At 44.0% G+C, this 115,343-nt stretch carries 104 protein-coding genes and 3 riboswitches (2 of these 107 running past the window's edge); of the genes, 31 read left to right on the plus strand and 73 right to left on the minus strand.

What is annotated here, in order from left to right; translation table 11 throughout:
• Together KP77_RS15485 and KP77_RS15490 are read right to left on the minus strand one after the other, a co-directional pair.
• Positions 1 to 815: the 5' portion of a GerAB/ArcD/ProY family transporter gene (locus KP77_RS15485; protein ID WP_041123651.1), read on the minus strand. Its footprint begins 271 nt before the window's first position; the window shows 815 of its 1,086 coding nt (coding positions 1-815); the start codon lies at positions 813 to 815; its stop codon lies off the left edge, out of view.
• The gene (locus tag KP77_RS15490; protein ID WP_052474339.1) at positions 799 to 2,304 is read right to left on the minus strand and encodes a spore germination protein; all 1,506 of its coding nucleotides are present in this window, start codon (positions 2,302 to 2,304) and stop codon (positions 799 to 801) included. The genes KP77_RS15485 and KP77_RS15490 overlap by 17 nt, the downstream gene beginning before the upstream one ends.
• Positions 2,305 to 2,482: 178 nt before the next feature.
• Positions 2,483 to 2,626: riboswitch (cyclic di-AMP (ydaO/yuaA leader) on the plus strand.
• 58 nt (positions 2,627 to 2,684) lie between these two features.
• Here KP77_RS15490 and KP77_RS15495 point away from each other — a divergent pair.
• On the plus strand, positions 2,685 to 3,344 hold the full coding sequence (locus KP77_RS15495; protein WP_041123652.1) for a potassium channel family protein: 660 nt from the start codon (positions 2,685 to 2,687) through the stop codon (positions 3,342 to 3,344).
• Positions 3,345 to 3,403: 59 nt separating this feature from the next.
• Positions 3,404 to 4,687 (plus strand): TrkH family potassium uptake protein, encoded by a 1,284-nt coding sequence (locus KP77_RS15500; protein WP_052474341.1) that lies wholly within the window; start codon positions 3,404 to 3,406, stop codon positions 4,685 to 4,687.
• 214 nt (positions 4,688 to 4,901) lie between these two features.
• Here the strand turns inward: KP77_RS15500 and KP77_RS18255 are convergent, their stop codons facing one another.
• Entirely contained in the window at positions 4,902 to 5,045 is a 144-nt protein-coding gene (locus tag KP77_RS18255) for a hypothetical protein (RefSeq protein ID WP_160289545.1), read from the minus strand.
• A 111-nt stretch (positions 5,046 to 5,156) separates the two neighbouring features.
• Here KP77_RS18255 and KP77_RS15505 point away from each other — a divergent pair, with 111 nt between their 5' ends.
• Together KP77_RS15505 and KP77_RS15510 are read left to right on the plus strand one after the other, a co-directional pair.
• Positions 5,157 to 5,447 carry a hypothetical protein gene (locus KP77_RS15505; protein WP_041123654.1) on the plus strand — a complete coding sequence of 97 codons (291 nt, stop codon included), beginning with the start codon at positions 5,157 to 5,159 and terminating at the stop codon, positions 5,445 to 5,447.
• A gap of 1 nt (position 5,448) precedes the next feature.
• A complete protein-coding gene (locus tag KP77_RS15510; protein WP_041123655.1) occupies positions 5,449 to 5,994 on the plus strand; it encodes a hypothetical protein in 546 nt (181 codons plus the stop codon).
• A gap of 47 nt (positions 5,995 to 6,041) precedes the next feature.
• Here the strand turns inward: KP77_RS15510 and KP77_RS17705 are convergent, their stop codons facing one another.
• The 4 genes from KP77_RS17705 to KP77_RS15530 all read right to left on the minus strand — a co-directional run bounded on the left by KP77_RS17705 (position 6,042) and on the right by KP77_RS15530 (position 10,423).
• Positions 6,042 to 6,941, minus strand: a complete 900-nt coding sequence (locus tag KP77_RS17705; protein WP_052474343.1) for a hypothetical protein — start codon at positions 6,939 to 6,941, stop codon at positions 6,042 to 6,044.
• A 130-nt stretch (positions 6,942 to 7,071) separates the two neighbouring features.
• Positions 7,072 to 7,584, minus strand: a complete 513-nt coding sequence (locus KP77_RS15520) for a GNAT family N-acetyltransferase (protein WP_041123656.1) — start codon at positions 7,582 to 7,584, stop codon at positions 7,072 to 7,074.
• A gap of 90 nt (positions 7,585 to 7,674) precedes the next feature.
• The gene (locus KP77_RS15525) at positions 7,675 to 10,104 is read right to left on the minus strand and encodes a DEAD/DEAH box helicase family protein (RefSeq protein ID WP_041123657.1); all 2,430 of its coding nucleotides are present in this window, start codon (positions 10,102 to 10,104) and stop codon (positions 7,675 to 7,677) included.
• Positions 10,097 to 10,423, minus strand: a complete 327-nt coding sequence (locus tag KP77_RS15530; RefSeq protein ID WP_041123658.1) for a nucleoside triphosphate pyrophosphohydrolase — start codon at positions 10,421 to 10,423, stop codon at positions 10,097 to 10,099. The genes KP77_RS15525 and KP77_RS15530 overlap by 8 nt, the downstream gene beginning before the upstream one ends.
• Positions 10,424 to 10,554: 131 nt before the next feature.
• On the opposite strand from KP77_RS15530, the gene KP77_RS15535 reads away from it, so the two are divergent.
• Positions 10,555 to 10,950, plus strand: coding sequence for a hypothetical protein (locus KP77_RS15535; protein WP_041123659.1), 396 nt, complete (start codon positions 10,555 to 10,557; stop codon positions 10,948 to 10,950).
• Between the two features lie 209 nt (positions 10,951 to 11,159).
• On the opposite strand, the gene murQ is transcribed toward KP77_RS15535, so the two are convergent.
• The 10 genes from murQ to KP77_RS15585 form a co-directional block, all read right to left on the minus strand.
• On the minus strand, positions 11,160 to 12,059 hold the full coding sequence (gene murQ, locus KP77_RS15540) for an N-acetylmuramic acid 6-phosphate etherase (RefSeq protein WP_041123660.1): 900 nt from the start codon (positions 12,057 to 12,059) through the stop codon (positions 11,160 to 11,162).
• Positions 12,060 to 12,106: 47 nt separating this feature from the next.
• On the minus strand, positions 12,107 to 13,111 hold the full coding sequence (locus KP77_RS15545; RefSeq protein ID WP_052474345.1) for a BadF/BadG/BcrA/BcrD ATPase family protein: 1,005 nt from the start codon (positions 13,109 to 13,111) through the stop codon (positions 12,107 to 12,109).
• A gap of 12 nt (positions 13,112 to 13,123) precedes the next feature.
• Positions 13,124 to 14,197, minus strand: coding sequence for a serine hydrolase domain-containing protein (locus KP77_RS15550; RefSeq protein ID WP_052474347.1), 1,074 nt, complete (start codon positions 14,195 to 14,197; stop codon positions 13,124 to 13,126).
• A 16-nt stretch (positions 14,198 to 14,213) separates the two neighbouring features.
• Entirely contained in the window at positions 14,214 to 15,044 is an 831-nt protein-coding gene (locus KP77_RS15555; RefSeq protein ID WP_041123661.1) for a carbohydrate ABC transporter permease, read from the minus strand.
• A gap of 18 nt (positions 15,045 to 15,062) precedes the next feature.
• Positions 15,063 to 15,956: a carbohydrate ABC transporter permease gene (locus tag KP77_RS15560; RefSeq protein ID WP_041123662.1), complete on the minus strand. Its 894-nt coding sequence runs from the start codon at positions 15,954 to 15,956 to the stop codon at positions 15,063 to 15,065.
• Positions 15,957 to 16,065: 109 nt separating this feature from the next.
• A complete protein-coding gene (locus KP77_RS15565) occupies positions 16,066 to 17,415 on the minus strand; it encodes an extracellular solute-binding protein (protein ID WP_041123663.1) in 1,350 nt (449 codons plus the stop codon).
• Between the two features lie 157 nt (positions 17,416 to 17,572).
• Positions 17,573 to 18,418: a MurR/RpiR family transcriptional regulator gene (locus KP77_RS15570; protein WP_041123664.1), complete on the minus strand. Its 846-nt coding sequence runs from the start codon at positions 18,416 to 18,418 to the stop codon at positions 17,573 to 17,575.
• Between the two features lie 126 nt (positions 18,419 to 18,544).
• Positions 18,545 to 19,834 (minus strand): (Fe-S)-binding protein, encoded by a 1,290-nt coding sequence (locus tag KP77_RS15575; RefSeq protein ID WP_041123665.1) that lies wholly within the window; start codon positions 19,832 to 19,834, stop codon positions 18,545 to 18,547.
• Complete coding sequence (locus tag KP77_RS15580; RefSeq protein WP_052474349.1) at positions 19,831 to 21,237, minus strand: FAD-binding oxidoreductase; 1,407 nt, start codon at positions 21,235 to 21,237, stop codon at positions 19,831 to 19,833. The genes KP77_RS15575 and KP77_RS15580 overlap by 4 nt, the downstream gene beginning before the upstream one ends.
• Positions 21,238 to 21,268: 31 nt before the next feature.
• Positions 21,269 to 22,129: a MurR/RpiR family transcriptional regulator gene (locus KP77_RS15585; protein ID WP_041123666.1), complete on the minus strand. Its 861-nt coding sequence runs from the start codon at positions 22,127 to 22,129 to the stop codon at positions 21,269 to 21,271.
• A 150-nt stretch (positions 22,130 to 22,279) separates the two neighbouring features.
• Here KP77_RS15585 and nagA point away from each other — a divergent pair, with 150 nt between their 5' ends.
• The 3 genes from nagA to KP77_RS15600 all read left to right on the plus strand — a co-directional run bounded on the left by nagA (position 22,280) and on the right by KP77_RS15600 (position 25,405).
• Positions 22,280 to 23,437 (plus strand): N-acetylglucosamine-6-phosphate deacetylase, encoded by a 1,158-nt coding sequence (gene nagA / locus KP77_RS15590; RefSeq protein ID WP_041123667.1) that lies wholly within the window; start codon positions 22,280 to 22,282, stop codon positions 23,435 to 23,437.
• Positions 23,425 to 24,147, plus strand: a complete 723-nt coding sequence (gene nagB, locus KP77_RS15595; protein ID WP_041123668.1) for a glucosamine-6-phosphate deaminase — start codon at positions 23,425 to 23,427, stop codon at positions 24,145 to 24,147. The genes nagA and nagB overlap by 13 nt, the downstream gene beginning before the upstream one ends.
• A 103-nt stretch (positions 24,148 to 24,250) precedes the next feature.
• On the plus strand, positions 24,251 to 25,405 hold the full coding sequence (locus tag KP77_RS15600; RefSeq protein WP_041123669.1) for a GGDEF domain-containing protein: 1,155 nt from the start codon (positions 24,251 to 24,253) through the stop codon (positions 25,403 to 25,405).
• A 62-nt stretch (positions 25,406 to 25,467) separates the two neighbouring features.
• On the opposite strand, the gene KP77_RS15605 is transcribed toward KP77_RS15600, so the two are convergent.
• Entirely contained in the window at positions 25,468 to 25,833 is a 366-nt protein-coding gene (locus KP77_RS15605; protein ID WP_041123670.1) for a DUF2512 family protein, read from the minus strand.
• Between the two features lie 167 nt (positions 25,834 to 26,000).
• On the opposite strand from KP77_RS15605, the gene mntA reads away from it, so the two are divergent.
• On the plus strand, positions 26,001 to 26,399 hold the full coding sequence (gene mntA / locus KP77_RS15610; RefSeq protein ID WP_041123671.1) for a type VII toxin-antitoxin system MntA family adenylyltransferase antitoxin: 399 nt from the start codon (positions 26,001 to 26,003) through the stop codon (positions 26,397 to 26,399).
• Positions 26,389 to 26,796 (plus strand): type VII toxin-antitoxin system HepT family RNase toxin, encoded by a 408-nt coding sequence (gene hepT / locus KP77_RS15615; protein ID WP_041123672.1) that lies wholly within the window; start codon positions 26,389 to 26,391, stop codon positions 26,794 to 26,796. The genes mntA and hepT overlap by 11 nt, the downstream gene beginning before the upstream one ends.
• Before the next feature lie 40 nt (positions 26,797 to 26,836).
• On the opposite strand, the gene KP77_RS15620 is transcribed toward hepT, so the two are convergent.
• Positions 26,837 to 27,280: a threonine/serine exporter family protein gene (locus KP77_RS15620; RefSeq protein WP_041123673.1), complete on the minus strand. Its 444-nt coding sequence runs from the start codon at positions 27,278 to 27,280 to the stop codon at positions 26,837 to 26,839.
• 15 nt (positions 27,281 to 27,295) lie between these two features.
• The gene (locus tag KP77_RS15625) at positions 27,296 to 28,057 is read right to left on the minus strand and encodes a threonine/serine exporter family protein (protein ID WP_041123826.1); all 762 of its coding nucleotides are present in this window, start codon (positions 28,055 to 28,057) and stop codon (positions 27,296 to 27,298) included.
• 311 nt (positions 28,058 to 28,368) lie between these two features.
• On the opposite strand from KP77_RS15625, the gene KP77_RS15630 reads away from it, so the two are divergent.
• Together KP77_RS15630 and KP77_RS15635 are read left to right on the plus strand one after the other, a co-directional pair.
• Entirely contained in the window at positions 28,369 to 28,836 is a 468-nt protein-coding gene (locus KP77_RS15630) for a helix-turn-helix transcriptional regulator (RefSeq protein ID WP_041123674.1), read from the plus strand.
• Positions 28,814 to 29,980, plus strand: coding sequence for a PstS family phosphate ABC transporter substrate-binding protein (locus KP77_RS15635; RefSeq protein ID WP_041123675.1), 1,167 nt, complete (start codon positions 28,814 to 28,816; stop codon positions 29,978 to 29,980). The genes KP77_RS15630 and KP77_RS15635 overlap by 23 nt, the downstream gene beginning before the upstream one ends.
• A gap of 60 nt (positions 29,981 to 30,040) precedes the next feature.
• On the opposite strand, the gene KP77_RS15640 is transcribed toward KP77_RS15635, so the two are convergent.
• From KP77_RS15640 to KP77_RS15670, 7 genes are all read right to left on the minus strand, one after another.
• On the minus strand, positions 30,041 to 31,045 hold the full coding sequence (locus KP77_RS15640) for an acrylyl-CoA reductase family protein (RefSeq protein WP_200889079.1): 1,005 nt from the start codon (positions 31,043 to 31,045) through the stop codon (positions 30,041 to 30,043).
• Between the two features lie 13 nt (positions 31,046 to 31,058).
• Entirely contained in the window at positions 31,059 to 31,649 is a 591-nt protein-coding gene (locus KP77_RS15645; protein WP_152614755.1) for a DNA-3-methyladenine glycosylase, read from the minus strand.
• 194 nt (positions 31,650 to 31,843) lie between these two features.
• Complete coding sequence (locus tag KP77_RS15650; RefSeq protein WP_041123677.1) at positions 31,844 to 32,044, minus strand: cold-shock protein; 201 nt, start codon at positions 32,042 to 32,044, stop codon at positions 31,844 to 31,846.
• Positions 32,045 to 32,703: 659 nt separating this feature from the next.
• Positions 32,704 to 33,612 (minus strand): C40 family peptidase, encoded by a 909-nt coding sequence (locus KP77_RS15655; protein WP_041123678.1) that lies wholly within the window; start codon positions 33,610 to 33,612, stop codon positions 32,704 to 32,706.
• Entirely contained in the window at positions 33,609 to 34,709 is a 1,101-nt protein-coding gene (locus KP77_RS15660) for a dipeptide epimerase (RefSeq protein ID WP_041123679.1), read from the minus strand. Before KP77_RS15660 ends, KP77_RS15655 begins: the two co-directional genes overlap by 4 nt.
• Entirely contained in the window at positions 34,709 to 35,629 is a 921-nt protein-coding gene (locus KP77_RS15665) for a S66 peptidase family protein (protein ID WP_041123680.1), read from the minus strand. The genes KP77_RS15660 and KP77_RS15665 overlap by 1 nt, the downstream gene beginning before the upstream one ends.
• A gap of 315 nt (positions 35,630 to 35,944) precedes the next feature.
• Positions 35,945 to 36,694 (minus strand): sugar phosphate isomerase/epimerase family protein, encoded by a 750-nt coding sequence (locus KP77_RS15670; RefSeq protein WP_041123681.1) that lies wholly within the window; start codon positions 36,692 to 36,694, stop codon positions 35,945 to 35,947.
• A 363-nt stretch (positions 36,695 to 37,057) separates the two neighbouring features.
• Between KP77_RS15670 and KP77_RS15675 the strand changes: the two genes are divergently transcribed.
• The 4 genes from KP77_RS15675 (at position 37,058) to KP77_RS15690 (ending at position 42,993) form a co-directional block, all read left to right on the plus strand.
• On the plus strand, positions 37,058 to 39,166 hold the full coding sequence (locus tag KP77_RS15675; RefSeq protein WP_041123682.1) for a beta-propeller domain-containing protein: 2,109 nt from the start codon (positions 37,058 to 37,060) through the stop codon (positions 39,164 to 39,166).
• Between the two features lie 409 nt (positions 39,167 to 39,575).
• Positions 39,576 to 40,379 carry a Cof-type HAD-IIB family hydrolase gene (locus KP77_RS15680; RefSeq protein WP_041123683.1) on the plus strand — a complete coding sequence of 268 codons (804 nt, stop codon included), beginning with the start codon at positions 39,576 to 39,578 and terminating at the stop codon, positions 40,377 to 40,379.
• Complete coding sequence (locus KP77_RS15685) at positions 40,380 to 41,066, plus strand: pseudouridine synthase (RefSeq protein WP_327063135.1); 687 nt, start codon at positions 40,380 to 40,382, stop codon at positions 41,064 to 41,066.
• Positions 41,067 to 41,178: 112 nt separating this feature from the next.
• Entirely contained in the window at positions 41,179 to 42,993 is a 1,815-nt protein-coding gene (locus KP77_RS15690; protein ID WP_084218748.1) for a mechanosensitive ion channel, read from the plus strand.
• Between the two features lie 161 nt (positions 42,994 to 43,154).
• On the opposite strand, the gene KP77_RS15695 is transcribed toward KP77_RS15690, so the two are convergent.
• From KP77_RS15695 to KP77_RS15720, 6 genes are all read right to left on the minus strand, one after another.
• Entirely contained in the window at positions 43,155 to 44,108 is a 954-nt protein-coding gene (locus KP77_RS15695; protein WP_407637940.1) for an ABC transporter permease, read from the minus strand.
• A 22-nt stretch (positions 44,109 to 44,130) separates the two neighbouring features.
• Positions 44,131 to 45,666, minus strand: a complete 1,536-nt coding sequence (locus KP77_RS15700; RefSeq protein WP_041123685.1) for a sugar ABC transporter ATP-binding protein — start codon at positions 45,664 to 45,666, stop codon at positions 44,131 to 44,133.
• Positions 45,663 to 46,820 (minus strand): sugar ABC transporter substrate-binding protein, encoded by a 1,158-nt coding sequence (locus tag KP77_RS15705; RefSeq protein ID WP_041123686.1) that lies wholly within the window; start codon positions 46,818 to 46,820, stop codon positions 45,663 to 45,665. Before KP77_RS15705 ends, KP77_RS15700 begins: the two co-directional genes overlap by 4 nt.
• Positions 46,821 to 46,966: 146 nt before the next feature.
• The gene (gene mtnA, locus KP77_RS15710; RefSeq protein WP_052474351.1) at positions 46,967 to 48,019 is read right to left on the minus strand and encodes an S-methyl-5-thioribose-1-phosphate isomerase; all 1,053 of its coding nucleotides are present in this window, start codon (positions 48,017 to 48,019) and stop codon (positions 46,967 to 46,969) included.
• Entirely contained in the window at positions 48,016 to 49,230 is a 1,215-nt protein-coding gene (gene mtnK, locus KP77_RS15715; RefSeq protein ID WP_052474353.1) for an S-methyl-5-thioribose kinase, read from the minus strand. Before mtnK ends, mtnA begins: the two co-directional genes overlap by 4 nt.
• Positions 49,231 to 49,245: 15 nt before the next feature.
• Positions 49,246 to 49,908, minus strand: a complete 663-nt coding sequence (locus KP77_RS15720) for a sulfite oxidase-like oxidoreductase (protein ID WP_041123687.1) — start codon at positions 49,906 to 49,908, stop codon at positions 49,246 to 49,248.
• 77 nt (positions 49,909 to 49,985) lie between these two features.
• Positions 49,986 to 50,108: riboswitch (SAM riboswitch) on the minus strand.
• A gap of 563 nt (positions 50,109 to 50,671) precedes the next feature.
• Positions 50,672 to 50,784, plus strand: a riboswitch (SAM riboswitch).
• Positions 50,785 to 50,860: 76 nt separating this feature from the next.
• Here KP77_RS15720 and KP77_RS15725 point away from each other — a divergent pair.
• The 5 genes from KP77_RS15725 (at position 50,861) to KP77_RS15745 (ending at position 55,431) form a co-directional block, all read left to right on the plus strand.
• A complete protein-coding gene (locus tag KP77_RS15725; protein WP_041123688.1) occupies positions 50,861 to 52,078 on the plus strand; it encodes a 2,3-diketo-5-methylthiopentyl-1-phosphate enolase in 1,218 nt (405 codons plus the stop codon).
• Between the two features lie 5 nt (positions 52,079 to 52,083).
• A complete protein-coding gene (locus KP77_RS15730) occupies positions 52,084 to 52,749 on the plus strand; it encodes a 2-hydroxy-3-keto-5-methylthiopentenyl-1-phosphate phosphatase (RefSeq protein WP_041123689.1) in 666 nt (221 codons plus the stop codon).
• The gene (locus KP77_RS15735; protein ID WP_041123690.1) at positions 52,746 to 53,375 is read left to right on the plus strand and encodes a methylthioribulose 1-phosphate dehydratase; all 630 of its coding nucleotides are present in this window, start codon (positions 52,746 to 52,748) and stop codon (positions 53,373 to 53,375) included. Before KP77_RS15730 ends, KP77_RS15735 begins: the two co-directional genes overlap by 4 nt.
• Before the next feature lie 2 nt (positions 53,376 to 53,377).
• The gene (locus tag KP77_RS15740; RefSeq protein WP_041123691.1) at positions 53,378 to 53,920 is read left to right on the plus strand and encodes a 1,2-dihydroxy-3-keto-5-methylthiopentene dioxygenase; all 543 of its coding nucleotides are present in this window, start codon (positions 53,378 to 53,380) and stop codon (positions 53,918 to 53,920) included.
• 368 nt (positions 53,921 to 54,288) lie between these two features.
• Positions 54,289 to 55,431: a CAP domain-containing protein gene (locus tag KP77_RS15745; protein ID WP_041123692.1), complete on the plus strand. Its 1,143-nt coding sequence runs from the start codon at positions 54,289 to 54,291 to the stop codon at positions 55,429 to 55,431.
• 299 nt (positions 55,432 to 55,730) lie between these two features.
• Here the strand turns inward: KP77_RS15745 and KP77_RS15750 are convergent, their stop codons facing one another.
• From KP77_RS15750 to KP77_RS15775, 6 genes are all read right to left on the minus strand, one after another.
• A complete protein-coding gene (locus KP77_RS15750) occupies positions 55,731 to 56,147 on the minus strand; it encodes a GtrA family protein (protein WP_041123693.1) in 417 nt (138 codons plus the stop codon).
• Positions 56,148 to 56,167: 20 nt separating this feature from the next.
• Positions 56,168 to 57,295 (minus strand): glycosyltransferase family 4 protein, encoded by a 1,128-nt coding sequence (locus KP77_RS15755; protein WP_041123694.1) that lies wholly within the window; start codon positions 57,293 to 57,295, stop codon positions 56,168 to 56,170.
• 15 nt (positions 57,296 to 57,310) lie between these two features.
• Positions 57,311 to 58,561 carry an NAD-dependent epimerase/dehydratase family protein gene (locus KP77_RS15760; protein ID WP_235420737.1) on the minus strand — a complete coding sequence of 417 codons (1,251 nt, stop codon included), beginning with the start codon at positions 58,559 to 58,561 and terminating at the stop codon, positions 57,311 to 57,313.
• 125 nt (positions 58,562 to 58,686) lie between these two features.
• Positions 58,687 to 59,241, minus strand: a complete 555-nt coding sequence (locus tag KP77_RS15765; protein ID WP_041123695.1) for a GNAT family N-acetyltransferase — start codon at positions 59,239 to 59,241, stop codon at positions 58,687 to 58,689.
• A complete protein-coding gene (locus tag KP77_RS15770; protein WP_041123696.1) occupies positions 59,238 to 59,507 on the minus strand; it encodes a hypothetical protein in 270 nt (89 codons plus the stop codon). Before KP77_RS15770 ends, KP77_RS15765 begins: the two co-directional genes overlap by 4 nt.
• A gap of 56 nt (positions 59,508 to 59,563) precedes the next feature.
• On the minus strand, positions 59,564 to 60,082 hold the full coding sequence (locus KP77_RS15775) for a GNAT family N-acetyltransferase (RefSeq protein ID WP_041123697.1): 519 nt from the start codon (positions 60,080 to 60,082) through the stop codon (positions 59,564 to 59,566).
• A gap of 102 nt (positions 60,083 to 60,184) precedes the next feature.
• On the opposite strand from KP77_RS15775, the gene KP77_RS15780 reads away from it, so the two are divergent.
• The 4 genes from KP77_RS15780 to KP77_RS15795 all read left to right on the plus strand — a co-directional run bounded on the left by KP77_RS15780 (position 60,185) and on the right by KP77_RS15795 (position 64,864).
• Positions 60,185 to 60,955 (plus strand): SDR family oxidoreductase, encoded by a 771-nt coding sequence (locus tag KP77_RS15780; protein ID WP_041123698.1) that lies wholly within the window; start codon positions 60,185 to 60,187, stop codon positions 60,953 to 60,955.
• 507 nt (positions 60,956 to 61,462) lie between these two features.
• Positions 61,463 to 63,202 (plus strand): carbon starvation CstA family protein, encoded by a 1,740-nt coding sequence (locus KP77_RS15785; protein WP_041123699.1) that lies wholly within the window; start codon positions 61,463 to 61,465, stop codon positions 63,200 to 63,202.
• Positions 63,203 to 63,658: 456 nt separating this feature from the next.
• Positions 63,659 to 63,916: a cory-CC-star protein gene (locus KP77_RS15790; protein ID WP_041123700.1), complete on the plus strand. Its 258-nt coding sequence runs from the start codon at positions 63,659 to 63,661 to the stop codon at positions 63,914 to 63,916.
• 15 nt (positions 63,917 to 63,931) lie between these two features.
• Positions 63,932 to 64,864, plus strand: a complete 933-nt coding sequence (locus tag KP77_RS15795; protein ID WP_041123701.1) for an ArsA family ATPase — start codon at positions 63,932 to 63,934, stop codon at positions 64,862 to 64,864.
• Between the two features lie 256 nt (positions 64,865 to 65,120).
• Here KP77_RS15795 and KP77_RS15800 read toward each other — a convergent pair whose 3' ends face one another.
• From KP77_RS15800 to KP77_RS15820, 5 genes are all read right to left on the minus strand, one after another.
• Entirely contained in the window at positions 65,121 to 66,314 is a 1,194-nt protein-coding gene (locus KP77_RS15800) for an NRAMP family divalent metal transporter (protein WP_041123702.1), read from the minus strand.
• 92 nt (positions 66,315 to 66,406) lie between these two features.
• Positions 66,407 to 67,165 carry a LamB/YcsF family protein gene (locus KP77_RS15805; protein ID WP_041123703.1) on the minus strand — a complete coding sequence of 253 codons (759 nt, stop codon included), beginning with the start codon at positions 67,163 to 67,165 and terminating at the stop codon, positions 66,407 to 66,409.
• On the minus strand, positions 67,158 to 68,150 hold the full coding sequence (locus KP77_RS15810) for a 5-oxoprolinase subunit C family protein (protein WP_041123704.1): 993 nt from the start codon (positions 68,148 to 68,150) through the stop codon (positions 67,158 to 67,160). The genes KP77_RS15805 and KP77_RS15810 overlap by 8 nt, the downstream gene beginning before the upstream one ends.
• Entirely contained in the window at positions 68,147 to 68,839 is a 693-nt protein-coding gene (gene pxpB, locus KP77_RS15815) for a 5-oxoprolinase subunit PxpB (RefSeq protein WP_041123705.1), read from the minus strand. The genes KP77_RS15810 and pxpB overlap by 4 nt, the downstream gene beginning before the upstream one ends.
• Before the next feature lie 353 nt (positions 68,840 to 69,192).
• Complete coding sequence (locus tag KP77_RS15820; protein ID WP_041123706.1) at positions 69,193 to 69,738, minus strand: VanZ family protein; 546 nt, start codon at positions 69,736 to 69,738, stop codon at positions 69,193 to 69,195.
• A gap of 139 nt (positions 69,739 to 69,877) precedes the next feature.
• Between KP77_RS15820 and KP77_RS15825 the strand changes: the two genes are divergently transcribed.
• The gene (locus KP77_RS15825) at positions 69,878 to 70,072 is read left to right on the plus strand and encodes a hypothetical protein (RefSeq protein WP_152614756.1); all 195 of its coding nucleotides are present in this window, start codon (positions 69,878 to 69,880) and stop codon (positions 70,070 to 70,072) included.
• A 339-nt stretch (positions 70,073 to 70,411) separates the two neighbouring features.
• On the opposite strand, the gene KP77_RS15830 is transcribed toward KP77_RS15825, so the two are convergent.
• Positions 70,412 to 70,615: a hypothetical protein gene (locus KP77_RS15830; protein WP_041123708.1), complete on the minus strand. Its 204-nt coding sequence runs from the start codon at positions 70,613 to 70,615 to the stop codon at positions 70,412 to 70,414.
• Positions 70,616 to 70,780: 165 nt separating this feature from the next.
• Between KP77_RS15830 and pulA the strand changes: the two genes are divergently transcribed.
• Together pulA and KP77_RS15840 are read left to right on the plus strand one after the other, a co-directional pair.
• Positions 70,781 to 73,693: a type I pullulanase gene (pulA, locus tag KP77_RS15835; RefSeq protein ID WP_407637938.1), complete on the plus strand. Its 2,913-nt coding sequence runs from the start codon at positions 70,781 to 70,783 to the stop codon at positions 73,691 to 73,693.
• A 145-nt stretch (positions 73,694 to 73,838) separates the two neighbouring features.
• Positions 73,839 to 74,780: an L-lactate dehydrogenase gene (locus tag KP77_RS15840; protein ID WP_041123709.1), complete on the plus strand. Its 942-nt coding sequence runs from the start codon at positions 73,839 to 73,841 to the stop codon at positions 74,778 to 74,780.
• Positions 74,781 to 75,040: 260 nt separating this feature from the next.
• Here KP77_RS15840 and KP77_RS15845 read toward each other — a convergent pair whose 3' ends face one another.
• Positions 75,041 to 76,759: an ABC transporter ATP-binding protein gene (locus KP77_RS15845; protein ID WP_041123710.1), complete on the minus strand. Its 1,719-nt coding sequence runs from the start codon at positions 76,757 to 76,759 to the stop codon at positions 75,041 to 75,043.
• Between the two features lie 338 nt (positions 76,760 to 77,097).
• Between KP77_RS15845 and KP77_RS15850 the strand changes: the two genes are divergently transcribed.
• Complete coding sequence (locus KP77_RS15850) at positions 77,098 to 78,555, plus strand: alpha-amylase (protein WP_041123711.1); 1,458 nt, start codon at positions 77,098 to 77,100, stop codon at positions 78,553 to 78,555.
• Positions 78,556 to 78,731: 176 nt separating this feature from the next.
• Here KP77_RS15850 and KP77_RS15855 read toward each other — a convergent pair whose 3' ends face one another.
• Positions 78,732 to 80,102, minus strand: a complete 1,371-nt coding sequence (locus KP77_RS15855; RefSeq protein ID WP_041123712.1) for an aspartate kinase — start codon at positions 80,100 to 80,102, stop codon at positions 78,732 to 78,734.
• A gap of 363 nt (positions 80,103 to 80,465) precedes the next feature.
• Between KP77_RS15855 and KP77_RS15860 the strand changes: the two genes are divergently transcribed.
• Positions 80,466 to 81,257, plus strand: a complete 792-nt coding sequence (locus KP77_RS15860) for an NAD-dependent epimerase/dehydratase family protein (protein WP_041123713.1) — start codon at positions 80,466 to 80,468, stop codon at positions 81,255 to 81,257.
• Positions 81,258 to 81,292: 35 nt separating this feature from the next.
• On the opposite strand, the gene KP77_RS15865 is transcribed toward KP77_RS15860, so the two are convergent.
• The 3 genes from KP77_RS15865 to KP77_RS15875 all read right to left on the minus strand — a co-directional run bounded on the left by KP77_RS15865 (position 81,293) and on the right by KP77_RS15875 (position 84,403).
• Positions 81,293 to 82,486, minus strand: a complete 1,194-nt coding sequence (locus tag KP77_RS15865) for a hypothetical protein (protein ID WP_052474355.1) — start codon at positions 82,484 to 82,486, stop codon at positions 81,293 to 81,295.
• A 20-nt stretch (positions 82,487 to 82,506) separates the two neighbouring features.
• Positions 82,507 to 82,737: an excisionase family DNA-binding protein gene (locus KP77_RS15870; RefSeq protein WP_041123714.1), complete on the minus strand. Its 231-nt coding sequence runs from the start codon at positions 82,735 to 82,737 to the stop codon at positions 82,507 to 82,509.
• A gap of 400 nt (positions 82,738 to 83,137) precedes the next feature.
• On the minus strand, positions 83,138 to 84,403 hold the full coding sequence (locus KP77_RS15875; RefSeq protein WP_041123715.1) for a helix-turn-helix domain-containing protein: 1,266 nt from the start codon (positions 84,401 to 84,403) through the stop codon (positions 83,138 to 83,140).
• Between the two features lie 119 nt (positions 84,404 to 84,522).
• Here KP77_RS15875 and KP77_RS15880 point away from each other — a divergent pair, with 119 nt between their 5' ends.
• Positions 84,523 to 85,812 carry an MFS transporter gene (locus tag KP77_RS15880; RefSeq protein WP_041123716.1) on the plus strand — a complete coding sequence of 430 codons (1,290 nt, stop codon included), beginning with the start codon at positions 84,523 to 84,525 and terminating at the stop codon, positions 85,810 to 85,812.
• Positions 85,813 to 85,893: 81 nt separating this feature from the next.
• Here KP77_RS15880 and KP77_RS15885 read toward each other — a convergent pair whose 3' ends face one another.
• From KP77_RS15885 to KP77_RS15995, 23 genes are all read right to left on the minus strand, one after another.
• Complete coding sequence (locus KP77_RS15885; protein WP_041123717.1) at positions 85,894 to 87,105, minus strand: NAD(P)/FAD-dependent oxidoreductase; 1,212 nt, start codon at positions 87,103 to 87,105, stop codon at positions 85,894 to 85,896.
• An 85-nt stretch (positions 87,106 to 87,190) separates the two neighbouring features.
• Positions 87,191 to 88,828 (minus strand): sensor domain-containing protein, encoded by a 1,638-nt coding sequence (locus KP77_RS15890; protein ID WP_041123718.1) that lies wholly within the window; start codon positions 88,826 to 88,828, stop codon positions 87,191 to 87,193.
• Between the two features lie 401 nt (positions 88,829 to 89,229).
• Positions 89,230 to 90,513 (minus strand): isocitrate lyase, encoded by a 1,284-nt coding sequence (gene aceA, locus KP77_RS15895; RefSeq protein WP_041123719.1) that lies wholly within the window; start codon positions 90,511 to 90,513, stop codon positions 89,230 to 89,232.
• A 75-nt stretch (positions 90,514 to 90,588) separates the two neighbouring features.
• A complete protein-coding gene (locus tag KP77_RS15900) occupies positions 90,589 to 90,888 on the minus strand; it encodes a hypothetical protein (protein WP_041123720.1) in 300 nt (99 codons plus the stop codon).
• Between the two features lie 312 nt (positions 90,889 to 91,200).
• The gene (locus KP77_RS15905; protein ID WP_041123721.1) at positions 91,201 to 93,363 is read right to left on the minus strand and encodes a malate synthase G; all 2,163 of its coding nucleotides are present in this window, start codon (positions 93,361 to 93,363) and stop codon (positions 91,201 to 91,203) included.
• Between the two features lie 112 nt (positions 93,364 to 93,475).
• Positions 93,476 to 93,805: a helix-turn-helix domain-containing protein gene (locus tag KP77_RS15910; protein ID WP_041123722.1), complete on the minus strand. Its 330-nt coding sequence runs from the start codon at positions 93,803 to 93,805 to the stop codon at positions 93,476 to 93,478.
• A 99-nt stretch (positions 93,806 to 93,904) separates the two neighbouring features.
• Positions 93,905 to 95,293, minus strand: coding sequence for a DUF4832 domain-containing protein (locus KP77_RS15915; RefSeq protein ID WP_041123723.1), 1,389 nt, complete (start codon positions 95,291 to 95,293; stop codon positions 93,905 to 93,907).
• A 9-nt stretch (positions 95,294 to 95,302) separates the two neighbouring features.
• Positions 95,303 to 95,983 carry a DUF4956 domain-containing protein gene (locus KP77_RS15920; protein ID WP_041123724.1) on the minus strand — a complete coding sequence of 227 codons (681 nt, stop codon included), beginning with the start codon at positions 95,981 to 95,983 and terminating at the stop codon, positions 95,303 to 95,305.
• A 28-nt stretch (positions 95,984 to 96,011) separates the two neighbouring features.
• Positions 96,012 to 96,722: a polyphosphate polymerase domain-containing protein gene (locus KP77_RS15925; RefSeq protein ID WP_041123725.1), complete on the minus strand. Its 711-nt coding sequence runs from the start codon at positions 96,720 to 96,722 to the stop codon at positions 96,012 to 96,014.
• A complete protein-coding gene (locus KP77_RS15930) occupies positions 96,723 to 98,270 on the minus strand; it encodes a CotH kinase family protein (protein WP_041123726.1) in 1,548 nt (515 codons plus the stop codon).
• A 12-nt stretch (positions 98,271 to 98,282) separates the two neighbouring features.
• Complete coding sequence (locus KP77_RS15935; protein WP_041123835.1) at positions 98,283 to 100,013, minus strand: CotH kinase family protein; 1,731 nt, start codon at positions 100,011 to 100,013, stop codon at positions 98,283 to 98,285.
• Positions 99,997 to 101,451, minus strand: a complete 1,455-nt coding sequence (gene pelG, locus KP77_RS15940; protein ID WP_052474359.1) for an exopolysaccharide Pel transporter PelG — start codon at positions 101,449 to 101,451, stop codon at positions 99,997 to 99,999. The genes KP77_RS15935 and pelG overlap by 17 nt, the downstream gene beginning before the upstream one ends.
• The gene (pelF, locus tag KP77_RS15945) at positions 101,439 to 102,866 is read right to left on the minus strand and encodes a GT4 family glycosyltransferase PelF (RefSeq protein ID WP_041123727.1); all 1,428 of its coding nucleotides are present in this window, start codon (positions 102,864 to 102,866) and stop codon (positions 101,439 to 101,441) included. Before pelF ends, pelG begins: the two co-directional genes overlap by 13 nt.
• On the minus strand, positions 102,863 to 104,698 hold the full coding sequence (locus KP77_RS15950; RefSeq protein ID WP_052474362.1) for a DUF2194 domain-containing protein: 1,836 nt from the start codon (positions 104,696 to 104,698) through the stop codon (positions 102,863 to 102,865). Before KP77_RS15950 ends, pelF begins: the two co-directional genes overlap by 4 nt.
• Before the next feature lie 14 nt (positions 104,699 to 104,712).
• A complete protein-coding gene (locus KP77_RS15955) occupies positions 104,713 to 105,576 on the minus strand; it encodes a hypothetical protein (RefSeq protein WP_041123728.1) in 864 nt (287 codons plus the stop codon).
• On the minus strand, positions 105,569 to 107,731 hold the full coding sequence (locus KP77_RS15960; protein ID WP_052474364.1) for an NAD-dependent epimerase/dehydratase family protein: 2,163 nt from the start codon (positions 107,729 to 107,731) through the stop codon (positions 105,569 to 105,571). The genes KP77_RS15955 and KP77_RS15960 overlap by 8 nt, the downstream gene beginning before the upstream one ends.
• A gap of 461 nt (positions 107,732 to 108,192) precedes the next feature.
• Positions 108,193 to 108,555 (minus strand): helix-turn-helix domain-containing protein, encoded by a 363-nt coding sequence (locus KP77_RS15965; protein ID WP_041123729.1) that lies wholly within the window; start codon positions 108,553 to 108,555, stop codon positions 108,193 to 108,195.
• A gap of 49 nt (positions 108,556 to 108,604) precedes the next feature.
• The gene (gene galU / locus KP77_RS15970; RefSeq protein WP_041123730.1) at positions 108,605 to 109,501 is read right to left on the minus strand and encodes a UTP--glucose-1-phosphate uridylyltransferase GalU; all 897 of its coding nucleotides are present in this window, start codon (positions 109,499 to 109,501) and stop codon (positions 108,605 to 108,607) included.
• 17 nt (positions 109,502 to 109,518) lie between these two features.
• Entirely contained in the window at positions 109,519 to 110,823 is a 1,305-nt protein-coding gene (locus KP77_RS15975; RefSeq protein ID WP_041123731.1) for a glycosyl hydrolase family 28-related protein, read from the minus strand.
• The gene (locus tag KP77_RS15980) at positions 110,820 to 111,989 is read right to left on the minus strand and encodes an NAD(P)-dependent oxidoreductase (RefSeq protein WP_041123732.1); all 1,170 of its coding nucleotides are present in this window, start codon (positions 111,987 to 111,989) and stop codon (positions 110,820 to 110,822) included. Before KP77_RS15980 ends, KP77_RS15975 begins: the two co-directional genes overlap by 4 nt.
• 37 nt (positions 111,990 to 112,026) lie before the next feature.
• Positions 112,027 to 113,409 (minus strand): oligosaccharide flippase family protein, encoded by a 1,383-nt coding sequence (locus KP77_RS15985; protein ID WP_041123733.1) that lies wholly within the window; start codon positions 113,407 to 113,409, stop codon positions 112,027 to 112,029.
• 26 nt (positions 113,410 to 113,435) lie between these two features.
• Positions 113,436 to 114,722 carry an O-antigen ligase family protein gene (locus KP77_RS15990; protein ID WP_041123734.1) on the minus strand — a complete coding sequence of 429 codons (1,287 nt, stop codon included), beginning with the start codon at positions 114,720 to 114,722 and terminating at the stop codon, positions 113,436 to 113,438.
• 18 nt (positions 114,723 to 114,740) lie between these two features.
• A protein-coding gene (locus KP77_RS15995) for a glycosyltransferase family 2 protein (protein WP_052474366.1) crosses the window boundary here: on the minus strand, positions 114,741 to 115,343 show its 3' portion. Its footprint extends 324 nt past the window's final position; the window shows 603 of its 927 coding nt (coding positions 325-927); its start codon lies off the right edge, out of view — the gene reads right to left on this strand; its stop codon occupies positions 114,741 to 114,743.

The following is a 115,343-nucleotide window of genomic DNA, read 5'->3' on the forward strand; positions in this document are numbered from 1 at the left end:
GATAAAAATATTAAGTCGATCCGGTCCACAATGACAAAGCTGAGAGATTTTAATATATAAAGAACTGCGTATGGTACAATGACCAATTCTTCGATATGGAAATACACCTGAGTGCTGATGAGCAAAAACAGGTAGAACACTGTCACAAAAAGAGTGGAAAATGCTGCTTTTTTCAATTCCTTTTCTCGGTTACTTCTTACGTATTTACTAAAATATAAAAATGATTCGAAGCCAATATACGCGAGCAATGTTGCTTCCAGGCCTTTAAGTATTTGCCCTGCACCTTCTGATCCAATCGGAAAAAAGTGCGTGTAATTAGGCGTGCTGTATACAGGAATTAAAAGCATTACCAATACAGGCAGGATAATTGAAACCAGCATCGAAAACCTTGCAATATGAACCACTTTCCCACTTGCACAATACACAGCAGGAATCAGAAACAGCAGCATCAATATCCATCTTGGCGTATCCATATAAATCCATTCAGATATCACTTTTATGAATGACAGATTCGACACCAGTAAAATATATATAAAATATGCCAGATAACATGCGGCTAACAGTTTACCAATGATCTGTCCAAATGCTTTTTCCAATAAGATGAAATAATCGACTTCACCTGCTCTTAGTAATAACCAAAGAAACACCAGCAGTAAAAGCTGAATGAGGATCCCGCCAATGGCAAGTGAGATCCAGGCATCATTTCTTGAAACGATCGATATGTCCTTTTGCATTGAAAGGACTCCAATACCAACCTGCGTCTGAACCACCAGATAGAATAATTGCCAGCCCGTCACTTCATTTTTTATTTGCATAGTGCCACCGCTTTGAAAATCCCTGTCTGATTTTATTCAGTGTCATCGTTTCCGCAGGACGAGTGCTCTGCAACCAGGAAGGCATCCGTAAAATAGTGTCCCTCATACCCGACTTGTGAAAAGGTGCAAACGGACTTAAATACGGCATACCTAGTGATTCAAGCCGGATCAGATGAATTAATAAAAGCGTTAATCCCACAGTTACACCATAAAAGCCGAATAATGTGGCGAGCAGCATAAAAGGGAATCGTAATATGCGGACAGTTGAGTTCATCTCAATAGACGGCACAACAAAAGAAGAAATCGCCGTCAGGGCAACAACGATGACCATAACATTAGAAACGAAACCGGCATTGACCACCGCATCACCAATTACGAGGCCTCCAACTACACCGATTGTCTGGCCAACGGGGAACGGAAGCCTGATTGTCGCCTCCCTGATTAATTCAATGGTAATTTCCAATATCAGCGCCTCAAATAAAGGAGGATATGGAATTCCTTCTACTGCCCTTTTCGTAGGCAGAGTCAGCGCTTCGGGAATAACCTCGAAGTGAAAACTGATAATCGCAATATACATAGCGGGCAAAAGCAGCGCCACTAAAAAACTGCATAAACGCAGCAATCTGTAGAATGTGCCAATGATAAAGCGTCCATTATAATCATCCGGGGACTGATAAAATGAAAAAAAGTTTGCAGGACCGATAATGGCTGTGGGTGATCCATCGAGCATAAAGGCGATCCGCCCCTCAGATAGATTACCAGTCACCCGGTCAGCCCTTTCTGTCACCAGAAACTGTGGAAATGGGGAAAAGCAGTTATCCTCTAACATCTCTTCCAGAAATCCAACGCTATGTGCAATGTCCACATCTATACTTTGTATCCTTCTGATAAATTCTTCCACAATCATCAAGTTGGCAATATTATCTACGTAGATCAATGCACTGGTCGTATTGGATTCTTTTCCAATCTGAAAATATTTAATCACTAAATGTGAGGTCTTCAGTCTTTGGCGAATCTGATAAATATTGCTTGCCAGTGATTCGTTAAAACCACTATGAGATCCCCTGACGATCTGTTCACTCTTCGGCTCTTCAATGGCTCTTGATAACTGTTTAGGGATCTTAATTCCTTCAATCCTCCACTGATCCTCTTCCATACAGATTAGAAAAGCTTCTCCTTCTAATAACTGCCTCACTAGTTGTTCAAACATTAATGTACCGTCATAAGACTGTATCTTACTGCTTGTTACCCGCTCATTTGTCAGCCACTTCATCTCTTTTGACCATTCCAGAAGTTCTTCAAGTTTGACTGAATCAATAAGAGGCTCAATGTAAACCATAATTGAAGTACGTTCTATGGATTCATGATGGATCTGCAGCATGACCAGATCGTTTGTATTTCCGCTGTAATAAGAAACCTGCTCCTGCAATTCTTGAATACTTTGAGTCTGATGAACTGACACTTTTTTTGAAAATGAAGCACTTTCCACACCATCACCTCCCTGTTCAAATCTTGAACATAATGGGAGAGAAATATACATCTGAGCTTAGTAAATTTTTATGGAGAGAAAGTAAAACCTCTTAAGTTTTCAGATAAGTTAATCTTTTTCATCCTATATTGACAAGTTGAGATAACAGGAGTAGATTCTATCTATCAATCACATAACTGCCTTTAAATCGCTGAAACATTTATGTGCGGGGGACCCATTTTTTTGGCCAACTGGTCTTGGGGTGAATCTTTCATTTGAAAGAAGGGATACTCTTCAGTCCCTAATCCGACAGCTAACCCCGTAAGCGTTAAGGAGAGAAAGGTCTAACTCTGACCATTTCTTTGTGATGTGGTTTTTTTATTTGAAAAGGAATGTAAAAAATGGAAAAAAAGCAATTTTCAGTCATTGGGTTAGGCCGTTTTGGCGGTAGTATCTGCAAGGAGTTGTACTCAATCGGACATGAGGTCATGGCGATCGATCTGTCAGAAGATAAGGTGGAGGAATATGGGGAATATTCCACACATGCTATTCAGCTCGACAGTACAGATGAGCGCTCCCTGATTAATGTGGGGATCAGAAATTTTGATGAAGTGATTGTAGCGATTGGTGATGACATTCAGGCAAGCGTGCTGACAACGCTTTTATTGAAAGAGTTAGGGATTAAGAAGGTAGTTGTTAAAGCACAGAATGATTATCATCATAAGGTGCTTGAAAAAATCGGAGCAGACGTCATTGTTCATCCTGAGTACGAAACAGCAAAACGGGTGGCACACAACCTGTCTTCAGATACGCTGATCGATTTTATTGATCTGTCTGAGGAATACAGTATTGCCGAACTGCTAGCGACTTCTAAAATGAACAACAGGTCATTAGCTGAACTGGATATCAGAGCTAAGTATGGGGTGACTGTGCTGGCATATAAAGATCAAGACCATGTGAACATTGCTCCCTCTCCAGATGACCTCATCCAACGGGGCACGATCCTCGTTGTAATGGGACATAAGTCAGGTCTTGAAAGATTTGAAAATACTGCTTTTTAATCTGGTATTTGAGAGGTGTGAAGAAACGGAAAATTACATTAACCCCTCCCCAGTTTTTAATGGGAGGATTTGCGATCACTATTTTAATTGGCACACTGCTTTTAAAACTGCCCTTAGCAACGGAAACAGAAGGGATTTCATGGATCGATGCGTTCTTTATGGCAACTTCAGCCACTACTGTAACAGGGCTTGTGACAGTTGATACAGGAACTGTTTTCACCGTCTTTGGTGAGACGGTTATTATGATGCTGATTCAGATCGGCGGACTGGGGTTCATGACATTCGCCGTACTTGCCATTTTGATATTAGGAAAAAGAATTTCGCTGAAGGAACGGCTGCTTTTACAGGAAGCCCTGAACCAGACAGCAGTTGGCGGCGGCATCCGATTGACAATCAGACTGTTTGTGTTTTCAATCATGATTGAGTTGTTTGGCATGATTTTACTGGCTACTGTATGGGTACCTGAGTACGGATGGAAGTTCGGCTTATATACCAGCTTGTTTCATTCTATCTCAGCATTTAATAACGCCGGATTTTCATTATGGTCTGACAGTCTGATGGGCTACGCGGGTGACCCGGTAGTTAACCTAGTCATTACAGGCATGTTTATACTCGGCGGTTTAGGCTTCACTGTACTGATAGATGTGAAAAGTCAGCCGATCTTTAAAAAGCTTTCACTGCATTCGAAGCTCATGATTATTGGAACACTGGTCGTGAACGTGATGGCCTTTTTGATGATTTTCTTTCTTGAATATGGGAACCCGGATACCATCGGCTCCCTTTCGTTTATAGATAAAATGTGGACGTCCTATTTTCAGGCGGTCACAACCAGAACTGCCGGATTTAATACGTTAAATATCGGGGATATGGAAACATCATCTGTTTTATTGATGATGGTGCTGATGTTTATCGGGGCCGGTAGCGGATCAACAGGGAGTGGAATCAAGCTGACAACCGCCATTGTCATGGTTGTAGCGGTCATCAGCTACCTGCAGAAGAGAAGCGAAGTCACCCTAATGAATCGGACAATCAAAAGAGACATTGTCCTCCGGTCATTTGCGATTGCACTTGTCGGGGTTGCGACAGTATTTGTTACGCTGTTTTTACTAACCGTGACAGAACCAGAACTTCCCTTTTTACAGCTTGCTTTCGAAACGTTTTCTGCCTTTGGCACAGTTGGATTATCAATGGGTATTACAGGTGAATTAAGTGATCCCGGTAAAGTCATTGTGATGATCCTGATGTTCCTCGGCAGACTCGGACCAATCACACTTGCATTTTCACTGGCAACGACGAAGCCGGACAAGGTGAGATATGCGAAGGAAGATGTGTATACAGGATAATGCCTGCGAAGGAGCCAAGCGCTCCTTCGTTTTTAGGTTTCTCTATTTGTAATGTGGAGCTTCACGGTTCAGGAAATAGAGTCCCTGTATCAGGCACGAGCCCGATAACAAAAATATAATTGGCAGCGGAAAGTCGAGGAATAGAAAAAGGATGGCTGATAGGACAGCTGTTATGAAGTAAACAGGTGCGAACTTTTTGGAAGATAGAACTTTTTCAGCTTTGCTCATTGATTAAAACAGCCTTTCGAGTGCCTGTCACAATTCCGTTTACCACAGTCGACACAAAAATAATTCCCCCTAAAAATATATAAAACTTCCTTTTGCTCATTACAATCACATCTTTATTTTCTTTACTCATCCTTTTCAACCTCCCGAATCTAATCTATCAGTCATAGTAACAGTTTATTTCATATATTGGAAATGTTATATTATAAAAAATGGTATTTATACACCAGACAGGAGTTTAGGTATGGAATTTAACTTTATTGAAATCATTACACTAGTCGCCGTCATTTATCTGCTATCTACAATTTTCAGGCTCGAACAGCGTGTTAAGACGCTGGACTATAAAGTAGAGCAGCTGTCTGCACAGACAGATATAACGGAAGAAGGTCTTTATGAGGAACTGCATCAGGAGCTGAAAGTACTTATTCATCAAGGTAAAGATGTTCAAGCGGTAAAAAGAGTACGTGAAACGAAAGGTTTGTCTCTTCTTGAAGCAAAGCAGTATATTGATACGCTGAAGCTGAAGGAAGAGTAAAATGAGAAACGGAATACGTCTATTGATGATTGGTGTTGCCATCGTTTTATTGAGTGGATGCACCAAAGAGGAAACACCTCAAGAAAGCATCTCTATGGAACAGATCATGATGGATGAAGGAATTGAATATGAAGAAATTCTCGTTAGCGCACCTTACGACGGCGAATACGGCTTTGCAATTTATTTCACTGAAGACGGAATAGGTAACGCACAATTTTCAACTGAAAACGGTCAGTGGCACTACACAGGATCTACTGAATTTTCAGCTGAGCCTCCCACAGAATCACCGATTATCAGTCTGGGTATGACCCATTGGAATATGGATGATGCTACAGAAGCAGACCGGCAGCCGGTCGCGATTCTTGCAGGTGAGGTCACTGATCAGGTTGAGCGAATAGAGCTTGAATTCGATGAAGAAATACATGAAGGTAAAATCATAGAGGGAGTAGAACGAAACGGATTTTACTGGGTTGGTGGATACAGGCGTATGTATAATGTGAAAGCCAGGGCTTATGATGAGGACGGCGAGCTGGTTGATGAGTGGTGATCGGAGCAGTGGCACAGCCCGAACAGGCTGTGCCACAACATACTTTCCTACGCCAGCATCTCAGCTGACATCTCCACCTGATAAACTCCGGAATCATTTAAAAGAAACAGGTGATTGCCGCGCATCCTGATCACTGCGTTACCCTTATTCAAATCATTCCCATCAGCATCCTCGAGTCTGAATTCCTTCTCTTTCTTAAAAACACCCTCATGCTTTTTCAAAAGAGACAGCGCCCTGGTCCTATAAACGAATGTGAGCAGCAATTCATCACCAAGCAACATAATCGGACCTACATCAATGCTTTGATGAATCTCGCTGTTTTGCACTTCTTCAAAATGATCAAAATGAACAATAGAAGAAAACAGTGTGTAGTAAGCATAGACACTGTCGGCACGATCAACATTTAACGACAGCAACTCATGGATCATTGGAAGCTTAGGCTGGAACAGGATCTCTCCGCTCTCTGAAAAAGCCACCAGTCCTGAACGGCCGATCGGCTCATCCCATCCAAGATTTCCATACACCCCTTCATCAAAATAACCAACCCAGATCTTGTCCTCGTCATCAATTGCCAGGGTTGATATCCCGTCTCCAAGGACAAATTCATCCAGACACTCACCATCCGCACTGCATCTTCTCGCATTTTTCTGGACCCAGTCATGACCTTTCCAGCACCTTCCTGACACAAGCAAAAACGTGCCGTCTGTATAAGTATCAATATCCATTGGCGGAAAAGGGAGATCTTTTGTGACAAAAGAGGTTAGATCGTTACGATCCAGTACATTGACTGTAAAGTCCTCCCGGAACGTACGTTGATTTTTGTTTATATGCTCGTTCATATCATCTTCAATGAATACAATCTTCCGGTCCCGTGTAATTGCCATTTGGTATCTTCCCCGCTCCGGCAGAACTACATCGCTCCATTTGTTCAGTACGATGGTTTTCATATATGTATAGCCTCCTCTTTATCAAATTGACAGCTTAGAAGGATCATAACATTTTTATCCATATATGTGGTGCAGGTTCTAAAAAAGACATTTACAAACGATGTGAGGGTCGTTTGTAAATGTCTCTCTTTTAAAGCTTCACCTGATCAATGTCTTTCCATCCATAAACCGCTTCCTTCAGCTCTCTGCCACCAAAGTTAATCTTGACCGTATCAACTTTTTCAGCACCGAGCACTTCATAAAACAGCTTCGAATCATTTTTTTCGAGCACGCAGACGATCATTGAAGTAAGTCCTTTACCCTTCATATCTTCAACGAGTGGCGCAATCAGTTTTCGGCCTAATCCCTGGCGCTGATAAGACTCCAGTATGTAAATGGCGAACAGTTCACCGTCATAGCCGGAGTACTTATTACTTCTCTCTTCCCCACCATTGGCAAACCCTACAACTTCACCATTGTCCTCCGCCACGTATACTACCTGACCATCTTCAATAATCTTCTCCCACATTTCTTCCCTGCGCGAATAAGTCATCTGAGCAAGATAATCATCCGGCACCATACCTCTGTAAGTCGTCTTCCATGTATCAACCTGTACCTTTGCAATGCCTGCTGCATCCTGTGGTGTTGCTTTTCTGATATTCATTGGGCACCTCCGTGGTTAGAATAGATATCGCTAAAATTACATTCTAGATACTTGAGATGAAGACCTTTTTCCAAATCACTATAATTTGCTTTAATTCATTTTTGATCGCGAAGCTTTTTTCTCGAAATATTCTTCCAGTCTGTATTCACAAATCTGCTTTGTAAGATCATACAAATCCTGATGCATTTCTGTCGATGGTTCAGGTATATCAAACCAGAACTCATCATTTTCAAACTTCACAAGTCCACCTGAAGATCCTGACCATTTAGACAGTGGCATATCTTTAAGAAGTTTAGCAACTTTTTTCTCATTGAATTCCCAAAGCGATTTCCCTTTCTTATCACTAAAATCAATGACTTTTCGGTATTTCTTTTCAGTCAGATAATGATGAAATTCAAAAGCGATTTCATCTGCTGTAATTTTTCTATACCAGTTTTCCGGTCCTCTTTGCAACATAGCAAACAATACGACCATTTTATAACTTTTCACCATACTTGTTTTCTCTGCTTCTATGAACCAGTCCTTATACAAATCAGCAACCTGCTCTTCATCAGCTGTTAGTTGACCGGCACTTTTTAACAAATTTACATATGAGCCAAAGCTGCGCTTAATAAATATACTTGGAATAGAAGCCATCCTGTGGAATTGTAAATAGGTTGGCCTTCTCCCTATATCCAGTATAAGTTCTTCAAGTTCAAGAATTAAACGGTCTCTGACCTGAAGTCTGTTTTTACCCATTTCCTTCACAAGATCAATAATCTGAGTTTCCAATTGCACTTCACAGCCTAATGGAACTTCAGGCACAACATTTTTATTGTCTCTCTCAAAATCAGACGGGTTCTGGGCAAAGACCTTCAGTTTCACATCTGCATTCCTGTAATTCCCTATCAAATCAATCACTGTACAATGACTTTTCCCTGCAAACAGGCGCAAACCGCGTCCCAACTGCTGTGTAAACACTGTCAGCGATTCAGTTGGCCTTACAAATAAAAGCGTATCAACAGGCGGGATATCGACACCTTCATTGAACAGATCCACTGTGAAAATGACATCTAATACACCTTCGTGCAGTTCTTTAATCGCTTTATGTCTTGAATAATGTCCCTTGGAATGAAGTGCAGCTACATTTCTGCCGCGCTTACTGAAATAGTCAGCCAGAAATTCTGCCTGTCTAATAGACGAGCAGAATGCAATCGTTCTTGTCTGACGGTGTCTATTCCATGCAGCATAAATCTTTTCAGCCATTTCTTCTCTGAGCTGAACCTGTTCCAACTGCTCCTGATCATACCCTGAACTAAGCCATCTAATTTTTGAGTAGTCTGTTTCATCATAAACTCCATAATAATGAAATGGAGCAAGCCACTGATTCTGAATTGCTTTCCAAAAGTTCATATTATAAGCTTCATTGCCATCACAAATCGCAAATACATCTTTTCCATCATTACGATCAGGCGTTGCTGTAATACCAAGTAAAAACGATGGGGTAAAGTGGTTAATAATCTTTTGATAAGACACAGCGGCTGCATGATGGAATTCATCAACTACAATCAAATCAAAAGCTTTAGGATCATACTGATCCAGATAATGCTTTCTGGACAGGGTCGCAACTGACGCAAAGATAATATCCTCATTCAGCTGTTTTTCTGTTCCCGTGAGAAGACCGGTATTCCACTCATGCGATACGTGTTCAAAAGACGCCTTCGCCTGCCTCAGGATTTCCTCCCGATGCGCGACAAATAGCACTCTCTTGAATTGCCTTGCAAAAAACGCAGCAAGATATGTTTTTCCGAGTCCTGTCGCCATAACAATCATTGCTTTATCATAACCCAGCTCTCTCGTTTCCTCTAAAGCAGCAAGAGCCTGCTCCTGTGCTTCTCTTGGCGATATCTCACCCAGTGCAGGTGCTTCCATCACTGTCACTGCTTCTTCCTGATCTTCAGGCTCACCAAACATTACAGCTTCTTCCTCTGAATCATTCCAAACTTTATGTACCTCTTTTACTGAATGAAAAGCCTCAAATTCTTTTTCATACATTTCAATAGATATTGCATTAACCGGAATCGTACAGTCATGCTGAAAGAGCTTCATAAATGCCTCAGCTGACTGTTCAAATAGCTGCTCCTGATCTGACGCCGCAGACAGGCTCCATTCCACTCCTCCACTCAAAGCCGAAGCGGATAGATTTGAAGATCCAACAACAACATGCCCCCCACTTGTAAATCTGAATAAATAGGCTTTGGGATGAAATGACCTGCCGTCATTTTGCCACAATCTCACCTCAGCCTGCGGTAGTTCAGTAATGAGCAGCCTTAGCGCTTTTGGCTGAGTAATACACAAATAGTCCCCAGTCAGTATTCTGATATCTGCCCCTCTTTCAGACGCTTTTCTGAGCGAAGGCAGTATTTTTTTCACACCTGATTCCATTATGAAGGCTGCAAGTATATAGATTTCTTCTGCCTCATCAATATGATGATTCAATTCGTTTATCAAGTGCGATGTAATCAGCTTAACGCTAGTCATCCTCCACACTCACCAAATAAATCTTCTCCTTAAACCCACCACGATCTCTTGCCTTTAACTCCCTGACTCTCTCCACTTCTTCAAGCGAAGCACCGTGCGTTCTAGCCGCCGCTGAGATCAGTTCCAGCAGGTCTGCGAGTTCTTCGATTGCGCCTTCGTCGTCCTGGGTGGCATGGTATTCAGCCAGCTCTTCTTTCATCTTTTTCTTTACTTCAATCACATATTCCTCATTGCTCAGAATCCGCGTCTCCATTGACTTCCCGCTTGCTGCGATGATGTCCGGGATGAGGTCGCGTACGAGTTTGTTGTAGATTGGCATAATGACACTCCCTCTCTGTTTCTATCTATTATACGCCTTTAAAAAGGAAGCTTCATCCATAACTATATTTTTACCTCTGAGCGTTTTATAATAGATTCACCAAGAAGGAGGTGAAAATAATAGAGAATGAGATGTTAAATATTTTGAAAGACATGCAGAGAGATATAACTGGTTTGAAGGATGGTCTGACTGGCATGCAGCAAGATATATCCGGCTTGAAGGATGGTCTGACTGGCATGCAGCAAGATATATCCGGCTTGAAGGATGGTCTGACTGGCATGCAGAACGAGATAAAAGGGATTCATGAAGAAATAATCGGCATTCATGGAGAAACGAACAGGCTCTATGGAGAGATGAGTGGGATTAACGTAGAGCTGAAAGCGATCAAGTCTGATCTTCACGAGCAAAAGCAGGAACTTTCCTCTTTCAAGCAGCAGACTAATACCAGATTCGACAAAATCGATTTACAGCTTGACCGCATGGAGAATGAAAATCAGCATGCGATTCTGTCTAGGTTAAAAATTTAGGCTGAAAAACATGAGAAGCGCGATCAGGAATTCGATTACCCGCTTCATAAACATATTGAACTTGATAAAGATTTCCACATTTTTAAAAGACAGTCCCAAAGCTAACTTCGTATTATACCTCTGACACTGCTAAACTTAATATTCCAAAACAAAACAGCAGTGTGCACCCACCGCTGTTTTTAAAATTGCCTTTCATTCTATTCGTCAGCTTAATTACTATTAACCGCTTCTCTTACAAACCCATTTGCCTGAATCAGCTTTGATTTTGCTGTTTCGGGATCTGTTCCGGTTAATATTTTTACGATTGCAGGTTTCACTTCATAATTAGTCTCTTCAAGAACATGCTCTGCTTCAGAATAGGGCACTCCTGTTGCTTCACTGACAATCATTTTAGCGCGCTCTTTCAACTTATAGTTTGAAGCATTTACATCTACCATCAGGTTCTGATAAACCTTTCCGAATTTAATCATAGAGGCTGTAGATATCATATTTAATATCATTTTGTGAGCTGTAGCAGCTTTTAACCTGGTAGAGCCAGTTAACACTTCAGGTCCCGTAACAACTTCTATCGCTACATCTGCATATTTGGAGATCTCTGAGTGTTTATTGCTGGTCAGACTGACTACCTTCGCACCAATGAAAGATGCATATTCTAATGCACCCTTAACGTATGGTGTTCTTCCGCTTGCTGCGATACCAATTACAACATCTCTTTTGCTGACTTTCCTGACTTCTAAATCTTTCACTCCCTGATTTTGATTATCTTCCGCTCCCTCGATTGCCTTAAAAAGGGATGCCTCTCCTCCTGCCAAAACAGCCTGTACTTTGTCGGCTGAAGTGCTGAAGGTCGGGGGACATTCTACGGCATCAAGCAAGCCGATCCTGCCACTGGTACCTGCACCTATGTAAAAAACTGATCCTCCATTTAGAAGAGCTTCTTTTACATAAGCAACTGCCTGGCCGATTTCCGGAAGAACAGCTTTTACCGCATCAGGGACCATTTTGTCTTCTTCGTTCATTAATTCAAGAATTTCATCAATAGTCATTTGATCAAGATTTTTAGATTTTTCATTTCTCATTTCGGTGGTCAGTTTCGATATCATTTCCATATGGCCATCACCCTAATTATAGAATTTATTTCATCAATCACACACGATCAACATCGGTCTGCAGCAGGCTGGTAGTGCTCCCTTAATTGATTTTTCACTTTTTGACTTATTGGTATATTACTTTGTTTTAGCGCAAGAATATAAGCTCCTGCCACAGGAGGTATATCAGGATTTATAATATTCAATTTAGTGTTCATTTCTGAATTTAGCTGAATGCAAAACATTTTCTTATAACGATCATTTGAAAAAAGCCCGCCATGAAGAACGATAGACATTTCTTCTTCATCCATCTGATTGATTGCTGCCTTTACGATAAGGCATTTTTCTAATACTGCCTGTTTAAGAATATTTTTTGCAACGGTATCTCCTGATTCGTCTGCCTTCATTACAATTTCAGCGAGACTTCCAATCAGTGTTCTTGTAAACTGATCTCCATATATAATCGGAATGATCTCCTGAATATTCTGTATTTCAAAGTGTTCCATGAGCATAGTGGTTAATAAGGTGTTAGAACCCCGGCCATCGAAACTTTTTAATACGCTTTTCAAAGCCATTTGCCCAATGTGATAACCACTGCCTTCATCTCCCAAAAGGTAACCCCAGCCGCCTATTCTGACCGGGTTATTTTCATCTTTTGATAATCCATAAGCAATAGACCCTGTACCTGCAATTAAGACGATTCCTGGCGCTCCTGCTGTGCCTGCGTACAAAGCAGCAATTGCATCATTCGCTATGCTGATCTTCTTTTCAAATTCTGTTCCCTGAAAAAATTGTCTGACTGTATGTTTATCAGATTCCCGATCACAGCCTGATAGACACATTTGTATCACTTCAATCTGATCATAAGAAACGTCTGTTTTTTGCATTACGTCTATGATTAAATGAAGAAGTCTTTCCTTAACATGATGATGTGAATTTGAATGAATGTTACTGGAAGCTGTTAATGACGCACCCAGGATATGTCCATTACGGTCTCCTATGACACAGGATGTTTTTGTTCCGCCTCCATCAATTCCAATCCATCTTTTTGAACTATCTGTTATTCCATTCACACGATCACTCCCCTAAATAACACCGGCTTCTTCCATCGTGATTGCTATGCGATTATGCAACTTTCTTCTAAAGCTGTTTATATTAGTTTCTCTCCCATAATGAACCCGGTTTGTTAATAATACGATCGCCAGATTTTTGTCAGGTGAAATCCACATGGAGGTTCCTGTAAACCCTGTATGACCATACCCGTTCTGCAGATACTGTCCAGAAAAAACCCCTGTAGAATACAACTGCCATCCAAGTCCGCGACTAAGATTCAAATCGTCAGTATAACAATGAGCTGCCACATCCACAGTCATCGGTGACCATAACCTTTTCCCATGATAAGTCCCTCGATTCAGGAATAACTGGCAGAATTTCGCCAGATCATTAACAGTTGAGAAAAGTCCGGCGTGACCGCTTACACCATTAAAATGATCTGCATTTTCATCATGTACACTGCCCCACTGGTAATCATTTAGTTCATCTCGAAACTCTGTAGCAGCCGTCTGTTTTTTCATGTGGTCCGGAGGGTTAAAAAAAGTATTCTGCATACCAAGTGGCATATAGATTTTATCGTTTGTAAATTCGTTTAATGACATACCGCTAACCTGCTCAATGAGGTAGCCCAGAGTAATATAGTTTAAATCACTGTATATAACCTCAGAGCCTGCAGGTTTTTTTGAAGTGATCCCTGCGATTTCAAGAACTGCTTCATCTACTGTCAGATTGCGCTCATAAAACTTAATCTCAGGTTGATATCCACTGGTATGAGTTAATAAATGTTTAATCGTAATGTCATCATTTTTTTCCTTGAATGATGGAATGTAATAAAAGACGGGATCATCGAGATCAATTTCACCTGCTTCGAGTAACAGTAATATCGCTGGTAAAGTCGATGTTACTTTCGTTAACGATGCAAGATCAAATAATGTTTCTTCAGTCACTTTAATCTCTTTTTCTTTATGTGCATAACCTGCTGAATATATGAAAGGCACGCTATTATTTGTTGTGACAGCCAGTACAGCACCAGGTAGTGTCCCGTTTTCAACTTCCTGATCAATCAGGTTTTTTATTTTAGAAAAATCCATTTGAGTATCCTTCAAGGCTTCTCCCCTCCAATTATCCTTTTACTGCGCCTTCTGTCATGCCTTTAACGATATGGCGCTGGAAAATTGCATAGAAGATAATAACAGGCACTACTGCAATAACAAGACCTGCAAATAAAGCGCCCCAGGCACTTTCATATTGCGCATTCGTACTTAATAAATCCATTTGTACACCCAGGGTATTTTTGCTTTCAGTTTGCAGCAAAATAAGTGCCATAAAGTATTCATTCCAGAACGTAATAGCATTTAAGATTGAAGCTGTAATAATCCCTGTTTTCACCATTGGAGTGACAATTTTAAACAGCACACCATATGGGCTCATGCCATCAACTGCTGCTGCTTCCTCCAGTTCTTTCGGGACACTCCCCATAAAGCTCGATAAGATGAATATCGTAAATGGCACCTGTGAAATTGCATAAACTGCTGATAATGCAAACAGGTTATCCAGAAGGTTCATATTCATTAATAAAAAGAATAATGGAATCCAACCGAGTACTGCCGGGATCATCATAGATGCAAGATAAACATTAAATAATACTTCACTGCCTTTAAAACGCAACCTTTCAAGTGCATAGGTTGTCGGAATTGAAAATGCCAGACAAAGTACAGTACCTAATACAGTTACAAATATCGTATTGAGAAAAGATGAACCTATACTGAAATCAACCCATGCAGATACAAAATTCCCAAAATTATAGGTTTCCGGCATGGACCATGGAGATGAAAAAATTTCGGCATTTGACTTAAAAGCACCAATGAACATCCATATTAATGGGAATACGACAAGTATCGACCATATAATTAATGGAATACGCACAGCAGCGCCGGTTAAAAATTTTGTCATAAATAAGTTCCCCGCTCCCTAGTATTCTACTTTTTCTCTTTTTAATACGAATTGCATAATTAAAACTGTCACTAAAGATAAAATGAGAATGAGTACACCAATTGTTGCACCGTATCCAAATTGGAAATCCTCGAATGCTTTTTGATATAAGTATGATCCCATAACTTCCGTTTCGTTACCTGGCCCCCCATTAGTCATGATTTGTACAAGTACAAATGAACCATTTAATGAAGTGATCACAATATAAATCATTGAGGTTTTGATTTGTGGCCATATTAATGGGACGGTAATTTTCCAAAACTGCTGCCATTCACTGGCTCCATCAATTTCAGCTGATTCGTATTGGCTTTTTGGGATATTCATAATTCCTCCCATAAGCAATAGCATGAATAATCCAATTCCTGCCCAAATTGCCGGTACTACTAAAGATGGTAACGCCCATTCCATTGAACCAAGCCAGGGTCTGGTCCAACTCTCAAGCCCAATGGAGGTTAACAGTCCATTGACAAGACCAATATCAGGCTCGTAGATAAATTGCCATAGGATCCCGATTACTACTACTGACATAATGTTTGGAAAGAAAAACACTACTCTGTAAAATGGTGCTTCTTTTACTTTCAATTGTGTCAAGGCTACAGCAAAAAATAGCGATAGAATCATAATGCCAATTACCTTGGTTACAACAAAGAAATAATCATTATAAATTGCCTTACCAATAATTTCATCGTTAAACATACGAACATAATTTTCAAATCCAACAAACTCTCTGTTTGCACTCATTCCCGACCAATCAAATAATGATAAATAAATACCATTTACCATTGGATAAACTGTAAAAATAACAAACAATAGAAAGGTCGGTAATAAGCAGAACGTCAAAAACAAGTATTTTTGTTTTTTAGACTGGACCACACCATCACTCTTTTCTTTTCAGTATTATTCAGAATACGAAGGTATTTCCCTTATAGATGGAGAGAGGAATGCAAAGTCTATACGACTCCGCATTCCTCCTTTAAGTCAATTATTCTCCTCTTAATTCTCTTGATTTATCTGCCATCGCTTTTACGAATTCTTCAGCAGTTATTTTACCCATCAAAATGTCAACACTGCGTGCTTTTACTTCATTCGTAATTTCAACAGCAATTTCCATCTCTTCCCCAGTAGGCTGGGCACGGTTATAAATCTCAATTGTTCCCGGATTATTAATTAGATCATTGATTCCTTTAAGAAACTCAGGTACATTCTCATTTGCACTCAAATCTACACCTTTAAGGTTCATGATAGCACCTGTTGATTCTGCAAATGCCTGTGCACGTTCTTCAGAGAACATAAACTCTACAAATGCTTTAGCTGCTTCAGGATTCTCAGCCTCTTTTGCAATTGCTACAGGTCTGATATCCGGCACGAGTGCCATTGCATCTCCTGAATCATTCATAGGAGTTGGAATAAAACCGTATTTAAAATCTTCCGGTGTATCATTCGCCATTTCATTTGGAAGCCAGAAGCCTACTGGTATATAAGCTGTTTCATGCATAAGGAAATTCATCTGTGTTTGTGTATGGCTTCGCGCAGCAAATCCTTCATCAATCAGGCCTGCGTCAACAATTTCCTGTACTTTTTTCATAATTTCCAGTGCTTCATCACTTTCCCATGCTTCTACGACACCATTTGATAAATTATTAAGTAACTCTTCTCCACCAGCTGCAGCAAATGCAGGGTTTAATACTCCCCTTTGGAAATACTGTGGATATTGACCAGTTGTAATGAATGGTTCAATTCCTGCATCGCTTTGGATCGTTTTCATTGATGCTAACCAGCTGTCAAAGTCTTCCGGGACTTCCCATCCTTCAGCTTCAAACCAGGCACTATCATACCAAGCACCCCATGTATCAAAGACTAGCGGAAGGCTATACACAGCCCCGTCGACTTCCTGAGCCGGAGAAATAAAGCTCTCCATTAATGGGGTATCACCTTCAAACGTTAGATCACTTGCCCAGTCACTAAGGTCCATTAACTGTCCATCATTAATCATTTGTGTTTCATTAGCACCGTTACCATCAATATAGACAACATCCGGTGGATCGTTTGAGATCCAGCGTGTTTTCATTTCTTCGTTAATGTTAGGTCCGGAATGTTCAATTACTTCAACATCTGGATACTCCTCTTTAAATGCTTCAATTGTACTCTTCCACCACTCATCACCGTATCCGCCCACAAAATATTGAACTTCAAGCTCTCCTGAAACCCCTCCTTCTGAATTGCTGTTATCAGCCTGTTCCGAAGATGAGTCGTCTGAAGAACATCCTGCTAATGCGATAAGTGATAACGCTGAAACTGATAACAAACTTCTTTTCAACTTTTTGTTATTCATTTATTTCCACCCCTATTTTTTATTATGTTTTAAAAGTAAGCGCTTTCTTTTATTGGTACTTTGCATTTGCGTTCAGCGTCTTCCCTTCACCCCCGAAAATAAAATTGTATTTCCAAATGAACACAGTGATTTTGATGCACGTATCGCCTTATCAGTATTAATGTTTTTTATTTATAGCTTCTCTGGTCTTATCCAAATAATTAATAGACTGTTCGTAATTTAAGGACGCAATGCCTATAAAGAGAATATCAATTACACTTAATTGGGCAATTCTTGATGCTGTTGCTCCGCTTCGAATGCTTGCTTCTATTGGAGAAACAAACAAATTAACAGATGACATTTTCTGTACAGTGTTAGTACCGTATGCTGTTAATGAAATAATATTTACTTTATTCTTCTCAGCCAGTTTTAATGTATTGACGATCTCTTTTGTCTCTCCGGAATAAGATATAGCAAGGACTACGTCTTGTTCATCCAGATGAACAGCTGATGTAAGCTGAGAATGACTATCTGTAAGAGCCTCACACCACTTATTGATTCTTCTGAGCTTTTGTTCAAAATCCAATGCGACAATAGCGGATGCCCCTACACCAATAACTACTACTTTTCTAGCATCTGCAATTAAATCAACGGCTGCTTTAATTGTTTTTTCATCCATCAAGTTCAGTGTACTTTTTATTGAATGAAGGTTATTATTTGCTACCGACTGAATGATATCTGTCAAACTGGTGTTTGCTGAAATGTCTCTGTACCTCTCTTCAGCATCATTGTGATTGCTCAGCGAAGCCGAAATACTCAGTTTTAATTCCTTAAAACCATTAATATGCAAAGAGCGGCACATTCTAATGATAGTCGCTTCACTTGTACTAACATTTTTTGCTAACATTGCGATTGGCATATCCAATACAAGTTGTGGATGATCAAGAATGTATTGAGCAACTTTTTTCTCAGACGGTTTTAGAGAAGACAAACCTTGTTTTAGCCTTTCAAGACCATTTACCATGTTACCTCCCAAACATAAAATGTAGCTTAACTACTAATTTTATTTAATTTATATGTAGCTTAACTACATTTTATGCAAGCACATTTGCAATGTCAATCATTTTTTTAATTTTCTAAATCTTATCTCTCAATCATTATTTAGATAATCCGCCAAATGCACAGCCTCCACCAGACCACTCAGTCCCGCTCGCTCAATCCCAAGCTTCATCTGCAGCAGACAGCCCGGATTCGCTGTGACAATTACGCCTGGTGCCGCTTCTTTTACGTTTTTCATCTTATCATCGAGGATCTGCATGCTCATTTCAGGTTGCACGAGATTGTAGACACCCGCTGAGCCGCAGCAGCCGTCTGCGTTTTTCATCTCGACATAATCGGCGCCTTCGACCATCTGAATAAGCTGGCGCGGTTCGTGGTGTACGCCCATGCCGTTTCTTAAGTGACATGAATCCTGATAAGTAACGCGATGCTGACGCTTTTTAAAGCGGATGCGCTCATCAAAGCCATGCTGAATGAGAATGCTTGAGAAGTCGCGGATCCTTGCCTTGAATCTGGCAGCACGTTCACGCCACTCCATGTCCTGAGACAGAAGGTGATCGTAACCCGCAAGATATGCGCCACACCCTCCGGCATTCAGCACAATATAATCTGCTTCCATTCCTTCAAATGCTTCTATATTCCGCTTTGCCATTTCAATCGCTTTTTCCTTTTCACCGGCATGGCCGTGAAGTGCCCCGCAGCAGCCCTGTCCATCAGGAATGACGATGTCACAGCCTGCTGACTGCAGGAGTCTGATCGTATTCTGATTCGTCTCCTGGAACATGGTATCCATCAGGCAGCCCTGAAAAAATGCCACTGTTGCTTTCTTTTCACCGGTTGCAAGGAGGCGCTTTCTATCAGTACGCGTTCTTTTCGGAATTGCTGGCAGCACCTTTTCCATCTCCCTCATCGATTCAGGAAACAGCTTTAAAAAGCCGATTTTCCGCACCCCTTTTTGCAGACCTGACGTCTGATAGAAGCGGACCAGACCAACTGCTCTATTCATCTGTTCGTTTTTTGGGAACAGCTCATTTAAAACTGTTCTGCGCACAACCTTCTCTTTCACAGAAGGCTTCTTATAGTCCTGAATAATCGTTCTGGCCTCTTCAAGCAGGTGACCGTACTGAACGCCTGCAGGACAGACCGGTTCACATGCACGGCAGCCGAGGCAGACATCAAGTGAGTTCGTCATCTCATCAGTGAGCGGCATCAGCCCATCGTGTACAGCTTTCATCATGGCAATACGTCCGCGCGGAGAGTGAACCTCATCTCCGCCGGTTTGTATGTAAGTTGGGCAACTGGGCAGACAGAAGCCGCAGCGCATACAGTTCATCAGTTCGCCTTCATCCATCCGTTCTGTAAAAGCCTGTTCAACTGTCATTTGCCAACCACCACACGTTTCTTTTCTGACTTACCGAATATTTTGTTCGGGTTCATGATATTATCCGGATCGAGTGACTGCTTGATTAGCTTCATAACATTGATCCCTGATGCACCAAGCTTCCACTCCAGATACGGCGCCTTCATCTCACCGACTCCGTGCTCTCCTGTGATTGTTCCGCCCAGGCGGATTGCCTCTTTGAAAATTTCTTCGAATGCCGCTTCCACACGGTGCATTTCTTCAGTGATACGCGCATCTGTAATACACGTCGGATGCAGATTCCCATCACCTGCATGACCGAACGTACAGATCGTCACCTGATGCTTTACGGCAATCTTCGTAATTGCCTCCACCATTTCAGCTACTTTTGACCGAGGTACAGTTGCATCTTCTAAAATAGTAGTCGGTTTCAGTCTTGCAAGAGCAGAGAGCGCTGAACGTCTCGCTGTCATCAGATTGTTCGCTTCTTCAGCGGTTTTCGCAAGCTCAACTGAAAAAGCCCCCTGCTTCTCACAGATTTCCTTCATCAACTGCATCTCATCATTCACAGCAGCCTCTGCGCCGTCCTGCTCAATTAAAAGGATCGCTTCCGCTTCAAGCGGCAGTCCGACTTTTGCAAAGTCCTCCACTGCACGGATCGTCGCACGGTCCATGAATTCAAGTGTAGCTGGAATGATCCGGTTCGCTATAATCGCAGACACTGCTTCAGCAGCCTGATCCATCGCTGCAAACTGCGCAAGCATCGTCTTTTTCGATGACGGCATTGGAATCAGCTTCAGTGTCGCTTCCGTAATGACACCAAGCGTACCTTCAGCTCCTGTCAGCAGCTTTGTCAGATCATAGCCCGCCACGTCTTTCGCCAGTTTACCGCCCGTTTTGATGACAGAACCATCCGGCATCACTGCTTCAAGACCAAGCACATAGTCCTTTGTCACACCGTACTTTAATCCGCGTAAACCGCCTGAATTCTCACTGATGTTCCCGCCAATTGTTGAAATTTTCATAGATGATGGATCAGGCGGATAAAACAGACCGCGCATTTCCACTGCATCAATCAGGTCCTTGGTGATGACACCAGGCTGCACTGTCACTGTCAGATTTTCTTCATCAATTTCAAGAATCTGATTCATCCGGTTGAACAGCAGCACAACCCCACCCGCAGTCGGCGTCGTTCCTGCACTTAAGTTCGTTCCGGACCCGCGCGGCACAATCGGAATGCCTTCTGACCTGCAAAATCTCACAATCTCAGACACTTCCTCTGCAGACCCGGGCGACACAACCGCATCCGGCATGGCCTGAAATCCGGGGGTGCCGTCATAGGAATAGGCTAGGAGATCGGCTTGTGAAGCACGGGCGTGACCATTTGTGATCCCTTTCAAGGTCTTTAATAATCGATCATTCATTTTAATCTCACCTCTTTTTTCAAATTACAATCTATTTGTCCTTCCTAAGAAATGATATAGAGTCTCTAGTTTCGTCAATTTGTTTCATTGTATTTTCATATTCTCTTGATGCAATGCATATGAGTAAGATATCAATAACATGAAGTTGTGCCATTCTGGATGAAGTAGCACCACTACGCAGTGTCGCTTCACCGGTTGGTGATATAAAAAGTTGAATATCAGCCTGTTCACTTACAAGAGACCGTCCATACTTTGTGATCCCAATCGTTTGTACACCTTTACTATGTGCCAACTCCAGTAGTCGGGCTACTTCAGGCGTATTACCTGAAAAAGATATTCCAACTACCACATCATTAACTCCTTTATTTGCAATTAAAGTCGCAGCCATATGTGTATCTGAAAAAGCATGTACTTCTTTACCTATCCGCATGAACTTTTGCTCTGCATCCTTTGCCGCAATATATGATCCTCCAAAACCGAGAAAGATAATAGATTTAGCCTTACTTAGTACTTCTACAGCTTGATTAATCTCTTTTACACTTAAAATATCTACTGTTTCTCTTAACATACGTATGGTATTTTGTGTGACCTTACTAACAATGTTTTTAACTTCCTCTTTGGGATTAATATCTCTGTAAGACTCTTTATTATCTTCCTTCAGATCCCCGGCAACACGGATTTTCAATTCCTGAAACCCAGAGAATCCCACAGATTTACACAGCCTTATCACCGCTGCACTGCTGGTTCCACTTTTTTCACCGAGCTTTGCAGCAGTGAGCTGAACTGCTTCCTCAGGATGCGAAAGAATATATTGAGCGATTTTACTTTCCGATTTCGGTAATTTACCTGCCATTTCAGAAAGTATAATGATCCCTCCCTTGATTTCTCCCATACTCGTCCTCACTTTCTATGTTATAAATCTTTCTATTTCATCTCAGCTTATCTATATTCATTTTAAAAATCAATTGAATTTTTAAAATATTATTTCATTATTTTTTGCATCATTATATACTGTGTATAAATATGACTCGGGAGTGCTATTATGATCAACCACCTAGAGATTGAGTACGTTATTAAAAATATCAAAAACAGGATTTGTATTTCTGATGGCAAAATTATATCTATATCCAACGCTTCTGCAGATCAAGCTGATATTTCAATCCCCCCAACCCACCATCTCCTTCCAGGCTTCATCGATCCCCACATACACGGGGCAGCCGGGGCTGATGTGATGGATGCGACACCTGAGGCACTTCAGGTGATGGCGGATGCGCTTGTGAAAGAAGGCGTGACTTCATTTCTCGCGACGACGATGACGCAGACTGAAGGTGGTGTGATGAAGGCGCTGCGGAATACAGCTGAATTTATGAGTCGGCAAACGTCAGGTGCTGAGGTGCTTGGGGTTCATTTGGAAGGTCCGTTTTTATCACCTGAAAAAGCCGGGGCACAGGATCCGACTTTGATGATTACACCGGACATTAAATTATTTCAGGCTTTTCAGGAAGCGTGCGGAGAGACAATTAAAGTAGTGACCGCTGCACCTGAACGGGAGAATGGCTTTCATTTTACAAAAGAAGTGTCAGACAGCGGTGTGACGGTTTCTGTCGGACATTCAGGTGCCACGTATGATGAATTGAAGCAGGCGATTGATGCAGGTGCGGGCCAGGTGACTCATCTGTATAACCAGATGAGTCCGTTTCATCACCGTGACCCTGGTGTGGCAGGCGGTGCGTTGCTGGAAAGAGGATTAAAGGCTGAAATCATTGCGGATTTTGTACATAGTCACCCTGAGGCGGTGAGGCTTGCCTGGAATGAAAAAGGTGCTGACGGTCTGATGCTGATTACGGATGCGATGCGTGCGAAGGGACTGTCTGATGGGACGTATGATCTTGGCGGCCAGCAGGTAACCGTGGAAGGAACTGAAGCACGGCTGGCTGACGGAACGCTTGCCGGCAGTGTACTGACGATGGAGCACGCGGTTAAAAATATGATGTCTATTACAGACATCACGATTGATGGCCTTGCAAAAATCACATCCGGGAATGCAGCGCACCAGCTTGGGGTATGGGATCGTAAAGGCAGTATTGAACCTGGAAAGGACGCGGACTTTGTTGTACTTGATGCATCCTTCAACGTGGTACTGACGATCTGCCGTGGTGAAGTTGTCTATCAGAAGGAGGGGTTGTCATGGATGTTGTGATTGTGAAGAACTACATTGAAATGAGTAAGCATGCTGCCGAATTGGTTGGTGAATGCATACGAAGTCATGAGGATCCGGTGCTCGGACTTGCTACAGGTGGCACGCCGATCGGAATGTACCAGCTGCTTGTCAGACAGTATCGTGAGGGGCTTCTTTCATTTAAAAATGTGAAGACATTTAACCTCGATGAATATATCGGGCTCGACCCGGCTCACTCAAAAAGCTATCACAGATATATGAACGAGCATTTGTTTTCCCACGTGGATATTCTAAGGGATCAGACGTTTATTCCAAATGGGATGGCATCAAACCTTCAAAAGGAGTGCAGGCAATATGAAAAGCTTCTGAAGAGAGTCGGACCGCCTGACCTGCAGATTTTGGGGATTGGGGAAAACGGTCATATCGGCTTTAATGAGCCTGGCAGTGATTTCGATGGAGATACACATGTGATCAGGCTTGCTGACTCAACGCGCGAGGCGAATGCACGCTATTTCCGCTCTCCTGATGAAGTCCCGACGCATGCGATCACAATGGGTGTAAAGTCTATTTTGCGCAGCAAGAAAATTGTCCTGCTCGCATCCGGAGAGAAGAAGGCTAATGCAGTGAAGCGGCTTTTAGACGGAGAGACAGATCCTGCGTTTCCTGCTTCAGCCTTATGTAATCATAAAGATGTTACGCTGATCGTTGATAACGCCGCGATGAGTAAATAATGCTCAGTTTTCCAAAAAAATAAATATTCTGCAAAACTAGATATTTAGTCCTATCCTCATGTATAATATAGGAGAAGATCGGTACAGGAGGTGGGACTTTCATATGTTCGATCCAATAACGCTTGGGGCAGTTTTATTTTTACTTGCGATCATTTCAGCTGTCGTCATGACGGTTACCTGGAAGATGAACCTCCAGGAAAGAGGACTTGGCATGTGGGCATGGGCTGCCATTATCGGCGGACTGGGCTTTCTTCCTTTGCCTTTTGCTTCATACATTGGATCTTATACTGTCGTACTGAATAACATTGCAACCATACTTGCGCCTCTGTTAATCCTTGAGGGGATTTTAAGATTTCGCGGTTATAGTGGAGAAAGACTGCGTTCTTACATATATGTACTGGTGATGATCTATTCAACTGTATTCATCATGATTCTAAGAGACGCTCCAAATGAACGGTTCTTATTTTTCGATTCATTAATGATTCCTATCTTCTATTTTTCGGCATTTTTTCTGCTGCGAAAATCTACCGGGATGGAAAGAAAAATATATATGCTGTCAGCTGCCATATTTGTGCTGATTGGGACTTCATTTGCAGGAAGATGGATTTTAGCATGGAATGGTTCATTTGACGCAAATCTGGATGCTCACCCATATACGAGTTATTTGTTTTTTGTTGTCATCATATGGACGCTTGGCTGGACGTACGGCCTTAGTATTGCCGTTCATTTTAGAAATCATAATCGAATTGTAAAGCTGGCAACTCATGATTACCTGACCGGCCTGCCGAATAGAAAATATTTAAGCGATTATATGGAACAGCTTCTTAAAGAGGAAACAAACAAATCTTTTGTTTTATTTTCACTGGATTTGAATGGTTTCAAACAAATTAATGACACCTTTGGCCATAAAACAGGCGATGATGTGCTAATTAAAATGGCTGACTCACTAAGAGACTTCTCGTGGCAGCGCTACACAGCTGTCCGTCTTGGTGGGGATGAGTTTGTTGTCATTATTCAGCAGCCTGTCGACGAGCAATCAATCTCTGATATGAAACAGGAACTCAGATATGCGATTGAAGATGACAAGCCAATTGAACACGGTGTGATTAACCTGAAGATTTCCATTGGCCACGCTGCTTATCCCACTGACGGTCAAACACTTGATGAACTGTTAGTGAAAGCTGATCACAAGATGTATCAGGAAAAATCACTCAGAAAACACCGGTCTGAAATTCATACAGCAGGCTTTCACATATGAATCGTTCGACAAATTTCCCGGGAAATAGAGATTTTCATCTCGACATTTCTCCGGGAATTTTTTTATACATTTCCTATAGGTTCTGCGGTTTCTTCAAACAGGTTGCGAATTAGCCACTTATGGTAAAAGTACTCACCTGCAGTCAAAATCAAACCAGCTGCGAGTGCTTCACCAAAGATATCGTTATAACCGAGCAGGACAAGTGTAAACCAGATCACAAGCGTCCCAAGAAGCAGGTCGCCAATCGTGCCAACCGTGTTCCCCGCATTTCTGACAACAAGCATATCCCCGATATAAGCGACTACATAAAGCACAACAGCAACAATGGTTGAATCTGTAAACGTCACCTCATTGAAGCCTGTCAGCACAATCCAGATCACCGGAAACAATATCAGCGCTTTGATCAGCATTGATTTCCCATGGTTCATGTCTAACACCCCCCGATCCTGTCACCGCCTTATTGTCTCACGTGTGGCGGACAATCATATTGATATAGAGTTGTCAGGAATGGGAGAAAATCCATGGCTGAAAATATGGGAAATGATCGTGTGCGATTGTGATACACTATAGAAAATAACGGTCTGGAGGGGTCAGTATGGATCATATGAAATCCGCTATTAAAAAACTCGTTGAATCTCTTGATCCGGAATTCATCCTGCTTTTCGGATCTCATGCCAGATCAACTGCGCGTGAAACAAGTGATTATGATATCGCTTATTATCCGACCAAACATATTGCACCGTTTAATCGTCTCATTTTAAAAAGCCAGCTGTCTGAACTGCTCGGTGCAGAAGCAGATCTGGTAGATCTTAAAACAATTGATACAGTTTTTGCTGCTCAGGTATATTATGACGGTGAATGTATATACGCAAAAAATGAAGATCTGTACCATAAAGAAAAAATTAAAAGTCTGGCGATGTATGTTGACTTGAATGAGATGAGAATGAATATATTGAAGGATGTTGAACAGCGGGGGCGTATATATGAAGAGTGATGTGGTCGTGAATAAAGTGTCATCCATTGAGCGTTGTATCCGTCGTGTGAAAGAAGTGTATGATCAAAACCCGGAAAATCTTGAAGATTACACTAAGCAGGATAGTATTGTTCTAAATATTCAGCGGGCCTGCCAGGTTTCGATTGATCTGGCATTACACATCGTTCAGACAAAAAAGCTTGGGATCCCAAAAACCAGCCGTGAAGCATTTGACTTTCTGGAAAAAGCAGCATGCATCAGTCCTGAAATCTCCGCTAACCTAAAAGCAATGGTTGGATTCAGAAATATTGCAGTCCATGAATATCAGGAGCTGGCACTGGATATTTTACAAGCCATCATTGAAGAACACCTGAATGATTTTACTGATTTTACTGAACAGATCCTGAAAATGAGATAACTCATATAAGAAAGCCCGGCACAACGCCGGGCTTTTCATCTTAACCGATTCTCTTCAACCGGCTCTGCTTCATAATCTGGCTGATTACCTCTGATAACACAATACCCATCGCAATGGATCCGGATACCATGAACGCTTTTGCCGCATAAGAAAGGGCCATATTATAGTCATTTGTTACAAACGAACGCATCGCATTGTACGCAGTTCCACCAGGTACGAGTGGAATAATACCGGATACAATATAAATAATAACAGGCGCTTTATAGACCCGGGAGAATACCTGACTGATCACTGCGATCATAAAAGCTGCTGCTACTGTTGAAGGTACTTCTCCGATCCCCTGAAGCGTCAGGATAAAAAATGCCATCCAGCCAAGCATCCCGACAAGTCCGCACTTCCAGAGTGCTTCTTTTGGTGCGTTAAAAATAATGCCGAATCCAGCAGCTGCAATAAAACTTGTAACCGTTTGAATCAAGATATCCACAGGCTCTCCCCTTTCTTATAATAATGTGACGACAACTGCGATTCCTGATCCAATCGCAAACGCGGTCAGGAAAGCCTCTGCCCCTTTAGATAAACCGGATATAAAATGTCCGGCGATCAGATCCCTAACTGCATTTGTAATCAACAGTCCCGGCACAAGCGGCATGACGGAGCCGATAATGATCTTATCAAGCTCCTGCCCAAGCCCCGTCATAACAGCGCCTGCTGCAAGAAGCCCAATCACCAGCGCAGCCATAAATTCAGAGAAAAATTTGATCAGCACGAGATCGTGTACGTACACAACACTCGCAAATCCGAGTCCGCCAATGATCACAGCCGGAATAAAATCAGCCCATGACCCTTGAAACATCATCAAAAAACAGCCGCTTGAGATCGCTGCTGCAGCAATCCGTGTTTTAAGTGAGTACGTTTCATCATCTTTGTATATTCTTTTTAAAATACGGTAAGCCTGCGGAACGTCCAGCTCTCCATTTGCGATCCTACGGGAGGTGCTGTTCACAAGCATCACTTTTTTCAAATCTGTGGTGCGGTCTGAAATCCGGATCAGCTTTGTTTTCGTCGGTTCTTCTGTCTCAATCGAAAACATGATGCCAGTCGGCGTTACGTAGCTGTGGGACTCTTTAATCCCGTAGTTCTTTGCGATCCGCATCATTGTATCTTCCACGCGGTATGTCTCCGCTCCGCTCTCAAGCATAATCTTTCCCGCAAGCAGACATACATCCATCATGTCATACTGCTCCTCAAGATACTGTTCCATATCTTCAATCTCCATCCCGTCACCACCTCCGTACCATTTCAGTGCTATTAGTGTAGCATGATTTATTTAGGGATGGGGAGGAAATTTCGGGGTGATTGTGGACAGTTTGAACTTATGACGGCGTTGAATTGACAGGATGTGAAAGCAAAAGGTGGATGACTGCCACAGAAACAGAAATGAATCCATACACCCGGACCTGCACTATCCACACCATTTACCCACAACTGTGTAAAAGATTTTCATTGACGAATCTCTAAAAAAGTGTAATATTACACTATAAGGAACTATTTAATCTAACGGAGGTGGATTTTTTGAATAAAGAGCAGGTTATCCACATGATTGCGGAAAAGATGAAGTTAATACGCGTAGAAAATGGTTATTCTCAGGACAAAATGGCTGACATTCTGGGGATATCTAAAAAAACACTTGTTCAGATCGAGAAAGATCGTTCCCTTCCAGGCTGGAATACAGTAGTGGCTATAACCGCCCTTTTTCATCAGAGTGAAGTGCTGCAACATACACTTGGAGATGAACCGCTTGAAGTCATCAGGCTGGTTACATTTGAACATGCAGATGAACCAGTCAGCCGAACGCTTGGCGGAAAAGTGTGGTGGAAAGAACTTCACAGTACTGGCGGATACCGTCTTCAGCAGAACGTTATCAGTAAGCATTACCGCGTTCTTGATCAGAAGCATTTCAGATGGATCAGTACGTTTGATGAAAAAGAAGCTTATCTGAGAATGGAGGAATTGAGCCATGGAAGAACGACCGAAGAATAATTTATTGAGAGTGATTGGAGTTATTTTTGTAGGATTTATCGGATTCTTCTTCGTCAGTTTCGCAAGTCTGTACACGCTGCTGATCATCGGACAGCGTGAAATGATCATCCTGATTGTCGTGAGTGTAGTTCTGTACATATTATTTATTCTCCGCTTTTTCCGGCTGCTTAAGGGTAAAAAGCTTACCTATACGATGGTTGTAATCACAGCAACTGTCCTATTAACAATTGGCAGTTTGGCCGCTTATGACGCTTACCTTGTGAACATTACAAATTCTGCGGAGGTCGACCTGGCTGAGTATGAGCCGTTTGAATCCGGTACAAAAGCTGTGTCGATGGATGGTGAAGCGTCATTTCATTTAGAAGAAGACTTACCAAGACTCGATGGTGCCACAGCACTGTATCCACTGTATTCAGCTTTTGTTCAGGCGGTTTATCCTGAGGGTGATTATCCACATGTGGGTAACTCAGTTGTTCAATCGACAAAGACAGATCAGGCGTATGAAAGGCTGATCGGGGAAGAAACAGACATCATTTTTACTGCAGGCCCTTCTAAAAGACAGGAACTTGCTGCAAAACGCGCAGGACACACATTTGATATGACACCAATCGGCCGCGAAGCTTTTGTGTTTTTTGTAAATGTGAATAACCCTGTGGATTCTTTGACCACTGAAGAAATTCAGGCTATTTACTCAGGTAAAATTACAAACTGGAAAGATGTCGGTGGAAAAGATGAAGACATCCAGGCATTCCAGCGCCCGGATGACAGCGGCAGCCAGACTGCACTTGAAAAATTAATGTACGGCATCCCGATTATGGAAGCACCCGGCGAAGAAATTGTCACCGGAATGGGTGGCATTATTAAAGAGACATCTGACTACCGCAATCACGGAAACGCAATCGGGTTCTCCTACAGATTCTTTTCCACAGAAATGGTGCGAAATGGGGATATCAAGCTGCTGGCCATTGACGGCGTTCACCCTTCAGCTGACTCGATCCGTGACGACAGCTATCCACTATCTGCTGAGTTCTATGCGATTACCGTTGGCGAACGGACTGAAAATGAACAGCAGCTGATTGACTGGATTTTGTCTGAAGAGGGACAGTGGATTGTGGAGGAGACTGGATATGTGAGTGTGGAGTAAAGCACTTTACTCTGCGCGCAAAAAAGCTGCCCGGATTTCAACTCCGGACAGCTTTTTGCTCTATTCTCCAGCAACCTTTACCAATACATGGCCGCGGATTTTACTCTCAATAATATCAGCCATCGCCTGCGGAACGTCTTCAAGCACTACTTCACGATCCACCAGTTCTTCAAGCATAGCCGGCTTCAGATCAGAGCCGAGACGCTTCCAGATCTGTTCCCGCAGCGGCATTGCGCAGTAGCCTGAATCCACACCAAGCAGGCTGACACCGCGCAGGATAAATGGATGCACAGTCGCCGGCACCTTAGTCCCGCCGGTCAAACCGCTGACTGCAACCGCCCCGTTCTGCTTCATTTTACTCAAAACAGAAGCCAGACTGTCACCGCCCACAGGATCTACAGCACCAGCCCAGACTCCTTTGTTTAGCGGTCTGATTTTCCCGCCGTCATACACTTCATCACGCGAAATTACTTTACCCGCGCCAAGAGATTTCAGGTAATCATGCTCTGAAGATTTCCCTGTACTTCCTGTCACCTCATACCCTTTTGCTGCGAGCATCGCAACAGCCATACTGCCGACGCCGCCTGTTGCACCAGTAACAAGCACTTCACCTGATTCAGGCGTTACATCCTCTTTTTCGAGCCTATGTACCGACAGTGCTGCTGTAAAGCCTGCAGTCCCGAAGATCATTGCCTCTCTTAATGAAAGTCCATCAGGTAATGGTACTACCCAGTCTCCCGGGATTCGGGCATACTCACTGTACCCGCCAAAGTGTGTTACGCCGATTTCATAGCTCGTTGCAATCACCTGATCCCCTTTTTGAAAACGGCTGTCCTCTGACGACTCAACCGTTCCTGAGAGATCAATCCCCGGTATAAATGGATAGGACTGAACGATCTTGCCATCTTTTAATCCGGCCAGCCCGTCTTTAAAATTGACGCTTGAATACGCCACTTTAATCAACACTTCTCCTTCCGGCAGCTGACCTTCTGTTACATCCGTCACTTTTGCTTCCACCTGATCATCTTTTAAGTCGACCATTACTGCTTTAAATGTCATGTTCAATTCCTCCCTTTGTTTACCGCGAAATATACGGATTTCCTTTTACGAAAAAGCGCCACGGATAATCGCGTGCTTCTCCTGTATTATCAATCCCGATCCGCGGACCTGTCATCACTTCAAAGTCACGATCTTCCCATCCTTCAAAAATCTGCAGCGGTGGCGCTGTGTAATGGGATCCGTAATCACTCATCGCAATCCCAAGCGCCTTCGTGAGCTTCCCGGGCCCATTCGTCCACTCAACCTGCTTTCTTCCTGGCCGCCTTGCTTCCATTAGATGAAGGCCTTCAACCGGTTCCACTGCCCGGATCAGCACAGCCTGCGGAGTATCCACCTCAGATGCCACAACATTCACAAGCGTGTGCGTATGCATCTGATACGTATACACAGAACCCGCTTTTCCAAACATAATCTCGGTCCGACGCGTCCGGCGGTTGCCATAACTATGCGCCGCCCGGTCCTCAGCACCCATATAGGCTTCTGTCTCCACAATAATTCCTGAAGCCCTGCCCTCAGGCGTATCCTTCACAAGCAGCTTTCCAATCAAAGCATCTGCAAGCTCCAGTGCAGACCTCTCATAAAAAGACTGTGCCAGTGGTTTCATGATCATCACACACTTTCTTTTGGTATACTTCTTCCTTTCCCTGTGTAGTTCCTGCTTAAAACAAGGGGCACACCGGGGACGGAGATGATTGTGCCACTTTTAGAATGACTATAAATTGCGCAGATCCATGGCGTGTGCCCGATCAACGCAAAAAAACACCCGCTCCTCAAAAGAGAAGCGGGTGTTTTGGAAGTGTAAAATTATAATTTTACAACGTTAGCAGCTTGGTCGCCACGGTTGCCTTGAGTGATTTCAAAGCTAACTTTTTGACCTTCTTCAAGAGTTTTGAATCCGTCGCCAGTGATAGCTGAGAAGTGTACGAATACGTCTTCGCCGCCGTCTACTTCGATAAATCCAAATCCTTTTTCTGCATTAAACCATTTTACTGTACCTTCGTTCATGGGTAATTCCTCCACTGTGTTCTAAGTTTTACTTAATAGCTGAGTAAAAACAAAGAATTCACATGCTATCACAAGCTTTTTACATGATAGGAAAATGTAAAAAGTTCCTGATAACATGTGAATTAGATGGTGTTACGTATTAAGCATGGTCTTATCATAGCATGGGGTTTTGGAAATAGCAAACCTTTTGGAGAAATACTTTACGACATGATTCGTCATCCCTGCTGTGCAAACGCTGTGAATGTGATTAAACGAGGATTGCTGTTAATGAGGAAAATATTAATATGACCTCAATAAAATTGTTGATGATCGGTAAGTTCGCGGATATAAACGGTAACTTGTGATCTTGACCCGAAAAGCCTGCATTGTAACTTCAACCCACTGTCCCAGCGCCCAACAAAAAAAGACTCTCCCTCAGGACAGCCTCTCTTCATTCATTTAGTATCGCTTTGTTTTACGGCTATTTAAAAACTTACGGATGAACGGGTACACGATCGGTCCGTATTTGATTGCGCGCTTAATGAGTCTTCCCATTATGAATCCCTCCCGCTTCTGCTCAAGTTAATCATGTTATTCCCATCTTGCGGAGGGTACAAACCTGTTTCTAACCATCGCTAACCCATCCCGCGTTGCAGTGCTTCTGGCAGGCAGCGCATGATTTATTCCGCCCAGTAGCGTCTTGCCCCGCACCATTCTTTTTCATAAAATGTTCCTGCGATTTCCTGGATCATGATTTTTTTGCCGGGTGTCGGAGAGTGAATCATTTTTCCGTCCCCATGATAGATGGCCACATGATGCAGGTCTCCTTTTCCTTCTTCGTACGCGAAAAAAATAAGATCCCCGGGACGTACGTCTTCTTTAGAGATTTCTTTACCTGCAGCCGCCTGATCTGAGGCGTCCCGCGGGATCAGATAACCGTTCGCCCGCATCATGGAGTAGCTGAAGCCTGAGCAGTCATAGCCGTGCGGCGTCATGCCGCCCCAGAGATACAGCAGGTCAAGAAATCTTTCCCCGTCTTTTAATATATCAGCAGGCGTCCCTTTTTTCAGGTCACCGTGGAAAAGTTTTACGGCATCCCTTTTGACATAAGCCTGACCATGCGGGCTGTGGACTTCAACAAGGCCATCCTGCATTCCAGTTACAGGGAGTGTTGTAGTGAATGCGAGCGTGGTCAACATCTCTCCGTTTTCGTTTAAAAGGGGAGTGAAGTCTGATGTAACGATAATTTTCTCTTCTGACGGCTCCATATCAGCTGCGTCAATTTCAGTCAGCTGGGTAGCCGGAATCCAGCCCGGGTAGCCTGCCGGGTGCTTTTTAGAGCTTTGGGACAGAACGACAACCTGTGCCCAGTCCCCCTGTATTTCTTCAATCGTTACGATGTCTCCATACAGCACCTGCGACTGCACGCGGTTGCTGTCAAGCAGGTCCTTACGTTCTTCAGCGGTCATGCCTGCAAGCCATTTTTCAAGCTCAACAGGTGACGCGAGCGCCGGTGCATCAATGTCGCGCGGTGATGCCGGCTCTGTCCAGAGTGTTGCTGCTGTTACATTGATATGAGCTGTTCTCACGCTTGTCCCCTCCCAATTACTGCATGATCTTTTATTGATTCAATGCCAAGACCTGCTGCCTCTGAAAACGTCATGCGTGCGCGGTCGAACTGTACGCCTCCATCCACAATATCCTCAGCAAGTAAAAGCGGCGCATCAAAATCATAGCGCGTAATGATCCGCTGGCTTGCAGCAAAATGCGCGGCTGCTGAGATGCCGACTTTTGTCTCGATCATACTGCCTGTCATACACGGAATGTCATACGCTTCAGCAAGCTTTGCAATGATCAGTGCCTGATGAATGCCGCCTGCTTTCATGAGCTTAATGTTAATCAGATCCGCTGCCCGCATTTCGAGTACACGAATGGCGTCCTGGGGGCTGAACACACTTTCATCAGCCATTATTGGTGTATATGTATGGTCTGTTACGTATTTTAATCCTTTTATATCATGCGCTTTTACCGGCTGTTCAACGAGTTCAATATTAAGTCCCTCATCTTCCATCCGGCTGATCGCATATACCGCCTCTTTCGCTGTCCAGCCCTGATTCGCGTCGAGCCTGAGCGTGCAGTCTGTCTTTTCACGAATCGCTCTGATCCGCTTCAGATCATCTTCAATCGCACCGATCCCGACTTTAATTTTCAGAACTGAAAAACCATCCTGGTTAAATTGCTTAGCATCCTCAGCCATTTCTTCAGGTTCATTCACACTGACCGTATAATCTGTATCAAACGCGTCAGCCGCTCCCCCAAGGAACTGATACAGCGGCATGCCCGCGTACTGTGCAAGTAAGTCATAGATCGCACAGTCCACCGCCGCTTTAGCGCTTGTATTCCGGACCATCGCTGTGTTGATCGTGTGCAGCAGATTCTCTCTATCTAAAAGTGATTGCCCCAAGCATTGCGGGGCGATAATGCCATTGATGGCTTCCTCAATACCAGCCAGCGAATCTCCTGTAATCACATGGGTCGGCGGTGCCTCACCATATCCTGTACAGCCTTCTTCATCTGTGATTCTCACTATGACAGAGTCAGATACCGTCAGCGTTCTAAGTGCTGTTTTAAATGGCTTTTTCAGCGGCACCCTTACACGGAACGTTTCAACGCTGCGGATCTTCATTACTCAATCCCCGGCAGCAGTGTGAGCGTTTTATCAGCAGCTGACAGCTTTGCATTGACTCCAAGCGGCACAGAAAAATGCGGTTCACAGTGGCCGATCTTAAATCCTGATACAACCGGAATCCCAAGGTCTCCTAAATAATGCTGCAGCACTTCCTCAAGCGACAGTGACGGCTTTCCGTTTGTCGGTAAAGCATTTTTAAAATCACCCACTACAATCCCGTTCAATTCTTGCAGCTTACCTGCTGACTTCAGCTGGTTCAGCATCGCGTCAATTTTGTAAGGCTCCTCATCGATATCTTCTATTAAAAGAATTTTATCCTTCATCTCAATTTCGTGCGGTGTATTCAGTGTGCTCATAATCAGTGACAGGTTCCCGCCGGTCAGTTCACCGGTTGCACCACCTGAAGCGATCACATTCAGCTCACCGAAAGCTTCCGTATAATGAAGCTCTCTTGGTTCAAACAGCTGCGCAAACATTTTCCCTGAAAGCTCGTGAAATTCATCTTTGCCGATATCAGAAGCAGGCATCGGACCGTGGAATGTGATAAGCCCTGTCGCCTGTCGGATTGCTGTATGTAAATAAGTAATATCGCTGTAGCCCCAGAAAATCTTCGGATTGTTGCGGATCAGGTCATAATCAATTTTGTCAGCAATCCTGCCTGTACCATACCCTCCGCCGGCGCAAATGACAGCTTTTATTTCCGGGTCAGCAAACATTGCGTGCAGATCCTCAAGCCTTTCCTCATCTCGACCTGCGAGGTAGCCGTTGACGTTGCGGACATGTTTCCCTTCCTTCACTTTCAGCCCGAGTGACGTGAAAAATTCAATCGATTTTTCCATACTTTCTATATTCGGCGGACTTGCAGGGGCAATAAACCCGACTGCGTCTCCGCTTTGCAGTCTATTTGGATAGATCATGTTTGTCGTGCTCCTTTTTTATGTTTGAGTATTGGGTTGAACGGTCTTTCTTTTGAGAGTAGAAGGCATTGAGTTGGCAAAGTGCGTGAATGCGTCTAGGACAATATACCCGAAGCGTCGAACATAGTGCTGCTAAAGCCGAACATGATGCGCTGAACGTCGAACACGAGAGTCTTTACGCTGAACATTGCACCTTTTACGTCGAACACCCGCTCCCTGAACCCCCTACCATCCTACGCTCACACCCGCCGAACCATTCATCTAACCTGCAGTAAAGCGAAAAATCCGAGGCCCTCCCCGGATTCTAGCTCGCTGTTATTTGTACCATCTCTTCACAACATTTGCACTCGGCTTCACTTCTTCAAGCGGATCGCCATCAAAATGCTCCTGCTCTATGACAAGCCAATCAGTATCGACGCGGTCTGCGAAGCTTTTCAAATCAAGTGTTCCGTGACCGATCGCCGCAGTTCTTTTATGACCGTTTTCTTCGAGCATATCTTTTAGATGAATAGAAAATACTCTCTCTTTCAGACGATCAAGAAGATTATATGTATGAACGCCTGCATATTCTGTCCAGTAGACGTCAACCTCAAAACAGATCTGATCCGGCTCAGTCATCTCTTCAAGCACGTCCCAGCCTGTGATACCCGGTTCAACAGCAGTAAATTCAAAGTCATGATGGTGATAACCAAGCTGGAGACCTGCCTGACTTACTGCCGGGTACGCTTCATTCAGCAGTCTTGATAACTTTTTATAGCCGCTCAACGTTCTCCATTCCTCGTCTACAAAAGGAATAATCAGTTTTTTATTTCCGATTTCTTTACTGAAGCTGATCCAGTGGTCCAGTTCATCCTTATTTTCAAGTGCTGTCACTGGCATATGAATACCGGCTGCACCGAGATGATTTTCCGAAAGGAGCTGTTTCCATTCCGCTCCTGACTTACCGTAATCCCCTGCCAGCTGTACGCCATCGTAACCGGCTTCGCTTAATTGCCGAATCGTTTCTTCAGGATTCTGTTCCATTGCTTCTTTTACTGACCAGAGCTGTAATGCTATTTTGACCATGCAAACCCCTCCTCTTTTTATTTTAGCCTTGTTAAAGTTAAATATTGTTTTAACACAGATGGTGCTTCTCGCTGCAGGGCACGACTCCAGCAGGATAAGTCGGACAGGTAAGACCCCACAGTGCGAAGCGCGAGGAGGTCCGATTGAACCGGAGCCAAAAGACGGCTCATGCGGAAAGCGTTCTCCTGGAGCGGAAATCACCAGCCAACTTCAGCAAAGCCTTTCCATAAGGGTATTATGAAACCACTTTCATCTCAAGTGGAAGCCATTTTATTTTCAGATTATTTTTGTAACTTAATTGAAATATAAACGTCTAATAACTAACTAATCAACGAAATATTTCCTGACGGGAGGTTCATATTGATGAAAAAGTGGTTAATTGCCGCATCGATTTTACTGGTTGCAGGGGGTGCTCTGGCGTTCTACCTGCTGCAAAAGCCTGAGGTGACGAATACAGCTAGCGGTGCTGAAGTCCGGTCAGTGTTCAGCGATCATACGTGGAGGCTGCATTTTACTGAACAGATGCGTGATGACACGGTAAACGAAGAGACGGTTGTCGTACGTGATCAGGATGGGAATGAAACTGAAGTCAGAGTGGAATTGATTCATGAAGGACGCACGCTTTCGATTGCACCTCCTGAAGGCGGTTACGCGGCGGACGCAGTCTATACACTTCATTTGTCAGATGAGATCAGGTCATCGCTCGGACTGAAGCTGAAAGATGGTCAGATGATTGAATTTAAAATCGTGGAAGACCTGCCCAAGTTCGCAAATGAACAGGAATTGAGAGATCATTTTGCTGCAATTGCTGAAAACGAGCGTTCCAGAAATGCCGGTGATGAAGTAATGGAGGAAGCGACAAGTGAATCTGCTGACTCGGCCTCAGCCGGGGGTGGCGCAACAGGAGATCATTCTGTTACGAATAATCAGGTAGAGGGCGTAGAGGAAGCCGATCTTGTGCAGACAGACGGCGAATTCATTTACACGCTGTATCGGAATGAGGAAATCAGAATACACCAGATTGCTGAAGACAATTCAGCTGAATTGATTCAGACGATCCCCCTTTCTGAAGGGAACTTTTATGGCACTGAACTTTATCTGCAGGATGATTTACTCGTTGTGGTCGGCGATTACTGGTACAGTGAGCCCGGACAGGAAATCAGCACAACGACCGCTAAAATTTATAATGTAGCGGACCCTGCTGCACCTTCCATGTCACGTGAGTTTTCTTCCGAAGGATACCTTGCGAGTTCAAGAATGGTCGGGGATATTCTCTATATGGTAACCAACCACCATCCGAATGTATGGATCATGCAGGAGGAAACGGATGCTGAAGTCAGGTTGCAGCCTTACATTAAAGACAGCGCTGTATCCGATGAATTTTTCGAACAGCCGGTTGATCAGATTCAGAAACTGCCTGAGACAGACAGCGCTGAGTATGCAACCATTTCAGCGATCCCTGTTAATGAGCCTGAGACAGAGGCTACTGTTCATTCTTACCTTGGCAGCAGCGGTCAATTGTATATGTCCGCTGAAAACCTTTATATTGCAGCTGCTCAATATTCATTTTTTACAACGATGGAGATTATGCCGGCTGGCGGGATGAATGATGAAACAGAGATCTATAAGTTCTCGATAGATGGCCTCGATGTTCAGTTTGCAGCTCAGGGTAAAGTGCCGGGCCGCGTGCTGAATCAGTTCTCGATGGATGAGTACAACGGTTATTTCCGGGTAGCAACAACAGACGGCTCGATGTGGTCAGAGGATCAGCCATCAACGAATAACCTGTATATTCTCGATTCTCAGATGGCGCTGACAGGTTCTGTTGAAGACCTTGCGCCTGGTGAGCGGATTTATTCCGCAAGATTTATGGGTGATAAAGCGTACATTGTGACGTTCAGGGAAACCGATCCGCTCTTTGTGATCGATACAGTAGATCCGGCAAACCCTGAAGTACTGGGAGAACTGAAAATCCCGGGCTTCAGCTCGTATCTGCATCCGCTTGGTGAAAACCACCTGATCGGATTCGGAACAGAGACTTCTCTTGAAGAGTCAAAGCCTGGTGAAGCACCGATTGTCAGACAGGAAGGCATGAAGATTTCACTGTTTGATATTACTGATTTTAATAATCCGGTTGAAAAGGACGTGGAAGTCATTGGCGGACGCGGTACCTATTCTCCGATTCAATATGATCACAAAGCGCTCTTCCGTCATAATGAACGCGGGCTATACGGCTTCCCGGTTATGCTCTATGACGGTGAAAATGAAATGGGACTAGAATTCGTTGGTCAGGGTGCATTAATGTATTCGATCACCACAGATGGCATTGAACTTGCAGCAGAATATCTTGATGAAAAAGATCCGGACCAATTATATGAGGAATACGAAAGCATGGTTCAGCGTATGATTTATGTGGATGACACGCTGTACCTGGTGAAGTTTAACGAGATTGAGCACTATCCACTGCCTTAAGATGAGGGCGGGCGCATCATGCCAGGCGAAAGTCGTATGATGGCTTCTGGTGATCGTATCCGCTCCGGTGACGGTCTGATACTCCCGGCTTGTTGGTCATATGGCACAAAAGCATCGTCATTTCATCACATCTTTTGTTCATGCCCTTAGGAAACTATCAAGACAGTTTCCTAAGGGCATTTTTCGCGTGTGAGGAATGACAACCTGGTATAGGTCTCATTACACAATTTCATGAACAGTACGTGTAATCTCCTCAACAAAAGGTGTAATTTCATGATCTTCCCGTGTAATCTCCTGAACCACATAGGTAATCTCCTGAACCCCCACTCCCCCTCAATCTCCTCAACTTGCCACCCCACCCTCCTCTCCAGTAAAATAAAGATATGTATAGACAAGAAGGAGATTTATCATGACTTATAAAATGATTGTATTAGATATGGATGACACGCTGCTGCAGGATGATCATACAATTTCTGCTGAGACGGCTGAGGCACTCTTAACAGCGCAGGAAAAAGGCATCAAGGTCGTGCTTGCTTCCGGGCGACCGACGTTTGGTATGTGGGATACGGCGAACGAGCTGCGTCTGGCGGATTACGGAAGTTATATCCTTTCATATAATGGAGCGAATATTTTTAACGCGAAAACGAAGGAACTGCTGTTTGAAAGCACGCTTTCACCTGAGACGGTGCACCACCTTTATGACTTGAGCCAAAGGGAAAATGTCGGGATTCAGACGTATGTGAATGAAGCGATCCTGACGCCCCGGGATAATGAGTACACACAGATTGAATCAACGCTGACTGGTCTTCCGGTTGCACTGACGAATGATTTTAAAAAAGCAGTTGATTCACCGGTTGTAAAAGTACTGATGCTTGAAGAAGGCAGTGTACTTGAAAAAGTCGAGAAGACGCTCAAAGAAGAACTTGCAGGTACGCTCAGCGTATACCGTTCGAAGCCTTACTTCCTTGAATTCACAGAGTATGGCGTGACAAAAGGAACGAGCCTTGAACAGCTAGGAAAAAAGCTTGGCATTGACCGCTCTGAGATCATTGCAGTCGGTGACAGCTATAATGACCTTGAGATGATTCAGTATGCAGGACTTGGTGTTGCAATGGGGAATGCACCTGCTGATATTCAGGAAGCTGCTGACTTTGTCACAAAATCCAATATGGAACACGGCGTAGCGCACGTTGTGAAAAAATTCTTATTATAAATGATACACATCCAGACTTTTTTGGCGAAAAGCGGTGTGTATTCGAGACGTGAAACAGGCAGGCTGATCGAAGCCGGCAGGGTAACTGCGAATGGCAAAGTCTGTACTTTTAAGTCAGAGGTCGAGGAGTCAGATCATATTTTAGTAGACGGTCTTCCTTTGCCTCCTCCTGCCGAGCGGGTATATATTGCCTTTCATAAACCTGAAGGTATCACCTGTACGGCGCAGACTGCTGTAGAAGGGAACCTGATTGATTACCTGAAGTGGGAATCACGGATTTTTGCCATTGGCAGACTAGATAAAGCGTCAACCGGACTGCTGCTTTTGACAAATGACGGATCGATTGTGAATCCATTAATGAAGGAAGAAGCTGCGAAGGAGAAAGAATACCTCGTTCGTACGAGCCGGCCGGTATCAGATCAGATGATTGAGAAAATGCATGAAGGCGGCCTTCTCATAAAAGGAAAAGAAGCTTCGCCTGCATTTGCTGAAAAAACCGGCGAATTTACGTTCCGGATCATTTTAAAACAGGGGCTGAACCGGCAGATCCGGCGTATGGTCAGTGCATGCGGTAACCGTGTCACAGACTTGAAGAGAATCAGAATTTCACATATTCACCTCGGTTCCCTGCAGCCCGGTGAGTGGCGGCATCTGTCAGAGGATGAAGTAAGCCGTCTGAAAAGCTAGTGCAAAAGCACTGGCTTTTTTATTTTTCTGAAAATTTATATTGAAAATAGTTTTTATCTGTCATAACAAGGGAATCTAATAGTTGACTATAAAAATACGGAGGAGAGTTTATATGAACAATACCTGGTTTTCAAGCGATGGGTTTAATACGAGTGGATTTCTGAATTCTCTCGGGAATCTTGTACTTGCCCTGATCGTTCTGTTTGTCGGCTTTATCATTGCAAAAGCAGTGTCAGCCGGTGTCGAAAAATTACTGAAGAAAACCGGGGTTATCCGCAAGTATGGATCACCCGGAAGAGGCCGTCGCTCAGTACCGCCGGAAGGAGAAGAAACATCCTCTAAGAAATGGACACCTGAGAAGATCGCCGGAACAATTGTGTTTTGGATTCTGATGGTATTTGTCTTTATTTTATTCTTTAACATTCTCAATCTGAACATTATTGCTTCACCGCTCGTCGATATGATGAGTACGATTCTTGCGTTTATCCCGAATGTTTTAACAGCAGCACTGATTTTACTGCTGGCTTATATTCTGGCAATTGTTTTAAAAACTGTTGTAGTCAAAGTTGGACATAAGCTTGTTCAGAATAGAAAAGTACGTGACAGTAAATATGTAAAAGATTCTTCTAATCTTGGAAGCTACGTAGACAGCGCCGGAACCATCGTGTTCTATCTTGTCCTGCTGATGTTCCTGCCGGGTATTCTCGGTGCACTTGGTATTGACGCAGTGTCGGAACCGTTCAGCGGCATGCTTGCAAGTTTCCTTGGCTTTATCCCAAGACTTGTGGCTGCGGCTCTGATCTTTGTGATCGGCTGGATTGTTGCAAAGATTGTGCGGGACATTGTCTCTAATTTCCTTCACGCAGTCGGAACAGATAAGCTTGGCACAAGACTGGGTCTTGATAAAGTACTGAAGGATACGTCTATTTCATCCATTATCGGAACGATCGTGTTCGTGCTGATTATGATTCCAGTCACCATCTCAGCGCTTGAACGTCTGCAGATTGAAGGAATTACAGGCCCTGCGATTAACATGCTTGATGACGTCATGGCAATGATTCCGAACATTGTCATTGCGATTCTCCTGATCTTTGTTGGTCTGTTCATTGGTAAATGGGCACGCCGTTTCACAGCGGATCTCCTTTCAAGACTAAGCTTTAACAATGTCACAAGTCACCTCCGCGTTGGCGGCTGGAAAGCATCAGGCAGCAGCATGACACCATCTGATATTGTTGGTTATCTTGTACAGATCATTGTTGTGATTCTGTTTGTTGTTGAAGCGTTCCAGATTGTCGGACTCAGCTTCCTTGTCGATCTTGGCACAGCAGTCCTGGCATTCCTGCCAAGCGTGATTACTGCGATTGTGATTCTTGGACTTGGTATTATCCTGGCAAATGTGGTCAAGCGCATTCTTGCAAGCCTGCTTGAAGGATCAGAGCTTTCAATGCTCAGCTCAGTCGCGAAGTATGCGATTATGGCACTTGCCCTCTTCATGGCACTTGACCAGCTGGGTGTAGCAGATACAATTGTGAACTCAGCGTTCATTCTGATTCTTGGTGCAGCTGCGCTGGCATTCGGTCTTGCTTTTGGACTCGGCGGCCGCGACAATGCTTCGCGCTACCTTGACAAAATGGAACAAAAAGCTGAGAACACTGAAATCAACAGAGAAAATGCAAAACGTGAAAAAGAAAAAATGAAAGAAGAACACCGTAATGAAGGCACTCAGCACACTGAATCCACACCGCCTCAGGAAGCCGTGCGTGATGACGCAGATCAGAGACCTGTCGATCACGACTGGAGCGATGATCTGTCACGTGATACATCTGCCTGGGACAGCGTAAATGATTCAGATGGTTTTGAAGAGGATCAGCGTGGAAATAATCCGTTTGCGCCTGATGATTTTGATAACGATCGCCGCGGTGAATAAAACAGATTTTAAAAGAGCTTTCATGCTGCGGCATGAAAGCTCTTTTTTAACAGGTGAAAGTGTGAAGACGGTTATTCTCTCATAGTGGTGAATGATTCTATCAGGTTGGTGGTTGATCACATCATTTTCTCCAGCTTTTTTAAATAACCGCTTTTTCATCACTACTCTTTTTTCCTGAAGTACGTCAGTGCAAGTGCACCAACAAGAATGCCGCCCTTAATAATATCCTGAGCGTAGTATGGCACGTTCATCATTGTCAGTCCATTTAACAGAATCCCGATAATGATCGCCCCGACAAACGTTCCAATCACATTCGGTTTTCCAGCACCGAAGACGGAATAACCGATAAGTGCTGCCGCCACACCATCCATCAGCAGCGGATCTCCTGCTGATACCTGACCTGTACCAATCCTTGCGGCAAGGACAATTCCTGCCAGTGCTGCAAAGACCCCGCTGATCACATAAGCATATGTGCGGTATCGGTTGACTGGCACGCCGGACAGACGTGCCGCTTCTTTATTCCCGCCAGTCATATAGAACAGGCGTCCTGCACGCGTATAATTCAGGAATAAGTGAACAAGTGCAACGATCACAACCATCAGAATGACCGGAAAAGGAATATTAAAGAGACGTCCCTGACCGATAAACTGAAACGCCGGAATAAATATACCAGGCGCCGTTCCACTTCCATCCGGCATTGGCATATTACCGTAAATTGAATACCCTTTTGTATAAGTGAGATGCACACCGTTGATGATATACATCACTGCCAGGGTTCCGATCAAATCTGGAATTCTGATTTTCACAACGATAAATGCGTTAATCAACCCAATCAGTGCACCAAGTACGAGCGGAACAATCAGGACCACTAAAAGTTCCTGACTGTGCCATACAAGCAGTGCGCCGCTTGCAACTGTAGCAAGGCTCACAGTTGAGCCTACAGATAAGTCAAAGCCGCCGACAATCATCGAAAACGTTACACCAATCGCAACCAGCGTGACAATCGAGATTGAGCGGAGAATATCAGTAATGTTGCCATACGTTAAAAACTGATCATTTGTCAGACTGAAAAAGACGATAATCAGTCCGAGGGCCAGGAGTGTGCCAAATTTCATAAAGAAGTTGACGATCCGCTCCTTAAGGTCTTGCTGCGGATAATCGCTGATATTCAACTGTTTCAACTGCATTCCCTCCTGCCGCTGCAGTCATCAGGCGCGCTTCAGTTGCTTCCTGATTCTGCATTTCATCTGTTATTTCCCCATCTGCCATCACCAGAATCCGGTCAGCAATCTGAAGTAATTCATCAAACTCACTTGTGAAGTAAAGAATACCTTTCCCTTGGTCAGCTAAATGTGTAATCAGACGGAACACATCATTTTTTGCTCCGATATCAATTCCTTTTGTCGGCTCATCAAAAATAAATACGTTACTGTCATGATTCAGCCACTTACCGATCGAGACCTTCTGCTGATTACCGCCACTGAGATGTTTCAGCAGTGCTTTTGGTGAAGATGTCACGATTCCGAGCTCTTCAATCTGCTCTAGTGCAGACTGATGTTCTTTTTTACGGTTAATCCAGCCGGCTGGCGAAAAGCTTTTCAGTGCCGGAAGTGAAAGATTTTCCTGTACAGAAGAGTCGATCAGCACACCGCTTTTACGACGTTCCTCCGGAATAAATGAAAGCCCTGCATTGACTGCATGACGCGGACTTTTAATGGACACGCTGTGGCCGTTAACAAACCACTTTCCTTTTGCATTCGTTACTCCAAAGATCGCATTGGCTGTTTCAGATTTCCCTGCTCCGACAAGACCTGCCACACCAACGATTTCACCCGCTCCAACTGTCAAGCTGACTTGTTTTCCGGTCTCAGGTACTGACAGGTGCTCAATTTCAAACATCGTTTCCCCGCTGATTTTACGGTGGTGATAATCTGCTTTATGAAGCTGTTTGCCAAGCATCGTTTGAATCACTTCTTCAGACGATACTTTCCCCGTTTCATAAACAGCCACTGCTTTACCGTCTCTCATCACAGTCATGCGCTCTGCAATCTGGCTGATCTCCTGCATACGGTGTGAGATATAGATCATACCGATTCCCTGTGTTTTCAATTCTTCAATCACCTGAAACAATTGTTTCGTTTCGTGATCACTTAAAGGGGCAGTCGGCTCATCAAAAATAATGATTTTCGCCTCAGATGCCACTGCACGGGCAAGCAGTATCATTTGCTTTTGGGAGAGCGTGCAGTCTTCAATCAGCTGATTCAGTGGAATATGCGTATTTACTTTCGCAAGACGCTCCCTGGCAATGTGACGGCGCTTTTTCCAGCTGATCGGACGGCTGTTTTTTCCTCCCACCGTTAGATCCAGAGTCAGATTTTCAACAACCGGCAGATTCGGGATCAATCCTGTATCGACTTCCTGTACGACGATTGCAATCCCCTTCGCCTGTGCTTCAGATGGGGAAGTAAAATGGACTTCTTCCCCGTTGATTTGAATTGAACCGTCATCTTTCTCGTAATCTCCTGAAAGGATCTTTACAAGTGTACTTTTACCCGCTCCATTTACGCCTAACAGCGCATGAACTTCGCCAGGTTCAACGGAGAAGTCCACCTGCTTCAGGACATCAACCGGGCCAAATGACTTTGTAAGCTGTTGAACCTGTAGTAAACTCATTGTGCGTTTTTCGCCTCCAGTGCATCCATCCAAGGTGACCGCGCCGCATTTGGTGAGCCCCATCCTTCAATGTGCTGACCGACATCAGCCATTGTCACCGGCTCATCCGGCAGATCGCTCACATTGACAACAGAAGGATCAAGCGCGTAAATAGACGGTGTTTCTTCCCCTGCGATCTTCTGATATAGGAATCTTACCTGAACACCTGCCACTTCAGCAGGGTCAGTTGCTGCTGTTGTCACCCAGGGACTGTTTTCTGCCTGCATAATCTGCAGGTCCTCATCACTTAAATCAATTCCGTATACTTTAATTTCATCGCGTCCCGCCTGCTGAATTGCGCGCGTAACACCCTTTGCAAACTCATCATATGGTGCAAACACTGCATCAATTGATCCCTCTTCAGGATACTTCTTCAATACAGCCTCCATCTGATTTTGTGAATCTAGCGCTGTGTTATTACTCACACTTCCAAAACGCGCCACCTCTTCAATGTTAGGATAGTGCTCAAGGAACGCTTCATAAATGACATTACGTCTTTCTAGTGGTGTAAAACCGCCGGCCCATACATAGACAATATTTCCTTCCCCATCAATATCCTGGGCAAGCTGCTTTAATGTGCCCCACGCGAGGCTATAGTCATCCTGGCTGATGGCTGTTACGCCATCAGCTGTAATATCGTTATCGAATGTGACAACCGGAATCCCTTTTTCAAGTGCTTCTTCAACGCCCTGATTCAACGCTTCCGCCCGGCCATGGTCGATTAAAATTCCATCTACCCCCTGATTGATTGCTGTCTGAAGGTGATTGGCCATTTGTGATAAATCGTTGTTTGCATTATAGATCTGAACTTCGCCTCCGAATTTTTTAACCTGTGCTTCGAGTCCACTGACATACTGTGAGGCGAACGTGCCTGTTGAAAACTCCATAATGGCAGCGATTTTAAGAGGCTGATCAACAGCTGCCGGAATCTCTGCATCACTTCCCTGCGATGTCTGTTCAGGTGATGTTTCCTCTGCAGCTTCAGCCGTTTCTTCTGCAGCTGTCTCTTCGGATGTTTCCTCCGGTTCCTCTTCCTGTGAAGAAGGCTGCTGGTTTGTGCATGCTGCCAGAATCAGGGTCAGTACGAGTAATAGTAAAGTAAGTCCTTTTTTCATGTTCTGTACTCCTTTAAAAAGTTAATTTGTTAAAGTTAGTAGGTATACTGATCGAATTAGTCGGGAAAAGGCTGATTGTGAGACACGGTTCACTGCCGCGTGGCTTCTTACATTGAAAAAGCCCGCAGCATGGTGAACCTGTACGTTTATATATGCGCCGGCTCAAATAGCTCGGCCAGACCGGTTTGATAATCCCCGGATACAATACCTTTTTCAGTGATAATCCCTGAAATCAGTTCATGTGGTGTGACGTCAAAGGCCGGGTTGAATACATTGATTCCTTCAGGGGCGATCCTTTTGCCTGCGAGATGCGTAATTTCATCTGCATGCCTTTCTTCAATCACGATCTCATCCCCGGTTGCTGTATTGAGGTCAATCGTTGACAGAGGTGCTGCGACATAGAACGGAATGCCGTGCGCCTTCGCTAAAATCGCAAGTCCGTATGTACCAATTTTATTCGCTGTATCACCGTTTGCTGTGATACGGTCAGCACCAACTAAAATGGCATCGATTTTTTTCGTTCTCAGTACGTGTGCCGCCATATTGTCTGTAATAAGCGTCACATCAACCCCTGCCTGCTGAAGCTCCCAGGCAGTCAGCCTTGCTCCCTGCAGAACCGGTCTGGTTTCAGTTGCAAAGACACTGACATCTGCACCCTGCTCCTTTGCAATGTAAAACGCGCCAAGAGCTGTTCCGTATTTTGAAGTGGCAATCGCACCTGTATTGCAGTGTGTGAGAACCGTTGCATGTTCAGGCAGGAGAGAAAAGCCGTATTCACCGATGCGCCTGCACGTTTCCTCATCCTCCTGCTGAATCAGAATCGCTTCTGCTTCAAGACGCGTGATGACTTTTTCAGTAGATACTTCTTGATCAGCGATCTTCAGTAATCTTTGAAGTGCCCATGACAGGTTGACTGCTGTTGGTCGTGAAGAGTTCAGATAGGCAGCTTTCTCAGCCAGCTCTGTTTTTAACACCTGCAGGTCATCTGATCCACCCTTTTTCGCCCAAAGCGCTAAGCCGTACGCTGCTGCAATACCGATTGCAGGCGCACCTCTTACCTTCAGTTCACTGATACTGTCCCAAACGTCTTCAATTGTTTTTAAAAAGATATATTCCACTTCACCGGGAAGCTTCTGCTGATTCAGCAGCCTGATCGCATCGCCTTCCCAGATCACCGGTTTAATAAATTCTGCTGTCATTTCCGAAGCCCCTTTAAGTAAGCTGTCAAGCTCTTTGGTGACCGCCATACTGTGCGGTTAAAGATAAGTGATCTGCCTGTTTCAATCGCACGCTGCTGCGCCTGCAGCCTTCCTGACGGGTCTTCAATTCCGTCAATATCCTCAACATGCGCAAGTCCAATAATACGGCGGATTGTTTTACAGCCGGCAAAGCCAAGCGTATCCTGCCAGATTTTATGGATGACATAGTCCGCATACTGCTCTGTGCGTTGTCTTTCATCGAAGCCTTTTTCCAATAGAAGCGCACGGTAATGCTGTTCAAATACTGCCCACGTCTGCTCAATCGTCTCAAGCAGATAGTCACTGATCTCATCGCGTCTGCTGTCATCCGCTCTCTCCTGCTGGGCAATATAATTAAGCGTCAGGTTGGCAATAAATGCCCCAATATCAAATCCGGCCGGCCCGTAAAATGCAAACTCCGGATCAATGACTTTTGTGGATTTTTCTGTAACAAACACGCTGCCTGTATGAAGGTCTCCATGCAGCAGCGCTTCCCCTTCCGTCAGAAATTGTTTTTTCAATTTTGCGACTTCAAAGATTAGACGGTCGTCATGCCACAGTGATTCCACTGATTCCTGAAGGTTTTCAGGGTATGCATTAGATTCTGCGTTGTAATAAGGGTCTGTAAATACAAGCTTTTCAGTAATATCGCAAAGGTCAGGATTTACAAACTGTCTGGCTAACTTTTTCTTTTCAACCGGACCGAGCGCTTCGTCCGAAGAATAAAACAGGTTTTCAGCCAGGTAAGTGCCGATGTCTGCTGCAATATCCTTATAGATGTTTCCATCAATCAGACCTTTACGGAGAATCACATGATCTGACAGGTCCTCCATCACTGTTACTGCATAGTCATCATCATGATCAAACACCTGCGGCACAAGAGATGGCACATGCTTTGCTGCTTCCTGCAGTGCCTGCCGCTCGATCCGTGCACGGTCAAGTGACAGTGGCCAGCTCTCGCCTACAACTTTTGCATAAGGAAGCGCCTGTTTGACAACCAGTGACTTGTCTGTCTGAAGATCTTTTATGATAAACACATAATTCAGGTTACCATCACCAACCTCCTTACAGGAGACGTTCCGACGGTCAGTAATCAGCCCTTTTTGCTCCAGGTAGACGAGGACACTTTGTTCTGTAAAAGGTTCATATATATTTTCACGTACATTCATCATGATTGTCTCGCTCCTTTAATCAAATTCTTTTTTATGCCATTCATCTTCAGGAATTTCAAGGTCTTCTCCTGAAAATCGTTCTTCATTGTGTACTTCACCATAGTTATGAAAACCATTGCGCTCCCAAAATCCCGGCCGGTCTTCCTTCAGAAACTCAATGCCCCGAATCCACTTCACACTCTTCCAGAAATAAAGGTGTGGCACGATTAACCTGAACGGATAACCATGTTTTGCAGTAAGCGGCTTCCCTTCATAGGAATGCGCGAGTAATATATCTTCTTTCAGCAGGTCCTCAAGCGGCAGGTTCGTCTCGTAATCGTGATCACCATAGATCATGACATGTTTTGTACCTTCAGGAACCTCAAAGTCTTTTAGCAAATCTCTGATTGTCACACCTGTAAATGCGTTATCGAATTTCGACCATCTGGTGACGCAGTGAATATCTTTCACGATTGTGGTCTGCGGAAGCTGCATCAGCTCATCATATGTAAACTCTCTGTTTTGAACCCCTTCTCCAAAAAGCTTGAAGTTCCATGTTGCAAGATCGTATTCCGGCACTTCCCCTTCATGAAGGATCGGAAATTTCTCTGTCAGCGTCTGACCTGGCGGGAGTCTGCCACCGTATGAATTTTTTTGTACGGGCGGCCGTGCTTTTTTCAGCCGTTCTGCTTTTCCCATCTGCTCCACGCTCCTTTTCTGGACATATAAAAAGCCCCTTTCTATAAAAGAAAGAGGCAGAATTAGACTGATTCGACCTCTTATCTCTCAGACACCATTACGTCTGTTGGATGTAGCACCGTGTCCCTGCTGATTACGTGCAGCAGGGCCGGTTGCCGGGCTTCATAGGGCCAATTCCCTCAGCCAACTCTCGATAAGAGTGGTATATGTAGTTGGATGTTTCTGGTTTATTGCGATTTCATAATTGCAAGTTTACGGAATGGAGGGTTTGTTTGTCAATGCGTTTTTGAAAATTAATTTTTTTAGAACCGCTGATCCTTTCCGTGAAGGGCTTCGCTTTCCGCGGACGAACGCCCAAGCCTCCTCAGGCAGAAAACCACTGCCTTCCGGGGTCTTTCCCGATCGTTTTTCCGCAGGAGTCTTCGCCCGGAACGAGAAGGATCAGCTGAATAGAATTGTTCAACCCTGTGTATCTTAATGTACTCATTGGAAACCGCTGCGGATCTTCGTTTCGAGCGGAAGCTTTCTGAAGTGCCGGCACTGAGATGAACGGTTGCGACCGGTAATTTGTGGAATGCGGCCGATAAAATTTGTTTAATAATCAATCTGTAAATGTTCAGTAGTGACCCGAAAATCCATCTCACTCCGTAAGTACCGCCACTGAGAAGAGGTAAAACATTTTCTAAAAAAATTGCTTGACGCTTTTGTAATTGTCTGACATAATTCGGTACATGATTTCAATTTCAACCGAATACGTATGAAACTCTTATAAAGAGCAGGTGGAGGGACGAGCCCGATGAAACCCGGCAACCTGTTTCAGCTACGAAAAGCTGATTCAAGGTGCTAATTCTCACAGCGATAGCTGAAGGATAAGAGGAAGAACATGCATTTTTGATGTCCGCTTCCTCTTTGGGAGCGGATTTTTTATTTTTGTTTTGAAAGGATGTATACAATGTCAAAGATTACAGCGACTTATCTTGTACATGATGCAAAAGGAAATTTGGAAAAGAAGGCTGAGTCGATCGCACTCGGGCTGACTGTCGGTTCATGGACAGATCTTCCGGCGGTTGACCAGGAGCAGTTAAAGAAGCATAAGGGTGAGGTTGTTTCTATTCAGGAAGCCTCCCCTCACCAGGCGGCCGGTTATCTGGGTGACCGGAAGGCGGGCCTGATTAAGATTGCTTATCCGTCAGCTAACTTCAGTGCAGATATTCCTGCAATCCTGACAACGATTTTTGGAAAGCTTTCACTTGATGGTGAAGTGAAGCTGGTTGATATTGAGCTGGATGAATCACTAGAAGCACAATTCCCCGGACCACAGTTCGGCATTGATTCGATCAGAAACAAGCTCGGCGTTCATGACCGCCCGCTATTGATGAGTATTTTCAAAGGAATGATCGGACGCGGTACAGACCTCTTTGAAGAACAGCTTCGTGCCCAGGCTGCCGGCGGTGTGGATCTTGTAAAGGATGATGAAATTCTGTTTGATAATCCACTCACTCCTTTTGAAGAGCGGATCCGTCGCGGTGTGAAGGTGTTGAATGAAGAATATGAGCGTTCGGGACACCGGACATTATACGCAGTCAACCTCTCAGGAAGAACCTTTGACTTGAAGGAAAAGGCAAGAAAAGCTGTATCACTTGGTGCGAATGCGCTGTTGTTTAACGTTTTTGCATACGGGCTGGATACACTGCAAAGTCTTGCTGAAGACCCATATATTGATGTTCCGATTATGGCGCACCCTGCAGTATCAGGCGCCCTGACAGCTTCACCGCTTTATGGTATCTCTAATCAGGTGCTCCTTGGGAAGCTGCTTCGTCTTGCAGGTGCTGACTTTGTTCTTTTTCCATCTCCATACGGCAGTGTAGCCATGGAAAAGCAGGAAACACTGGCGATCAGGGATGCCCTTACTTCTGATAGCAGACTGAGACGTGCGTTTCCTGTGCCGTCAGCAGGTATCCATCCGGGACTTGTTCCTCAACTGATCGAAGACTTTGGAAAGAATTCAATTATTAACGCAGGCGGCGGAATTCACGGACATCCTGGCGGTGCAGCAGCTGGAGCGAAGGCTTTCCGCGACGCGATTACTGAGGTCCAGGCGGGCGGTACGCTTGAAGATGCAGCCGCAAAATCAGCCGAACTCGAAAAAGCACTTGCGCTCTGGGGGTGAGACCAATGTCGAGAATCATTTTCTGTGATTTTGATGGCACCATCACAAAATCCGACAATATCATATCAATTATGAAGCACTTTGATCCGCCGGGCTGGGAACCGATTAAAGATCAGATTCTTTCCCGGGAAATATCGATCCGTGAAGGTGTCGGAAAATTGTTTGCAACACTGCCTTCCGAGCTAAAACAAGACATCACGGATTATGTTGTTGAAACGGCTGAAATCCGCGGAGGCTTTAGGGAATTTGTTGATTACACAAGGCAGGGTGACATCCCACTGAAAATTGTCAGCGGCGGGATCGGCTTTTTCGTAGAGCCGATATTAGCACCTTACCATCTTGAAGATCACCTTTACTGTAACGGCAGTGATTTTTCAGGTGAGCGAATCCGTATTACCTGGCCGCACGCCTGTAATGAGCAATGTTCAAATGACTGCGGATGCTGTAAACCGAGTCTGATTAGAAAAATCGCAGATCAGGACGCAGAAAAAATTGTTATCGGTGATTCAGTGACTGATCTTGAAGCAGCAAAACTAGCTGATCTGGTGTTTGTGTGCGGAGATTATCTTGAAGAAAAGTGCCGTGAACTGAACCTGCCATACAGACGGTTCGACCATTTTGATGAAGTGATCAGCTATCTCAAACAGACAGAGGAGGTCGTCAGCCGATGAAAACCATTGACCTGAAAGCCCGCTGGCAGGAGCTTGCAGATGTAAAAGATGTACTCGGCGCCCGTGGCTGGTTTCCCGGTACAAGCGGTAACCTGTCGATCAAAGTATCCGATGACCCGCTTGAATTCCTGGTCACTGCAAGCGGCAAGGATAAATATAAGCGAACAGACGAAGATTTTGTCCTTGTAAACCAGCACAGTCAGCCTGCTGAGGACACACAATTAAAGCCTTCTGCTGAAACACTTTTACATCAGAAAGTATATGAATTGACTGACGCCGGCTGCTCACTTCACGTTCATACAGTGAGCAACAATGTGATGTCTGAGCTCTACGCTAAAAAAGGTGAGGTCACTTTTCAGGGACAGGAGCTCATTAAGGCTTTTAATCTGTGGGAAGAAGATGCTGTGCTCCGCGTACCGATTATTGAAAATCCGGCACATATTCCGGACCTTGCTAACCTGTTAGCTGAAAAAATAGATGACAATGTGTTCGGCGTACTGATTAAAAATCATGGCATTACCGTCTGGGGACGCAATGCATTTGAAGCAAAAAAACATCTTGAAGCATTTGAATTTCTATTTGAAAGTCATCTGGCATTTCGAATTCATATCCAGGGAGGACGATAAACATGGCAACGATCACAATCAGAGATACTCAGGAAACAATTCAAGGGGAAGAACAGGTTCAGGCATTCCTTTCAGAGCAGGGTGTCCTGTACGAAAAGTGGGATCCTGCAAAGCTGCCTGACACGCTTCAGGGCGTAACAGGCCTATCTGATGAAGATAAAGAAACCGTTCTTTCGGTTTTTGACAGCGAGATCCGTTCACTGGCTGAGCGCCGCGGCTATCATAACTGGGACGTGATTTCCCTGAATGAACAGACGCCTGGCCTTGAAGATCTTTTGAAAAAATTTGAACAGGTCCATACGCACACTGAAGATGAGGTGCGTGCGATCACAGCAGGCTCAGGGATTTTCATTATTAAAAGTGAAGACAAAGGTTACTTTGATGTGAACCTTGCACCAGGCGACGTGATTTCTGTACCGGTTAACACGCCACATTTCTTCACGCTGACAGATGAGCGCGAAGTTGTAGCAGTCCGCCTGTTCATTGAAAAAGAAGGCTGGGTTGCCCATCCTTACAACGATCCGGAGTTTGAAGAAGCGAAATAATAGCTGAGACCGCATCCTTTGAGAGGGTGCGGTTTTTTGATGCTATGACATATAGGTCAAATTTCACTATACGTCGAACATGGCGTGAGAAGTGGCGAACTGCCCGGGTTTTGCGTCGAACACCGCTTGTTTTACACCGAACCCAACACCACAGACGTCGAACACCACCTGTTTTACGCCGAACCCCCGAAACATCGCCCGCACCGTACCCCCTGTTGTTTGTCCCACTTACGAAAAGGGTACTGATAACTACTCTTAATCGCGATCACACACACTACTTTGCCACATTTCGAGCACCTGCTTCCCTTCCCACTTTCACCTGAACCCATCCATCATGTAAAATAAATATCAGATAGGAGAGATGTGCTTTGAGAAAACTACTTCTGCTGATTGTCATCGTCTTTGGCATCTTTTTCTCCAGACCATTATGGGAGGACTACCTTCCTGAGTCTGTTAATTTATCCTTTATAGATCAGCTGTCAGACCGCGCGGGTTCTGCTATAGAAGACGGTGCTGTGCAGGATACCTGGGAATCATTTCTCGATTCAGTCACAGATTTCATTATAGAAGTGGATGAAGTGATTCAGGACGCTCCGGAGATCTCCACTGAAAACGAAACAGCTGCAGTCGCCCGTCCAGATCTGGATGTTCCATCTGAAAAGCTTTTTGCTGTTCATAATATTGAGCTTGGACAGGCTAAAGCTGATGTGGAAGCTGCTGCCGGACAGGCCAGCCGCAGCTCTATGAATGAATTCGGTGTAAACTGGCATGCGTATCATGAGCAATATCAGAATTTCTTTATGGTTTCTTATAATGGCAATAATGAAGTGAACGGCCTTTTTACGAATCAGGATCTGATCACTTCCTCTCTGCCGCTTAAAATAGGCAGTACACGTGAAGAAGTCAGAGCTGAGCTGGGACAGCCGCTTTCGTATATTCAAAAAGGATTCGTCCGCTATGAGCTGCAGGATGACGGAGAATACGATATGTTCTCTTATGACGGAACCTATATCACGATCTTTTATGACCTTCATGAAAATAATACAGTGACTGCACTTCAGGTTGTGTCTGAAGACCTTGAAGACGGCCGCGATGAATTGTATGCTGCACCTTCAGCTGAACTTGAAGAAGGATTCAAACATCAGCTTTTTGATGTGACAAATGCAGCCCGGACAGAGCACGGTTTGAATGCCCTGGAGTGGAATGAGGCTGTCAGTGTAACAGCACGTAAACACAGCGTTGATATGGCAGAGAATCAGTTTTTCTCACATACAAACCAGGCTGGTGAGTCTCCTTTTGACAGAATGGATACAGATGGCATCCGCTATAGTGTGGCAGGTGAAAACCTTGCTTACGGGCAATACAGTGCGATTTTTGCGCATGAAGGCCTGATGAATTCACTTGGTCACCGGGAAAATATCCTGAAGCCTGATTATGGATATCTTGGGGTTGGTGTAGATTTTAACGAAGAAAATCAGCCGTTTTTTACGGAGATGTTTTTTAATAACTAGACAATGAGAAAGAGGATGGGACATTTTTTACATGTTCCATCCTCTTAATCGTTTTGCTGCGCTTCAGGCGGATGCTTTCCGGACGGTGGACCGTTTTGTGGTCCGATATGGCCTCCTCGCCTTTGGCTGCGGGGTCTCAGCTTCCCTCTAATCGTCCCGGAGTCACCGCCTTACGCTTCGCTACACTTAGATATCAATAAATACGGTCTTGGTTTAGGAAATCAAAACCTTTTTCCATTACAGAACGTCCGAATGAGAAAGCCAACTCCTTTAGATGTGGGAGTTACAAGTAAGTGATATTACCTTCTGAACACAAACCACTTCATAAAGAAAAAGCTCGACAGTGAGGATAGCAGCATCGATAGACCCTTAGCCGTGTTGGTTTCAAGCCATCCCGGAAGCAGTTGTGCCTGTTCGATCAGCCAGAGGCCGCCGATGAATACCCCGTTCGCGATAAAGAGGCTGACGATTGCCTGTGTGATAAATCCTGCAAATTGTTTTTTCGTTTTATTCACGTTAAATGTGTATCTTGAATTCCAGTAGTAGCTGTTCAGGATTGCCGCTGTATAAGCGATTGTATTGAACACTGTCAAAAGTGTATTGTCTCTGGTCGGGAAAGCAAGTAACAGTCCGTTCAGCACCCCGATATCAATCAGTGCACAGCTTAATCCTATTATGCTGTAGGAAGCGAATTGTTTTGATCCGCGTCTGCCCATCTTTCCACCTGCCCATTTGTCTAAGACTTATCTTTATGAAGTCTTAGCGTTTCTTCATAATAGTCCATGAGCTGCGCTGCAGATTCGTCCCAGCCGACAGACTGGATGTCTTCATGCGCAAGCTGTCCCATTTTAGTCCGTTTTTCTGATTCTTTCAGCTGATCGGCTGCCCTGAAAAGATCTTCCGGGTCAGCAGGGTCAAAAAGCACTCCGGTCCTGCCCGCTTCAATCTGTTCTCCTGTCGGGCCGCTTTTTGCAGCAAGCACAGGAAGTCCCGCTGCCATTGCTTCCATTAGCACAAGGCCAAGCGTTTCAGTTGTGGATGGAAACGCAAAGACATCCGCTGAGGCATATGCCTGTGCAAGCTCAGCCCCATGCAGAAATCCTGTAAAAACGGTATTGGTACCCGCAAATTCCTTTTCGAGCGTCTCTCTGTTTGGTCCGTCACCAACAATGGACAGACAGAAATCATCTGACTGCTGAAGCAGCGGTTTGACTCTTTCAATTTCTTTTTCAGCTGCAAGTCTGCCTACAAACAGCAGAAGCGTTTTATCTGTTTTTCCGCCCGACAGACGCTTTCTCATATCCTCATGATAAAAGTCAGGGTGAAACTTGTTCGTATCGACTCCCCTTTTCCAAAGGTGAACGTTATGAAATCCTTTTTCCTGAAGTTCTTCAAGGACGGTCTGTGACGTGCACAGATTCAACAGCGCCCGGTTATGCAGCGTTTTGAAGTATGTCCACATCGCGGGTTTCATATAGGAAAAGTTATAGTAATCTGCATATTTCGGTACATGCGTATGATAGGAAGCCATCAGCGGCAGCTTCAGCCTTTTCGTGTAATAGATACCCGTTACACCCAGAAATGAAGGGTTCACCACATGTACGAGATCCGGGTTAAAGGTTTTGAGATATTTTTTTACTTTTTTAGAGTAAAAGGAAAACTTACGGTCTTCTTTATATAGAAAGAAGTTGTAGGCGGGAATACCGGCTACAATTGCTCCTTCGAATTCTTTGATTCCGTGGTCAGGTGCAATGACCATCACCTCGTGTCCCTGACGTCTCAGCCGGCTGATAGAGGCGCACAGTCTGGTGACCACCCCGTCTGTTGAAGGCAGAAACGTTTCTGTTATGATCGCAATTCTCATAGATTCCTCCTGCTGTCAGGTTTGGTCAGTCACAGCTTCTATTTGTACGGGTACACCTGCCTGCTGCTCCTTGGTCCATACACTGCGGGCCGGTATTTTAGACAGATCTGCTCTGTTGGCATAACGCCTCGCTACATCTGTCACCTCTTCTAAAAGACCCTTATTCAGCGTAATCGGATTCAATCCTTTAGATAAAAAAAGATCATTTTTTACATGAAGCTCATTTTCTGCGGATTCTTTTCTCGGATTCGGCACGTAAGCAATTTCGCCTCCGGTCAGTTCTTTCACCATTTTAGCGAGGTCTTCTACGCGGTGCGTTTCTGTCATCTGATTAAAAATCATGACAAGATCCCCTTCAGCAGGCGGATGCTCAATCGCCAGCTGAATACATCGGACTGTATCCTGAATGTGAATAAATGCGCGTGTCTGTCCCCCTGTACCGTGAACAGTAATCGGATAATCAAGCGCTGCCTGCATCAGGAAACGGTTCAGTACAGTGCCGTAATCCCCGTCATAGTCAAAGCGGTTGATCAGACGTTCATCGAGACTGGTTTCTTCAGTATTTGTTCCCCAGACAATTCCCTGATGAAGGTCTGTGATCCGGAGCTGGTCATTTTTATTATAGTATTGAAAAAGAAGCTGATCCTGGGATTTAGTCATATGATAGACAGAGCCCGGATTGGTGGGATACAGGATTTTCTGTTCCACTCTTTCGCCCTGTTCCGTTTTCACTTCTACATCGAGGTAACCTTCAGGAATTTTGACACCTGCTGTGCCATATCCGTATACACCCATTGTGCCGAGGTGGATAAGATGAATATCAAGCCCTGAATCAGCAATTGCACATAGAATATTATGGGTTGCATTCATGTTGTTATTGACTGTGTAGCGTTTATGCCGTGGAGATTTCATGGAGTAAGGTGCTGAGCGCTGTTCGGCAAAGTGTATCATTGCATGAGGTTTTTCGTCACAAATCGTCTGATATAGCCTGTCATAATCTGTTGCCAGATCAATATTGAGGTGGCGGATCGTCTTTCCAGTCATCTCTTTCCAGGCTTTGATTCTTTCGCCCATTGGCCTGATCGGTGTAAGAGATTCGACTTCGAGCTCATTATCAATATTCCTTCGTGAAAGGTTATCAATAATAATGACCTCATATCCCCTTTTTGACAGATGGAGGCTTGTAGGCCAGCCACAAAATCCATCCCCTCCGAGTACAAGTACTTTTTTTGGTTCGTCATGCATCTGGCTGATCTGATTCGTCACATCCATCACTCCTCATCATGATTATGTCTCTTGTAAAGTCTATTGTAGCTTGTTTGGCTTTCAATGACTAATCATTCACTATGCGGTTTGCTCCAAATGTGACCGCTCATGAAAAAACGGCCCGCTTATCGCGAACCGTTTTCCCACTCTCTTTTTAAAAGCGAATAGCTGTAGTGATCATAATATTTTCCCTGAAACAAATGTTTATCGCGGACAAGGCCTTCCTGCTTAAAACCAAGCTTTTCAAGTAATTTCATTGAAGCACTGTTTCCTTTTGCAGCATAAGCTTCAATCCGGTTCAGCTTCATATATTGAAATCCGTGTTCAATCATACCGGTAACAGTTTCCCTGCCGTAACCTTTTCCCCACTCGACAGGTGTAAGGTCATAGCCGATCTCTGCAATGTTATTGTAACGGTCCCACTGATGAAAGCCGCACGTGCCAATCACTGTCCCACTATCCTTTAACGTGATTGCCCACCGGTTATGATTCTTTTTCAGGTGATAGGCGTTATATAAAATGAAGTTTTCAGCTTCCTCCATTTCTGTATACACTTCTTCATCCAGTAAAAACCTGCAAACCACCGGATCTGAAAAGTGATCAAAAATAAATTGTGTATGTTCTTTTGTCAGTGTGATCAAAGCTAACCTTTCAGTTTCAAACTCATCAAAAGGATTCATTTCTTCAGTCCTGCCTCAGGGTTTTTCTCGAGTTCAATGCGCTTTTGTTTTCTAATCCAGAACATACCGCAGACAGCAACCACAAAAAATAATATATAAATACCAAGCTCTACATTACTGACAGTCTGCATCGTAATATCATCGATCATGAGCACATTAATCAGACGGAAGTTCAGCCCTAAAGCGCCACCGATCAGCAGTCCGAGGAAAATTTTTTCGCGGGATTTTAATACGTCCATACGTGATGGTTCAGTTGAATGTTTCATTAAAATCGTTCCTTTCAAATCTGTTTTATTTTCACTTTAACAAATGATGATGTCTTTCACCTGATCCAGTAACGCCTGATCAGTACGCCATTTTCTTTTTCATCTCGCGGGTCTCTTACCCCTCCATTTGATTCAATCGCTTTGTATGAACCCGGGTTATCGTCATCGCATGTTATAAGTACCTCGCTAATACCAAATTTCTCAATTTCATTCAGTGCCTGCTGCAAAATTGTTGTTGCGTAGCCTTTTCTTCTTTCATCCGGTCTGATGCCATAACCGATATGACCGCCTAGTTTCATCAGCGCTTCAGTCAGTTCGTGGCGGATATGTACAGCACCGAGTATTTTATGATCTTCATTCATTAAAAAGTAGAGAGAGCTGCTGACCCAGCCTGCCGGAAGATCCACTCCAAGCTCTTCGTTTTTCCATTGATGCACCTGCTCTTCAAAGCTTTCTTTTCCCGGAGCAGAGGCCACAGGAATGATTTTCTCTCCTGCTGCTTTCCAGTCATTTATATAAGACCAGTACGATTTTTCACTGATCGCTTCCGGTTTAACCAATTGAATACCTGCCATACAAACACCAGCTTTCTGATTTTTCCGATGATTCATTGAGTCTATGTTATCTTTAAATGGAAGTGAAGAAAAGATATTTTAAGAAAGTGGAGGACAAATATCATGACAAGAAGACTTGCGCTTGTAACCGGTGTTGGCAGAAAAGCAGGAATTGGTGCTTCTATTGCTGAAAAGCTTGCCTCGGATGGGATGGATATTTTATTTACATTTTGGCATGCCTATGACCGTGACGTTTCATCACATACGGAAAGTGAAGATCCGGATGATGTGCTCGCTGCCTGCAGAGCTCACGGGGTCCAGGCGGAAATGATTGAACTGAACCTGGCTGAAGTTCACTCGATCGATGAACTGTTTTCGTTCTGTCAGGCTGCTTTCGGCCGGTATCCGGATATATTGATTCAAAGCGCGGCTGTTTCGATCAATGATTCTATTGAAACCATTTCAGCTGATCAGCTCGACCAGCATTATGCGATCAATACGAGAGCTGTGACACTGCTCACTCAAAAATTCCTCCGGCACTTTGACAGTGAGACCGGCAGAGTGATCTGCCTGACAACCGGATGGGCACAAGGACCAATGCCGAATGAGCTCTCTTATGCACTGACCAAGTCAGCCATTGATACGCTCGTTTATACAATTTCACCTGTCCTGGCTGAGCGGAAAATTACGATCAACTCGATCAACCCGGGCCCGACGGATAGCGGCTGGATGAATGATGAAGTAAAAAAAGCGCTGCTTCCTCTTTCACCGCAGGGACGGCTGGGAATGCCTGCTGATGCTGCAAACCTGGTGTCATTCCTTGCAAGTGAACAGGCCCAGTGGATTACAGGACAGACGATTCATTCTGAAGGCGGGTTTATTAATTTCAGATAGAATTTCATTTTTGGGTTGGGTAAATGCCTCTTTTGTGCAGAGGCATTTTTCTATAGTAGGAAATTGAGCTGGTGGAGAGGTATAGGGGTAGACAACACGCGGACGCTTTTCCCTCAATGGAGACATTCATTCCTTCAGAAGGATAAACGATTTCCTTCAATTTGAAAATATTCCCTTCAGTAGTAGATTTAATTCCTTCACTCAAATTGAAGAGCGTCAAATTCCCTTCACAAGTGGCCATAATCCCTTCACATGATTCGGTATTTCCATCAGAAAGTAACTAATTCCCTTCATCCTAATTTTTAGAATTACCCTCGCCCTATACAGATAGAGTGAGTTCCTCAAACGCTCTGTGACTATTAAACTAAATCTTTAGTTTAGCGAAAAAATTATTATTATAATATTTACACAATTCAATCTATATCCTATGATGGTACATGACATTGAAAATGCTTACATATACTTTATTACCAAATATCACATTACATATTTAAGGGGGACAACTGAATGAATGCAATTGCTTTAGCGGCGGTTGGGGTGTTCATCTTCGTGCTGGGCTACAGATTTTATTCGAAATTTGTTGCTGAGAAGATCTACAGACTTGATCCGAATTATGTTACACCTGCACACCGCTATAAGGACGGCGTCGATTTCGTACCGACGAACAAGTTTGTGTTATGGGGACACCACTTTACCTCAGTAGCCGGTGCTGCACCGATCCTTGGACCAGCTATTGCTGTGTATTGGGGCTGGCTGCCTGCAGTTCTGTGGGTGGTTTTCGGAACTGTGTTCGCTGCAGGAGTACACGACTTTGGTACACTTGTTGTGTCTGTCAGAAATAAAGGACAGTCTATGGGAACACTTGCAAATAAATTAGTCGGCCAGCGTGCAAAGATTTTGTTCTTATTCATTATTTTAATTCTTGTACTGATGGTTAACGCAGTATTTGCATGGGTAATCGCTAATTTATTTATCACTTTCCCATCAAGCGTACTGCCTGTATTTATTCAGATTCCACTTGCGATCTGGATTGGGCATGCGGTGTATAAACGAAATGTTAAAATGCTTGTACCATCACTGGTTGCACTGGCGGTTATGTATATTTTCGCAGTGCTTGCTGCAGAGTATCAATTCCTGCAGATTGACCTTGTCCGCTATATGGGCGGAGAAGACGGAGCGGGCATATTCGGACTTGGCGCAGTTTCAAGTGCCTTCTTTATCTGGATTGCGATTTTAATGATTTATGTCTATATCGCATCAACACTCCCAGTATGGAAGCTGCTTCAGCCGCGTGATTTTATTAACTCTCACCAGCTGGTAGTCGGGCTTGGGATTTTATATCTTGGCCTGTTATTCACAAACCCTGAAATTACGGCACCAATTACAAATCCTGACGCAACTGACCAGTCATGGTTCCCGCTGCTGTTCATCACTATTGCCTGCGGTGCGATTTCCGGATTCCACGGACTGGTATCTTCAGGTACATCTTCAAAGCAGCTGAATAAAGAAACCGACGCACGCTTTGTAGGATATGCAGGTGCTGTTGGTGAAGGTGTCCTTGCGCTGATCTCAATTATCGCAGTTATTACACTCTTCCCTTCAGCTGATGCATTCAAAGAAGCATATAACAGCTTTGGCGCTGCAAGCGGCGGCGGTCTTGGGAACTTCGTACTTGGTGCGAGTCAGCTTGCAAGCGGCCTTGGTATTCCGGAAGAAGTTGCAGCCACAATTGTATCTATTATTGTAGTTAGCTTTGCTGCTACGACACTTGATACATCAGTGCGTCTGATGCGATATATCATCTCTGAACTTGGTACTGAATATAAAGTGCCTGCGCTTGAGAAAACGCATGTTGCAACAACCATTGCCGTTGTATCAAGTGCTGCGCTTGTACTGATTCCGGAAGGCCCGAACGGATTTGGTTCAGGTGGTTACCTGCTATGGCCGCTGTTTGGTACATCCAACCAGCTGCTTGCCGGTATTAACCTTCTCCTCATTTCAATCTGGCTGAAGAGACTCGGCAGAAATTACTTAATTACCCTGATCCCGATGATCTTCCTGATGTTCATGACGCTTTATGCAATGATCAGTCAGGTATTCACCGAGTGGGCGTGGTGGAATGAGCAATCGAGTACACTGCTGTTTGTATTTGGTGCCTTGATCCTTGGGTTTGCACTATGGATCTGTGTCACTGCAGCTTCTGCACTGCTGAATAAAAATCTGCCAAAGATCGATCCGAACGATTAATGATGATGCAGGAAAGGGCGTTGGCTCTTTCCTGTATTTTATAGAAAAGCGGAAGGCGCTCGTTCAGCTCCGACAGGCATAAGACGCGCAGCGGAAAACGGGCGGTTTTCCCCGGTTACCGCTGCGTGGCTTATGACCCGAGGAGCTAGCGCCTGGAGCTGGACACAGAAAGGCGGAAGCAGGCGTTTAGGGGCGTATGCGCTGGACTGAAGCGAATGAAGATAAAGGAAACACAACGAACGTAGTGAGTTGATGTTGACTTATCTTTAGGAGCTGAGGGAAGCGCACTAGCCCCTGCCTGCTGAAGCTGGACACAGAAAGGCGTAGTGACCGGTAAATATCCATTTGTGACCCTAAAACACGGGGAAGTGACCCATAAATCCCGGACTCTGACCCGTAAAAAGCTGATTGTGATCCATACATTCGCATTCACTAAACTTAAGGAGGCTGCTATACATGCTCGGCCACATCAAAAAACTCATCGCCTATTACGAAGAAGTACTCAGTATGCCTCACCGTCAGGAAATTGCGCGCGAACTAAGAAACGAGGATGACCTGTTTTTGCTCATGCTATATTCAGAAATGATTGGCATTCCGAATCCGGTATACTATTACACGCTCGAGCTTTATCCTCATATGATTGAAAAATTTCACGACTGGCATTTGCGGATGGGAATGGAGAAGTCTCCTCTCTCAGGAATCCGCTGCTGCTGATAAAGGAGTCTTTTGATGAAAATCCTGAAGAATAATATTTTGTTTGTCGGTGGAAAAGGCGGTGTCGGCAAATCCACGTCTGCTGCTGCGATCGCCTGGAAAGCGGCGGCGCAGGGTTACCGCACACTGCTTGTCTCAACCGACCCTGCACACAATGTCGGGGATATTTTCAATCGTAAAATCGGTGGAAAGAACACTGAAATTGCACCGAACTTATTTGCACTTGAGATTGACCCTGAAATTGAGACAGCCAATTATATTAAAGGCGTGAAAGCGAATATTAAAGGCGTCGTTCATGCAGGAATGATGGAAGAAGTACACAGACAGCTTGATACAGCAAAATCCTCACCGGGTGCTGATGAGGCTGCTCTGTTTGATAAACTGATTTCAATCGTTTTAGAGGAACGTGAGAAGTTTGATAAAATCGTTTTCGATACAGCGCCTACAGGCCACACGATCAGACTGCTGACATTGCCTGAACTGATGGGGATCTGGATTGAAGGACTGCTTGAAAAGCGCAGAAAAACAAATGAGAATTATGCCGCCCTTTTAAATGACGGCGAGCCTGTTGAAGATCCGATCTATGATGTGCTCAGAACCCGTCAGGACCGTTTCTCACGCGCAAGGGAGATTCTTCTTGATCCTAAGGAAACCGGGTTTGTATTTGTTTTAAACCCTGAGAGGCTGCCGATTCTCGAGACGGAGAAAGCGTTGCAGCTGCTTGATCAATACGATCTGCACGTGAAGACACTGATCGTGAATAAGGTGCTTCCTGAAGATGTGGATGGCACGTTTATGCAGGAGCGTAAAAAGCATGAGAAGCCGCACTTGGAAAAGATTAAAGACACATTTAAAAAGCAGGAACTGATCTATGTTCCATTTTCATCACAGGATATAGTAAATAAGGATTTGCTGGAGTGGTTCAGCGGTCAGCTTGATCAGACATAAAAAGAGGCTGGGACATTATAAAAATTGTCTCAGCCTCTAATCGTTTCACTGCGCTTCAGGCGGAAGCTTTCCGGACGGTGGACCGTTTTGTGGTCCGATATGGCCTCCTCGCCTTCGGCTGTGGGGGTCTCAGCTGTCCCGCTAATCGTCCCGGAGTCACCGCCTTACGCTCCGTTCCACTAAGATTTTATTTCAATAAAAAGTAATTCAAACAACAAATATCATCGTTTTTATCTCAGGCTCTTTTTATTTACTATTATGAAAACAATTCAGGCAGCTGATTAATCATCGTGTAACCGCCAAGGTAAGCCATGACAACAACAATTAAGATCCCAAAGCCTGTTAACCACTTCGGATGATTGTATTCACCAACAATTTTCTTATTATGTGCTGCAAGCAAGATCACACCAAGTGAAATTGGCAGAATCAGCCCATTTAATGCACCTGCAAGGATGAGCAATGTAACCGGCTGACCAATTGATGTAAAGATGGCTGTTGATACGGTAATAAAACCGACAATCAGAAACTTTTCGTATTTTGCCAACACCGGACTGAAAGTTTTGATAAAGGAAACTGATGTATAAGCGGCACCGATTACTGAACTAATCGCGGCAGACCACATCACAACACCAAAAATTTTATAACCGATATTCCCTGCTGCGAGCTGGAATACGGATGCCGGTGGATTTTCCGGATTAATGTCAAGACCCTGTGCCACTACACCAAGTGTCGCGAGGAATAAGAAAATTCTTATGATTGAAGCAAGTCCAATCGCAGACACTGCACTTTTATTAACTTCAGGTATATTTTTCATACCGCTTAGTCCTGCATCAAGCAGTCTGTGTCCTCCTGCAAAAGTGATATACCCGCCGACTGTACCTCCGACCAGCGTGACAATTGCCAGGAAGTCTAGCGTTTCAGGTATAAAAGAACGTATAATCGCTTCTCCAACGGGCGGCTGGGACTGGAACATAACAAATACAGTGAGCCCAATCATAAGAAAGCCCAGCACCTGGATAAAGCGATCCATAATGCGGGCAGCTTCCCGTACCAGGAAGATCCCGATTGCAATCAGACCGCTGAACAGGGCGCCCATCTCAGGTGAGACGCCGAAAAGTACGTTCGTACCAAGACCCGCTCCCCCGATATTTCCGATATTAAACGCAAGCCCGCCAAGCACAACGAGCGCTGCGAGGAAGATGCCAAGACCCGGAAGCACTTCATTTGCGATTTCCTGCGCGCGTTTACCTGATACGGTAATAATCCGCCAGATATTCATCTGTACGCCAATATCAATAATAATAGAAATTAAAATAACAAAACCAAAGCTTGCTGCAAGTGTCTGGGTAAATGTGGTCGTCTGTGTTAAGAAGCCCGGCCCGACAGCTGAGGTTGCCATCAGGAATGCAGCGCCGAGCAGTATACTGCGGTTAGATTCCGGTTTTTTCATCGTTGTCTATTCCTTTCCTGATGTTCTTTAAGCTCCTGATGCCTTTAGATGGCATCTCCTGCTATCTAAAGGCATCATGGGCTTTTATTAAGTTACTTAAAACTTTTGATCAAAATACTTTCTTCTTTCAGCCTGCTGTTAATTTTCTCAGCAAAAGCCAGTGCATGTGCGCCATCTCCATGAATACAAACGGTGTCAGCTTCAATGCTGACGTCTTCTCCATTTACATCCCGCACTAATCCGTCTTTTACCATACGGACAACCTGTGATACGGCAGTTTCGTCATCTTCAATTAAAGCGTTTGACTGGGTGCGCGGTGTGAGTGAACCGTCAGGCTGATAGGTTCTGTCAGCAAACACTTCTGAAGCTGTCTGAAGGCCGATGTTTCTGCCGGCCTGGATCAGTTCTCCACCGGACAGACCAAATAATATCATCTTAGGATCCAGGTCGTAAACCGCTTTTGCAATTGCGCCTGCAAGTTTTGCATCCTTCGCAGCCGCATTGTACAGTGCGCCATGCGGTTTTACATGCTGAAGTCTGCCACCCTGCGCCTTCACAAAGCCGTAAAGGGCACCAATCTGATAAAGCGTGAGGTCGTAAGCCTCTTCCTCTGTGACAGTCATATTGCGTCTGCCAAATCCGCCAAGGTCGGGAAATCCGGGGTGCGCGCCAATGCCGGTTCCATTTTCAAGCGCGAGCTCAACTGTTCTTCTCATGACAGTCGGATCTCCTGCATGATACCCGCAGGCAATGTTTGCAGAAGTAACAAACTTCAGCACCTCCGCATCGTTCCCCATTTTATAGGCGCCAAAGCTCTCTCCCATATCACAGTTCAGATCGATCTTAACCATCCAATCCCTCCAAGCTCGCAGTAATCATCCACTTCAATTCCTGCCATTCTTTCTCACGTTCTCTAAATAATTCCTGAGCTTTTTGTATTGAAATCTCTTCAAAATGAATTGATTCACCGGGCTTTTTCTGAATCAGTGCCGGTAGATCCACTGATGCAACCTGGCCAATCTTCGGGTAGCCGCCAAGTGTCTGTCTGTCAGCAAGCAGGATGATCGGCTGTCCATCTGCAGGAACCTGCACCGTTCCGAACGCTACACCCTCAGAGAGCATATTTCCCTGCAGGCCGCATTCAAGGTTGTCACCATCAAGCCTGAAGCCCATCCGGTCAGAGTGCTTTGAGATTTTATAGGCCTGATCGAAAAAGCACTCTCTGCTTTCTTCTGTGAATGCTTCATACTGCTTCCCCGGGATCACCCGCATCACTGAACGGTCATACACCTCTTCTGTATAAGCACGCGATACAGACCACTGCGCAGGTTTGTTCAGCACATTCTGATAAATACGCTCTGAGTCACTATTTCGCGTACCAACTGAGATCAGGTCCTCCTTTTCAAGACCTCGCCCTTTAAAGCCGCCGATCCCTGCTCTCAGATACGTAGATTTACTTCCGAGTACTTCAGGGACATTAAAGCCTCCCCCGACTGCAATCACACCTCTGCAGCCTGTTTTAGAAAATTTCATATGTAGTGTACTGCCTTTTTTCACTGCAACCGGACGCCATAATGGAGCGGGCTGATCATCAATAACTGCTGAAAAATCAGCACCACAGATTGCAATCAGCTGATCTTCCTGAAATTCGATTGTCGGACCTGTTAAAGTGATTTCAAGCACGGCTTCATTTTCATCATTGCCGACAAGCGTATTAGCGATGCGCATAGAGAAGATATCCATCACACCTGATATAATCATGCCCGATTCCTGATGTCCCCGCCGTCCGTTATCCTGAATTGAAGATAGCAGTCCGGGTTCTATTACATGTATCATTGCTGCCACTCCTCAAATTCTTTTTGTGTAATTGAATAAAACTCAATTCTGTCACCTGCGCGCAAAAGAAATGACTTTTCTCTCCGCAGGTCAAACAGCTTTTCCGGCGTCCGTCCGATAATCTGCCAGCCCCCAGGTGTTTCAATTGAATAGACCCCTGTCTGTTCACCGGCAATCCCGACTGAACCTGCTGGAATCGCGGTCCGGGGGTTATTTTTACGAGGCGCCGCGATAGTAGGGTCCAGGCCGCCGATATACGGGAATCCCGGCGCAAAGCCAAGCATATAGACTGTATAATCTCCATGTTGATGCCTTTTAATCACTTCTTCTGCTGAAATGCCTGCGTGTTCAGCAACTTCTTCGAGGTCAGGTCCAAGTTCTCCGCCATAGCAAACAGGAACTTTTACAGTACGCTGTTTGAAACCGTCACTGCTTTTTACCGTTTCAGCTTTTTCTTTTAAATAGGTAAGAACTGCTTCATAAGGGTCCTGCTCATGAATCAGCTGAACCAGGTCATAATGAACCGCAAGTGAGGCATATCCGGGAACTGCTTCAAATAGCCATTCAGGCTGGTCCTCCTGTATCGCCCGCTTCAGATTCTGTACTTCTGCAAGCACTTCACGGCTTACTTCCTGCTTGAAATGGATCAGTACGGCCTGATCGCCAAGCGGATGATACGTGATATTCATCTAATCTCTCCTTTTAACAAAATGCGATATTAGATTTGTGTGAAAATTCAGCTCTTAGGCATTAGATTATCGCACTGACTGCTTTCCTGCAAACCTTCTATTATACTAGATACCTTTTGGCGCATGGGTTTAAGCCTCTAAAAAAAGAGACTGTGACGATATTGTCTCAGTCTCTTAACCGGTTCACTACGCTCCAGGCGGATGCTTTCCGGACGGCGGTCGCTGAGCCTCCTCGGCTTCGCCTGTGGGGTCTCAGCTATCCCGCTAATCGTCCCGGAGTCACCACCTTCCGCTTCGTTCACCTTAAGGTGTAGTCATATTTAAGTAGTCACACTAAATTTTGATGCTTTATCTCAGTCTCTCTTCAACATTTTAATGATTTTCAACACGAGCCAGGTAATGATATAAACAATGATCCCGCCGGCTGTGTTCATGATGAGGTCATCGACGTTGAAGCCTCTGATCCACGTGATGCCGAGGAAGGAAAGTACAAGCTGTGTTGTTTCGATCAACAGGCTTGAAAAGAACAGAACAAACACTGATGTGAAGAACCCTCTTTTAAAATAGGCCAGGAAAAAGCCGTATGGCATAAACATAATAAAATTGTAAACTGTCAGACTGGCATTCTGAAAAAATGATTCGCTGTACAGGTTTCGATAGGTCGCCCATTCATCGAGAAAATAAAACGGCTCCAGCTGGACTCTGACGGGCGATCCGATATCCGGTGGGAACTGAAGCGTACCCAGCGTGACATGGACAACGGCTGTCACATAGATCCAGAACAGAACCACCATTGTACGATTGACAGATGTGCGTTTTTTCTTCCGTCCATCTTTTATCATGATAATGAAGCCGGCCAACACAGCTATTAATGCTGCCGGCAATGCAAACGAAGTCATAGATTTCCCTCACTTTAATCGTCTAATCCTATCCTATTTGATTTACCCAAAAAAATAAATCAAAACTTTTTTCAGAAAATACGAAACCTTTTTCCTTTTTTTAACGTCTAATACATATAACTGGATTTCAGGAGGGAGAATGATGGTTCAATCTGCTGGTAAATGGTCGGTTTACATATTATTTTTCACTGCTATTTTCATATGTACTGTGTTGATTTTCGCGTTTTTGTTCCGCGGGGAATTCATGGATCTGGTCATTGGAATTTTCCAGTCGCCGGTAACGGATGAAGAGCAGGGAATAGCTGATTTGGTGAGGTTTTATGCATATGTGTGAGTTATTGGTAATGAAGAAAATCCCTTGATGTCCTTCACATGAATGTGATGGAGATCAAGGGGTTTTTGGTTTTTTGACGGGTTTGGATGGGATGGGGTGTGGCGGGATTCCTTCAGCCAAGGCGATATTTCCATCAGGTTGAAATTTATTCCATCAATTTTCTAGATGATTCTTTCTATCCTGAAGATGATTCCATCAGCCTCGCTTATTTCCATCAATCTGAAAAATAATTCCATCATCTATTAAGATTATTCCTTCACCCCGCACCGTTTTTCCATCAGCCCTACTTGGGGCAATCGCGACCCCAGTTGCCTCATCCAGCCTTTCTAAGAAACCGGATCACGCCCCGGTTTCTTTTTCATCTAAATACTTCTGATACGCTTCAGCCACCCGGTCTTTTGGTGCCTGCTCCTCTGCACCTTTACTCATCTGGACTGTAAATAATAAAGCAAATGCTATGACGCCGCCGACGATCGGACCGGCAATCATAAAGATTAAGGTCGCTATCGCTAATCCTGAGAGAAAATATCCTGCTACTTTCAAGCCTATCGCCTCCTGTGAGTATCTTACTGTTTTCAGATCATTCAGAACATATAGTCACAGAATGTTCACTAGTGCGATTGATGCGTTTTGTGCAACTTTTTTGCAAACGCTTTCAATCAGGCTATTCTCACCTTATAATGCTAACCATACCAAATATAAGGAGGAATGTATGTGAATCACAGAAAGTTTTTAGCAGGGTGGATGGCATTACTATTAATTATTTCTTTATTGCCGATTGCGCAACCGATTGCATCAAATGTTGCACAAGCTGAAAGCAATACATATTCAACGCTGATTGTGCATTATCAGGAAAATGCTGATGTGCAGAAAGACTGGAACTTATGGGTGTGGCCAGAAGGCGGTGACGGCCAGGTCCATGAGTTTACAGGAGAAGATGAATTCGGAAAGATCGCAACGGTTGATCTGGCAGGCTCACATGATCGTATTGGATTTATTGTAAGAACTGATACATGGGAAAAAGATGGCGGTGATCGCTGGGCTGAGACTGAAGCAGGCGTTGCTGAAGTATGGATTAAGTCCGGCGATGACACAGTTTACACCTCACCTCCGGATGGAGAATACCGTGATTTCCCTGAATTTAATGAAGTCGATGTCACGCTGCACTATTACCGTTTTGATGGTAACTATGAAGGCTGGAACCTATGGGCATGGCCTGGAGATGGTGACGGACAGGAGGTTCAGTTCACAGGACAGGATGATTTCGGTCTAACTGCGAACTTTACTGTCTCAAGCGATGATCTTTTTAATAAAGTCGGATTTATTGTAAAAAAGACAGAAGGCGATAATGCGTGGGCTGACCGCGAAAACGGTGACCGTTTCATTACGAAAATCAATGAAGACGGTACAGCCGAAGTCTGGATTGTACAGAGCGATAGCGGCGTCTATTATGATTCAAAATATATTGATTCAACACCGCGTATCGTTAGTGCAACGATTGATGAAATCAATGAAATTACATTAACAACGAATCTCCCTATTGATACTGCTTCTGAAAACCCTGGCATTACGTTAAATGGGCTGACAATTGCAGATATCCGCCCGTTTGAAGGAACGGATCCGGTCACCAACAAAGTGACGATCGAAACAGTTGAAGACATTGATCTGACAAAAACCTATACGATCGAAACTGAATTTTTCGGTGATGCAACAGTACAAGTCGGAAAAGTGATCCGTTCTGAGTCATTTGATGACATGTATTTTTATGATGGCGATGATCTCGGAAACACGTATGCTGAAGAAAAAACTGACTTCCGCCTCTGGGCTCCTACTGCAAGCGAAGCTCGGCTTGTGCTGTATGACACATGGGATGCAACTGAGGGTGAAGAAATTGTGATGGACGCTTCAGAAAAAGGAACGTGGACATCAACAGTTGAAGGCGATCTTCACAACCAGCTTTATACGTACAAAGTAAAGATTGGTGATGAGTGGCGTGAAGCGGTTGACCCTTACGTCCGTTCCACTTCAGTTAACGGGGATAAAGGTGCTGTGATTGACCTTGACCGCACGAATCCTGAAGGCTGGGAAGAGTTTTCTAAAGGAGAAAATCCTGAAGATGCCATTATCTATGAGCTGCATGTCCGAGACCTTTCGATCCAGCCTGAAAGCGGAATCGAAAACAAGGGTAAGTATCTTGGCGTTACTGAAAAAGGAACAACAGGTCCTGAAGGCTATGCAACAGGTCTTGACCATATTTTAAATCTTGGCGTTTCGCACGTTCAGTTCCTGCCAATTTATGATTACCGTACAGTTGATGAAACCAATCTGGATACCCCTCAATTTAACTGGGGCTATGATCCGAAAAACTATAATACACCTGAAGGCTCTTATGCAACTGACCCATATGATCCTGTTGTCAGAGTCAAAGAGCTGAAGGAAATGATCCACACACTGCACGATGAAGACCTTGGTGTGATTATGGATGTGGTCTATAATCATATGTATGCTGTGAATGAATCGAATTTCAACCAGCTTGTGCCGGGCTATTATTTCCGCTATAACGAGGATGGTTCACTTGCTAACGGGACAGGCGTTGGAAATGATACAGCTTCCGAGCGCAAAATGATGCAGAAATTTATCGTGGATTCTGTTTCATACTGGGCTGAAGAATACGATATGGACGGCTTCCGTTTTGACCTGATGGGTATTCATGATACAGATACAATGAATGAAGTCCGTGAAGCGCTGGATGAAATCGACCCGTCTATCATTGTTCTTGGAGAGGGCTGGGACCTGAATACACCACTTGACCCTGAACTGAAAGCGAACCAGAAAAACGCTGAGGATATGGAGCGAGTTGCCCATTTCAACGATACAATGCGGGACGGGGCTAAAGGAAGCGTATGGGAAGATACTGACCCTGGCTTTATCAACGGGAAACAGGGCATGGAAGACATCATGCGTCAAAGTGTAGCAGGCGGTCTTGACTATAACGACAGCTTTGCCACTTACCGCGACCCGGATCAGGTTGTGCAATACGTTGAGGCGCACGACAACCTGACGCTATGGGATAAGCTCGAGAAGACAAATCCTGATGCAACGGAAGACGAGATGAAGGCTATGCACAAACTCGGCTCATCCATCGTCCTCACGTCCCAGGGGATCTCATTTATCCACGCGGGACAGGAATTTATGCGCACAAAGGGCGGCGATCACAACAGCTATCAGTCTCCTGACAGTGTGAATCAACTGGACTGGGAGCGCCGTGCTGCGTTTAATGAGGAAGTATCTTATATGAAAGGACTCATTGACCTGCGCCAGAGATATGAGGCATTCAGGTTAACAGATGCAAAAGAAATTGAAGAACGTCTGTCATTTATTGCTTCTCCTGCCAACACAATTGCTTACACACTGCAGGAGAAAAAGAATCGCCACCTGTTTGTGATTCATAACGCAAATAAAGAAGCGGTTTCCGTTGCACTCCCTGGTAAAGGGCCATGGAAAGTGCTTGTGAACGATGATAAAGCAGGCACCAGCATCCTTACAGTCGAAAAAGGAAAAACAATTAAAGTTGACGGATTAAGCAGTATGGTACTGCTGAAAGATGGAAAACTGAAATAATGCCTCACCCCTGCTCCGCGCTTGCCGGATCAGGGGTGTTTTAAAATAAACAGTGTATAAAATTTGTGAAAATATTCACAAATAAAGCTTTATCGTATATAATAAAATCAGAACATCATTCTACTTGAAAAGGTGTGTTGTGAAAATGGGAAAAGGTAATCGCGTAGCACTGATTGGAACAGGTTTTGTCGGCTCAAGTTATGCATTCGGATTATTGAATCAGGGTGTAGCTGATGAGCTGATTATGATTGATCTGAATGAAGAGAAAGCTAAAGGTGATGTACTGGACCTGAATCATGGTAAAGTATTTGCCCAGCAATCACTCAATATTTCATTTGGCACATATGAAGACTGCAAAGATGTTGATCTGGTTGTCATCTGTGCAGGCGCTAACCAGAAGCCTGGTGAGACCAGACTTCAGCTTGTAGAGAAAAACCTTAAGATCTTTCATTCAATCGTTACCCAGGTCACAGACAGTGGATTCGATGGCATTTTCCTGGTCGCGACCAACCCGGTAGATGTCCTGACGTATGCGGTCTGGAAGTATAGCGGATTTCCAAAAGAGCGCGTGATTGGCTCAGGTACTATTTTAGATACAGCACGCTTCCGCTTCCTGCTTGGCGAATACTTTCAGGTTGCACCCCAAAACGTACACGGTTATATTATCGGCGAACACGGTGACAGCGAACTGCCTGTCTACAGCTCAGTAGATGTCGGCGGCGTGGCCGTGCTTGATATGATCAAAAAGCATCCTGAATATACGCAGGAAGACCTTGATGAGATCTTTGTTAATGTCCGAGATGCCGCCTACCAGATCATTAACAGTAAAGGCGCGACCTACTACGGCATTGCAATGGGGCTTGTGCGGATTACCAGAGCGATTTTGCATAATGAAAATAGTATTTTAACGGTTTCTGCACTGATGGAAGGTGAATACGGTGAGGAAGATGTGTATATCGGAGTGCCTGCTATTATCAACCGTGACGGCGTGCGAGAGGTTGTGGAGCTGAACTTGAGTGATCAGGAAAAAGAGCAGTTTGCTAAGAGTGCAGATGTGCTGAGAGATATATTAAAGCCCCATTTTTAAACGAGAAACCCAGCTGGTGCAGGGCATCAGCTGGGTTTTTGGTGTGTGGCGGGTTTGGGATTGGGACGGCGGCCGTAAAATGGCTTCCCGGGCATAGGTCTAATTACACGAAGTGGCGAACATGTCTGGTTTTGCGTCGAACATGACTCGGTGAAAGGCGAATATGAACTATTTTACGCCGAACCCAGATTATTTCCCATCGAACATTCATTATTTCCCGCCGAACCCGAACCGCAAGCAGCCCAGACAAACCCTATCCCCTACACCTGCTCATACTGCACGCGATGCAGATTCGCAAAAATTCCATCCTGCTCCAGCAGCTCAGCGTGCGTACCGTCTTCAGCAATTCCCTCTTCTGTTACAACCACAACGCGGTCTGCTTTACGGATCGTTGCGAGCCTGTGAGCGATCACGAGTGTCGTGCGGCCTTTTGCCAGTTCTTCAATCGCCGTCTGGATCAGCGCTTCTGTTTCTGTATCAAGTGCTGATGTGGCTTCATCAAGAATTAAAATCGCAGGATCCTTCAGAAACATTCTCGCAATCGCAATACGCTGCTTCTGACCGCCTGATAGCTTTAATCCGCGCTCCCCTATCTGAGTGTTGTAGCCGAGCGGCAATCCATCCACCACTGACTGCAGGTTGGCTTTACGTGCGGCTTCCTGAATTTCTTCCTCTGTTGCATCCAGTTTTCCGTAGGCAATATTTTCACGCAGCGTACCGGTAAAGAGGAACACGTCCTGCTGCACGATGCCAATCTGGCTTCTCAGAGACTCTTTAGTCATATCACGGATATCCATCCCATCGATTTTAATGGCGCCATCTGTGACATCATAAAACCTTGGAATCAGCGAACAGATCGTTGTCTTCCCCGCTCCCGAAGGCCCGACAAAGGCAACTGTCTCCCCTTTTCGAAGCTTCAGTGAAATGTCATTTAATACATCCTTTTGTTCATCATAGCTGAAGGATACATGGTCAAATTCAATTTCCCCTTCCAAATGATCTACCACTTTTGCATCAGGACGGTTCGTAATAACCGGTGCCTGGTCAAGAAGATCTGTAAACCGTTTGAAACCCGCCATGCCTTTTGGATACATTTCAAGCAGTGCACTGATTTTATCAATCGGCTTGAAAAGGACATTAATATATAAAACAAATGCGACAAGCTCTCCATAAGACAATTCATTATTAAGGCTCAGGTATGCACCAAACACAAGTACAACGAGTACAATCAGACGTGTCATGATATACATGCCCGACAAGCTGAACGCCATTACTTTGTAGGCGCCGACTTTTGACTCGCGGTAATGACGGTTGTCCGCAGTAAAACGCTTAATCTCATGCTTTTCATTTGTAAATGACTGAACAACGCGCGCTCCAGACACACTATCCTCTACACGCGCATTCACTTCAGCGATATTGCCATACATCGCTTTCCAGGCTGTATTCATCTTAATATTCGCATACGTAATGAGCCAGATCAGAAACGGTACAACAATAATCGCGACAAGCGCCAGCTCAACATTGATCGTCAGCATAATCCAAAACGCCCCGAAAAATGTCATAACTGCAATAAACAAATCTTCCGGCCCATGGTGAGCCATCTCGCCGATATCAAAAAGATCATTTGTAATCCGGCTCATGATATGACCTGTCTTCGTGTTATCGAAGAAAGAAAACGACTGACGCTGCACATGTTCAAACAGCTCCTGACGCATGTCGGTTTCAATATTAATTCCAAGTTTGTGACCCCAATAGTTTACAACGTATTGAAGAGAGGTACTTGAGAGATAGAGAAACAGGAGGAGAAAGCTGACCCATGTAATCGCCTGCCAGTTCCCTTCCGGCAGCAGCGTATCAATGAACCATGATACAGCAAGCGGGAAGCCGAGCTCCAGAATTCCGACAATCACCGCACAGCTGAAATCCGCTGCAAAAAGCTTTTTATGCGGTTTGTAATAAGAAAAGAATCTTTTTAGCATCATCTGTACTCCCTTGTGAAATATGTAACTATTATTTTACATCAAACAATAAAATGCGCCACACATTTTTTCGCTTGACGAAACAAATTGACTTCAGAATTGTCTGATATATTATTTTGCTCTATAATCACTCTATTAAGTTGTAGCTTTGAAGTTATTAGAACAAAACCAGCGAAACCTTGAAGTGCGGGACGGAGACTACCTCCCCAGGAAGAGACAGGTGAGACCCCGGAGAGCGAAGCTCGAGGAGGCTCACCGCCCGGGGCAGGAAAGCGCAGTCCCGCACGGAAAGGTTTCGCGTTATTAAAATACTGATTAATTTAAGAGGAGGAATTCACGTGGAAAGAAATCACACTATGCTTCAATTCTTTGAGTGGCACGTTGCTGCAGACGGCGATCACTGGAAAAGACTAAAGGATGCAGCACCTGAGTTAAAAGCAAGCGGAATTGACGCAGTCTGGATTCCTCCGGTGACAAAAGGTGAATCACCTGATGACAACGGTTACGGTGTCTATGACCTGTATGACCTTGGTGAATTTGACCAAAAAGGTGACGTCAGAACAAAATACGGAACAAAAGATGAGCTTCATGAAGCCATTCGGGCCTGTCACGAAAACGGTATTCAGGTATACGTTGATGTGGTCATGAATCATAAGGCCGGAGCTGATGAGAAAGAAACGTTCCAGGTCATTGAAGTAGATGCAGAAAACCGTCTTGAAGAGATTTCTGAGCCGTTTGAGATTGAAGGATGGACAAAGTTCACCTTCCCCGGTCGTGATGGCAAGTACTCTGATTTCCAGTGGAACTTTGACCACTTTAATGGGACTGATTACGATGCCCGCGAAGAACGCACCGGCTTTTTCAAAATCGTCGGCGAAGGTAAGAGCTGGAATGATCAGGTTGATGACGAGTTCGGAAACTATGATTATTTAATGTTTGCAAACCTGGATTACAATCATCCTGAAGTCCGCGATGAAATGATCAGCTGGGGTAAATGGATGTCTGATACGCTTGACGCTGACGGATATCGTCTTGATGCAATTAAGCATATCAGCCATGAGTTCATTGATGATTTTATCCGTCAGGTAAAAGAACACCGGGATGGCAACTTTTATATGGTAGGCGAATACTGGAATGAGGACATTGAAGCGTGTGGCAGCTTCCTTGAAGCCACTGATTTTCAGCTCGATCTGTTTGACGTTCAGCTCCATTATAAGCTGCATCGTATTTCAGAAGATGGGCGTGACGCCGATCTTTCAACGCTGTTCGATGGTACGCTTGTCGGGGAATTCCCGATGAATGCAGTGACGTTCGTGGATAACCATGATTCCCAGCCTGGTGAGTCTCTTGAATCCTGGGTGCAGGACTGGTTTAAGCAGAGTGCTTACGCATTGGTTCTACTGCGTGCAGATGGATATCCGTGCGTATTTTATGGAGATTACTTCGGTATTGACGGTGAAAATCCGATTGAGGATAAGCGAGAGGCGATTGACCCGCTGATCTATGCGCGCTTCCACCGTGCATACGGTGAGCAGGACGATTATTTTGACCATCCGGCAACGATTGGCTGGGTACGCCGCGGCGTTGAAGAAATCGAAGGTTCCGGCTGTGCGGTTGTTGTAACAGTTGGTGACGCAGGTGAGAAGCGTATGTTTGTCGGCGAACATCGCGCTGGTGAAGAGTGGACCGACTATACGAATTCGATTGATGAGCCGGTTGTGATTGATGATGAAGGGTATGGCACGTTCCCTGTGGAGGCAGGCAGTGTGTCTGTGTGGGCTCTGCCAGCTGAGTAAACATGTAGAAAGCTTCTGCCGGATTTTCTGGCAGAAGCTTTTTTGTTAGAAATTAGTCCTGAATCAGGCGATAAAGCGAAGGTGGGCTGTTTTGCGTCGAAGTTCACAGGTTTTACGCCGAACACACAAGTGTAAGTGGCGAACCACACGCATAAAGCTGAGAACCTCAACATCCATCAAACTTCCTGCCCGACCTCAGCCGGAAAATAAATATGGTAAAGGCTCTGTACTGCACGTTCTACGTCTTCTACATTTACCCCGAACATCATACTGACTTCACTTGATCCCTGGTTAATCATTTTGATATTAGCGCCTGCCTGAGCGAGGGCCTGTGTTGCTTTTGAGGCGATACCGATTGTCTGGTTCATGCCTTCGCCCACCACCATAATCATTGCCAGGTCACGCTCGACGTATAGCTCATCGACCTGCAGTTCTTCACGGATGCGGTTCAACACGCGCGCTTCCTGTCCGTTATAAAGCTGATGGGATCTCACAATGACAGACATGTTATCAATTCCTGATGGCGTATGCTCATATGAAACGCCTTCGTCCTCTAAGATGGCAAGGAGTCTGCGACCAAAGCCAAGCTCTCTGTTCATCAGATATTTCGTCATGTTGATACTGCAGAAGCCTTCGTCACTGGCAATCCCGATTACAGGACGGCCGTCGAGTTCACGACTGGCAACAATTCTTGTCCCTCTTGCTTCCGGACGATTTGTATTTTTGACACAGACCGGAATCTTTTTGTGCACAACCGGCTGGAGAGCTTCATCGTGAAATACTGAAAAGCCCGAGTATGCAAGCTCACGCATTTCCCGGTAAGTCAGCTCTTTTAATTCACGCGGCTTGTCTACCATTTTCGGGCTGACACAGTAGATTGAATCTACATCTGTAAAGTTTTCATATTCCGTTGCGTCGAGACCTGCTGCGATAATCGACCCTGTAATATCAGAACCGCCGCGCGGGAATGTCACAATGTTGCCTTCATAGGAATATCCGAAAAATCCGGGGATCACAAGGAGCCCTTCTATGTCACGAAGCTTTGCAATCTCCGGATAGGCTTCCGGCAGAATCTGCGCATTTCCCGGTTCATCCGTGACGATCATGCCGGCTTTTTTCGGTGAAATATATGTCGCTTTTCTACCGAGTGATTGCAGGTAGGCTGTCATGACTTTAGCATTCAGGTCTTCCCCGCTCGCCTTCAGACCATCAAGCAGACGGTCTTTTGATTGCCGGTACATTGAAATGACTTCATGAAGGTGTCCTTCCACTTCAGTCATCAGTGAGGAATCCAGCTCAAGCTCTTCTATAATGTCGCGGTATCTTTTCAGGACTGCCTGAAAAGCCTCTTCATTGAAGTCCCGCTCACCGACACTGTCAGCCAGCCGGATTAATAGATCGGTTGTTTTCGTATCTTCCGCATGGCGCTTACCCGGTGCTGAGACGATGACTGCTTTCCGCTCAGGATCTGCAGCAAGAATGGATGCAACTTTTTTATACTGAGTGGCGCTTGCGACTGAACTGCCGCCAAATTTTACAACTTTCATGAAGGCAAAACTCCTTTGTATTTGGTTCTACTGATTATATAAATGCGCGCTTCTGCGGGAAGGGTTTGCTGCAGCCGAAGCGACGTTCATCGCAACTGCGACCCAGCTTACTGCAATCGCTCCACAATACATTCCCCTCAGTGCCCTCCCAAAAGACAACTGTACTTCATATAAAAACACTTGTATTTTTCAGAAAGAATTTTAATGACAAGTATACAAGGTTCATTGGGATGTGTCACCCTTATTTTCTGATTGTTTCATTTGATAACGCTTACAATTTAATTTTTTTCAAAATGCGGGTTGCAATGCTTTAAAAAGGGAAAGGTACAAGCATGACAATAACAGGAAGGCAGTGAAATCATCATGGGTAAAGTATTATTAACAGGTGCTTCAGGCGGTCTTGGCACTGTGCTGGCACATGCACTGAAAGAGGATTTTGACCTTGTACTGACCAACCGTTCTTCTTCAGATGAACTTCCGGAGGATCTGCCGTTTATTAAAGCGGACTTAAATGATTACACAGCGATTGAACAGATTTTTAAAGAGCATGATATTGAAACGGTGCTTCACTTCGGAGGACTGCCTGTGGAAAATGAGTTCGAGGACATTCTTGATGCAAATATCCGCGGTACTTATCATATTTATGAAGCTGCAAGACAGCATGGCGTGAAGAGAATCGTCTATGCAAGCAGCATTCATGCTGTCGGTTTCCTGCCGGCAGATGGAGCGCCGTATGATACAACAACAGAAACCAGACCCGATACGTTTTATGGACTGAGCAAAGTCTATAATGAAGATCTCGGAAAGCTTTACCATGATAAGTTTGGCATGGAAGTGGTGAACCTGCGAATCTGTGGCTGCGTGGAAAAGCCTGATTCAAGAGAACATCTGATGATCTGGCTCAGCTATGCTGATCTGACACAACTTGTGCGCAAATCGATCACAGCTGATATCAGAGAAGTGGTAACGATCTATGGTATTTCAAATAACAAACAGAGCTTCTTTACGGTGGATCCTGATAATCCACTCGGCTATGCTCCTGTGGACGATGCGAATGAATATCTGGAAGACCTGCCGGATTCATTCGGTCATCCGGACGACTATAAGTATGTCGGCGGTCATGAATTTGTAAAAAAAGACGCTGCAGACGATTAAAAAAGCTGTCGGGGATCTACCCCGACAGCTTTTCCTTATGACAGAAGCAGTCTCAGCTGCCTTCCCTCTTCACTGTAGTTTCCTTTAAAGTGTCCGATGCCTGGAATATCCACTGCACCAGGACCCACGATCGGCTTTTCATTCAGATTCAGCTGCAGTTTATCTGCATGAAGAATCGAATGGCCATAATAAGTTAGAGCGGGCTGATTGATCAAATATTCCTGCTCCTGAATCTGCATCGTAACGAAATACTGATGCAGCAGCTGATGATCCACATTCACCATATTCATCGGATCAAAAAATACCGCTCTCATCGGCCCTTCAATTGTCAGCTGATAACCTTCAAACTCTGAGAATGACTGAATCTTCTTCAGCCTCGATTCCTGTACCAGTCTGTAAATCCTTGCCGCCTCACTCTGCGTTTCCCAATCACAGTTGTAAAGTGTCGGCTGGTCCTGGCCTGACATTTCTTTCAGACAGTCATATAGCGTACATTCTTCTGCGAAATACCGGTGTTTCCAGTCAGGCAGCAAATCATCAAGCAGCAGGCACATGGCAAGGCCTGAGCTATAGCAGCTTCTTCTCAAGTGGAGCCCTGCTTCTTCATGATTCAGCAGCTTTTGTTTGTAACAACTCTCACTTTTAATATCATCATGAAGCGATGCATAGGCTTTCATTTCAACGTACCACGCAGGGCCTTCAATCGTTTCAATCAGGTTTTCATATTCAAGTGTGTCACCAAGCAGCTCTCTTCTTTTTTCTCTTAGTGAAACGAAATGCCTGAGATGCTGTTGCCGCTCTTCACCCTGTGCTTCGAGCGCTTCACTCAGTACGGAACGTTCTTCAAGACGAAACCCGATATTTTCTTGTGACAGTGGATACTGCACACCCAGTAACTCATCCGGGAACCTTTTTTCATCCATCAGTGTCTGATAGCCGTGAAAAAGCTCATGGACTAAAACAGGATAAGTCTCCTCGAATCTGCCCGGGTTTTCAACATAGACAATCGCTGTAGGGACATCTTCAAATAAGATCAGCGTATTCCCTACAAATCGCTTATCCCAGGCAAAAATTAATGGTTCTTCCTTTTCACCGCAGACAGGATGATTAAATAAATACACAGATTCACGATTATAAAGTGCATAAGCGGTCAGTCTGAAACCGGGCCAGAACTGATTCAGATCAGCTGCTTCAAGTTTTTCTTTCAATTTTCTTGTAAAAGGAATCACTGGGCACACCTCCATTTCTGTCAGTCCTCATCTTTCACATCATAACTTTCAGGAATCGGTTCATTCTTCCACTCTTCGATGAGTTCTTTGACCTTTTCCATCTGTTTTAAATGCTGATTAAACTGCTCTTTATTCACTATATATTGCTGTCCATCCCAGACAGCTCTGATTTTATTTTCATAGATCAGCTGAAGAATCAGCTGTTCAGACATATCCAAATAGGCTGCTAATTCTTTTGTTGTAAGGTACATATTTTACACCCTTCATATGTCACGTATATTCCTATCATACACATAGGTAATTATACACTCTATCCGCTAAAATATCATCTTTTAAATTTTGGGGCTGTATGACAGACACATGACAAAATCACTATTTTCCCAAATATTAAGGCTTTGTTGAGATTGGCTGTTAATTTCCGCTCTAGGGGGATGCTTTCCGCAGGGCCGGCGGTAAGCATCCTCGTGCTTCGCACTGCGGAGTCTCACATGTCCGGCTTCTCCAGCTGGAGTCACCCCCTTGCGCTCCAGTTAACAGCTGCGGCAAAATCATATCAGACCTTAACATTTCAAATTTAAAAGCAGAGGTTCGCTGTGTATGTTGAAACAGCGCCCTCTGCCTGTATTCCCGCTATTCATAAGAATAACCATCTTATGATTTACCGCTCAATAATGCAACAGTTTTTTCCCATGTTTCCTGAATAAAATGCTGGTATGGCGTCTCCGGCAAATCAGCTACAGCAGTCATTGCTTTTTCAGCAGATGCAAGTGCTGCTTCCTGGTCACCTTTTTCAATTAGACAGAGTGCCACATAAGCATCTGCAGTTGCCATCATAGACAAATCGAATGGATGGTGGGCAAATCCTGTATCTTTAAACTGTATGAGTTCTTCATACGCTTCCTCGTATTTCCCAAGTCCATAAAGTGCACTTCCCCGTTCCAGATGAAAATACCCATCATCATCCATCGACATATTTTTTTCATCATTTACCAGTTCATTAATCATATTCAGCGCTTCTTGATGTTGTTTTAAATAAAAGTTTTTATAATGAATTTCAACAAATATACTGCTGAAAAGACCATCATGATTTTCTGTAAACTCTGCAAACTGTCTAGATTTCTTAAGTGTATACTGCCTCTTTTCTTCATCTCCATTTAACAAAGCATGAAAAGAAGCCAGACGGTAGATATCATCCATCAGGTAATAAATATTCTTTCTTTTTGAAAATGAAATAATCTCTTCAAGCAGGTTTTCTGCTTCTGTATATTTTCCGACTCCAGACAAAAGCGCCGCTTCTAAATGATCTGATTCGATTTGGACGAGGGGATCAGCAAGCAGCTCCTTCTTTTCATATTCATGTTTATATGCGATCAGCTGCTCAAGAGCGTATTCATATTTATGTTCCCTGAAATGCTCCATCACAGTTCTGAGCTGCACCTTATAGACATTGTGATTAAGTCCGAGTGCCTGGTAATCATTCATTGCAAGCTGAAGGTACGCCATTCCCTTTTCGATCTGTCTTCGGTTTTGATAAATCCTTCCCGTCAGTTCATACACCCTTGCTGTCTCGTAAGTTTTTGGAAGCTCTTTGTTCACGATGTTTTCCAGTTCTTTTTGAATCCCCTTCAATTGAAGCTCATATTCCTCTAACGAAACGGCATGATAAGCCTTATGTATCTCTTCTTCGATTTCCACAAGTTTCTTCTTCATCTCTTCGCTTGATTCTTCAGTCAGCAGTACCTGAACATTCACACCAAGCTGCTTTGCAATATGCTGAAGGCTTTCCATCGACGGGTTGGACCGCCCATTTTCAATCAGACTCAGCATTCCTTTGGACATTGCTTCTCCTGCAACATCTACAAGTGTCAATTTCTTTTCTTTCCGTAACTTCCGTATGCGTTCACCCAGGCTGCTCATATGTTTCATCCTCTGCAATGTTCTTTTGTTTAATTATATTAAACTTTTCTGTTGATTACCAGAAAAAAGCATGTTATGATTTGTTTAATTAAATTAAACTTTTGAAAAGAGGGGTTTGTATGACTGATCAGCAGCGTCTTCAAAAAGCAACCCGCAATATGTTTTTCTTTACCGGGGGCGAATTCATCGGTACCATCGGCGCACAGATTTATCTGTTTGGTATCAGCTTCTTCGTTTTGACATTGACCGGCTCAGCTTCAAGTTTCGCATTAACCATTTTATGTTCAATGGTGCCAAGAATCATTTTATCTCCGATTGCCGGGCACGTGTTGGACCGGCTGCCGAGAAAACAGGTTGTCATCGTATCGCATGCTCTGATGACTGCGATGATGTTGTCTGTATTCTTTTATACAATGTTCTTTGGGCTCAATCTGCCAGTCATTTATATCACAGCAGCCTTCCTTGCAGCTTTCTCAACTTTTGCAGGCCTCGGACTGACTGCGTCGATTGCCAATTTTGTTGATGAAGCACGTATTCAGCGGGCCATATCACTGACGCAATCCTCGACCTCACTTGCCGCTATTTTAGGTCCTGTCCTTGGCGGGCTGATGTATGGATTTCTTTCAATAGAAGCTTTCTTTCTGATCCATGCCCTTGCATATGCGACGGCTCTGATCTGTGAAATCAATATTGATTTTTCTTTATATAAAAGAGAATCAGGCGATGTTCAAAAAGACGAACCAATGCTTGCCAGTCTGAAAGCCGGAGCCATTTATGTAAAAGAACATCGTATTCTGCTGCCGATTATGCTTGTCGCACTTTGGGTAAATTTCTTCTTTATGGGTTCTGTGGTTGGCTTACCATATATTACGATTGAAGTACTTGGTGCCACATCGGATCAGTTCGGATTGATAGAAGCTATGTTCGGGGTTGGTACACTCGTGCTCTCTATCTATATTTCCACCCGCAAAGATTTCAAAAAACCGATCCGCACAATGCGATTTGGTATGCTGAGTATCGGATTATTGTTTGCGCTGCTTGCACTTCCGCTGCTGGTAACAATGGGTTCTCCCGGATTTATTATCTTTTATATGATACTCGGCTTTACGTTCGGCGGGACAATGATGATTATTAATACACCGATTATGGTGCTGATGCAAAAAACGACCCCTGAGCACTACCGGGGGAGAGTCTTCGGCCTGCTTGAAATGGTTGCTTCAGGCATTTCACCGATCGGACTTGTACTGTTTGGATTTCTGTATGATATTGCTTCACCTTCTCTGATTATCCTGGTTACAGCCGGTCTACTGGCTGCGGTGACAGTGATCGGTCTCAGACCATCAAAAGTGGATGATGAAGTTGCTGCTGATGAAGTCATCAAGGAAGACACGGTTGCAGCCCGTGCTTAAAGGTCATGAAAAAAGCCCGGACATTGTCCGGACTTTTTTCTATAGACAGCTTGCGGCGCTTCAGACAGCGCCACCCCGGACTCAGTCTCTCCCGGGATCCACGATGGCCGCTTCTTCAGGATTATGTTCACCGTGCAGCATTTCACAAAGCATTTTGGCACCGAGCTTGCTGTAGACAGTGCCGTTGCCGCCGAATCCGAGGCAGTAGTAGATGCCCTCCTGCTCAGGGTCTTTTCCGATGAATGGCAGACCATCCTCTGATTCACCAAAAGCAGCAGACCATGTATATTCAGCGTGAATATCAAGGTCCGGGAAATGTTCTTTGATGCGCTCAACCAGTCTTGCACCGCGGTCATGCAGCTTTTCATCGCTCACATCTGCATCCATTTTATCTTCATCCAGCCCGCCGGCAATAATTCTCCCTTCTTCAGTCGTTCTCATATAAAAGTAAGGACGCTTCGTTTCCCAGATTAATGCGCGGTAAATCCATGATTCCAGATCATCCACCTGATTCGTCGCGATCGCATAGGTGCGGTTGAGTTCACCGCCAAATCGGTCAGCCAGTGATTTTGCTTCATAACCCGTGCAGTAAATAATATGATCTGCGGTTATTTTTCCATTTGCAGTTTCTACAACGAATTTCCCGTCCTCATTTTTTTGCGGACGATCAACGGATGTATTTTCATAAATCTGTACCCCTCTCGTCTCAGCACTTTCAAACAGTGACCTGATCAGACGAAACGGATTTACTTCCGCATCCCCATGCGTCATCAGCGCTGCGGGCTTTCTGAATCCATACAGCTCTTCAATTTTGTCAGCATCAAAATATTCCACTTCAAACCCATGCTCTGTCAATGCTTCATATTCTTTCTCCAATTTTTCAATATCAGCTTCATCTGACGCATAATAAAGGCTCGGGCGTCTGACAAAGTCCACTTTCCCGGGCAGAGTACCTGCTACTTTCTGTAATTCCTCTACTGCTTCAAGGCACATCTTATAAAACGTTACAGCTTTTTCCTCACCGATCTGTTCGATGAACTCATGCAGCATTTTATCGTTAGAATACTGCAGCAGTCCGGTATTGGCTGACGAACTGCCTTCACCGACCCGTCTTTTATCTACGACTGCCACTGACATTCTTGTATGCGATAACTCTTCTGCACAGAGCGCACCTGCCATGCCACCGCCTACAATCAGCACATTGCAATGTATGTCTTTATTCAATTCCGGAAATGTCACATCTCTTTCTGCAGTTTCCGGCCAGTATAGTTGTCCATTATGTAATTCACTCATATCCTGCACTTCCTCTCTGTCTGTATTTATTCCCCGTTACTCAGCACTGCAAAACCGGATGAAAAAAATAAGCACAACACTGTGCTTATTTTTCCGGCAGTTTAAACATATTTTTTCCATTGTCCTTGGCACTGTATAATGCCTCATCAGCTTCCTTAATCAGCTCACGTTTATTTTTTCCATGAAGCGGATAGATCGATATCCCGACACTTGAAGTCACATCAAGTTCATGCCCGCTGATTCTGTATGGTTTTCTGAGTGAATTCAGGACTTGTTCAGCTTTTTGAACAGCACCATCCTCACACGCACCTGGCAGCAGGACAAGAAATTCATCCCCACCGAGACGAGCAACCATTTCCTCATCTGAAAGTTCATGACGGATACGGTTTGCAAAAAGCTTCAGAAGATCGTCCCCTGCATCATGACCAAACGTATCGTTAATTTCTTTGAAGTGATCCATATCAATGTAAAGCAACGCAAATTTACTCTGATTTTTCTTCGCTGCAGCTATGGTATCATCAATTTTCTCTGTAATATAGCGTCGGTTTGGCAGTCCTGTCAGACTATCACTGAACGCCATTTTCTTAAGCGCCCGCTGTGCACGATTACGAAGCGTTACATCCTGCCCTACTTCATAGATCCCGATTGTTTCACCATTCACACTGATCGGCAGTGTTTTTATTTTCAGCTCTACTTTTTTACCTGTTTTATGTGTCAGGCTTGCAGTGTATTCGACTGATTCACCTTCAAGCGTCTTTTTCAGCGCATCCTCATAACTGATATGTGAGTCAGTATGATTTGTGAGAAGATGGTGATCCATGTTCAGGATCTCTTCTCTTGTATATCCGAGTATGTCTAATGCAGCCGCATTCACATCTTCCACCTGACCATGCGCATTAATAGCCCAGATGATATCGGGATTCGCATCAAATAAAGATTTAAATCTTTCTTCCCGTTCTTTTGCCTGTCTTTCAGCTTTTTTCAGCTGGGTGACTTCTTTATACATCACAATTGCGTAAGCTCTTCCATTCAGCTGAACGGGTCTGTATGAAGCCAGCACTTCGATGATACGGCCATCCTTACGCACCCGCTGACGTTCCATATTCTCAAATGCTGAGCCCCCAAACAGTTTTGATAAAAAAGCTTCATGTTTTTCCTGATTGTGAGCAGTGAAAAATGGAGGGATCAATACCCCTTGCACCTCACCTTCATGATACCCAAGCATTTCCTCAAAAGCTCGGTTCACCCGGTAAATCGAACCGTCTTCATTCATGAAAAAAATGGCATCAGAAGCATGATCCCATACAAGCCCAAGCTCCGCTGAAGTTTTTGCGAGATCCGATTCAAGCGCTTTCCGCTCAGTGATATCTCTTGTAATCGAAAGAATATGTGTGACCTCATTGTCAACATTTATAATAGGATTCAATGTCGTTTCTCCGATCCAGCCATCGTCACCTGTCAGTTCGAAATGAGTATGATTTTTTGAATTCATCACTTTAATATATTGATTTTTTATATAATCAGCCCGCTTTTGCGGATAAATATCGCCAAAACTCTTACCCAGTATGGTTTCATTCAGTCCGAGAACCTGTTTACCCTGCTCATTAATGAACTCATAAACGAATTCGGGGCCCGGCAGTACTTCGAGTATAAATACAATGTCAGATATCCTGTCCATCATTGTGATAAAGGGGTGTATGCTGTCTTCGTATTTTTGTTTCATTCTTCTGACCTCCACTTATCTGACATAGTACTTTTATCATACCACCGTTTCATAAAAGTTAAGCATGCCGATATGCTCAAATCACCTTCTTATAAAAAAGCTTTGTTAAAGGTGGCTGTTGATTTCCGCTCCAGGGGGAACGCTTTTCGCATGAGCCGTCTTTTGGCTCCGATTCAATCGGACCTCCTCAGCGCGGGGCGCTTGCGGGGTCTCACCTGTCACGCTTCTCCTGCTGGAGTCGTCCCCCCTTCCGCTGCAATCAACAGCTGTGCTAAAACAACATTGGGCTTTAACATAGCCATTAGGAGAAAATTTGAATAATAACTAGCAGAACTCAGCGCTTTAACCCAATAAAAAACGCCCCGACATCAGGGCGCCTTTAAATAGGTTTTTAGCATGCTCTATGCTTTTTGGAATTGCTCAGCCTCTGTGGATCCTGACAGGGCAGTTGTAGAAGAAGTACCGCCCGAGATAACCATAGACACCTCATCAAAGTACCCTGTACCAACTTCACGCTGGTGGCGTGTGGCAGTATAGCCGTTCTCTTCTGCGTCAAACTCTGCCTGCTGCAGTTCAGAGTAAGCACCCATGCCGCGTGCTTTATAACCGCGCGCCAGCTCAAACATGCCATAGTTCAGTGAATGGAAGCCTGCAAGTGTAACGAACTGGAACTTATACCCCATCTTACCAAGCTCCTGCTGGAATGTTTCAATCGTTTCATCATCCAGCTTCTTTTTCCAGTTAAATGACGGTGAGCAGTTATATGCAAGAAGTTTGCCCGGGAACTTTTCGTGAATCGCTTCAGCAAAGCGTCTTGCTTCATCAAGATTCGGTTCTGACGTCTCACACCAGATCAGATCAGCATAAGGCGCATATGCAAGACCTCTTGCAATTGCCTGATCAAGTCCGTCGTTTGTGCGGAAGAACCCTTCAGGTGTGCGCTCTCCAGTGATGAATGCATGATCATATGGATCAACGTCACTTGTAATGAGGTTTGCTGCATTTGCATCTGTGCGGGCAATAATGACAGTCGGTACCCCCATCACATCAGCTGCGAGTCTTGCAGAAATCAGGTTCTTTACGGCTGTCTGTGTCGGCAGCAGTACTTTTCCGCCAAGGTGACCGCATTTCTTTTCAGAAGAAAGCTGGTCTTCTAAGTGGACGCCGCCTGCACCTGCTTCAATCATTGCTTTTGTCAGTTCAAATACGTTCAGGTTGCCCCCAAAGCCAGCTTCCATATCTGCTACAATTGGGGCGAACCAGTATGTATCGCCCTTTCCTTCAGCCTGTTGAATCTGATCTGCACGCTGAAGCGTCTGGTTAATTCTTTTTACGACCTGTGGTACGCTGTTGGCCGGATATAGACTCTGATCCGGATACATATGTCCTGAAAGATTGGCATCTGCTGCAACCTGCCAGCCGCTAAGGTAAATGGCTTTCAGTCCCGCTTTCACCTGCTGCATGGCCTGATTCCCTGTCAGTGCACCAAGTGCGTTAATATAATCCTCTTCATGCATCAGCTTCCAAAGTCTTTCAGCACCCATTCTTGCAAGCGTCTGTTCTATGACAACTGATCCTCTGAGTTTAATCACATCTTCCGGAGAGTAAGGGCGCTGAACCCCTTCCCAGCGCTCCCCCTGCCAGTTTTGCTGAATTTCCTCAATGTGCTGATTTGTGTTTGACATAACGTCCATCCCCTTTTGTATTATTACAATACTATAATTTTATTTTTTGTTATATAACACAATGTCCAAAAAAATTTAGTCAACGTCTGAACAGCATTCAATTGCATCTTTAAATGTGTCATACTCCATGCCACATGCTCTGCAATGGTTCAGTTCAATCGGCTCTTCAGGCTTTCTGAATACAACTACATCTGAGATCTGTTCCGGTACGATTTCAATTTCGCCTGTCGGATGATGATGAAGGCGGTGCACCTCATTCCCATACACGAAAAGTGTACCATCCATCTCGCGGTTCGTTTTGCCATTCATCAGCTGCTGAGTTACCCACTTTTCAATCAGTTCCTGGTTGGTTGTACCTGTCATTTGCGTTTGCATTTGTCATCCCTCCAAATGGATTTGATTTCCTTTGATTGATTTTAATATATAACAGTTTATTTTATTTTGCAACTGTTTTATAACAGAAAATTTAAATTTTTTTGAAAATGATTTAACTGCCCGCGTTTGCCGGGGCTGATTGTTGTATGTTGAGCTCCAGTTGTAGTGTTTTACGCCTCAGCTGTAGTGTTTTGGTGCTCCAGCTGCAGGATACACCCGGATTGATTGACGTGTCCGCACATCTTGTTGCAGTATCCCATCAGCTGATTGCAGTGTGACTGGGGACATATCACTGCCCCCGTCACACCCTCTTTATTCCTTCACAGCAAGCATTTTTTCCTTATACTCAAGCCGTCTCTTATGCAGAATCGGTTCTGTATAACCGCTCGGCTGACTTGTACCCTGGAAGATCAGATCGCAGGCTGCCTGGAAAGCAATGGACTGTTCAAAGTCTTCGCTCATCGGCTGATAGGCAGGGTCCTGTGCATTTTGTTCATCTACTACTTTCGCCATTTTCTTAAGCACATTCATCACCTGTTCTTCAGAGCAGATACCGTGCTGCAGCCAGTTTGTCATATGCTGACTGGAGATGCGCAGTGTAGCACGGTCTTCCATCAGGCCAACGTTATGAATATCAGGAACTTTAGAGCAGCCGACTCCATGCTCGACCCAGCGGACAACGTAGCCTAAGAGGCCCTGTGCGTTATTTTCAAGTTCCTGTTCGATTTCTTCATGCGACCACTGACGGTCTGAAAGCGGAAGAGTTAACAGTTCCTGCTCACGGTTCATCACCTCTTCACGCAGCGAAGCCTGGATGCTTTCCACTTCGTATTCGTGATAGTGCAGCGCATGAAGAGTGGCAGCTATTGGAGACGGAACCCACGCTGTGTTACCGCCTGCTTTCAAATGACCGGTCTTTTGCTCCATCATGTCTTTCATTCTGTCAGGCATTGCCCACATCCCTTTTCCGATCTGCGCTTTGCCCGGCAGGCCGCATAAAAGGCCATTGTCTACATTTGATTTTTCATACGCGTTCAGCCAGACAGACTGTTTCATCTCACCTTTACGAATCATCGGGCCCGCCTGCATAGAGGTATGGATTTCATCTCCCGTACGATCAAGGAAGCCTGTATTGATAAAGACAATTCTGTCTTTTACTGCATGAATACAGTTTTTCAGATTCAGCGTGGTTCTGCGCTCTTCATCCATCACTCCGATTTTGATTGTATGACGATCAAGTCCAAGAAGGTCCTCCACAGCATTGAACAGCCGGTTTGAAAAAGCGACTTCTTCTGATCCGTGCATCTTCGGCTTTACAATATAGATAGAGCCTTCAGTGGAGTTTGAACGTTTGCCGTTCAGGTCGTGCACAGCAATGAGGCTCGTGATCACAGCATCCGCAATGCCTTCAGGGACTTCATTCCCATCGCGGTCAAGCAGCATGCTGTTCGTCATAAGATGGCCGACATTTCTGATCAGCAGCAGTGACCGGCCCTTGAGCTTCAGGTCATCTCCATTTGTACCGGTATAATAACGGTCATGACAGAGCGTGCGGTGAACGGTCTCTCCTCCTTTAGCAAACTTTTCAGTGAGGTTGCCCTTCATCAGCCCAAGCCAGTTGCGGTAGATCAGCACTTTATCCTCGGCATCTACTGCTGTTACCGAGTCCTCACAATCCATAATGGTCGTCAATGCAGCTTCCACTACCACATCTTTTACACCCGCCCGGTCTGTTTTTCCAATTGGATGGGAAGCATCAATCCGGATATCAATATGAAGACCGTGGTGCTGTAATAGTACAGCTGACGGCCGGTCTGCTGATCCCTGATGACCCTTGAAAGCTTCCAGTTCCTGAAGTCCGGTTTTCCCGTCCTGCATCTGTGCCACCAACGTGCCATTTTCAATATAATAGCGTGTGACGTCTGAGTGAGAACATCCTTCAAGAGGTACAGTCTCATCCAGGAATTTCTTTGCATAAGCAATTACTTTTTCTCCGCGCACCGGATTATAAGACGTACCTTTCTCTGCCCCGTTGTCCCCGCTGATTACATCTGTTCCGTATAGCGCGTCATATAAGCTGCCCCACCTCGCATTTGCAGCATTAAGCGCATAGCGGGCATTGTTGACTGGAACGACAAGCTGAGGCCCGGCCTGACGTGCAATTTCAGGATCAACGTGCTGCGTTGTAATCTGAAAATCCTCCACCTGTTCTTCCAGGTAACCGATCTCCCGTAAAAAAGCTTCGTAATCTTTGCGTTCTTCCTGCCACTTATGCTTTTTGTGCCAATCATCCATCTTTTGCTGAATGACTTCCCTTTTATGTAACAGTTTTTGATTATCAGGCATAAATGAATGAACGATTTCACTAAAACCCTGCCAGAACGTTTCACTTTCATAACCTGACCCCGGCAGCACTTCCTTTTCAATAAATGAATACAGCTCAGTGTTAACTTGAAGATCTGCTTTGTTAATCATATCAACACTCCTTTGTTATATAACAGTTTATTTAAATTAATATTATTATATAACATGAAAATATTATTTCAAGCAGGAATTAAAAAAACTCCAGTTTTTACTGGAGCCTGTTCTATTCTTCATGATAGTCCCGACGATATTGCAGATAGATTTGAAACTCAGTAAATTCTTTTTTTGACATGCCCTTACTTACACCTTTTTCGAGCAGGTCCATCCATTCCTCATCGATCATTGTTTTTTCAAGCTGCTCTCCCGCAACCAGTTCGTCTACAGAAGAACCCAGCGTCGCAGCGATTCTTGATAAGACAATAATTGAGGGGTTATTCTTTTTATTATTTTCAAGGTCGGATAAATAGGATTTGGATACCCGGGCTTTTGCTGCAAGCTGTGAAATGGAGTAACCCTTTTTCTGCCTGAGCACCTTGATTTTTTGACCAATCATTCTCATTTCCCCTTTACCGCGCAGCTTTACGCATAGCGGATAGTGTGTGCCATGATTTTCACCTCTTCAATTCATTTATACTTTTCACTTTCAGACTGTTTATTTAATAGAAAAACTTGCTATTTTATAGCGCTTATCACCTCTGTCTGTGTCCATTTCGAGTTTCACTCCAGGATCTCCGCTTAACGGGTCGTTAATAGCGACCAGGACTGAATAATCTCCTCTTTTCAGATGAGCGGGCAGATTAATCACATACGTTTCAGCTGTTTCACCCGGCAGCCATTTTCTGATATCTGTGTCGGCTCTTTCCCGGTGAACAATATGCCCATCGCGATTTATAATTAAAAGCTCAAGCGGCCAATCAAAATAAAATGGAGCAGTACCGTTATTTTGCCAGACGACATTTAATTTCAATTTTTTTGTAAAACGCAGATTCGGACGATATTTAACCTGTTTCACTTTTAAGTGATAGCCCATTTTCCCAAGAAAACTATCGATCTGCCGGTCATATTGACTGTTTTCTTCATATAACGGATTATATGGACCAAGCCAGCTGAGGTGGGAGAGTTCAAGCTGTTTCATAATACCCTGGAACTGTTCCTCTCCGAATATGTCTTCCCAGCTTTTCGTCGGATCAAATTCTCCTCCTGCAGGTGCTGTTTTCCAGAAATCCTGCATGGCAGGCTTATTTTCACCTGTCAGCCAGAGTGTATAACCTTCGTTCACCCATTTCAAAAAGTCACCTGTGCTTTTCTCATCACCGAACATATCATTGTATAACCCGATATTATTTTCTGCAGCAACCCGATGAGGCCTCCTCATCATGAGCATTTTACGGTCAAGAAAATCGAGATAATGATTCACATACTGAGTTGTTACGCTTCTGTCGGGAAACGGAATATAGATCTCATCGTTCTGAATCGTATGCCACTCTCCCCAGTGACCTATACTGCCAAGCTGAATGAATGCGATATATTGGTCATCATTATAGCGTTCACCAAAAGCTTTCAGCAGCTCTTTATGACGTTCAATCAGCACACGATTGCTGTAATTCGGACTAAAACCTTTACCATAGTCACCGTCATACCAGGTCCCGTCCTGTCCAATTTCTTCATACAGCCATTCCGGTATTTCCATGGTGGCTTCCTGATCAGGCTTATCCATAATAATTCTTAGAATGAACCTGACATTTCTTTCTTTCCAGTAGTCAATTTTATATTTTTTTTCAATATTGCCAAACTCGTATACACCTTTACTGCTCTCGAGTTCTGACCAGGGTATATTTGCGTATACGAGTGAGTGATCTCTTGAATATGGCCCCCCTTCAGCCATAGGGGCGAAACCGGTAAATGGGTTCAATGTAACTTCACCACTTTCAGACGGGTAATCAGTGATGACTTCTATCTGTTCAGTATAAAGGGCCGAAATCGACCCAGTCAGTATAATGATCAGACCAATAACGATCACTGTTTTCCTTTTGATTTTCATGTGTACGTCTTATGCTGCGTAGTCGCCGTTGTAGTTAATCAGCGCAACATCCTTCACACCATTTACCATTTGAATCTGTCTCATAAATGCTGTGTTGTCTCCTTTAATTTTCAGTTCAACTGTCAGTTCGATTTCATCACTGCGGACAATTTTGGATTTGATGCTGTGCTTAATTTTTGATAGCTGGACCTTAACATGATCTGTTGCATCTTCATCATAGTGAACAACGAGAAGGAAAGTTTGTTCCCTGCTTCTGTTTCTTGTCATGATATACATGACCAGTCCGATAAAAAGAGATCCGACAATAGACAGAATGTAAATGCCCGCTCCTGTGGTGATGCCGATTCCGACTGACCAGAACATAAAGATGACATCAAGCGGATCTTTAATGGCTGTTCTGAAACGGACGATGCTGAGTGCCCCAACCATGCCGAGAGAAAGAACAATATTCGTACTGATCGTCATAATAATTAAGGTTGTTATCATACACATCAAAATCAGTGTGACATTGAAATTGTGACTGTAAATGACGCCACGAAACGTTTTCTTATAGACAAAGAAGATAAAAAGACCGACGACAAATGCAACGAACATGCTGATAAAGATGTTTTCAAATGAAATCCTGTCAAACATATTAAAGCTCAGCATATCCGGACTGAAAATATCAGTAAAATTAATTTGTCCAAGCATGAGGAATCACTCCTTTAATTGTTGGTTATTAAGATGAAAAGTGTCTGATGCTTTCTTCACGGCAGATCACATATTTCGAGATGGCTGACCTGCTGTGTGAAGAAAGCTGCAGGATATTTCTGATATGCGTCGGCAGATAGCTGTTATATTTGATCTCAAGGACCATCTGCGGCTGGCGGATCGCATTGACGGTGACGACATTCGGATCAAAGATATCAAATGTGTTAACTCCTGCTTTCAATCTTTTGTCGAATGTGATTCTGACATCACCATACTGATAGGCGTATGCTTCCCTGATATAATCAACAATGACCTTAGGCTCCATTTTTCCAAGCGTGCTCTTCAGGTAAAATGCTCGTGCAACCGGTGAATCTTTTTTCTGAAGAAAATCATAATCACCGTCCATCATCGTTTCATATTCACACCTGGTTAACGTGACCGAATCCTTAGAAATAAAGTCGTTATATTTACTTTTTCTTTCAAGCTTAATCACGCGGTCACATTCGTTATAGATACGGATTCTGTATTTATCCCTTCTGAACACACCCCAGTTTTTTTCATGAAGTGCAAGATCTGTGACGTTATCAAAGTACAGGCTTCTGATATGATATCCATCGTCATTAATGGAGTGTTTGTCACGTTGAACTGTCATGCGCAGACGCTGTCTGAGCAGTTCAAATTCATAATAAGTAATATAATATTTAAGCTCGTGCCTCATTTTTTTATTCTGATAGTACATTCAGGATCCCCCCTGCTGATATTGATTCAACAGCTCATCAATATGCTGTGTGATATAGTCATTTCTCTCACGTGCAAATGATTTTAATGCCTGAACTTCAGCTTCCCACTTCCCGGTGTCACCGTCCCATTTTTCGAGGTGACGTACCATTTCCGGCCTGATGTCAGCTGCCAGCCTTTCAATGACAGCTTCGATATGATCCGAAGAAAGCGTGCTGCTGTAAAGTTCTTCTGACCTTTCTTTAAAACGCTCCCTGAATTGCTCATTTTTCAGCAGTTCCCGGAACAGATAAGAGCTGTAAAGCTTATCGTCACCTTTCCCTTTATAATCATAAAACCGCTGAACGGTATTTTCCGTTGCATCCTGAAAGCTCACATCACTGTCGTAGACAATCCATTTCCATTTTGTCTCCGGATTCGTATTTTTCCAGAATCTGATATTATGACTCGGCCAGTCTGTATTACCGATATATAATTCTGTCAGTATATAATCAATAAAATTTTCAACATCCATTTCTTCTTCAATCACCCTGTAAACTTCTGGTTCAGCGGGGTCATTTGATTGAATATAAGCGATCATCCCGATATAGGATTCATCTGACCCTTCTTTTTCCTCGGCATCAGCTTCAAGGAGAACGAGGTCATCCCGCTTTACCTGATGGTGCCTTGAAAAGTAATGGTGATCAATTCTTTCCCTTAAGTCATACAGGCCCCAGTACGCACCATTCAGGTATAATACGACTGGCTGATAGACTTGCGCATCCAGCCCGATTTCAGCTGCAAGAGTGGATACAAGTGCGTCAAGCATATGAGTCTTTTCAAAATCCTGTCCTCCATTACGCAGGATAATGGATTCATATGAGCTGTATGGCAGGCTGTCGAAGAATGGGTAAAGCAGCTCACTGTTCCCGTACTCACTTTCTGCATCGATCATGAAAGACCGCTGAGGCTTCGTTCTCGTCTCTCCTCCAAAGATCTCCATATCAGCAAGCGATGAGTAGACTGACTCCTGATTCTTCAGATACTCCATCTGAACGGTAATTTTCCAGTCCATCCAGTAATTCGCCCCTTCATATGGATACTCATCTGATGCCCCAGGTCCTTCAACATATATCCCTTTTTCCTCTGACCAGAGATCTTCCGGCTCAGCTGCAACAGAGATCACCGGCAGATCATTCGGCTCCGTGAGATAGGTCTGCATGTAAGGGGGCGTCAATGTACCGTCCTCCAACTTCGCTGCAGCCCTGATCACGGTTGTATCACTGATCTGTAACGGTGCTGTATAACGGGTACTTTGCTCTGTTGGTTCACTGCCATCCAGGGTATAAAAGATGTCTTCCGCATCCGCTGCCAGACTGATGTCAGTTCCTTCTTCATATAGGCCGGAGGGCAATGAAAAGCTGATCACCCCAGTATTGTTTTGTCCGCTCAGACTGTTCTGCAACACTTCTCCACTGCTTTTTCCATTCAAAAGTGACGCAACCCAGGCTGCCCCGAGCATCATACAGGCGACGCCCACAACCGAAAGTGCAAACGACCATTTTTTCACTGCCACCCCTCCTTATCCGTCCACGAAGAATTCTTTTAATCCGTTATAAAAAATATCATTCCGGTAGATACGGTCAAAAGCTTCCTGTGTATTTCCTTTTTCATCTGTAATGATGATCCGCCAGTAATTTTCCCCTTTGCGGAGGCCTTTGAGCGGAATCGTTAACTCAGTTTTTTCAATCCCCTTCTTTGAATAGTAGATGTCTGTAAAATCAATTGTTTTGCTGATTTCCAGCGTATATGTCAGATCGTCTCCCTGAAGATCATAGGACGTACCCCAGGTGAAGTTCATCTGATCTTTCGCCTGCACAGGATCACCTAAGAATACCGGCATCGGGTTATCCATATTTTCATAAAAGAGGCTGGACTTTTCTTCAGGTGCATAGATCAAGTCCTGGTATAATCCATCAAATGTTTCAACTCTGACACTCAATCCTGCTAAATCAGGGTTTTGTCTGACAGCACTGCTGACAATTGGATAGTAGCTGTCGATTAACTCCTGTGTTCTTTCCGGTGTAATAATCTCTAATAAGTCTGAGACTTTTTCTTCTATTGCTGCAAGGTTATCCGGATTTTTCAGGAAACGCTGATGAAGCACACTGCCCCAATAATTACTGATTCCACGGTTCCATTTTGTAACATCTCCCGCATCTGTTCCTTCATTATTCGCTTCGAGCTTCCATGCATCATCATAGTCCCACGGCAGGAAGTAAAACTTTTTTGCGTTGATTGGGTTATACAGAAAAAAGTTCTGTGTCGTCGTATCTGTATTCCCCATCAGAATATTGACTGCCATCCAGGTCAGATAGTTGTCTCTGTCAAAATACTCTTCGATTACGTCGTTAATATTTTTTGAGTAATCATTGACCGCTTCAAGCATTTCAATCAGATTAGTATGGTCTTCACCTGTTCTGATTTGCAGAATTTCTTCAAATTTTGCTTTATCATACTCCGGATCATCTGCGAGCTTAATGTGATCGGGATATCTGAAAAACTCGAAGAAATTAGCTTTATACAGGTTACCGTTCGGGTCCAGTCCATGAGAGAACAGGAACCTCTTATTCGGCTGCTCGATATGAGTATATAATCCGTAGTCAGTAAAACCGTTATCCTTCCCCTCTGACAAATCTTTAACATACAGCTTTACAAATTGCGTTCTCATACTTGTGAAGTCAGGAATTTCTTCAAAGTAATCAAAGCTCAGTTTATTTCTGACTCTTGTATAGTCATACGGATGCTTATTTAAATTCAAAATCGTCTGCCCTTTCCACAGCCCTGCCTGTTCTTCAAGCTTTATCTGATACGATTTCTGTCTGGCAAGCCGGGTGGTGTTACCACGGAGCTCTACCGTACTATTGGCAAGTTCCTGATCTCCCTGAAACATATCAGGCGAAGGACCGTTTTCGTCCCCTTCCTGAATAATTGCCTTTAACGGTTGTGGATTAAGGGTCAGATCCTGCTGCATATCGTAAAAGTGGTTCAAATCATAAAATGTGTATTCTTCCTCCTGTTCGAGCACTGTTAAATATAAATGAACAACACTGCTGTCATCGTCCTGTTCGTATACTTTCCGATCTTCTACCAATTTGTCCAAATAAGGAATTGAGTTGACAATATCCTGTGTGGAACCCGCCACTGCTTCCCTGTATTCCTGGTCTTCTGCTGCCGGCTGCGCCAGATAAGAACATCCCGGCATGAGCAGGATGAGGCATAGCAACCAAAAAATATTATTTTTTCGTCTCATAATCACTTCCAGCTCCATTTAGAGAATTTAGTCTGCTGACTATACCTTCCACCTTTTCTTTATGCTTTTTCATCATGACCGGTTGAGAACAGAACGTATAATAGCCAAATGTTTTGCTAATATGCTGTAATCTCAGCAGGGCAACCGCCAGGCCAATGACGCCTGCTATAAAACATGAAAGTCCAAAGTTATCAAAAGCTACTGTGAATGGCGTGATAATCAAAAGTCCTGCTGTATAACTTCCCATTGCTGCTGCCGCACCTTTTCGATCATCAAAGTACAGAAGAACCAGCATCAGAATAAACATCGTGATAAAAAAGTACCCGCCTACTGTCACAATGTTAAAAATATCAACCTGTGATCTGGTAATAGGTAATATTTTGCCACCGAATACAAGTGCACTGATTGTAAAAAACAGCTGAAATTCCATTACAAACGTGATTTCCCTGCTCAATATGCCGAACATTCTATCCTGCGCATGCCTGATCTCCTTCAATGTCGAAGAACCGAGTACCACTTTGTAAAAACGCTGATAGTGCGGATAGAAAGCAGTTTCAAGTGAAACCACGAAAACAATCATTGCTGGTAAAATTGTCAGATAAGCATAAAAAACAGGAACATCATAAAGCGGAGCCATACGGTAAGTACCTGCCACCGTAATACCCGCACTGCTCATCCAGACAATAAAGTTGTGTCCAAACAATCCCAGCGTATATAGAAAACCGATCAGAATCAGAACCGGATAGCGCGCAGCATATGAAAGAAATTCAAAATACTTTCCGTTATTAACAGGAAACCTCTTTTTGATCTCAATAAAGAACAAAAAGAGTATAGTAAAAAATCCTGCATTCAGTGTAACAAGCAGGTCGACAGCAGAGGTCATGTCAAAAAGCTGGTAGCCTGTAAAAATTGCAAGAATAGAAACGATGACCCCTGTTAGAAATCCATATACGATTTTTCTATACTCTTTTAATGCTGAGATATAAATCGTCTGGATCCATATGATCATGAGCTGCATAAAAAGCATGTAAGCAAAAAACTTAAAGAGAAGTGGCAGCGGAGAGAAGGAATAAAAAATCATTCCTGTCATGCCGCCAGCGATTAACACAGTAATCATTACACCGTATAAAGATGATAGGATACTGTTCTCTTCACGACTGTAGATCCGGTCAGATAAATACCTTGCAAGCAATAAAACAAAACCGCCGGCAGCAAGCTGTGAGAAAATAAAACTGTATTGAACAGCACCAAGAAACAGCTCTCTCTCTGTAAAAGGCGCTTCGATATACCTCAGGAACAGCTGTGAGGCAGTGATAATCAGGACACATAAAAGCAGTGGTCCTGCGATGACAATCGTTGATGCTGCATATGCTCTTCCTCTGTAGAATAAACTCTTCTCAGAAAACAATTTTTTCAGTTCAAACCCTATGCCTGCCACTGCAATACACCTCTGCTTTCATAGATCTGTCTATAGCTGCTGATAAACTGATCTTTTGTATAATGTCTCATCACCCGTTTTCTCCCATTCTCACCCATAGCCAGTCTCAACTTTTCATCCTGGCCGATCTCAATAATCGCTTCTGCCATCTTTTCATAGTGCATGACAGGCACTACTCTTCCTGCAGGCCCAATCCCGTCATCTGACCCATACAACAGTTCTCTGCAGGATCCAACATCAGTTGAGACAAAGGGCTTTCCGGCGGCCAGTCCTTCGAGGATTGCGAGTGGCTGACCTTCGCTGATGCTCGACAAAACAAGCAAATCCATTTTTCCCAGATAGTCTCTTACTGCAATCTGGCCTGTAAAAATAATATCCTCTGTTCCCAGTGAACGGACAAGGTCCCTGCACTCTCTGTAATATTCAGGATCTTCATCATAAGGACCAAAAATATAGAACACGGCATGCGGGATATACCGCTTTACAATGTCAAAGCTCTGGATCATTGTCTTGATATCTTTAATCGGTACTACTCTTACGATGGCGCCAACCAGCAGCTGATTGATCTGATTATTCTCTTTTGTTTTCAGCTGAAGAAATTCCTCAGGATGAACTCCGTTTGGAATGATAGAAATTTTACCGCTGTCACATCCGATCTCTTCCTGAATCAGACGGTTTCTATTGAACAGACTGATCACCTGGTCGGAAGCTTTATAGGCACACATGGATAAAGAGTGGAAGTAGGCGATCCATAGATCTTTAAAGTTCCCTTTGATCCAGTCTGCTTTAATAATTTCTTCTTCACGCTCTCTCGTATAAATGCCGTGTTCAGTAAGGATATAAGGCTTTTCATATAAATACTGACCGTATGCACCAACGACTCCCCCATATCCGGTTGCTACACTATGATAGAGATCTGCCTCCGGAACCTTATGTTTTAACAGGGCAAGTAAAGGAAGCAGCATGGATCTGACAGACCAGAAAAACTCGGTAAACGGAATTTGCTGATAATGCTCTTCACACACTTCCCGGACGATATCAAACAGATCTCTGCTGGATACAAACCCGCTTACTGAATCTATTCTCTGATCAGTAAACAGCGAAAACAATTGATTCCAGTCGGTGTCACGGTTGGTTAATAAGGATTTGACTGCTTCCTTCTCTTTTTCAGAAAGCTTATAATTCCGGTGCAGACCTGCCTCTTCATCATGAAATGAATCGAGAAATACTTCCTGTATCTCAAGCAGATTAGGCGGAAGATCATACTTAAACTGACCTTTCATCGCCTTCTCTGCTCCAATGGCATAGATGACAAATTCATGATCCGGCATGGCATTCATCAGCATCTGAATCCAGCTTGATACACCGCCCATTACATATGGGTATGAACCTTCAGCAATCAGGCAGATCTTCATCTTGATTCCCCCAATTCAATTTTGATTGTATCGGACGTTGCAGTCACCAGATAATGCCGGTCACTGATTTTTTCAGCAAAAGCTCCGGAGATATCAGCAGGTTTTTGATCGGAATTCAGCAAAAAAGTATACGAGCCTGTGAAGTTATTGAGCCACACTTCTATTTGTATATCTTCCGCTTTCATAAACACGTCAGTATTTTCATAGTTGACCAGGCTGACAGCACTTTCAGAAGCAGTTTCATTTTTCATCCAAGGGTATTTTTCAAGGTGGTCATCCATCATGGTTGTGAATTGTTTTCGCATCTCTGACCATGAATCATTATTACTGCGCTTATAATCAATCAGGTCATCCGGATGCAGGAAGTGAGAAAATACACCTAAAAGCGTAGCCATGTTAGACAATATCCATTTATTTTCATCAGAATAATGAAAACCTGACGATATTCTCGGCATTTCTATAAAGGAGTCTTTTTGTTGAAACTCCTGCGTATACTCGAGTCCTTTTAAATCTTTATGATAAAGAGAAGCAATAATATCCATTGAAGGAATTACTTGTTTCATTGCTTCTTTTCCTTCCTCGCTTAGTACATTCGATGGCGGCACATATGTTTTTAACTCATAATTAGGGAAGATTGATTTGAAATAGGCATCAGCTTCTTCGAGACCCTGCACCATTTCATCCTTTGATGGCCAGTTATTATACTCATAATGTTTTGATACTTCATGATCCGGTGTCAGGGACTGGTGGTTGTAACCGTGAAGTCCGATTTCGCCACCCATATTAATCAATTCCCTGCCATAGATTCTCAGGTTTTCTTCCCCAACCCTCTCTTTAAACGGCCCTTCCACCCGGTCATTATATGTCTCAATAAATGCACCTGTATATTTCAGCCCATTCTCTCTGGCAATCTGCTGCATCTCAGGCCACCAGATGTCTCTGAAGAATGTAGGGAGATCCCTGTTGTACTCTGCATAGATTCCTTCGTGCCTCCCTGTCGGAAAAGGAGCCGGAAAGTCATCAATATAAAACACTTTTGAATTGATGATGGGATACATGAATGGACCTGCCAGGTGACTGAGTCCACCGGCAATGATGCCCCTGTGCATCTTACTAATGAGCATCGTTCCGTTAAAAAACATCACCCTGCCCTCTCCTAACGAATGACTCCACATTAACGGAATTCCTTCTTCTGATCGTGCGTGCAGTTCTGTATCACTATTGATCTGCAGCAGCAGTGCAGAGTTGCTGAAGAACTCATCTTCTACTTTTAATCCTTTGGCATTTACTAATAAATCTGACGTCATTATGATACTTTCAATCTGCTTATATTCACCTGAAAGCTCATAAATCCCAAGCTTTCTGTAGATTTTTTCGAAAATCGGAGAAATATCAGGACGTATCGCGAAAAAAAGGTTTCCTCCCTCTTCGACATAAGAGATGATGTTTTCAAAGTCCTCAATTGAGTCTATTTTTTCCGTTGCGAGCGTAATGGATTTATACTGGCTTAAATCTTCAGGGACCTCTTCCGTACCAACCGGTTCACCGGTACGCTTCATATAACTGAGCGTCTGCATCACCTGGTTTTTGATTAACTCCGAATGCCCTCCTGCCTCACTGTATACAATGAGATGCTTTTCATGTGAAAAAGCTGATGCTTCAGTTTCACTGAGTGCTGAAGACATTTCCACATTTTCAGTCATACCTTTAACAGGATCCTCATGTGTCTGAAGAAAATAACTGGCTCTTGGCAGCTGAACAAGGGGTCCAGCCACAAGCAGAAAAAGAATAATAAAAATGGTGCTTTTACTTAAAATAAATCTGTACCCCATGTCAGGTAACCTCCTCAATTCCAGAACCGTACAATGTCAGCTCCTTCAGTCGTAAGAAATATACGATTGCGTCTGATCTGTTTAAGCATTTGCCTGATACCTAATTCGTTGTTTGTCGCATAATATACTTTCATTGCTGTGAGATATGCCTGTTCTTCAGATGGATATTGGTCCAGAAAAAAAGATGATGCTGCCTCTGCTTCCTGATATCGTTTTAATTCAAGTTCAGTTTCCACTTTTATTTTGCAGTGCCAGGGAAGTGCCTCTCCTGACTCAAGCAACTGATTCAGTGCAGTCGATAACTTCTCTCTGTATTTATGCTTCGTTATGTCATCAAGAAATCCGCTGTCCATATATTGTTTGATTGCCTGGACATATTCTGAAAGTAAGTCTGATGTCTCTTCTCTGCTAAGAGAATCTTCTACTTTTTTTATATGGTTCAATCTTTTTCTTTTCATTTCCACAATGGCTGAAGCTGCGTAGTGGGAAGTCTCTGAATCTTCATTTTCAAGTGCTTTTTGTAAGACAAGCATATTGGTCATCGTATTTTCTTTCAGAGAATGGATCAGCATTTTCCGTTTGATATCATTATGATTTAATATCAATGCATCCTGAATCGGGATTACATTGGTCTCTTCCTCAATGTCTACTTTCATAAAAACAGCTGACAAATCCTCTGTTGAACCATTGCTTTCTTCAGTGTTAAACATGGTTAATTCACCAGTTGAACGCAGTAAAGCATATAGCACAAACCACCCCACAAGAGGTAGAAAACAGACTGTTGCTATTTTAAGCAGCCTATTCTCTTTGGCTTTCTTCAGCAAAATCGCTAATATGAGTAAAGACACGATATAGTAGAAAACTAAGACCTCAGCCATAATACTTCTCCTCTTGCGTGACATTCAGCTCAAAGCCTGAGTTCTCAAGCAGTTTTAAAAACTGTTCCACCTTATTTTCCTGGTCATTGAAGATCAGAAAGCATAAATGTCCGTCCTGATCGAGTCCCATGAATTCATTCTCTTCAAGTGCCGGTTCAAATACACCGGATAATTCTTCGAGGCTGATATGTTCATGCACGACGGTTATGAGCGTTTGAGGAGCCTGAAATGGATTGGCAACAAATTCCCTGTTTTCAAGCAGTTCTGTAAAGAATGAAGGCTTTAGTACTGAAGTGCCCTTGATATAACGGTCTGAATCAACAGCACGCTGATATTGAATGGCTTTATCAAGAGCAGATGCAGTCATTTTTGACGCGATTAGCAGCAGATTCTGATAAAATAACGAATACTTTTCAAAAGGCAGATGGTAGACACCAAGCACGCCATATTCATGTCCACTTACCTTTATTGGCGCCATCATGGAAGGAAGGCTGGAATCGAAGTTCTTATTAACGAACACTCTTCCCGCACGAAGACTGTCTGACGCTGCTTCGGGCAATTCAAACGATTGCATAGCAGGGAGCAGATCAGATTTAGCAGCAACAGTTAAAGTCCCTTCTGTGTTTACTTTAAACAATGCGACTTCACTGTTATTCATCAGCTTTTCTGTCATACTGACTGACCCCCAAAGCAGATCAGATTCATGAAGACTGTCGAGCGCTTTAACAATTTCATAGATCGTCCCGTGGCTATGATTCGTATAAAGTACCTGCTCCTGCAGCTCATTTTTCACATGAAGCGTATCATTATACACAGCATGCAGCGAATCATACTTTTCACTCAGTGTCTGATATTCAACCTGTGTATACTCGATTGCTTTCTCTTTTCTGTCAATGACGTAGCCCAGTGTAAGACCTACAAAAACATAAAGTCCCATAAGAATTAAAGCATTCATATCGACTAACATAGAGATTGGTTCACGGCCGTTTGAAATATTGACGAATAAAAACCACGACAGTCCAAGACCAATTGAGAGAAGGGATTGACTACGGCCAAAAATTGAAGCGGCAATGACAATGTAAAAAAGAATAAAATCAATCATAAAAAAAGTATCCTGCAGCAATATACTTCCTGCGATCGCTAAAGCGAACAGAAAAAAGTTTTCTGCATATGGAATCACAGGCCCCATCCGGCTGATTTTTTCTGCAAAAGGAATAGATTCTTTCTTTCTTCTCTTAAACTCGGTATTTTCCTGAAACCATTCGAAAGTTTTTTCAAAACCTTCACTGAAAGTATGAAGCGGAACCCAGTCGAGTTCACGTTTCACCCTTGTATTATCAAGTCTGGAATGCTTAATATCACCGGGGGCTTCATCTGTATACACGACATCTTCAAGGTCTGCATACCGGGTTAATTCGTCTATCAGGTCATTTACACTGGTCTGTGTATTGGCTGAAAGATTGTACATACCGGTAATATTTGATTCCATCGCTTTTAAAATGGCCTCAGCTACATCTTCTACATAGATGAAATCTCTCGTTTGTTCACCATCTCCATAGACAGTCAGAGGCTCATGCCGGAGTGCCCGTGTGATGAATTTTGATACAACGCCGCCTTCCCCACTCATTCCCTGACGAGGTCCATACACGTTTGAAAAGCGGAAAGTAACTGTATCAAGGTTATAGATTGATCCCCACTTCTCACAGTACATCTCGCCGACATACTTATTCACTCCATAAGTTGAAATAGGGTCACACACCTCGCTCTCCTGCAGTGGAATGTGCTCATTTAATCCATACACCGCTGCTGAAGAAGCAAAAAATACTTTTTTGACACCATGCTTTTTGGAAAGCTGCAGAATATTTGCCAGTCCGAGTACATTTGACTCGGAATCTTTATACGGATCCTGCATTGAAATGCCAACATCCACCTGGGCAGCTAAATGAACGACTGCATCAAACTTTTTTGAATCAAATACTTTATCACAGGCATGATCTTTCACATCCATCTCATAAAACGTGTGTTTGAATGAAATGTTCTCTTCAGAGCCGGTGCTCAGGTTATCAATAATGGTAACGTCATGACCTTCCCTGTAAAAGAATTCGGCTGTGTGGGACCCAATAAACCCATAACCGCCAGTAACTAATACCCTCATCCTCTCACCCCTCAGTTCTGTTCTTTTTGTCCAGCATACATTTGACTTTTACCTCTGCTGTTGTGCCGGCCTCTGCGGAAAAAGCCTGATTCATATATGGACATCTGTGTTATTTGAATCAGGAAACACCAGAGAATATGTACATTATAAAGAATTATTTGTTCTTTGTAAAGAACACTTTAATAGTTTGTATTTTTTTATTTAGCTCTGTAAAAGGAGGCTGTTGATTTCCGCTGCAAGGGGAACGCTTTCCGCTCCAATCACCAGCTGTGCTAAAACAACATTGGCCTTTAACATAGCCTTTTATTTAAAGCCTTACATATGCGTACCAGATCCGGCAGCGGGATTTATATTCCCGCTCAATAACAGAAGAACGCTGAATGGTCAGCGTTCTTCTGTTATTTGCAACTTTATATATATGATGTATCAATGGAAATGATGCAACATTTTTTGTTTTAACATCATATTTCTGATTTGCCAACCGGGTTTCTATGAACATCAGTCATGTTTTTTCTGAATTTCAAATACTGGTGGAACGCTGAAAAGTCTTCTTTAGACATGCCTTCTTTTATGCTTTCTTCTATCAGTGTCAGCCACTCCGGGTCAAGATGCCTCTTTTCAAAGTCCATTTCTTTATCTACCAGGTATTCTACTGATACCTCAAGTGTATGGGCAATCTTTGAAAGGATGAATAATGACGGGTTGTTTTTCTTATTGTTTTCGAGATTTGACAGATAGGATTTTGAAACATTTGATCTGGATGCCAGATGAGAGACGGAGTATCCTTTTTTCAGTCTCAAGTATTTAATTTTGTCCCCAATCATTTTCACTTCCCCTTTAATTGATTTAGACGCCTAATATATGCCCTCAGGGTTAATATGTCACTGTATTTCTTGGTTCAATCGTGCGGATCACTTCTTTCAGATACTGTTCAAACTCACGTTTAATGGATGTATCATTTAATGCAAATTCAATCGTTGTTTTCAGGAAACCAAGCGTTTCTCCAACATCATAACGGATGCCCTCGAACTCATATGCGTATACTTCCTGTAAGTGGTTGAGCTTTTCGATTGCGTCAGTTAACTGGACTTCTCCGCCTGCCCCAGTCTCCTGATTTTCAAGCAGGCTGAAGATTTCCGGTGTCAGGATGTACCGGCCAAGAATGGCATAATTTGATGGTGCAGTGCCAGGCAGCGGTTTTTCCACAAACCCTTCAACATGAATCAGCCGCTGATCTCTGCCTGCCGGATTGATGATGCCATAACGGTGCGTTTCTTCTTCTTTTACCTGCTGGACGCCAATGATTGATGTGCCGGTCTGTTCAAATTGATTCATCAGCTGCTTGATACAAGGCACGCCGCTCTTTACAATGTCGTCACCCAGCAAGACGGCAAACGGTTCATTACCGATGAACTGACGCGCACACCAGACAGCATGTCCCAGTCCTTTTGGTTCTTTCTGTCGGATATAATGAATATTCGCTAAATTTGATGTGAATTTCACCTTTGCAAGTAAATCAAACTTCTCTTTTTCGATCAGATTCCTCTCAAGTTCTGATGCATAATCAAAGTGATCTTCAATCGCTCTTTTTCCTTTACCGGTTACAATGATAATATCCTCAATTCCTGCAGCCACCGCTTCTTCTACGATATATTGAATGGTCGGCTTATCAACAATCGGCAGCATTTCTTTTGGCATTGCCTTCGTAGCCGGTAAAAATCTTGTTCCAAGACCCGCAGCCGGGATAATCGCTTTTTTCACTTTTTGCATCTTCATTTCCTCCCCTTCTAAGTGTCTTCTCCACTCTTAGAAACTTCCTGCCATTCATACCCATCCCGCGTTCCAACGCAGATATAGACTTTATCGCCTTCGCCATGTTTTACCAGAATCATCTTGCCTCTCCAGACTGCTGATGGTTCCGGAAGCGCTCCAGCTGGGTAAGCACCCATTCCGTCAAAATAACTTTGATCATTCAATCTGGTCAGTACCGGCGTGCCATCCTGATTCAGCAGGAACTGGTTTTGCAGCAGTTCATCTTTATCTGTTTTAAAACCTGTTAATTCAAGGCGTCCCTCTGTACTGTCTTCGGTACGCAGCAGCGAAAGCGTGCCGCCTGTTTCTGTATTGGATTCTGTATAAAATGTATCTGCTGATACCATTGAGTTCCATTTCATCGTAAAAATAGATGAATCTGTTTCAATTTCGTTGTCATATGCACGCCCGCCAATAATTTTTATGTTCGAGTCGTTAATATCAAAAAATGTACTGTTTTCATTTCGCAGGTTATTCCCTTCGAGATGGGGACTGATGACGACAACGTTAAAGCAGTAGTCGAATTGAAATGCAGTGTCCATATTTGCCCACTCGGCATTCAGCTGAATCAGCGTCATTTCACTGGCACGCTCAAAGACAAAAGGAACGACGTCCGCTTCGTAACGGTTATCTCTAAGACCGTTGGATGTGTAAATATTTTCTATCACGCTTCCTGTATTACCGCCCTGTGGCGGCACAAGATGAATGGCATTTTTAGCGTACTGATACACATAGATATTTCTCATATTCACTGAGAATGCATAATTTTCTTTGTCCTGTGCGATGTAAAAGCCTCTGTAGACTGATACCATATGAATACTTTCAAAGACTGAGTTGGCAACCTGTTCTTCAAACTGGATGGCGTTGCGCTTTGTATATTCACGCTGATCCCAGCCTTCATAACTGAGTCCAAGGTTTCTGACATCATTTTTTGAACCGGTAATTCTGAAAATCGGCTCATTTGCAGTACTGTGAATCACAGCTGTATCCATTCCTGACCCTTCCACTCTTTTTGAGTCCACTTCAATTGAACCGGTGATTAAGTAAGTACCTGTCGGAAAATAGATATGGTCATTTTCCTCGATCGCTGTTCTGATCGCTTCTGTATCATCATGCTCACCGTCTCCAACTGCCCCGTATTCCTTCACATTCACATAAGCAGTATCTGCGCTTTCCGGTCTGGGATCTATTGTGCCATGTGTTTTTTCATCCTCCGGCCAAAGAGAGATCAGCGCAATCATTCCGCCTAACGAAACCAGCGTAATCATTAATTTTTTCATTTACTCGCCGCCTTATATTGATTCAGCACTTTCTTTTCCGTCTCAAGCCAGGCGTTAAGTGCTGTCGTTTCTTCGATATAGACATCCTTCATTGTGATCAGCTGGCCTTCTTCTATATCATTGAGCAGTACTGCATTTTCAAACAGGCCGATCGGCAAATGCCCCTCATGATCTTTAATTCTTACCGCTTCTCCTCTGATATCAAAGCTGCCGTTGGCTGATTGAATCTTTTCTCCTTTACTGATCGCTCTTTTAGCGATTGAACCTACACTGACTGAAGGAAGGGAAGAGTTGTTAAGAAGCACGCCCCCGCCATTCATGACACGTCTGATGGTTTTAACAATCTCAAGGTGACACAGGTGATAATTCTGGACGAGCGTGTAAAATGGACCGGGACCAAGCTTCAGATATTCAAGTGCTCCCTGCTGGTCCTCTTCATGCTCAGCTGTAATAAAAACGCCTGCAGGACCTTTTGGACATAAGACATAATCACTGATCGGTGCGCCATGCTGCTTTGCTTTTTCAGCGAGGTATTCACCGCCTGATTTGATATCTTCAGCAGAAGGTCCCAGCAACCCATCCTGATAAATATCCGCTGCAAGACCATTTGAAATGAGGGCCTGCTCAATCTGAACTTTTGTCCCGTCAGTGAATGAAGTCACTTTCGGAAGGCTCAAGTTATTGCGTTTACTCCAATACATCATTTCTTCACGTTCCGGATTCAAGTTGATAAAGCCTTTAATGTTACCGTATACAAGCGGTTTAAAGCCCATTTGTATAATATCTTCACGCAGAGCCGCAATACATCCCGGCTGATCTCCTTCAGCTTCAGTAATAAACCCTCTTTCAGATAAGTAGGAGCCTGACGTGACGTGCAGCTCAGCGTTCATCGTAACTACAGGAAGTCCGGCCGCGAAAGCCCGTAATACAACTTCTGTTCCGTAGATCGGATCACCGCTGCACTCTACAATCAAGTCTGAACTGGCTACCAGTCTGTCTATTTCGTTTGTCAGCTTGTCCTGATAAGGGAATGAATGAAAGTCATTCAGATTTCTTCTCGTCAGCACACTCGTTACTGTCATATCTTTTTGCAGATGAAGCGCCCTGATTAATCCCGATGCGATAAACCCAGTCCCTGCAATTCCTACTCTTGTTTGTAAGTACATCTTCTACACCCCTCGATTGTTAATGATCCTGCACGGTTTACACCAGTTTTCTTGCAGGTCTGATTCTGACAATTTCTTTTCTGACCAGGCTGTATATACCTGTGAAGTCTGCATAGCCTTTCATGCTCAGCGCCCGGTATACGCTGATCATCATATAGATTTGCGCCAGGGTTCCCGGTATTAAAAATCCAAGCGCTACTCCCGTTCCTCCATAATGCTGACCTGCCCAGGCAGCTGCAGCCATAGAGATGAATCCTGTGATGATCGTAATCATCATCAGTTTTCTCTGATAACCGGTCATGGCCAGCAGGTTCGCTGCTGTACCGCTCCAGATCATCAGCAGATGCTTTAAAGCCAGAAGGAACAGAATCAGTGCGCCGCTTCCAAATACTTCAGAACCGAAAATAAGTTGTAACAGAACATCTCCAAAAAGTACGAATATTATAAAAAGCAGGAATGCCGGAATGAAAGCTAATGCCGTGACAGTCCTGAGCGTTTTTTCAAATTCTTTTATTCTGCCGGCTGCGAATTTACTCGCAATCATCGGCTGTGTGACAGAGTTCAATATAATAAAAGGCATCGACATCAGAATCGCCAGTTTTGCTGCTGCTCCGTAGATCGCGATATCATGCTGGCTGCCGATCAGACTGATTATCCAGATATCAGCCTGGGTAATAAAAAAGTAGCTGAGTGCTGTAATCATGAATGGCAATGTCACCGGCATAATCTTTTTCAATGTGAGTGTCGGTTTGCCACTGAAGTGCTGATCTGCTTTAAGAACTGAAAGTTTTTTGATCAGTACAGCCAGACCAAGCACATTGGATATTGAGATGGCAATGACCCACAGGACGATGACAGAGTGGATGGATAAGCTGTACCAGTCAAACCGGCTGATACATGTGAGCAGAGCAATAAAAATAACTGTGGATGATAGTCCACCAAAGATCGTAGCGAATTTAATATTCTGGAATCCTCTGAATGACTCTCCTATAAGTACCTGAAAACCATTGGAAATCATCCAGAAAATCAGTACCAGTGTAATAGCTGTCAATCCTTCAATGTTGAAAATGACCGATGCAACCAATTCAGAACTGAGGAAGTATAACATTCCGACTGCTGCTGATCCGGCAAGGGTGCCAAAGAATGCTGTTCTAATCATGTACAGTACGTTTTCTGGTCTGTTCTGAGCCAGATTATCTGCTACGTACTTTACCACTGTCTGTTCAAAGCCGGCGGTTGCTACGTAGGCGCCGAAGATCGCGATATTAAATACCAGAAAGTATAAACCAAGCTCTTCTGTCAGCAGGATCCTTGCAAGTGTCGCATTGATCACCAGTGTCATAATTGAAGTAGAAAACTTTCCGAGAAACGCCCATATGCCGCCTGATCTGATCGTTCTGCTGTCTGTTTCTGTCGCCACGTCCGCTCACCGCCTTTTTCCATTCCTTAGTCAATTTTTGCTTTAATTACTTTTAATTGATGCCAGGGCTCATAGACATTTTCAGCATCCTGCTCCTTTTTTTCGAGACTGTTTTTCACCGCCAGTGTGCCGAGTATAAAACATACATAAATGGTTGTTGTCTGAAGGAGAGAAGCCGTCAGAAACGAATAATTGATGAATAGTGCCAGTGTTAAGATCTTGTGATGCGTAATTGAAAAGAACGTATAGACAATAAAGATGGTGAAAAGAATTCCGCCGATGATTCCGTATTCAACGAGCAGCTTTATATAGGCAATCGGATGAGCTGTAATATGCGAAGGAGATAACTCATCAAACGTATAGTTAGCTGAATAATATTCCTGTACACTTCCTGCTCCATAACCAAAAACGACTGTTGAAGTATCTTCTGTACGAAAGAACTCCCCGTAAGCCTGCCATGGTGCGATGAATCTGACGTGTCCGCTTGTTCTTGGTGTATTAAACTCTTCCAGCCGTTCGACAAAAATTTCACCAAACCCCTGGGCGAACATGATGTAGACTGACACACCGCAGATCAGTGTAATCAGAAAAAACTGGACAGGCTTCATTTTAATCAGCAGCGGAACTGCCACAATCGCCAGGATAATGAACCCTGTACCCGAAAAGGCCAGCAGCATCCCGACAAAGAACAGCAACATCACTGTGACCCGCCGTCTTGTGATAAATTCAATAACCAGCCCGATTGCCAGCATTTTCGAAAAAAATGACGCTTCAAGCATGAACATGCCATTTGCTTTAATAATCGGTGAATCCCAGGACATCGGGTTCAACGTATTGTAATCCTGCAGAATGAACTGTTCAGGAAGCGACTCAAGCGGATCATAAAATCCTGCGCCTGTGAACTGGGCTGCATATTGACCGATCCCGATGATGGCAATGATGATCATCATCGCCTGATAAGTAGAAAGAATATAATCCAGGCTGCCTCTCTTGCGGTTAATAAAAAGCAGCGGTAAGTAAAAAACGATGACAGAGAGCAGGGAGGCCACACCTACTGATCTGAGTTCCATCAGTGCATAAAGACTGACCAGGCTCAATCCGCTGACTGCCAATAGAAACAATGTCAGTCTCCGCTGATCTATTTCGATTGTGTTGAGTACATATAGCACTGTGATCGAGAGCAGTGATAATAAAAAGACCGGGGAAAGTTGAATGTCACCTACTGTAATGGCAAATCTCTGTAAGAATATTAAACTGAATAAGATTAAAAAGATAAAAAATTTTTCCTTATTGGAGATCACCGTTTCATTCATACTTTCCCCTCCTCACCGTTAATCTGAAAACTGACCGATCTGATTCTTCAGCCCGTGCAAGGCGCCTTTAAAAATCATTCTGCTGCGTTTTAACTTATGATCTTTATTCAACACATAGAGCAGATGGAATTTTACGATCCTGTAAGCCATATAAAGAAGTGCGATCACTTTGTATTTCGGGTTGTTCCTTTTGACGAACAAGTAACCATTCCGCATCAGGTAGTAAGCATAATGCGGAGATAATTCCTCCGACTTAGTGGAGCTCGATTCCTTGTGATAGATCAGCGAATCCGGTACGTAGACAATTTTCATACCCGCTTTTTTTGCTTTCAGATTCCAGTCAGTATCCTCATAATAGATAAAATAATCTTCATTCAGCCAGCCGATTAATTCGATTAGTTCCCTGCGAAACAGCATACTGCATCCAACGACAAAACCCACTTCTTTTCTCGTATTGAACTTTTCTGACTCCTCCTGATCGATGCCGTAGGGTGTGCTTGTCCCAAGGTATTGATTAATTGAACCGCCTGCAAACCATACAAGATTATTATTCATATTGATGATCTTTGAACCGACAATCCCGATTTGATGATCTGTTTCCATTTCTTCTACCAGCCTGGT

Origin of the sequence: Jeotgalibacillus alimentarius (assembly GCF_000829445.1) — a bacterium.
GTDB lineage: Bacteria > Bacillota > Bacilli > Bacillales > Jeotgalibacillaceae > Jeotgalibacillus > Jeotgalibacillus alimentarius.

Excerpts from the sequence above, each read along its gene's own strand:
- KP77_RS15495 (WP_041123652.1), top strand. The coding sequence starts at position 2,685 with ATGGAAAAAAAGCAATTTTCAGTCATTGGGTTAGGCCGTTTTGGCGGT.
- KP77_RS15500 (WP_052474341.1), top strand. The coding sequence starts at position 3,404 with ATGGGAGGATTTGCGATCACTATTTTAATTGGCACACTGCTTTTAAAA.
- KP77_RS18255 (WP_160289545.1), bottom strand. The coding sequence starts at position 5,045 with ATGAGTAAAGAAAATAAAGATGTGATTGTAATGAGCAAAAGGAAGTTT.
- KP77_RS15505 (WP_041123654.1), top strand. The coding sequence starts at position 5,157 with ATGGAATTTAACTTTATTGAAATCATTACACTAGTCGCCGTCATTTAT.
- KP77_RS15510 (WP_041123655.1), top strand. The coding sequence starts at position 5,449 with ATGAGAAACGGAATACGTCTATTGATGATTGGTGTTGCCATCGTTTTA.
- KP77_RS17705 (WP_052474343.1), bottom strand. The coding sequence starts at position 6,941 with ATGAAAACCATCGTACTGAACAAATGGAGCGATGTAGTTCTGCCGGAG.
- KP77_RS15520 (WP_041123656.1), bottom strand. The coding sequence starts at position 7,584 with ATGAATATCAGAAAAGCAACACCACAGGATGCAGCAGGCATTGCAAAG.
- KP77_RS15525 (WP_041123657.1), bottom strand. The coding sequence starts at position 10,104 with ATGACTAGCGTTAAGCTGATTACATCGCACTTGATAAACGAATTGAAT.
- KP77_RS15530 (WP_041123658.1), bottom strand. The coding sequence starts at position 10,423 with ATGCCAATCTACAACAAACTCGTACGCGACCTCATCCCGGACATCATC.
- KP77_RS15535 (WP_041123659.1), top strand. The coding sequence starts at position 10,555 with ATGTTAAATATTTTGAAAGACATGCAGAGAGATATAACTGGTTTGAAG.
- murQ (WP_041123660.1), bottom strand. The coding sequence starts at position 12,059 with ATGGAAATGATATCGAAACTGACCACCGAAATGAGAAATGAAAAATCT.
- KP77_RS15555 (WP_041123661.1), bottom strand. The coding sequence starts at position 15,044 with ATGACAAAATTTTTAACCGGCGCTGCTGTGCGTATTCCATTAATTATA.
- KP77_RS15565 (WP_041123663.1), bottom strand. The coding sequence starts at position 17,415 with ATGAATAACAAAAAGTTGAAAAGAAGTTTGTTATCAGTTTCAGCGTTA.
- KP77_RS15570 (WP_041123664.1), bottom strand. The coding sequence starts at position 18,418 with ATGGTAAATGGTCTTGAAAGGCTAAAACAAGGTTTGTCTTCTCTAAAA.
- KP77_RS15575 (WP_041123665.1), bottom strand. The coding sequence starts at position 19,834 with ATGACAGTTGAACAGGCTTTTACAGAACGGATGGATGAAGGCGAACTG.
- KP77_RS15580 (WP_052474349.1), bottom strand. The coding sequence starts at position 21,237 with ATGAATGATCGATTATTAAAGACCTTGAAAGGGATCACAAATGGTCAC.
- KP77_RS15585 (WP_041123666.1), bottom strand. The coding sequence starts at position 22,129 with ATGGGAGAAATCAAGGGAGGGATCATTATACTTTCTGAAATGGCAGGT.
- nagA (WP_041123667.1), top strand. The coding sequence starts at position 22,280 with ATGATCAACCACCTAGAGATTGAGTACGTTATTAAAAATATCAAAAAC.
- nagB (WP_041123668.1), top strand. The coding sequence starts at position 23,425 with ATGGATGTTGTGATTGTGAAGAACTACATTGAAATGAGTAAGCATGCT.
- KP77_RS15600 (WP_041123669.1), top strand. The coding sequence starts at position 24,251 with ATGTTCGATCCAATAACGCTTGGGGCAGTTTTATTTTTACTTGCGATC.
- KP77_RS15605 (WP_041123670.1), bottom strand. The coding sequence starts at position 25,833 with ATGAACCATGGGAAATCAATGCTGATCAAAGCGCTGATATTGTTTCCG.
- mntA (WP_041123671.1), top strand. The coding sequence starts at position 26,001 with ATGGATCATATGAAATCCGCTATTAAAAAACTCGTTGAATCTCTTGAT.
- hepT (WP_041123672.1), top strand. The coding sequence starts at position 26,389 with ATGAAGAGTGATGTGGTCGTGAATAAAGTGTCATCCATTGAGCGTTGT.
- KP77_RS15625 (WP_041123826.1), bottom strand. The coding sequence starts at position 28,057 with ATGGAACAGTATCTTGAGGAGCAGTATGACATGATGGATGTATGTCTG.
- KP77_RS15635 (WP_041123675.1), top strand. The coding sequence starts at position 28,814 with ATGGAAGAACGACCGAAGAATAATTTATTGAGAGTGATTGGAGTTATT.
- KP77_RS15645 (WP_152614755.1), bottom strand. The coding sequence starts at position 31,649 with ATGATCATGAAACCACTGGCACAGTCTTTTTATGAGAGGTCTGCACTG.
- KP77_RS15650 (WP_041123677.1), bottom strand. The coding sequence starts at position 32,044 with ATGAACGAAGGTACAGTAAAATGGTTTAATGCAGAAAAAGGATTTGGA.
- KP77_RS15660 (WP_041123679.1), bottom strand. The coding sequence starts at position 34,709 with ATGAAGATCCGCAGCGTTGAAACGTTCCGTGTAAGGGTGCCGCTGAAA.
- KP77_RS15665 (WP_041123680.1), bottom strand. The coding sequence starts at position 35,629 with ATGATCTATCCAAATAGACTGCAAAGCGGAGACGCAGTCGGGTTTATT.
- KP77_RS15670 (WP_041123681.1), bottom strand. The coding sequence starts at position 36,694 with ATGGTCAAAATAGCATTACAGCTCTGGTCAGTAAAAGAAGCAATGGAA.
- KP77_RS15675 (WP_041123682.1), top strand. The coding sequence starts at position 37,058 with ATGAAAAAGTGGTTAATTGCCGCATCGATTTTACTGGTTGCAGGGGGT.
- KP77_RS15680 (WP_041123683.1), top strand. The coding sequence starts at position 39,576 with ATGACTTATAAAATGATTGTATTAGATATGGATGACACGCTGCTGCAG.
- KP77_RS15685 (WP_327063135.1), top strand. The coding sequence starts at position 40,380 with ATGATACACATCCAGACTTTTTTGGCGAAAAGCGGTGTGTATTCGAGA.
- KP77_RS15690 (WP_084218748.1), top strand. The coding sequence starts at position 41,179 with ATGAACAATACCTGGTTTTCAAGCGATGGGTTTAATACGAGTGGATTT.
- KP77_RS15695 (WP_407637940.1), bottom strand. The coding sequence starts at position 44,108 with ATGAAATTTGGCACACTCCTGGCCCTCGGACTGATTATCGTCTTTTTC.
- KP77_RS15700 (WP_041123685.1), bottom strand. The coding sequence starts at position 45,666 with ATGAGTTTACTACAGGTTCAACAGCTTACAAAGTCATTTGGCCCGGTT.
- KP77_RS15705 (WP_041123686.1), bottom strand. The coding sequence starts at position 46,820 with ATGAAAAAAGGACTTACTTTACTATTACTCGTACTGACCCTGATTCTG.
- mtnA (WP_052474351.1), bottom strand. The coding sequence starts at position 48,019 with ATGACAGCAGAATTTATTAAACCGGTGATCTGGGAAGGCGATGCGATC.
- mtnK (WP_052474353.1), bottom strand. The coding sequence starts at position 49,230 with ATGATGAATGTACGTGAAAATATATATGAACCTTTTACAGAACAAAGT.
- KP77_RS15720 (WP_041123687.1), bottom strand. The coding sequence starts at position 49,908 with ATGGGAAAAGCAGAACGGCTGAAAAAAGCACGGCCGCCCGTACAAAAA.
- KP77_RS15725 (WP_041123688.1), top strand. The coding sequence starts at position 50,861 with ATGTCAAAGATTACAGCGACTTATCTTGTACATGATGCAAAAGGAAAT.
- KP77_RS15730 (WP_041123689.1), top strand. The coding sequence starts at position 52,084 with ATGTCGAGAATCATTTTCTGTGATTTTGATGGCACCATCACAAAATCC.
- KP77_RS15735 (WP_041123690.1), top strand. The coding sequence starts at position 52,746 with ATGAAAACCATTGACCTGAAAGCCCGCTGGCAGGAGCTTGCAGATGTA.
- KP77_RS15740 (WP_041123691.1), top strand. The coding sequence starts at position 53,378 with ATGGCAACGATCACAATCAGAGATACTCAGGAAACAATTCAAGGGGAA.
- KP77_RS15750 (WP_041123693.1), bottom strand. The coding sequence starts at position 56,147 with ATGGGCAGACGCGGATCAAAACAATTCGCTTCCTACAGCATAATAGGA.
- KP77_RS15755 (WP_041123694.1), bottom strand. The coding sequence starts at position 57,295 with ATGAGAATTGCGATCATAACAGAAACGTTTCTGCCTTCAACAGACGGG.
- KP77_RS15765 (WP_041123695.1), bottom strand. The coding sequence starts at position 59,241 with ATGAATCCTTTTGATGAGTTTGAAACTGAAAGGTTAGCTTTGATCACA.
- KP77_RS15770 (WP_041123696.1), bottom strand. The coding sequence starts at position 59,507 with ATGAAACATTCAACTGAACCATCACGTATGGACGTATTAAAATCCCGC.
- KP77_RS15775 (WP_041123697.1), bottom strand. The coding sequence starts at position 60,082 with ATGGCAGGTATTCAATTGGTTAAACCGGAAGCGATCAGTGAAAAATCG.
- KP77_RS15780 (WP_041123698.1), top strand. The coding sequence starts at position 60,185 with ATGACAAGAAGACTTGCGCTTGTAACCGGTGTTGGCAGAAAAGCAGGA.
- KP77_RS15785 (WP_041123699.1), top strand. The coding sequence starts at position 61,463 with ATGAATGCAATTGCTTTAGCGGCGGTTGGGGTGTTCATCTTCGTGCTG.
- KP77_RS15790 (WP_041123700.1), top strand. The coding sequence starts at position 63,659 with ATGCTCGGCCACATCAAAAAACTCATCGCCTATTACGAAGAAGTACTC.
- KP77_RS15795 (WP_041123701.1), top strand. The coding sequence starts at position 63,932 with ATGAAAATCCTGAAGAATAATATTTTGTTTGTCGGTGGAAAAGGCGGT.
- KP77_RS15800 (WP_041123702.1), bottom strand. The coding sequence starts at position 66,314 with ATGAAAAAACCGGAATCTAACCGCAGTATACTGCTCGGCGCTGCATTC.
- KP77_RS15805 (WP_041123703.1), bottom strand. The coding sequence starts at position 67,165 with ATGGTTAAGATCGATCTGAACTGTGATATGGGAGAGAGCTTTGGCGCC.
- KP77_RS15810 (WP_041123704.1), bottom strand. The coding sequence starts at position 68,150 with ATGATACATGTAATAGAACCCGGACTGCTATCTTCAATTCAGGATAAC.
- pxpB (WP_041123705.1), bottom strand. The coding sequence starts at position 68,839 with ATGAATATCACGTATCATCCGCTTGGCGATCAGGCCGTACTGATCCAT.
- KP77_RS15820 (WP_041123706.1), bottom strand. The coding sequence starts at position 69,738 with ATGACTTCGTTTGCATTGCCGGCAGCATTAATAGCTGTGTTGGCCGGC.
- KP77_RS15825 (WP_152614756.1), top strand. The coding sequence starts at position 69,878 with ATGATGGTTCAATCTGCTGGTAAATGGTCGGTTTACATATTATTTTTC.
- pulA (WP_407637938.1), top strand. The coding sequence starts at position 70,781 with ATGTATGTGAATCACAGAAAGTTTTTAGCAGGGTGGATGGCATTACTA.
- KP77_RS15840 (WP_041123709.1), top strand. The coding sequence starts at position 73,839 with ATGGGAAAAGGTAATCGCGTAGCACTGATTGGAACAGGTTTTGTCGGC.
- KP77_RS15845 (WP_041123710.1), bottom strand. The coding sequence starts at position 76,759 with ATGCTAAAAAGATTCTTTTCTTATTACAAACCGCATAAAAAGCTTTTT.
- KP77_RS15855 (WP_041123712.1), bottom strand. The coding sequence starts at position 80,102 with ATGAAAGTTGTAAAATTTGGCGGCAGTTCAGTCGCAAGCGCCACTCAG.
- KP77_RS15860 (WP_041123713.1), top strand. The coding sequence starts at position 80,466 with ATGGGTAAAGTATTATTAACAGGTGCTTCAGGCGGTCTTGGCACTGTG.
- KP77_RS15870 (WP_041123714.1), bottom strand. The coding sequence starts at position 82,737 with ATGTACCTTACAACAAAAGAATTAGCAGCCTATTTGGATATGTCTGAA.
- KP77_RS15875 (WP_041123715.1), bottom strand. The coding sequence starts at position 84,403 with ATGAGCAGCCTGGGTGAACGCATACGGAAGTTACGGAAAGAAAAGAAA.
- KP77_RS15880 (WP_041123716.1), top strand. The coding sequence starts at position 84,523 with ATGACTGATCAGCAGCGTCTTCAAAAAGCAACCCGCAATATGTTTTTC.
- KP77_RS15885 (WP_041123717.1), bottom strand. The coding sequence starts at position 87,105 with ATGAGTGAATTACATAATGGACAACTATACTGGCCGGAAACTGCAGAA.
- KP77_RS15890 (WP_041123718.1), bottom strand. The coding sequence starts at position 88,828 with ATGAAACAAAAATACGAAGACAGCATACACCCCTTTATCACAATGATG.
- aceA (WP_041123719.1), bottom strand. The coding sequence starts at position 90,513 with ATGTCAAACACAAATCAGCACATTGAGGAAATTCAGCAAAACTGGCAG.
- KP77_RS15900 (WP_041123720.1), bottom strand. The coding sequence starts at position 90,888 with ATGCAAACGCAAATGACAGGTACAACCAACCAGGAACTGATTGAAAAG.
- KP77_RS15905 (WP_041123721.1), bottom strand. The coding sequence starts at position 93,363 with ATGATTAACAAAGCAGATCTTCAAGTTAACACTGAGCTGTATTCATTT.
- KP77_RS15910 (WP_041123722.1), bottom strand. The coding sequence starts at position 93,805 with ATGATTGGTCAAAAAATCAAGGTGCTCAGGCAGAAAAAGGGTTACTCC.
- KP77_RS15915 (WP_041123723.1), bottom strand. The coding sequence starts at position 95,293 with ATGAAAATCAAAAGGAAAACAGTGATCGTTATTGGTCTGATCATTATA.
- KP77_RS15920 (WP_041123724.1), bottom strand. The coding sequence starts at position 95,983 with ATGCTTGGACAAATTAATTTTACTGATATTTTCAGTCCGGATATGCTG.
- KP77_RS15925 (WP_041123725.1), bottom strand. The coding sequence starts at position 96,722 with ATGTACTATCAGAATAAAAAAATGAGGCACGAGCTTAAATATTATATT.
- KP77_RS15935 (WP_041123835.1), bottom strand. The coding sequence starts at position 100,013 with ATGAGACGAAAAAATAATATTTTTTGGTTGCTATGCCTCATCCTGCTC.
- pelF (WP_041123727.1), bottom strand. The coding sequence starts at position 102,866 with ATGAAGATCTGCCTGATTGCTGAAGGTTCATACCCATATGTAATGGGC.
- KP77_RS15950 (WP_052474362.1), bottom strand. The coding sequence starts at position 104,698 with ATGGGGTACAGATTTATTTTAAGTAAAAGCACCATTTTTATTATTCTT.
- KP77_RS15955 (WP_041123728.1), bottom strand. The coding sequence starts at position 105,576 with ATGGCTGAGGTCTTAGTTTTCTACTATATCGTGTCTTTACTCATATTA.
- KP77_RS15960 (WP_052474364.1), bottom strand. The coding sequence starts at position 107,731 with ATGAGGGTATTAGTTACTGGCGGTTATGGGTTTATTGGGTCCCACACA.
- KP77_RS15965 (WP_041123729.1), bottom strand. The coding sequence starts at position 108,555 with ATGATTGGGGACAAAATTAAATACTTGAGACTGAAAAAAGGATACTCC.
- galU (WP_041123730.1), bottom strand. The coding sequence starts at position 109,501 with ATGCAAAAAGTGAAAAAAGCGATTATCCCGGCTGCGGGTCTTGGAACA.
- KP77_RS15975 (WP_041123731.1), bottom strand. The coding sequence starts at position 110,823 with ATGAAAAAATTAATGATTACGCTGGTTTCGTTAGGCGGAATGATTGCG.
- KP77_RS15980 (WP_041123732.1), bottom strand. The coding sequence starts at position 111,989 with ATGTACTTACAAACAAGAGTAGGAATTGCAGGGACTGGGTTTATCGCA.
- KP77_RS15990 (WP_041123734.1), bottom strand. The coding sequence starts at position 114,722 with ATGAATGAAACGGTGATCTCCAATAAGGAAAAATTTTTTATCTTTTTA.